Below are 112,615 nucleotides of genomic sequence, written 5' to 3'. Positions count from 1 at the left end.
TGCGGCAAAGGCATCGAAGGCCTCGCTGCGCAGTTTCGAGGCCCGGCAGCCGTGCAGCAACTGCCCGTGGAAGTACAGCTGCACGCCGTCTTCCAGGCCTTGTTCGAACTGGCGCAGGGCGCCGCACAGGTTGTCCCAGGCATCGCTGCCCGGTGCACCGGCCGGCAACATCGAGCCGGTCAACAGCACCGGCACCGGCAAGCCAAGCAACAGGAACGACAACGCCGCGGCGCTGTGAGCCAGGGTGTCGGTGCCATGCAGGACCAGCACCGCATCATGGCCGGCAACGTCCACCGCCTCGACGATGGCATCGCGCATGGCCAGCCAGTAGTGCTGCTGCATGTTGGCGCTGTCGAGCAGCGGGTTCATTTCCTGCAGTGTCCAGTGCAGTTGGGGTGCATCGGCCATCTGGGCGAAATGCTCGCGCATCCGCGCCTCGAAACCACCCGCTGGCGCCAGGCCTTCAGGGGTTTCGAGCATGCCGATGGTGCCCCCGGTGTAGAGGACGAGAAGATTCTTTACTGCGCGCATGGAGATCATCCGAGGCGGTAAGCGGAGAAAGAAAAGCCGCCCGCAGGTGGGGCGGCTGGGCAGGGCAGGATATCAGCGCTGAAGCTGGGCTTGGCCCACGGCTTTGTCAGCGGCTGTTTCGGCCTGCGTATTGGCAGGCCAGGCATTGCGGTCCAGGTCCAGGTCGGCAAACTTGGCCGAATCGAACACTGGCTGCTTGATGCCAGCCTTGCGCTGATCATCGTAGTCGCGCATCACCCGCAGGCCGACCTTGAACAGCAGGGCCAGGGCGACCAGGTTGACGAAGGCCAGGCAGGTCATGGTGATGTCGGCGAAGGCGAACACGGTCGACAGGTCCTGCATCGAACCCCACACCACCAGCGCCAGCACCAGGCCGCGGAACAGCATCAGCACGGCACGGTTGCGGGTCAGGAACTGCAGGCTGTTTTCGCCCAAGTAGTAGTTGTAGAGGATGCAGGTGAAGACGAACAGCGACAGCGCGACGCTGACGAACAGGCGCCCCCAGTCACCGACCACGGCGGCCAGCGAGTTTTGGGTCAGGACGATGCCGTCACCTTCGAAGCCTGGGGTGTAGAAGCCCGACAGCAGGATCAGCAGCGCGGTGCAGGTGCAGATCACGAAGGTGTCGAGGAATACGCTGAACGCCTGGACCACGCCTTGCGCGCCCGGGTGCTTCACGGCCGCCACGGCAGCGACGTTGGGCGCACTGCCCAGGCCCGCTTCGTTGGCGAATACGCCACGCTTCACGCCCATGACGATGGCACTGCCCAGCAGGCCGCCGAACGCGGGGTCGAGGCCGAAGGCGCTCTTGAAGATGGTTTCCAGCATGGCAGGCACGTGCTCGATCTGGGTGCCGATCACGTACAGCGTCACGCCGATGTAGGCCAGCGTCTTGACCGGTACCAACAGGTCAGATACGGCGGCGATGCGCTTGATGCCACCGAGGAAGGTGATGGCCAGCAGCACGGCCAGGACGATACCGGTGTGCTTAGGGTCGAAGGCAAAGGCGTTCTGCAGCGAGTGGGTCACGGTGTACGACTGCAGGCCAATGAAGGCGAAGCCGTAGGTGACCAGCAGCAGAATCGAGAACACGATGGCCATGTTCTTGCGCTTCAGGCCGTGCTGGATGTAGTAAGCCGGGCCACCACGGTACAGGCCGTCACCGTCTGCGCGTTTGTAGACCTGGGCCAGCGTGCATTCGAAGAAGCTGCTGGACATGCCCACCAGCGCGGTGACCCACATCCAGAAGACCGCGCCTGGGCCGCCCAGGGTCACGGCAATGCCAACACCGGCGATGTTACCGGCGCCAACGCGGCCGGCGAGGCTCAGCATCAGGGCCTGGAAGGAGCTCAGCTGGCCTGCCTGGCCACGCAGCGATTCCTTGAACACACCGAACATGTGGGCGAAATGGCGGAACTGGACGAACCGCGAGCGGATGGTGAAGTAACCGCCGAGACCGACGATCAACACGATGAGGAGTTTCCCAGACAGGAAATCGTTGAGTACTTCGAGCATTAAAATGACCTCGATTCTTATTCTTCGTGTGGAATGACCAGCGGACGGCAGGCGCACCGCTATCGTTGGGGCGCATGTTTGGCTATGACAAGAGTGGTTACAATTTCGCGGGTTGCTCTGACTTGATGCGACTTGATGCTACACTTGCGCCATTCGCGTCACCTGGATTCTGAACATGAGCGATCATTTCGCTACCAACCTGAAACTGGCCTGCAGCCACTACCGCTCTATCTCGGAAGTTTGCCGACAGCTGTCGATCAACCGCGCGCAGTTCAACAAGTACCTCAGCGGCCAGAGCCGTCCGACGGCTTTCAACCTCAAACGCATCGGCGATTTCTTCGGTGTCGAGGATTACGAGCTGAACCAGCCGCCCGAGCAGTTCGCTCGGCTGATCGGCGCCCGTGTGTCGGCGGTGGCTGAACAGCCAAGCGACCCGATCAGCGAGTTGTTCCGCCCCTTGCACGAGCACGCGGGCAACCTGTCGCGCTACTGCGGCTATTACTTCGAGTACTCCAACTGCATGTCGGTACCGGGGTCGATCCTGCTGTCGCTGGTGCACCTGCGTGAAGAGCGCGGCCGCTTCCTGTTCGAGCGCCAGGAGCGTCAGGAGCGCAGCAGTGCCACCGACCTGCATGCCGAGGTGCGTTGCCGCTACTTGGGCGCGGCGTTCCAGTTGCAGGACCGGATGTTCCTGATCGACTACGAGTCGCTGACCCTTAACGAGATGAGCCAGACCATCCTCATCCCCAGCTTCAAGAGCCGCATCACCCGCCTGAACGGCCTGAAGACCGGCGTTTCCAGCGGCGACCGCCGCAACCCGGCCTGCACCCGAGTGGTGTGGGAGTACCTGGGGGAAGAGATCAACCGCATCAATGCCTATCGCCAGGTCAAGCTGTACCGGCCGGATGACCCGCGTATCGATGACGACGTGCGCGAGCGGTTGAGTGTGGGGCCGTTGAGTAATGGCTTGTTCGAGATCGAGTAACCTCTCGCTCGCTACTTAAAGCAGCATTTAATACACCTGCCCTGTACTGATGAGCTGTATCCAGCATTGCCTGACCCATTCTCCGATTGGGTTGTTATCGCTGAGCAGGAGCTTGGTTGCCATCAGGCAGCACACTGTAATCAGCAAGGGTTTGATCAGGCGTGGCCCGAAGTGCAGCGCGCAGCGCGCGCCTGCTTGTGCACCGATGATGGCGCATGCTGCCATTGTCAGTGCCAAGTGCCAGATGATCGAGTCACTCAGCACGAACACCGATAGTGCTCCCAGGTTGCAGGATGCGTTGAGCAACTTGCTGTTGCATACCGCCTGCAAGATGTTCTGCCCGAGCAATACAGTGAACGCAACCATGAAGAATGAGCCGGTGCCTGGGCCAAAGATCCCATCATAGAAACCGATCAGCGGCACAATCGTTGCCGCGAAGCAGGCTGTCGATACTCTACGTTTGCGTTCTTGCTCGTTGAGCTTGGGGCTGAGTGCGAAGTAGCCAGCGACTGCGATCAACAAGACAGGTACGCATGCTTGCAGAAATGCTCTGTCGAGCAGGCTGATCGATAATGCGCCCGCCGCACCGCCTGCAAATGACAGAATGGCCATGGGCAAGCCAGCTCGCCAATCAATCATGCGCTTGCGTGCAAATGCCCACACTGCAGAAACGCTTGCCGACGACGCTTGCAGTTTGTTGGTGGCCATTGCAGCCAGTGGGTCAATGCCTACGATGAACAGCGCGGGCAGCGTTAGCATTCCCCCGCCCCCTGCAATGGCATCAAAAAAACCAGCGAGCAATGCGACAACCGCGAGAATTATCAGTGTAGAAACTTCAACTTCCACTCGGTGCCTCCTTGCAACCAAGCGTACCAATAGGCGCCGGTTATCCAGGATAATTTCAGGTGCGTGAAGCGTCTGGCTGTTGTTGATCAGCGGCGCTGTTTGGGCTTGCAGGCCTTATGAAGAAGGGCGAACTGGTAACTGCCCTATTGCAGTGTTAAATCAAGGTGCTGATCGAACTGCAGGTGGAATCTAAAGTGCAGTATTTCAGGCAAGGTTATCGCGATAACGTCCTGTCATTATTTTTTCTTGTATGTAGGTTTTGTCGGGTTTTTTCTGGATCTGCGAATTATTAAGCCAGGCTTTTTTCAGTTGTGATGCAGGACCAGGCTCATGCGCTGTGTAGGGCATTTCTCATGCAGTGGTAGGAATGGGCTGTGCAAGTTCATCCCAGCCTAGGGTTGGACTTCCCCGCCCGGAAACCGCAAAATGACCCCTTTCCCTCAATCAACCTCTCCGGATCTGCTGACTCTATGCGTATGCGCCTAATGCTGTTGGGTGGTGGCAATGCCCTCGGGCAAGCGCTGATTCGTCTCGGGGCTGAAGAGGACATTGCATTCCTGGCACCGCGCCCGCCGGAGAACGGCTGGGACCCGGCCAGCCTCACTCAGCTGCTCGACGATCACCGCCCCAATGCCTTGGTCAACCTGGCCTATTACTTCGACTGGTTCCAGGCCGAGTCGGTCAGCGAACAACGCCTGGCTCAGCAAGAGCGGGCGGTGGAGCGGCTGGCAGAGTTGTGCCAGCACCACCAGATCACCTTGGTGCAGCCTTCGAGCTACCGGGTTTTCGACGGGTCGCGGGCCACGGCCTACAGCGAGAAAGACGAGCCGGTGCCGCTCGGCCTGCGTGGCCAGGCCCTGTGGCGCATCGAGCAGAGCGTGCGGGCGGCGTGCCCGCAACATGTGCTGCTGCGCTTTGGCTGGCTGCTCGATGAAAGCGTCGACGGTGCACTGGGCCGTTTCCTGACCCGCGCCGAACAACCCCAGGAATTGCTGCTGGCAGATGACCGCCGCGGCAACCCGACGCCGGTCGATGACGCTGCCCGGGTGATCCTGTCGGTGCTCAAGCAGCTCGATTGCAGCGCGCCGCTGTGGGGCACCTACCATTACGCCGGCAACGAAGCGACCACGCCACTGGCGCTGGGGCAGGCGATTTTGACCGAGGCTGGCCAGTACCGTCAGCTGGCGGTGCAGGCGCCCACGCCACAGGCCCATGCCGCGCGGCCGGACGCCAGCGAAGAGCCCCAGCACGCCGTGCTGGCCTGCAAGAAAATCCTTCACACCTTCGGTATCAAGCCCCGCGCCTGGCGCGCCGGCCTGCCGCCCCTACTGGACCGTTTCTACCGCCATGGCTGATGCCCCCATCCTGATCACCGGCGGTGCCGGCTTCATCGGCTCTCACCTGTGCGATGCGCTGTTGGCCAAGGGTTACGCCGTACGCATTCTCGACGACCTGTCCACTGGCAAGCGGGACAACCTGCAGATTACCCACCCACGCCTGGAACTGATCGAAGGCGATGTCGCCGATGCCGGGTTGGTCAGCCATGCGGCCGCTGGTTGCGCTGCGGTGGTGCACCTGGCGGCCGTGGCGTCGGTGCAGGCTTCGGTCGAGGATCCGGTAAAGACTCACCAGAGCAATTTCATCGGCACCCTGAATGTCTGCGAAGCCATGCGCCTGCACGGTGTGCGTCGGGTGCTGTTCGCCTCCAGTGCTGCGGTGTATGGCAACAACGGCGAAGGCGAGTCGATTGCTGAAGAAACACCGAAAGCGCCGTTGACCCCTTACGCTGTGGATAAGCTGGCCAGCGAGCAGTACCTGGATTTCTACCGCCGCCAGCATGGTCTGGAGCCGGTGGTGTTCCGCTTCTTCAATATCTTCGGCCCGCGCCAGGACCCTTCCTCGCCGTATTCGGGTGTGATCAGCATCTTCAGCGAGCGTGCCACCCAAGGGCTGCCGATCACGGTGTTCGGGGATGGTGAGCAGACCCGGGATTTCCTTTATGTAGGGGACCTGGTGCAGGTGATGATCCAGGCGCTGGAGCAGCAGCAGGTCGAGGAGGGCGCGGTGAACATCGGCCTGAACCAGGCGACTTCGCTCAACCAGCTGTTGACGGCCCTGGAAAAGGTAATCGGCAGCTTGCCAGCGATCAGCTATGGCCCAGCCCGCTCGGGCGACATTCGCCATTCGCGGGCGGATAACCAGCGCTTGCTGACACGCTTCGATTTCCCGGCGCCAACGCCATTGGTCGAAGGCTTGTCCCGCTTGCTCGGCAAGGCCTGACCGCAGGCTCGGCAACGCACGCCGTCCTGTAGGAGCAGCCTTGCGCTGCGAAGAGGCCGGTGGCAACACAGTAGATTTTCACTGCTGCCACCGGCCTCTTCGCAGCACAAGGCTGCTCCTACAGGAGTCTTGGCTTGCCAGCCACGTGGCGCCGGGCTCAACCGTGCCGCACCACCGTGCGCTGGCAATCATCAGGCCCCAACACCCGCCCATCCCGAGCACGCACTTGCAGGGTCTCGAGCGTTTCCCCTGTGGCGCGGTCCAGCAACGCCGATCGCGTTTCTCCCGCCTCGAACAAGAACTGCTCTCCCCACTGGCGCAAGGCGATCACCAACGGAAACACCGAACGCCCTTTTTCGGTCAGCACATACTCTTTGTAGGCACTGCCATCCGATGCCGGCTGCAACGCCAACAGCCCACTCTCCACCAATAACTTGAGCCTCGAGGCCAGGATGTTCTTGGCCAGCCCGAGGTTCTTCTGAAACTCACTGAAGCGGCGTAAGCCATCGAAGGCGTCGCGCAGGATCATCAGCGCCCAGCGATCACCCAATACTTCAAGGGCCCGGGCTACCGGGCATTGTCCGTTCGTTTCGTCGAGCATCGTGCGGCTCTCTCAAGGGTTCTGGTTGCAGATTAAAACTACATTTGCTAGAAATCCATATGTGGTTTTAATTTGAAACCAGATTGAAGGGATACGCCATGCACACCCCGAACGCTACACAACCCCGTCTGACCCGCGCGATGACCCTGTTACTGGCCCTCACCTGCGGCATTGCAGTGGCCACGGTGTACATCGCCCAGCCCTTGCTCGAGTCCATGGCACGGGACCTGGGGGTAGGGCAGCAGCGCATAGGCTGGGTGGTCGGCGCCACCCAGGCCGGTTATGCGCTGGGCTTGCTACTGATCGTGCCGCTAGGCGACCTGATCGACCGCAAGCGCCTGATCGTCGGCCAGTTGTTGGTTTCGGCCCTGGCCCTGATGGCGGTGGGCATGGCCTGGGACTGGGCGGTGCTGCTGATGGCGCTGGCGCTGGTCGGGTTGATGGCCGTCATGGTGCAGGTGATGGTGGCGCATGCCGCCACCCTGGCCACCCCCGCACAGCAGGGGCAGGCGGTGGGCACGGTCACTAGCGGGGTGGTGCTGGGCATTCTGCTGGCGCGGCTGGTGTCTGGCTTCGTCGCCGACATGGCGGGCTGGCGTGTCGTCTATTTTGCCGCCGCTGGGGTACTGATGCTGATGGCCTGCCTGCTCTGGCGCGGCATGCCGGGTGCCCGGCCGGCGGCGCAGCGCCTCGGTTACCTGGCATTGACGGGCTCGCTGTGGGCCTTGTTCAAGGAAGACCCTGCCCTGCGCCGACGCGGGTTATACGGCTTGATGATCTTTGCCGCCTTCAGCGTGCTGTGGAGCGCGATGGTGCTGCCGCTGAGTGCTTCGCCCTTGGCGCTCAGCCATACCCAGATCGGCCTGATTGGCCTGGCCGGCGTGGCGGGCGCGGTTGCCGCTTCCCGGGCCGGCCGGCTGGCCGATCAAGGCCGCGGCGAGCGTACCACCGGTTTCGCCCTGGCGGTACTGACGGTGTCGTGGCTGCCGACGGCGTTCGTCGAGCATTCGCTGCTGGCGTTTCTAGTGGGGGTGGTGTTGCTCGATTTTGCGGTGCAGGCCGTGCATGTCACCAATCAGAGCCTGTTGCTGGCCGGGCGCAGCGCACAGGCGAGCCGCCTGATTGGCGCCTACATGTGCTGCTATTCACTGGGTAGCGGATTGGGCGCGGTGCTGGCGACCTGGGTCTATGCCCGATGGGGGTGGGCGGCGGTGTGCGGGCTGGGGGCGGGGATCAGTGCGACAGCCTTGGGTTGCTGGCTGGGGGCAAGAACAGGGAGCGTGGCAATGGCCGCCCTCCCTGCCAGGGATCAGAACTTGTAGCCAAGGCCAACCATGTAGACCCACGGGTCGACGTCGACGTCGACCTTGGTCTTGCTGTAGCCCAGCGCGGTCGGGCCGTTGACGCTGGCCTTGGTGTCGATGTCGACGTACCAGACCGAGGCGTTGACCAGCAGGTTGTCGGTGAGCATGTAGTCCATGCCCAGTTGGCCAGCGATGCCGACCGAATCCTGCAGCTTCAGGTTGCTGAAGCCTTGTTCTTTGCGCGCGCTGCTCAGGTCTTCATCGAAGAACAGGGTGTAGTTGATGCCCACACCGGCATATGGCTGGAAGCGGGAGTTCGGCTCCATCGGGTAGTACTGCAGCGACAGGGTCGGTGGCAGTTGCTTGATGTCGGCCAGCTTGCCGTCCAGGCCGCCGCCCAGGCCCTTGACGCCCACGGTGTGCTTGAACGGGGTGGCCGCCAGCAGCTCCAGGCCGATGTGGTCGGTGAGCATGTAGGCGAAGGTCAGGCCCAGCTGGGTGTCGCTGTCCAGGGTTGCCTTGGTGCCCGACACCTTGTTGCCGTCGAACTTGAGGTCGCCGCTGCTTTCGTTCGGTGCGGTAGTGATGGCACCGGCGCGCAGGATCATATCGCCTGCCTGATAGGCGTGGGCGGCAGGGGCGGCGAGCGCAAGGGCCACAAGCGAGGCGCCGAGCAAGGACTTGTTCATGGAAGCTCCCAGAGGACATTAGTAATTGAGTAGTCCAATGGTACGGATGCGTCTAAACCGAAAGTTTGACCCAGCTCAAAGAAGCGTCGGAACGAATTCGAAACAGTTCTCACTTCAGCTCATAAGCGTATATTTTCTCGGCTTCCATCTGGTATCCGGCGTCGGCCAGTTCGCTGCTGGAGGCGCTCACCTGCAGCTTTCCCTCGATCCAGTAGGGCTGATACAGGTCTTCGACGCGCACGCCCATCTCGCTGAAGATGTGCACGATCTGGTTCGAGGGTGGTGGCGGCACGTGGATGCAAGCGCCGTAGTAGGGCACCAAGAGGAACTCGGTGGTGCGGCCTTCTTCGCTGACCTCCAGCGGCACGATGTAGCCCGGCAGCTTGATCTGCTGGCCATCCAGGCTTTTCGCCACCGGGGCATCCGGCGCCTGCTGGCGGGCGGCGGGCGCCGATTCGGCGGCCAGAGCGTCGCTCAGCTGTGACAGGTCGTGCAGCGGAGCCAGTTGCGGCGGGATGACAGGGGCGCCTTCCGGGATCAATGCAGACCAGTCGAGTTCGCGGGGTTCGGCCGCCCAGGTGGGGGCGGCGAGTACTACCAGTGATAACAGAAGCGCGCGGAGCATGGCGTTTTCTCAGAGGTGGATCGACAAGCCATCGGCCAGCGACTGCCGATAGGCTCGCCAGGCCGGCACGCTGCCCATCAGCAGTGCAGCCCCGAGGATAATAGCCAGCAGCGTCCATTCATGGGCACTCGGCAGGGCCAGCGGCAGGAACAACCCATAGTTGGCCTGCACATAGCCCTGCGCCAGGGCGATGCCGGTGTACAGCAAGCCTAGCCCGGCGACGATCCCCACCACGGCCAGCGACAGCGCCTCCAGTACCAGCAACCCGGCGATATGCCAGGGCCGGGCACCGACCGAGCGCAAGATCGCCATCTCCCGTCGGCGCTCGTTGAGGCTGGTGAGAATCGCCGTCAGCATGCCGATCAACCCGGTCAGCACCACGAACAGCGAAACCACGAACAGCGCCTGCTCGGCGGTGCCCATCAGGCTCCAGAGCTCCTGCAGGGCCACCCCGGGCAAGATCGCCAGCAAGGGTTCGTTGCGGTACTCGTTGATTTCCCGTTGCAGGCTGAAGGTAGCGATCTTGCTGTTCAAACCAAGCATGAACGCGGTGATGGCGGCCGGTTGCAGGTCCATGGTACGTGCCTGGTCGGCACTGATGCGCCCGGCACCGCGGGCGGGCACGCCGTTGTGCCAATCGATATGGATTGCCTCCATGCCACCCAGGCTGATATGCAGGGTGCGGTCGACCGGGGTGCCCGTACGCTTGAGCACGCCGACCACGGTGAACGGCTTGTCGTCATGCTTGACCAGGCTGATCGCCGCAACGCCATGCGCCAGTACCAGCTTGTCGCCCAGTGTGTAGTGCAAGGCGTCGGCCACTTCGGCGCCGAGCACCACTTCGAACGGGTCGTCAGCGAAGGCGCGGCCCTGGCTCAGTTCCAGGTGCTGCCTGCGGCCATATTGATAGTGGCTGAAGTAGTCGCCAGTGGTGCCCATCACGCGATAGCCGCGGTGCGAGTCGCCCAGCGAAATAGGGATCGCCCACTTCACCCGTGGGTCCTGGGCGTAATGCTGGTAGCTGTCCCAGCGGATGTTGTTAGTGGCGTTGCCGATACGAAACACCGAATACAGCAGCAGGTTCACCGAGCCCGAGCGGGCGCCGACGATCAGGTCGGTACCGCTGATGGTGCTGGCGAAGCTGGCGCGGGCTTCGGTGCGCACGCGCTCTACGGCCAGCAGCAGGCACACCGACAGGGCAATGGCGAACGCGGTGAGGAAGGCGGTGAAACGGCGGTTGGCCAGGCTGGCCAGGGCAAGACGAAGCAGGTACATCAGGCCTCCCGGGGCTTGGCGGCGCGGTTGAGCTCGGCCAGGGAAAGGTGACGGTCGAATAGCGGTGCCAGGCTCTGGTCATGGCTGACGAACAACAGGCTGGCGCCGGCTGCCCGGCACTCGTCGAACAGCAGGCGGATGAAGGCTTCGCGGGTGTCGGCATCGAGGGCCGAGGTCGGTTCGTCGGCGATCACCAGTTCGGGTTGGCCGATCAGTGCTCGTGCAGCGGCTACCCGTTGTTGCTGGCCGATCGACAGGCTGTCGGCGCGCCGGGCAAGCAGGGCGGGGTCGCCCAGGCCCAGGTGGGCGAGCAGCGTGGCGGCGGCCTGGTCGACACTGCCATGGCGCTGGGCCGCGCGCGTGGCGCGGCTGCGCGAAAAGCGGCAAGGCAGCTCGACGTTCTCGCGCACCGACAGAAACGGCAGCAAGTTGAACTGCTGGAAGATGTAACCCGTGTGGTCGACCCGGAAGCGATCGCGCGCGCCTTGGCCGAGGCCATTGAGGTCGTGGCCGAGCAGGCGAATGCGGCCCTGGCCAGGCAGGTTCACGCCGCCCAGCAGGCCCAGCAGCGTGGTCTTGCCACTGCCGCTGGGGCCTTTGAGAAACAACGCCTCGCCGGCCTCCAGCTGGAAGGCGGGAATATCCAGCAGGGCCGGTTGGCCAGGCCAGGCAAAGACCAGGTCATGCAGTTCGATCAGCGGCTGGCCCATTCAGAACGCGACCGCGGCCTTGGCGGGTGTCGCTTCAACGCCTTTCTGACCTTTAGGGCCGATCAGTTGCACGTTGATCTTCTGGGTAGCGGGGAAGGCCTTGAACAGCGGGGCAAGGTCGATCTGGGTGAGGCTGTCCGGGTTGGCGCAGGTCAGTTGGTAATGCGCACCAATATCGCTGTGCTCATGGCCGTGCTCATGCTCGTCGCCATCGTCGTCGGCTTTCGGGGCATCGCCGAACAGCGGGCTTTCCAGCTCCTGTGCATCGTCCTTGCATCCAGCGGCTGCTGCCAGGCCGAACAGCTGCAAGGGTTGCTCGAGCTGCTGGCGCACGGCGGCGACCTTGGCTTTGTCGGCATCGCTATTGGCAGCGTGCTCGAAACCGACCAGGTTCATCGCCGGGCTGTCCAGCTCCAGCTCCAGGGTGTTGCCATCGAGCACGGCGTTGAGCTTGGCCACGCCATGCTCATGGGCACCGAGGGTGCCATGGGCGTGATCATGGTCATCGTGGGCCTGGGCCATGGCGAGGGGCAGCAGAGCGAAGGGCAGGGCGAGCAGCAGGCGACGCATGGAAGACTCCAGGAGCAGACTGGGAATGATTTGGTAATGTTATAACAATTTTTCCGCCTCCCGCCAGCCTGTGTGGCGCAGGTTTCATGTTGCTGTAGCATGGCTGCATTGACCTGCGTTCAAGGAAAGCATCATGAGAATTCGTGGACAGATTGGTGACTGGCCCGTGGACCTGACTGTCGAGCTGGAGCCGGCCGAGTGGGCGCAGTTGGGGCGACACCTCGAGGTGCCGGTTACCGCCGAAGCGGCGGCCGCCTCGCCAGCAGCGCCGGGGCAAGATGATGGGCAGTGGGCCGCAGCGCGCGACGTGCTGCGCCAGGCTGGGCAGATGAATGGGCCAGCGTTGCTGGACCGCCTGGAAGGGCTGGCGGGGAGTACCGCGGCGGGCAAGCGACTGCTGGTGCGGTTGCGGCACAGCAGCGAGGTGAAGGTGGAAAGTGGCGCGGATGCGCCGGTGTATCACTGGGTCGGCTGACAAGGTCACACGCGTTCGGGGGTAGGAGCAGCCTTGTGCTGCGAAGAGGCCGGTGAAAGCAGCGCAGATTGACTGTGCTTTCACCGGCCTCTTCGCAGCACAAGGCTGCTCCTACAAGGGCGTGCCTGCCTCAGAACAGGGCTGAAGACAGCTTGCGGCGATAGACGCTCACCAGCGGATGATCACCGCCCAGCAGTTCGAACACCTGCAACATCGCCTTCTGCGGCAACCCGTTCTCGTAGCCGCGGTTGCGCTTGAACAGCTTCAACAAGCCTTCCAGCGCCGCCTCGTACTGCTGACGGGCCAGTTGTTGAATGCTCAACTGGTAGGCCGCTTCATCGTCTTCTGGGTTCTGCGCCAGGCGGCTCTTCAGGTCGGCGACTTCCGGCAGGCTGGCAGCCTGGCGCAGGAAGGTCAGCTGTGCCTTGGCTCCGGCCAGGGCTGCCTTGTGCTCGTCGGTCTTGACCGCGTCCAGCACCACCTGGGCCTCGCCCAGCTCGCCCCGCTCAGCCAGGCAACGGGCGTACAGGATCAGCGCCTCGGCATTGCGGTTGTCTTCACCCAGCAGCGCCTGGAGCAGTGCTTCGGCCTCGGCGAAGCGGCTTTCGGCGAACAGCGCCTTGGCTTGCTCCAGCGGCGATGCGGCAGGCTCGGCCGGCATCTGCACGTGCGGTTCGAGCAGCGCGCGGATTGCCGACTCCGGCTGCGCCCCGGCAAAACCGTCGACCGGCTGGCCGTCTTTGAACAGCACCACGGTCGGCAGGCTGCGAATGCCGAACTGGGCGACCACCTGCTGCTCCACGTCGCAGTTGATCTTGGCCAGCAGCAGCTCGCCCTGATAACCCTCGGCGATTTTCGCCAGCAGTGGCATCAGCGCCTTGCAGGGCGCGCACCACTCAGCCCAGAAGTCCACCAGGACCGGTTTGTGGAAGGAGTTTTCGATGACCAATTGCTGGAAGGTGGCATCGGTGGCGTCGAAAATGTACGGCGTGTCTTGGCTCATCGCGACTCTCGCAAACTCGTGAATGGCACCACTATAAAGGCTCGCGGCTGGCGTGGTACAGGCTGACCCGGCGGAATTCGTGGGGCTCGGCCAGGTCTGGCAGGGTCAGTGCGTCGAGCACGCCCAATTGTTGGTACAGCGGGTGGCTGAAGTCGCGAACCCGCGAGTCGGCCACCAGCGCCTGGCGACCGCGGCCGAGGAAGGCATCGAGCAGTGGCAGGTTGGCGCGGTCATACAGCACATCGGCGACCAGAATCAGGTCGAAGCGGTCGTCCTCGGCGAAAAAATCGTTGCTGTAGCCGAGCTCCACCCCGTTCAACGCGGCGTTGGCGCGGCAAGCGTCGAGGGCCAGTGGGTCGAGGTCGCACGCCACCACTTCAAGGGCGCCTGCGCGGGCTGCGGCAATGCCGGCGATGCCGCTGCCCGCGCCAAAATCGAGCACACGCTTGCCCGCCACCCATGCCGGGTGTGCGGCCAGGTAGCGGGCCATGGCCAGGCCGCTGGCCCAGCAGAAGCTCCAGTACGGAGGTTCTTCGAGAATGCGCCGGGTTTCTTCGCTGCTGAAGGCGCGGTCCATGTTCTGGTCGTCGATCAGCCACAGTTTCAATTCGCAGTCAGGCAGGTCGCTGACCACCAGGCGCGCCTCGCCGATCAGGCCACTGAGGGCCTGTTGCAGTGCCAGTGGCGCCACTTACGGTGCCTTCTCGAAACGCAGCGGGCCGGTGGCCTGGGTTTGCGGCTGGGCGATGCGCACAGGGGGCAGGTGCATGATCAACTGCCCGGAGCTGCTGGCGCGGCCGCGCAGTTCGACGCGGGCACCGGCCGGGAAGGCTTCGGGGTTGAAGCGCAACTGATAAGGCAGCGCCTGCCCGGTGCCGGTCAGGTTGCTGCTGGCCAGCAGGCGTTGCGGGCGGTCGCGTTCGTCGATCACCAACAGGGCCAGCTCCACGTCGGCGCCGGCCGGGATTTCCAGCAATGTACCGCTCAGCTCACGCTGGTAGGCGGGCAGCGGGCCAAGCGGTTGGGCCTTCTTGGCCACTTTGGCTGGCGCAGGCGCCTGGCCTTGATCGGGCTTGGGCTGGTCGCTACCGCAAGCGGCAAGCAGGGCGGCGCAGCACAGCACGACGAGCGCTCGATAGTGCATTGGGGCATCCTTCACGGGCAGATTTCCCTGGATGTTAACCCCTTTGGCTTGTCTTGCCAGTGGGATGCGCTACCATGGCCCTCCCTTTTTTTGTTGCCTGCCACCATGCACTGTCCCTTTTGCGGTGCCAACGACACCAAGGTCATCGACTCTCGTCTTGTCGCCGAGGGCGAGCAAGTGCGCCGCCGTCGTGAGTGCGTTGCCTGCGGCGAGCGTTTCACTACCTTCGAAACCGCCGAACTGGTGCTGCCCCGGCTGATCAAGCAGGACGGCACGCGCCAGCCTTTCGACGAAGACAAGTTGCGTGCAGGCATGCAGCGGGCGCTGGAAAAACGCCCGGTCAGCGTCGAGCGCCTGGAAGCGGCGCTGGCGCACATCAAGAGCCGCCTGCGTGCCACCGGCGAGCGCGAGGTCAAGTCACTGGTGGTGGGTGAAATGGTGATGGCCGAGCTGCGCAAGCTCGACGAGGTGGCCTATATCCGCTTCGCCTCGGTCTACCGACGCTTCCAGGACCTCGACGAATTCCGCGAAGAAATCGACCGCCTGGCCCGTGAGCCAGCTAAAGAGTGAGCATGCCCAGCCAGACCGCGATCCTCGATGCCCACTACATGGCCCGCGCCCTGGAGCTGGCCCGCAAGGGTATTTACAGCACCCACCCCAACCCGCGTGTGGGGTGCGTGATCGTGCGCGATGGCGAGGTGGTCGGCGAAGGCTGGCACGTGCGCGCTGGCGAGCCCCATGCCGAGGTGCATGCCCTGCGCCAGGCCGGTGAACGCGCCCGCGGCGCTTGCGCCTATGTCACCCTCGAACCGTGCAGCCACCATGGCCGCACGCCGCCGTGCGCCGAAGCGCTGGTCAAGGCTGGCGTGGCCCGCGTGGTGGCCGCGATGCAAGACCCCAACCCGCAAGTGGCGGGGCAGGGGCTGCGGCGCCTGGCAGAGGCCGGTATCGAGGTCAGCAGCGGAGTGCTTGAAGCTGAGGCCCGCGCGCTCAACCCAGGTTTTCTCAAGCGCATGGAGCATGGCCTGCCGTTTGTCAGAGCCAAGCTGGCCATGAGCCTGGACGGCCGCACGGCCATGGCCAGCGGCGAAAGCCAGTGGATTACCGGCCCTGCCGCCCGCGCTGCGGTTCAGCGGCTGCGCGCGCGCGCCAGTGTGGTGCTCACCAGCGCCGCCAGCGTGCTGGCCGACAATGCGCGTATGACGGTGCGGGGCGCAGAGCTGGGCCTGGACGACGAAACCCGCGCCCTGGCCTTGAGCCGCACGCCGTTGCGCGTGCTGATCGATGGCCGCCTGCGCCTGCCGCTGGATGCGCCGTTCTTCCAGGCCGGCCCGGCCCTGGTGGTGACGGCCGCCGCTGAAGCGCCGCGTTACGCCGAGGCAGGCCATGAGCTGTTGAGCCTGCCAGGCACCGATGGCCAGGTCGATCTGCCCGCGTTGATGCGTGTGCTGGCCGCGCGTGGCGTCAACGAGATTCTGCTGGAAGCCGGCGCAGGCCTGGCTGGCGCGTTCGCCCGGCAAGGCCTGATCGATGAATACCAGTTGTTCGTCGCCGGCACCTTCTTGGGGTCCCAGGCCCGCCCGCTGCTGGACTGGCCCCTGGCGAAGATGAGCGAAGCACCGCGACTGAAAATTACCGAAATGCGCGCAGTGGGCGATGACTGGCGGGTCACGGCCGTCCCCCTGCCGGCGCCCGGCGTATAATGCCAGGCTTGCCCTGCGCAACCCGTTCTTGAGGAAGACCCCATGTTTACCGGCATCATCGAATCCATCGGCACCATTCGCAGCATGACCCCCAAGGGCGGCGACGTGCGCGTCTACGTCGAGACCGGCAAGCTCGACCTGGGTGACGTCAAGCTTGGCGACAGCATCGCCGTCAACGGCGTGTGCCTGACCGCCGTCGAACTGCCGGGCAATGGGTTCTGGGCCGACGTCAGCGTCGAGACCCTCAAGCGCACCGCCTTCATCGACCTCAAGAGCGGCAGCAAGGTCAACCTGGAAAAAGCCCTGACCCCCACCACCCGCCTGGGCGGTCACCTGGTCAGCGGCCACGTCGACGGCGTCGGCGAAATCATCTCGCGCAGCGATAACGCCCGCGCCATCCAGTTCCGTGTGCGTGCACCCAAGGAGCTGGCCAAGTACATCGCCCACAAGGGTTCGATCACCGTCGACGGCACCAGCCTGACGGTCAATGAGGTCAATGGCGCCGAATTCGAGCTGACCATTGTCCCGCACACCCTGTCCGAAACCATCATGGCCGACTACCGCGCAGGTCGTCGGGTCAACCTTGAGGTCGACCTGCTGGCCCGTTACCTGGAGCGTCTGCTGCTGGGTGACAAGGCGGCCGAACCGAGCAAGGGCAGTGGCATTACCGAAAGCTTCCTGGCCGCCAACGGCTTCTTGAAATCCTGATTGAGAAGGGGGTGCCGAGTGGCGCTCAACAGCATCGAAGAACTGGTCGAAGACATCCGCCAGGGCAAAATGGTCATCCTCATGGATGACGAAGACCGCGAAAACGAAGGCGACATCATCATGGCAGCCGAGTGCTGCCTGCCTGAGCACATCAATTTCATGGCCAAGCACGCCCGCGGCCTGATCTGCATGCCGATGACCCGTGAGCGCTGCGAAACGCTGAAGCTGCCGCTGATGGCGCCGCGCAACGGGTCCGGCTTCGGCACCAAGTTCACCGTGTCGATCGAAGCCGCTGAAGGCGTCACCACCGGTATTTCCGCTGCCGACCGCGCGCGTACCGTGCAAGCGGCCGCGGCCAAGGACGCCAAGGCCGAAGACATCGTCAGCCCGGGGCACATCTTCCCGCTGATGGCCCAGCCCGGCGGCACCCTGGCCCGTGCCGGCCACACCGAAGCCGCCTGCGACTTGGCGCGCATGGCAGGCTTCGAGCCGAGCGGCGTGATCTGCGAAGTGATGAACGATGACGGCACCATGTCGCGCCGTGCCGAGCTGGAAGTGTTCGCCGCCGAGCATGGCCTGAAGATCGGCACCATCGCCGACCTGATCCACTACCGCATGATCCACGAACGTACCGTGCAGCGCGTTTCCGAGCAGCCGGTCGAAAGCGAATTGGGCGAGTTCAACCTGGTCACCTACCGCGACGCGGTGGAAGGCGACGTGCATATGGCCCTGACCCTGGGCAAAATCTGCGCTGAAGAGCCGACCCTGGTACGCGTGCACAACATGGACCCGCTGCGCGACCTGCTGCTGGTCAAGCAGCCGGGCCGCTGGAGCCTGCGCGCGGCCATGGCTGCCGTGGCCGAGGCCGGCAGCGGCGTGGTGCTGCTGCTGGGCCACCCGCTGGACGGCGACGTGCTGCTGGCGCACATCCGCGAAAGCGCGGGCGATGCACCGACCAAGGCACCGACCACCTACAGCACCGTCGGCGCCGGTTCGCAGATCCTGCGCGACCTCGGTGTGCGCAAGATGCGCCTGATGAGTTCGCCGATGAAGTTCAATGCGATATCCGGATTCGATCTGGAAGTTGTAGAATACGTGCCCTCCGAGTGACTTGAGACGGCGCGCGCGCCCTCACGCTCGAGTCCAAACCCTCCCGAGGCCGCCAGCGAGCGGCCTCGCTCTTGAAGATGAGAACATCGGAATGACCCTGAAGACCATCGAAGGTACCTTCATCGCCCCCAAAGGTCGCTATGCTTTGGTGGTTGGCCGCTTCAACAGCTTCGTCGTCGAAAGCCTGGTAAGCGGTGCCGTTGATGCCCTGGTACGCCACGGTGTCAGCGAAAGCGACATCACCATCATCCGTGCCCCGGGCGCGTTCGAAATCCCGCTGGTGGCACAGAAGGTCGCCCAGCAAGGCGCGTACGACGCGATCATCGCCCTGGGCGCCGTGATCCGCGGTGGTACCCCGCACTTCGAATACGTGGCGGGCGAATGCACCAAGGGCCTGGCCCAGGTGTCCATGGAGTTCGGTGTTCCGGTGGCCTTCGGCGTTCTGACCGTCGACTCCATCGAGCAGGCCATCGAGCGTTCCGGCACCAAAGCCGGCAACAAAGGTGCTGAAGCTGCCCTGTCCGCTCTGGAAATGGTCAGTCTGCTGGCGCAGTTGGAGGCCAAGTGATTAGCGACGAAAGCGATCGTTTCAACCCGCGCGATCCAAAACCTGCGGATGCCGGCAAGCCCTCGAAGAGCGCCAAGCGCCGCGAAGCCCGCAAGCTCGCGACTCAGGCGCTGTACCAGTGGCACATGGCGCGTCAGTCGGTGAACGAGATCGAAGCGCAGTTCCGGGTCGATAACGATTTCACCGATGTCGATGGCGCCTACTTCCGCGAAATCCTGCATGGGGTTCCGACCAAGAAGGACGAGATCGACGCGGCCCTGACGCCTTGCCTGGCGCTCGCGCTGGAAGAGCTCGACCCGGTTGAACTGGCTGTGCTGCGGTTGTCCACCTGGGAACTGATGATGCGCGCCGATGTGCCGTACCGTGTCGTGATCAACGAAGGTGTCGAGCTGGCCAAGGTCTTCGGTGCCACCGACGGCCACAAGTTCGTCAACGGCGTGCTGGACAAGCTCGCCCCTTCGCTGCGCGAAGCGGAAGTCAAGGCGAACAAGCGCTGATCCCGGCGCTGGCGGACCATGGGTGAGTTCGAGCTGATCAGCCATTTCTTTGCCGCCGCGCCCTGTGCGCAAGGCGGTGAAGGCGTGGCGCTGGGCATCGGTGATGACTGCGCGCTGCTGGATGTGCCTGTTGGCGAGCAACTGGCGGTGTCCACCGACACCCTGGTGGCCGGCGTGCATTTCCCTGCGGTCTGCGACCCTCTGCTGCTCGGCCAGCGCTCGCTGGCCGTGGCGGCCAGTGACCTGGCGGCGATGGGCGCTACCCCCATCGGCTTCACCCTTGCCCTGACCCTGCCCGAGGTCAGCGCCGACTGGCTGCAAGCCTACGCTGACGGCCTCAACCGTATGGCCCGGCAGTGCCAGTTGAGCCTGATTGGCGGTGACACCACCCGTGGTCCCTTGAGCATCACCCTGACCGTGTTCGGCCGCGTGCCGGCCGGGCAGGCGTTGCGCCGTGGCGGTGCCCGCCCGGGTGACCTGCTGTGTGTGGGTGGTGAACTGGGTAACGCTGCGGGCGCCTTGCCGCTGGTCCTGGGCGAGCGCCATGCCGATGCAGCCATTGCCCAGCCGTTGCTCGACCACTACTGGTCGCCCTCGCCGCAATTCACTTTGGGCCAGCTGTTGCGCGGGCGTGCTACGGCCGCACTGGATATTTCCGACGGCCTGCTGGCCGACTGCGGGCATATCGCCAAGGCGTCCCGCGTGGCGCTCGAGGTGAACCTGGACCAGGTGCCGGTGTCATCCGCTTTGCAGGGCTTCCTCGGTCATGAGGCTGCCGTGCAGGCTGCCTTGACCGGGGGTGACGACTATGTGCTGGCGTTCACCTTGCCGCCGGCTCAGCTTTCATCCCTGCAGGCCCAAGGCCTGGCGACGTTCCATGTCATCGGGCGAGTGCTTGAAGGCCAGGGCGTCAGCCTGCGTGACGGGCAGGGCCAGGACATCACCCCGCGGCAACGCGGCTATCAACATTTTAGGGAGACACCGTGACCGATCACCCCAATCAGGTGCCTGCGGAGTTCGTTCCGCCCTCGGTCTGGCGCAACCCCTGGCACTTCATCGCCTTCGGCTTCGGTTCCGGCACCTTGCCCAAGGCACCGGGCACCTGGGGTTCGCTGGTGGCCATACCCTTCATTCCGCTGTGGCAGATGCTGCCGGATTGGGGCTACTGGTTGCTGCTGGGCATTACCATGCTGTTTGGCTTCTGGCTGTGCGGCAAGGTCGCCAATGACTTGCGCGTTCACGATCATGAAGGCATTGTTTGGGACGAGATGGTCGGCATGTGGATCACCCTCTGGCTGGTGCCAGAAGGCTGGCAATGGTTGCTGGCCGGGTTCCTGATGTTCCGTTTCTTCGACATCCTCAAGCCGTGGCCGATTCGCTGGATCGACCGCCATGTGCATGGCGGGGTCGGGATCATGCTCGACGATATCCTGGCCGGCGTGTTCGCTTGGCTGGGCATGCAAGTTCTGGTGTGGGCGGTTGCCTGAGGCAGGGAGCGCGTGAATGGCCATAAGGACTGTGCTGTTGGCAATGCTGCTGGGTTGTGCTCCCTGGGTGGGGGCGGCCGAAGGTGTGCCAAAGCAGGTCCATCTGGTCAGCGAAGAATGGCTCGACTACACCAACGCCAACGGTACCGGGGTTGCCTGGGATGTGCTGCGCAAGGTGTTCGAGCCGGCCGGGGTCAAGGTCGTCACCCAGAGCGCGCCCTACAGCCGTGCAGTGGGGCTGGTAAAGCGGGGCGAAGCTGATGCCTGGGTAGGCTCCTACAAGGGCGAGAGCAAGGATAATCTCTACCCGCGCTGGCACTTCGACATGGACCACATCTATGCCTTGGGGCTTGCCAGCAAGCCGGCGCCTACGCCGAGCACGGTTGGCCAGTATCGCCTGGCTTGGGTGCGTGGCTACGACTACGCCAGCTACTTGCCCAATGCCCATGACTACCGCGAAATTCAACGCCGTGAAGGCATTCTGCCGATGCTCGAACACGACCGTGTGGACTTCTACATCGATGCGCTGACCGAGGTCGACTACGTGCTTGGCCAGGCGTCGGAGCCTGCACGCTTTCGTAAAAGCCACGTCGCCGAACTGCCGTTGTACCTGGCGTTCGCCAATAACGGTGAGGCCAAGGCACTGCGGGAACTGTTCGACAAGCGTATGGCCGAGCTGGTGCGCAGCGGTGAATTGAAGCCGATTTTCGAACACTGGAAGCAGCCGTATCCCTTCACTGCCGACAGCAAGCCGCTGTAGGAGCAGCCTTGTGCTGCGAAGAGGCCGGTGACAAGCGCAACGATCGGTGGTGCTCCAGCGGGCCTCTTCGCAGCACAAGGCTGCTCCTACAGGGGGTGCGGAAAAATAAGCATCGAACTTTTCGATCTTAAACCGCGGTATTCAGCCAGCGCACTGGCGCCGACCTGCTGATACAATCGCCCCACGAGAAATTTACTACTTATTTCAGGAGCACAACGTGCCCGTCGTCTTTGTTGCCGCCTCTAAACTCCCGACCCCGTTCGCGACTTTCACCATGCACGGCTTCCTCGAAGAAGCCACCGGCCGTGAGCACGTGGTGCTCAGCCTGGGTGATATCGCTGACGGTGAACCGGTGTTGGGGCGCCTGCACTCCGAGTGCCTGACCGGCGATGCCCTGTTCAGCCAGCGCTGCGACTGCGGTTCGCAACTGGAAGCTGCCCTGCAGGCCATCGCACGTGAAGGCCGTGGTGTGCTGTTGTACCTGCGTCAGGAAGGCCGTGGCATCGGCCTGTTGAACAAGATCCGCGCCTACGAGCTGCAGGACGGTGGTGCCGACACCGTCGAAGCCAACGAGCGCCTGGGCTTCGCTGCCGATCAGCGTGACTACGCCATCTGCCTGCCGATGCTCGAACACTTGGGGGTGAAATCCCTGCGCCTGATGACCAACAACCCGCGCAAGGTCAAGGCACTGACCGACATGAACATCGTCGTCGCCGAGCGCGTGCCGCTGCACACCGGCCATAACCCGCACAACCGCTACTACCTGGCGACCAAAGCCGGCAAGCTCGGCCACATGCTGGGCAATGAACACCAGGGCGAGGTGCCCCAGGCGTGACCCGCGCCGAGGTCAAGCGGCGCCTGGCGCTGGCCTGGTGGCAATATTTGGCGGTAGGCCTGGTGCCGCTGCCGGTGATGGCCTGGGCGTTTGGTGGCGGTGATGCGTTGATCCCGGTGCTGGCCATGCCACTGTTCATCGCGGGTGCGGCGACCATGTTCCTTAGCCTGCCGCGCTTCGGTGCCTACAAGCGTGCGCTGATCGCGACCTCCAAGGTGCTCGGCAGCACCGAAGAGCCGGCAGCCTGGATCACCCTGGCGCGAGTGCGGCGCATGGCCATGCTGTATGCCTGCTTCCCCGCCTGGGTTGCCGCGCTGTCGGTGCTGGTGGGGCTGGAGGCCGTACCGCAAATCCTTTTGGCGCTGTCCACCGTGGTGGTGCTTTACCTGTACCGCATCCCACGTCAGCTGGGCTGATGCGCAGCCTTCTCTGGCTACTGGCGCTGTGCGCCTGTAGCGCCAGCGCCGGCGAGCCGCTACGGGTGGTCAGCCTGGCACCTTCGATGACCGAAATCATGCTTGAGCTGCACGCCGATGACCTATTGGTCGGTGTGCTCGACGGCGGTGATCGCCCGCCAGCATTGCGTGAGGTGCCTTCGGTCGGCCGCCAAGGCCAACTGAACATGGAGCGTCTGCTCAGCTTGCAGCCTGACTTGTTGCTGCTCTGGCCCGGCAGTGTGGCGCCAGCACAGCGTGATCAGCTCAAGCGCCTGGGCATCGCCACCTTCAGCGCCGAACCCCACGACATCGACCAGTTGATCGATCAGATCGAGGCCATCGCCCTGCGCGTCGGCCGCGAAGGGCAGGGCCAGCAATACGCCCAGGCCCTGCGTGACAGGCTGCGGCACCTGCGCCAACAGTATCGCCGTGAGCAGCCGCTGCGCGTGTTCTACCAAGTCTGGGACCAACCCTTGTACACCCTGGGTGGCAGGCAGGTGGTCAGCGACGCGCTGGCCGTGTGCGGCGCGCGTAATGTGTTCGCCGACCTCAACCAGCCAGCCCCTCAGGTGAGCGTGGAGTCTGTACTGCTGCAAGACCCGCAGGTGATTCTGGCGGGTGATCAGGCGCAGTTGGACAGCTGGAGGGCTTGGCCGCGCCTGCGCGCGGTGGCCGATGAGCGCTTGCTGGTCGTGCCCGACAAAGGGCTGGAACGGCCCAGTGGGCAGATGATCGAGGCCACCGCCCGCTTATGCGCATTGCTCGAAGCTAAAGCGCCGGCGTCCAGGTGACGCTGAACAGCACGGTGCGGCCTTCTTCGCGGTAGCTGTGGCTGGCGCCTTCATAGCTGTACAGGGCGCGGCTGTGGGTGTGGTCCAGCAGGTTGTCCAGCTTCGCTTCCAGTTTCAGTTCATCCGTTGCCGCCCAGCTACCGCGCAGGCCGAGCAGGCCAAAGCCGGCGAGCCGGTTGCGGTTGGCTTCGTCATCGTAGCTGGCGCTGACGGCTTGCCAGCTTCCGCCCACGCTGAACCGTCCAAATGCGCGGTCCAGGTCCAGGCTCACGGTACGGCGAGCGCGGCGGGCGAGGGTATGGCCACTGTCGCGGTCGCGCGGGTCGATCAGCGCCAGGCCGAGCTGGCTGCGCCATGCGCCCCATTGCTGGTCGAGGGACAGCTCTACGCCGTTGATGCGCGCCGAGGCGACGTTGCGGGGGATCGAGTCCTGGCCAAAGATGATCGCGTCGCGCAGGTCGGTGCGGTACAGCGACGTCTCCAGGCGGCTGTCCGAGGTGAGCTGGCTGCGCCATTGCAGTTCGTAGCTTTTGGAGTGCTCTGGGCTCAGGTCTGGGTTGCTGAATGCTGGGTAATACAGGTCGTTGAACGTCGGCGCTCGGAAGCCTTCGCTGTAGGACAGCAGCACATCGTTGGACGCGTTCACGGGTACGGTAAGGCTACCGCTCCAGGTGGTCTGGCCACCAAACTGCTGGTTCTGGTCGCGGCGCACGCCCAGCTCGGTGGAAAACTGCTCTCCCCGGTACCGATGTTGAACGAAGGCCGCCCGGTTCCAGCGGCTGTCTTCGGTGAAGTCAGTGCTGCCGTGCACGCGGTCTTCGTACCAGTCGCCGCCGATCAGCAGCGTGTGCTGGTCGTTCAAGGCCAGGTCGTTTTGCCAGGTGAGTTGATCACGATAGGTGTTGAACACGAAGCGCTCGTCGCTAAGCTTGTCGCGCTTGTCGTCACGGTTTTCGCTGTGGGCAAGTTCCAGGCGCGAATGCCAGCTGTCGTTGAGCTGGGCATCGAAGTAGGTGCCCAGGCTGCTGACGCTGAAATCGGTGTAGGGCTTTTGCCCGAAGCTCTCGAAGGTGACCGGGTTGAAGCCACCGAACGGGTTGTCGTATTCACTGCGCCCATGGCTGTCGAGGAGGTTGAGGCCGGCCTCGAAGCGTTCGCCGAAGGTGTGGCTGAGGCTCAGGTTGAATGACTTGTTGCGGTACGCATCGTGATCCCCATCGCTGGCAAAGGACGGGCCGGTGGCGTCGATGCCGGCAGTTTCGTCCAGGCTGGCGCCCAGGTTGAAGCGGGTGGCGCCGTTGCCACCGGCCAGGCCCAGGCTGCGTTGGAAGGTCTGGTTGCTGCCGGCGGCCAGGCGCAGGCGCGGTTGCAGGCCAGGGCCGCTGCTGCGCCGGGTGAAGATCTGAATCACGCCGCCAATGGCATCGCTGCCGTAGATCGCCGAGCGGGAGCCGCGCAGTACTTCGACACGCTCGATCTGGTCGACGTCGATAAATTGCAGGCCGCTGTCGCCGGAGGTGGCGTTGGCGATGCGCACGCCATCGACCAGTACCAGGCTTTGCGCTGCCTTGGTGCCGCGGATGAAGATACCGGGCAGGCTGCCGCGCCCCCCCGTGGGAGCGACTTGCACGCCGGGGACGCGGGCTAGCAGGTCGGTGACGCTGGTGGGTTGCAGGCGGTCGATGTCGGTGCGGGTGAAGACAGTGTTGGCGGCGCTGGTGGCGGTGCGCGACTCGACTTGGCGGTTGGCGCTGATCAGCACATCGGGGAGTTTCAGGGCGTCGTCGCGTTCAGCGGCTAGAAGCGGCAGCGGTAGGCACAGCAAAGTCGCAGCAAGGGTTGGAGTCTTCATAGGCATTACCATGGCAATCGCCGGCAAGCCGGCTCCCACAGGTCCTCGCTGTTCTCAGGTTCAGCGCAATACCTGTAGGAGCTGGCTTGCCGGCGATGGGCCGCAAAGCGGCACCAGGGGTTACAAGCCGAGCTTGGCCATACGCGCTGTAACCGAAGCCTCGATGCCAGCAGCATCCAGCCCACACTCAGCCAGCATCTGCGCCGGCTTGGCATGCTCGACATAAATGTCCGGCAAGCCCAGGTGCAGCAGCGGCTTGACCAGGGCCTGGCTAGCCAGGAACTCACCCACGGCAGCCCCTGCACCGCCCATGATGGCGTTTTCTTCGATAGTCACCAGCAGCTCATGGCTGCCCGCCAATTCGAGTACCAGTGCCTCGTCCAGCGGCTTGACGAAGCGCATGTCGACCACCGTGGCGTTGATCTGCTCGGCAACCTGCAAGGCTTCGGTCAGTTGAACGCCAAATACCAGCAGGGCGACTTTCTCACCCTGGCGGCGGATGACGCCCTTGCCGATTTCCAGGGGCGTAAGGTCACCACTGATCGGTGCGTTGGGGCCGGTGCCGCGCGGGTAGCGCACTGCCGCCGGGCCGTTGTACAGGTGGCCGGTGGTGAGCATCTTGCGCAGTTCGTTCTCGTCGCTCGGGGTCATCACCAGCATGCCGGGGATGCAGCGCAGGTACGACAAGTCGTAGCTGCCGGCGTGGGTCGGGCCGTCTTCACCCACCAGGCCGGCGCGGTCGATGGCGAACAGCACATCGAGGTTCTGTACCGCCACGTCGTGGATCAGTTGGTCATAGGCGCGCTGCAGGAACGTCGAATAGATCGCCACCACCGGCTTGCTGCCTTCGCAGGCCATGCCCGCCGCCAGGGTGACTGCGTGCTGCTCCGCAATCGCCACGTCGAAGTAGCGCTCCGGGTAGCGTTCGCTGAAGTCGACCAGGTCGGAGCCTTCCTTCATCGCCGGGGTAATGCCAACCAGGCGATTGTCGCTGGCGGCCATGTCGCACAGCCACTGGCCGAACACGGCGGAGTACTTGGGCCCGCTGGGTTTTTTCGGCGCGGCGGGCTTGTCGGCGGGCTCGAGCTTGGTGATGGCGTGGTAGCCGATCGGGTCGACCTCGGCCGGGGCGAAGCCTTTGCCCTTCTTGGTCACCACGTGCAGGAACTGCGGGCCTTTGAGGTCACGCATGTTACGCAGGGTGGCGATCATGGTCGGCAGGTCGTGGCCGTCGATCGGGCCGATGTAGTTCCAGCCCAGTTCTTCGAACAGGGTGCCGGGGACCAGCATGCCTTTGGCATATTCCTCGGTGCGACGGGCGATTTCCCACGCGCCTGGCAGGCGCGAAAGCACCTTCTTGCTGCCCTCGCGCATGCTCGCGTAGGTGCGGCTGGAGAGAATCTTGGCCAGGTAATTGGACAGGCCGCCGACATTGCGCGAAATCGACATGTCGTTGTCGTTGAGGATCACCAGCATGTCGGCGTTGACTTCCTGGGCGTGGTTCAACGCCTCGAAGGCCATGCCGGCGGTCAGGGCACCGTCGCCGATCACCGCGATCGACTTGCGTGCGCTGTTCTGCAGGCGGGCGGCGATGGCCATGCCCAGCGCTGCACTGATCGAGGTGCTGGAGTGGCCGACGCCAAAGGTGTCGTACTCGCTCTCGCTACGGCGCGGGAAGGCGGCGATGCCGTCCTTCTGGCGCAGGCTGAGCATGCGCTGGCGGCGGCCGGTGAGGATCTTGTGCGGGTAGGCCTGGTGGCCGACGTCCCACACCAGCCGGTCGTCCGGGGTGTCGAAGACGTAGTGCAGGGCGATCGTCAGCTCGATCACGCCCAGGCCGGCGCCAAAATGCCCACCGGTCTGTCCCACGGTGTAGAGCAGTTCCTGGCGCAACTCGTCGGCCAGGGTCTCCAGGTCGGCTTCGGCCAGCCGGCGCAGGCCGGCAGGCGTGTCAGCGCGGTCGAGCAACGGCGTGACCGGGCGTTCGCGGGGGATCTCTTGAAACGTCGTGGGCATCAGGCGAGTCGTTATAGGTGTGAAGACGCGGCAGTTTACCCCATTGTGGGAAAAGTGCCCATTGAGAGGGGGTAGCACGGGGCTGCTTTGCAGCCCATCGCCGGCAAGCCAGCTCCCACATGTTCACCGTTTTGCTGTGGGAGCCGGCTTGCCGGCGATGGGCCGCATGGCGGCCCCGTTGAATCAGTTGCGGCGTTCGACGATGTAGCGCGCCAGCGCCCGCAGCGGCTCGGCAGTTTCACCAAACCCTTGCAATGCGGCCAGCGCCTGGTCGCGCAGTTCGATTGCATAGGCCTTGGCGGCCTCCAGGCCAAGCAGCGCCGGGTAGGTCGGTTTGTCTCGGGCGATGTCGGCACCCTGGCGTTTGCCAAGGGTGGCGGTGTCGCTTTCTACGTCGAGGATGTCGTCCTGCACCTGAAACGCCAGGCCAATGGCCTGAGCGTAGGTCTGCAAGGCATCCAGTTGCGCCGGCTCGGCGCGGGCGCTGGCCAGGGCGCCCAGGCGCACGCTGGCTTCGATCAGCGCGCCGGTCTTGTGCCGATGCATGAATTCCAGCGCCTGCTGGTCCAGCTTGATGCCCACCGAGCCGAGGTCGATGGCCTGCCCCCCCACCATGCCCGCCGGGCCGGCAGCCTTGGCCAGGGCCTGGACCATGGCCAGGCGAAGGGCGTCGGACTGTGGGCTCAGGCGTGGGTCGAGCAGGGCGCTGAAGGCCAGGCTCTGCAGGCCGTCACCGGCGAGGATGGCGCAGGCTTCGTCGAAGGCTTTGTGGGTGGTCGGTTGGCCGCGACGCAGGTCGTCGTCATCCATCGCCGGCAGGTCGTCATGCACCAGCGAATACGCGTGGATCAGTTCGACCGCGCACGCTGCACCGTTGGCCTGTTCGGCTGGTGCACCCAGGGCTTCGCAGGCCGCGTAGGCGAGCAGCGGGCGTACACGCTTGCCGCCGTTCATTACGCTGTAGCGCATGGCGGCGTAGAGGCGCTCGAGTTCTTTGGTAGGCGCTTGAAACAGCGGTTCTAGGGCGGCGTCGACGCGGGCCTGGCAGTTGGCCTGGTAGGTGCTGATCATGCTTCTGGCTCCGCGTCGAAGGGCTGGGCTGCCAGCTCACCGTCGCGTTCCAGAAGGATTTGCACTTTCTGCTCAGCCTGGGCCAGTGCGCCCTGGCAATCGCGGGTCAGGGCGATGCCTTGCTCGAAGGCGGCCAGCGAATCTTCCAGCGACAACTCGCCGTTCTCCAGGCGCTCGACCAGGGCTTGCAGGTCTGCGAGGGATTGCTCGAAATCGAGGGAGGCTTTTTTGCGGGCCATGGCGACTGTCTCGGTGGCGTTCTGAACGGCGCGACACTAGCAGAGCGGGGCAGGGGGAGCAAACTTGTGTGGGGGAGTGCATCGGGTTCGGGCCAATCACGCCTGTGATAAAGGTGGTCACGCGCGTATGCCGCAGGAATGATTGGCCCGAAAAAATGTAGGAGCAGCCTTGTGCTGCGAAGCGCCGCGCGGGCGGCGCTCGATGTGCGCGCCGCCATCTTCCTTAAGCCAAGCGTCTGAAAGCCATCAAGCCGTAGCCGCTTCGCGCTCCACCATCGCCTCGCGGTACCGCGCCAACTCTTCAATGGTCAGCACCGGCATATTGTACTGCCGCGCATACACCGCCACCTGCTCCCCACGGGCCATGCTGCCGTCGGGGTTCATCAATTCGCACAGCACCGCTGCCGGCCGCAGCCCGGCCAGGCGCGCCAGGTCGACCGAACCTTCGGTATGGCCGCGGCGGGTCAGCACACCACCATTGCGTGCCCGCAGCGGGAACACATGCCCAGGGCTGACGATATGCCGTTGCTCGGCGGTCGAACTGAGCGCCGCAGCGATGGTGGTGACACGGTCTTGCGCCGAAACGCCGGTGGTGATGCCGTCCGCCGCCTCGATGGTGACGGTGAACCCGGTGCCATGGCGCGCCTGATTGTTCTGCACCATCGGCGCCAGTTGCAGGGCGTCCACGGTCGCTTCGTCCAGGCACAGGCAAACGATGCCGCTGCAGTCACGAATCATCATGGCCATAGTTTGCAACGAGATGTTTTCGGCGGCGGCAATGATGTCCGCTTCGTCCTCGCGGTCATCGTCGTCCAGCAGCAGTACGGGGCGCCCGGCCTGGAAGGCGGCGATGGCGGCAGAAATGTTGGGGTATTGCTTTTGCAGCATAGGGGACATGAAACGCTCCTCGTAAATGATCGATGAACGTCTCGGGGCGAACAAAACGCGCGCGCAGGGGCGCCCGAATGGCCCCTGCCTGACGCCTTCTTTCATCCGGACTATGACCGTCGGCTCTGGAGTCTCACCAGATCTGCTGACCCCCGGCATGGCCGGGGCGCTCGCGGGCTCATCTTTCGATTTACCGCCGGTGGGGACTTACACCCCGCCCTGAAGACCCGGCAAGCATACCCCACAGTGCCACCCTGCTGGCAACCCGCCCGGCTAAGACCTTAGGCGAGCATCGGCGGTATCATGGCAGGCATGTTCTATTCGGAATCGACAGCATGGACATTCTCCAGGTCGCCGGCGGCAAGCCAATCAAGTTGTGGACCGACGGCGTGACGATCGAAGACGAAGCGCGCCAGCAGTTGCTGAACACGGCCAAATTGCCGTTCATCTTCAAGCACCTGGCCGTGATGCCGGATGTGCACCTGGGCAAGGGCTCGACCATCGGCAGCGTGATCCCCACCGTTGGCGCGATCATCCCCGCTGCCGTTGGCGTCGACATCGGCTGCGGCATGATCGCCGCGCGGACTTCGCTGCATGCCCGCGACCTGCCCGACAACCTGCACGGTTTGCGCACGGCGATCGAGCAGGCCGTGCCCCATGGCAAGACCTTCGGCCGCCACGACCAAGGCGCCTGGGACAACGTGCCAGCCAAGGCTGACAAACGCTGGGGCACGCTGGCAACGCGCTTCAAGGCCATCACCGACAAGTACCCGCGGCTGGAGAAAACCAATAACCGGCATCACCTGGGCACCCTGGGCGGCGGCAATCACTTCATCGAGGTTTGCCTGGATGAGGCCGACCGCGTGTGGTTCATGTTGCACAGCGGCTCGCGTGGCGTTGGCAATGCCATCGGCAACCTGTTCATCGAACTGGCCCAGGCAGACATGCGCCAGCACCTGGCCAACCTGCCGGACAAGGACCTGGCGTACTTCGAGGAGGGCAGCCGCCACTTTGCCGACTACGTCGAAGCGGTTGAGTGGGCGCAGGATTTTGCCCGGCAGAACCGCGAACTGATGATGCTGGCAGTGGTTGCCGCGACCCGCAAGGTGCTTGGCCGGCCGTTCGAGGCCAGCCTGGAGGCGGTGAACTGTCACCACAACTATGTGCAGCGCGAACAGCATTTCGGGCGTGAAGTGCTGGTGACGCGCAAGGGCGCGGTGTCGGCGCAGAAAGGGCAGTTGGGCATCATCCCCGGCTCGATGGGGGCAAAGAGTTTCATCGTGCGCGGGTTGGGCAACGAAGAGGCGTTCTGCTCTTGCAGCCATGGGGCCGGGCGGGTGATGAGCCGAACCCGGGCCAAAAGCCGCTTCACTGTGGAAGACCAGCGACGGGCCACTGCGCATGTGGAGTGCCGCAAGGACAAGGCGGTGATCGATGAGATACCGATGGCCTACAAGGACATCGATGCGGTGATGCGTGCGCAGCGCGACCTAGTGGAGGTGGTGCACACGCTGCGCCAGGTGGTGTGTGTGAAGGGGTGACCGGGCCGGCCTCTTCGCGGGGCCTGCCCATATAATCTGCACTGCCCTCAGGACCGGAGGGGTAACCTGTGGGAGCGGGCTTGCCCCGCGAAGAGGCCGGCGCAGGTTTACCGAGACATCCCTTCAATTACGCTTTTCAGCGAGGCCGGCAACATCGGCCCATGCCCCAACCCGTCGAACCGCTCGAAGCGCACCTGCAACCCAGGCACCTTGGCCAGGTCCGCTACCAGCTCACGCGCCGGCCGCTCCGCGTCGCCTTTCACCGCCGCACGCGGGTTCGACGACTCATCGCCACCGCGCATCAGCACCAGCCTCGGGCGGCTGCCACCCAAGCGCTGCTGCAGCCCCTGGGCTTCCCGCACAATCGCCCCGTCATGCCACCACAGTGACGGGCTGGCCGCCGCGTAGTCAGTGAACTCTGCCGGCCGGGTGAACAGCGCATGCAGCACCGCCAGGCCACCATAGGAATGCCCCCACAGTGTTTGCCGTTGCAGGTCGATCGGCGCTGCAGCGGCAACCATCGGCCGCATGCGCTGGCTCAGCAGGTCGAAGAACGCCTCCACGCCACCGCTGGGCTGGCCCGTCAGCGGGTCGCGCTGTTCCGCTTGCCCAGGCAGTGCGGGGGTGTAGTCATACGTTCGCCCGGCACGTTCGATGCGTTGGTCGGTCTGGTAGCCCACGGCGACCAGCAACGGGGCTTGGCCTGCGGCAAGCTTGCCCAGTTGTTCGCTGTCCAGGGCACCCAGCGCGGCGTTGCCGTCGAGCATCCACAGCACCGGGTAGCCTGCCGCGGGCGCCGGGCGATTCGGCTGGCCGATCCATAGACGGTAATGGCGCTGGCCATCGGCCGAATCCAGGTCATGCTGGCTGAAGCGATAGGCCAGGTTCTGGCGCTGCAGCAGCGACGTGTCCATTTTCTGATCGCGCACCGGTTGCGCCAGGGCTGCTGGTGCAGCGAGGGCCAGTGCCATGGCCAGGTACAAGGGCATTTTGCTCATCGGGGAATCTCGCTCGGTCGTTGCTTTTGATCAACGGCTAATGAATACGTGCCTGCCGGTGTGTCGAACCTGCAGCGTGTAGGTCTGTGCCAGCATGGCCAAGGCCAGCGGCAAGTCATCGATGGGGAATGTGCCAGACACCCGCAGCTCACCCAGCGCGGGGTCGCACTCAAGCTGTTGGTCGGTGTAGCGCATCAATTCATGCGCCCACAGCCGTACTGGCATGTCGTCGGCCACCAGCAAGCCGTTGCGCCACGCCAGGGTGGTCTCCCGGGCCTGCTCGATGAGCCCCATGCGCTCGCGGCTGAAACGGACTTGCTGCCCAGCACGGATGATGTTTTCGCCAGGGGCCACGCGGGCGTGTTCTGGGCGAACCTGTACGGCGCCTTCGTACACCGCTAGCAAGGTTTCATCGGCCAGCTGGCGCACGCTGAATCGCGTACCCAACGCGCGCAGTTGGCCTTGCTGGGTCTGTGCCATGAGCGGGCGTGGGTCGGCAGCGGTCGCGATGTACACCTCGCCACGGCGCAGGTGCAGCAAGCGTTGCGCGTTGTTGAAAAGCACGTCCACGGCGCTGTCGCTATTGAGGGTGATCTGTGTGCCGTCGGCGAGCCGTGCGTGTTGGCGTTCGCCCACAGACGTCTGGTAATCGTTGCCAACGCCTGAGCGCCATGCCCACCAGCTGAGCGGTGCGGCACCGATCAGCAGAAGCAGCCCGCGCAGCACAGCGCGCCTGCCTGTCGGGCGATCCAAGGTCTGCTTGGCCAGCGTTGGAGGCAGGCTGCCCAGGCGTTTTAGCAGGCGCTGTGCCCTTTGCCAGGCCCGTTCATGCTCAGCACTGGCACGCCGCCAGCGCTCTAATTCGCGCTGTTGCGCTGGCAGCAGCGGCGCTTCCTGCATCAGCATCAGCCATGAGGCCGCTTGGGCCAGCACTGGCTGGGGGATGGCATCGTCAAGCGGTGCCGTGCGGTTATTCATCGGGCATCTGCGTCAGGCAGGCCAGGTAGGCCTCGTGGATGTACTTCTTGACCGTCGGCAGCGCGATGTTCAGGGCCACGGCAATGTCTTTCTGCTTCATGCCGTCCAACGTTGCCATCAGAAACGCCTGCCTCACGCGGGGCCGCAGCGTATCCAGCAGCGTGTCGATCTCGTGCAGGGTCTCGAGGATCACGCTTTGCAGTTCAGGCGAAGGGTGATCGGGTTCTGGCAGCAACTGCAACGCTTCGAGCCAGGCACGTTCCAGCGACTGCCGGCGCCGCCAGCTGACCAGCACACAATTGGCGATGCGGGTTAGGTAGGCGCGTGGCTGACGGATCGGTTCGACCCGCGCACCCTCCCGGCTGGTAAGCACCCGCAGGAAAATGTCATGCGCCAGGTCATCGGCCACCCCGCGTCCCCACGACCTCAGCCGATAGGCGAGCCAGTTACGTAACCAGGCGTGATTCTCGATATACAACGTCTCGACGCTGCACGGCTCGGTACTGTTCGGCGGGGAGAGGGGTGCATTCATCGTGGGTTGAGTCGGCACAAGACTGTCGCAAATGAAAACCATTATCACTAGAATTGCTCAGATCACAAGGCCGAACCGGCAAATTCAGCCGGTGGCCCTGCACACATATCCTTTTTTCGATCTCGTGCGACAGAGGAGGTAACAGCCCGCAGCCAGTGGTGGGCGCACACCCTACGAGCGAGAAAAGCATGCTCCCAGTACGTTGTCCTTCACCTGCTCCGCGCCCTCGACTTTGCCTGTCGCCCATCACCTTCGCCCTGCGTTGCACGATGATCAGTTGCTGTGGCGCCGGCCTGCTGAACAGCAGCCTGGCCCTGGCCCAGGGCTCTGGCACGGCAGCGGTCGCCGCAACCCGCCTGGACGATGCCACGCCGCGTGACTACAACATTGCCAAAGGCCCGCTGGGCGCAGCGCTGGGCAGTTTCACCAGCCAGTCCGGGCTGCTGGTGTCTTATGATCCTGACTTGACCCGCGGGCGCACGGCGCCGGCCCTGAAGGGGCGGTACACCGTCAGTGAGGGCATCCAGCGGTTGCTGGCCAATACTGGGCTGCAGCTGGTGGCGAGCTCGACCGGCAGCTACGTGCTGATGGCGCAGGGCGCTGCAACGAATGCCGCAGCAGAGTTATCGCCGACGATGGTCGACGCTGCCGCACAGGGGCCTCAAGCGGATACTTACCGGGCCCCACGCTCATCGGTGCACCTGAGCAGCGAACAGATCGACCGCTTCGGCCGGGTCTCCGTGGGCGACCTGCTCAACGGTGTGCCGGGTGTGCAAGTCGGTGACACCCGCAACGGCGGCGCCCTGGACGTCAACATTCGCGGTATCCAGGGGCAGAGCCGGGTAGCGGTGAAAGTCGATGGCTCGGAGCAGGCCCTGGATGTCTATCGCGGTTATGGCGGCACGCAGCAACGCAGCTACATCGACCCCGACCTGATCAGCAGCCTGACCGTGAACAAAGGGCCGTCAACCAAATCCGGAGCGATTGGCGGCACGGTGGAAATGCAGACGATCGGCGTGCAGGACATTCTGGTCGACGGCAACCAGGTTGGCGTGCGCCTCAAGGGCGACCTCTGGGACAACGGCGTAGCCCCCGCCCATCGCAGTTCCAGTTCCAAGGATGAAAGCCTGTCGGCGCCTCCGCGCGACAACCGCGGCAGCCTGTTCGGCTCTGAAGCCGAATCGGGCAGCGCCGCGTTTGCCTTTACCACCGAACAGCTGGATGTGGTGGCGGCCTACGCGCACCGCAACCAAGGCAACTACTTCGCCGGCAAGAAAGGCCAGGACCGCTACCGCCTCTACAACGATTACGGCAGTGAACAGCCCAGCGTGGCGATGACCTATAACGCGGGCGAGGAAGTGCTCAACGCCTCATCGAAAACCGACTCGTACCTGCTCAAGGCGACCTGGCGGATAACCGACGATCACACCCTGGACTTGGGCTACCGCCGCTACGACGGGCGCACTGCCGAGATCATGCCCTCTGACATCTACCGCTTCGGTACCGCCGGTATTTATCAGTACCCCTTGGGCGAGGTGAAGATCGATACCTATACCGCACGCTACCACTACCTGCCCGCCGGCAACCCGTGGGTCGACCTGACCAGTAACCTGTGGATGACCGACGCCAAGACCAGCTCGTTGAGTTCGGCATGGACGGCGCCGGTGTCCCAGTTGTTTCGTTCTGACCGCAGTTGGACACGCCAGGACAACCGCCGTATCGGCGGCGACCTGAACAACCTCTCCAGGTTCGAAACGGCCCATGGCGACTTCAAGCTTGACTTGGGTGGCGCGTTCCAACTGGAAGACCTGCAACCGCAGAAAAGCGTGTTGATCACCCAGCACGACGTCGATGCCAACCGCACCCTGCGCGATGCTTCGCGGCAGGAGTTCAGCTTCAACGGCAAGCTCGAGTACCAACCGATCGAGCAACTGACCCTGTGGGGTGGGGGCCGTTACAGCCACTTCCGCACCAAAGACAATACCGTGCTGGCCACCGCCCGCCGCGAGGATCGCGACGTGCGCTACATCTCGGCGAGTGGCCCCAAGGGCTGGGGCAGCATGACCTGGTTCCCCGACCAGAACGGCCAGTACACCGACGCCACCGACCCCCGGCTGAACAACGGCATTGTCTTCGGCAACAGCAACGAGCCGTTCAACGGTGTGCGCTTCAATGACTTCGGCGCGACCAGCGTTCAGGTCAGCCCCGAAGGCATCAGCAGCGTGGTCACAGGCTACGACCATACCCCGCAGGGCAGCAGCAGCGGTGGCGGCTTTTCGCCGGCATTTGGCATCAATGTCGAGCTGATGCCCGACACGTACTTCTATGTCACCTACACCCAAGGCCTGCGCCTGCCGTCACTGTTCGAGACCAGCCAGGGCACCCAGCAAGTCACCCCCGGCAAAAGCCTCAAGCCTGAGCGCTCGCAGAGCTGGGAAATCGGCGTCAGCGCCTTGCGCGACAACCTCTTTACCGATCACGACTCAGCCGCGATCAAGTTGGCCTTCTTCGACAACAAGATCAAGCACTACATCACCCGCTATTACGACCCGAGCCCTGGCCTGTGGGGGCAGATGAGCTTCAGCAACACCGACAGCTTCAGCACCCGCGGCCTTGAGCTGCAGTCAAACTACGATGCCGGCCGTGTGTTCGCCGACCTCTCGGCCACCTACTACCTCAAGACCGAGACCTGCGACGCGGACTTTGCCGGCAAACTGCGCGCCAGCGCCAACCCGTACCAGAAGACCCAAGACACGCCAAACTGCACACCGGGCAGCTACATGGGCTCTTACACCAACACCCAGAACCCACCACGGATCTCCGCCAACCTGACCACTGGCCTGCGTTTCTTCGACGAAGCATTGACGGTAGGCGGGCGCGTGACCTACACCTCCGGGCCTACCAGTACCCTCGACAAGCCCTGGCAGTCCGGCGCTACCACGCCGCAGGTCGAGTACCGCTCGGTGGCGCTGTTCGATCTGTTCCTCAAGTACACGCTGCTTGAGAACACCGAGGTGAATGTTTCGCTGCAGAACCTGACTGATCGCTATTACCTGGACCCGCTGGCGCAGAGCTTCATGCCGGCTCCGGGGCGGACGGTACGGATGGGGGTGGTGACGCGGTTCTGAAGTCAGCTGAGGGCGGTGCTGGCGGTTAGGCGCTTGAGCGCAATATCAAGTGCCTGATCGTCGAACAGCTTGCTTTTGCGAGCCGCAGAACCGGCTCCGCCTTCCCAATGCGTTAACGCATCGCGCACGGCAGGAACAGTCGGGCAAACCCCTTCGTGGCTCAGCAACCAATCAACCGTTGCCAATAACTCCATGCCGAAGGGTGACTCAAAGCCATCAATCAGCTCGATCGTGCGTTCCAATGCTTGGGAATACGCCTTTGCTTCTGTATTGAGATAGGTGTGTAGAGTGGGTTTACGTTTCTCTTCAAACCAGATCACATCACCGATCTCTGCATCCTTGATGCGTTTTTCGCACTGCAGATAGCTGCCATCAAGGTCATTGAGCAGAGGCTGTAGTCGATTGGCATACGGGCCATATCGATGCGCTACAAACTTGAGGTTCAGAGGGTTCTCAGTGTCTGGCAGCTCTTCTATGGCGCGTGCCAGAAACCAGGCCAGCTTCTGTATTTCAAGCAGGCTGCATTCCATCCCTAAAACCCAATAACGCCTAACCAATTCGGCAATGAGTGCGCGAGCCGGTGTGAGCTTTTCTACGCCGCTACGTTTGGCGACATTCAGATATTGGCTGGATGGCTCATATACCCATACGTCCACATTCAGATCGCTCAGTACATGAATAATCTGTTCACGGACTTCAGGCCATTTCAAGCCACCATTGCCGGCCCCCAGCGCTGGGACGGCCACGGATTTGACCTGGTTTTCAATCAAAAAACGGCGCAGATCGTGCAAACCTTCTGTCACCCAGGCCATCTGCGAAGGGGATCGCCAGTGACGTTTGGTAGGGAAGTTTACGATCCACTGCGGGCCTTCCAGTTCATTGACCGCAGTCACGTGGACTTTGCCAGTTACCACCTCGCCAGCTTTGCAGGCCGCTGCGTACAGGCGGTAATTCTCCACAAAGCGCTCTTTGAACATCAGCGCAATACCTTTGCCCATCACGCCAACGGTATTGACTGTATTGACCAGGGCTTCGGTCTTGGCCTCTAGAAGGTTACCTTGGGTAAATCGGATCATTGGAAATACCACCCCGGACGCGCATGCACAGACACGCTCAGACCTCTAGCGGCCACGTCATGTTCTATGCGCTCTTTGATTGCATCGTTGTAGCACATGATGCCCAGCAGCCCAGTGATCGGTAGGTGATGGTGAATCAGCGCTTCTGCCTGATAACGCTCCATCTTTCGAGGGTCGTCAGGATCACGCGTGAAGTCGCGCCGTTGAAGCAGGGGCCAATCGACCTCGCCCAGATACGCCAGATCACTGTAGTAGCTAGTCCACGCCGGGTAGGCCAGTGCGTTTGTGAAGACGAACGGCAGGCCAAGCGCTTGGACGCGGTAAAGGCTGGACACCAGAATCACGATTTCGTCATTGCTGCGCTGCTGCACACCCCACCCTGCATGAGTATTCCTCATCATCACGGAGAAGGGGGTGAAGCAGAAGGGTACGTAGTCGGCCAGTACCCCTCCAGGCGCTATCGGGACCTGCCGAGATCGGCGTTTGTCGATCAGCTCAGCGTTGTCTATGTTCACACACTGCGTTGCCTGAACACCCGAGTTTTCGCAGTGCAGACCATTGTCCAGAATCCAAGGCAGGGTATCGCGATGGACGATACGCCAAATCAGAGCCTTGTCCGGATTCAGTCTGCTGTAGCTCATTTATAGGAACATTCCGGAATTCACGCTGATGGGGACCTTGAGGTTGATCTTGCGCATTTTAGCCTCACACAGCTTTTCGATCTCATCGGTTGGTACGTAAATCCTGGAAAAATCCTGCGGGAGTACCACGGAGGGGGAGAGGCATTCAGCCATGCAGACGCTTTTGCAGTCGGCATTCTGATAGTCCCGCGTGTTCATGAGCGCCCAGTCGATGGCTTCGAAGCCATCGTGATAGTCGAGTAGTTCGATCTCATCATTGGCAAGGGGGTGGCGAGGGATGATTTTCCATTTGTTTTGCTTGGCAAAGGATCTGTAAACCGAAATCAGTACAAATTTGGATGTGGGCCTGTCGAGCTGCACCCGCCCATCAAACGGATTGGCAGCAAACCAGTGAAAGGGCACGTAGCTATCGAGCTTGAGGGCTTTGCGTTTGTCGAGGATTTCACTGTCTGCTACGTCAGTGAAGTTAATGAGGCTCGCCCGAGGCTTCAGACCTTGTGTGAAAATCCCATCCAGATTCTCAACGGAGGTCAGGTGGTAGACAAAAAATTGGTCCTTGATACTTCTCACGTCTGGCATTGCGGTCCCCTTGACCTATGCATTCATCTAAACGCTTCATGTTCCCCAAACCTCAGTCCGTGGGGTTTAGCAGGGGGTTCGTTTGGATGCTAATGTGCCGTCGTTGAAGCCCGCAAGGTTCATGTGGGTATTTGCGTGCTTTTCAGAAAAGCCCTACAAAACCTCTATTAAACGCGGTCTTGCTAAAGCGGGTTTTAGTAGGGGATGGCTTTCAAGCAGGCATTAAAAAGCCGGCTTGTGGCCGGCTTCTCGGGGACGCTTCCGACTAATTTATGGTAAGCCGCAACCGCCTTAACTGTGTGGTCACAAGGACCTGATAGAGATGGTCAACACCCGTGTGGGATGTCGCCGAGCCCTCTGGACCGCGGCTTGCGCCGGTCGGGGCTAAATGTGCCGCGTAGCATACAAGGGCTTGCGCAGTATGCCCAGCAAAAAATGGCACAGCGTGTTTCAGCTGGGGCGATGGCGGCGGAAATGCGACCAGTGGAAGACCCAGCCGAGAACCTCCAGGCCTTGGGCCTGGCGCTGGGCGCGGGTGTAGCGCTCGACGGCGTAGTTGCGCCGGTCATGGCTGTGTAGGTACAGGGTGCCGTGCGGGCCGAGGCTGAGGTTGTTCACCCTCAGGGTGCCGTTGTGCAGCAAGGCATAGGTCTCGCCCTCGATGACTTCGGTCATGCTCAGGTCTACCGCCAAGGTGGCTTCCAGCGGGATCAGCGGAGCCATGTTGGCGGCAGGCATGGCCAGGCAGATGGCATTTTGCGCAGCAACGCCCAGCGCCTTTAACGCCGTGGTGGGCAGGCGCAGGTGATGGTTGGCCACGGGGGCAAGCAGGCCGTGCTGCAGTGCGTAAAACGGCACCTGCAGCAGCCGGCCGCTGTGTGCTGAGAGCGGGGTGGGCGGGTTGGTGTGCGGTGGCCGTGGCGGGCCGCTGCGCAAGATCGGGTTGGGGTGCTTGGGGCCTTCGCCGCTGCGTAGCCAACGGCGATGCACGCAGAACAAGTCGGCCATTTCATCGAGGCGAGCCAACGGAACACCCCGTCTGAACCAGTTGTTGACGTGCTGGGGTGTGACGCTGCGTTGGGCAGCGAAATCGGAAGGGGTCAAGCCACATTCGTGCAGCAGGGCTTTGAGGCGGTCACCGGATGTGTTCATGGCCGCGAGTGTAGCGGCCGGGTGCCAGCTGGCATATGAACCGGATGTTGATGCGGCTTGTGCGAAAGGTGCTTAGTTGTAGGGCGTTGGAGTAGGGCGATGTAGGAATTTTTACTGGAAGGGTGTTCCCTCGCGCATAAAAAACCCCGCCGAGGCGGGGTTTTTCAGCAATCGGTATCAGCCTTTGTAGGCAGCGACCGATTTGGTGATCGCAGCACGGGCGGCGTCGGCGCCGTCCCAGCCTTCGATCTTGACCCACTTGCCCTTCTCGAGATCTTTGTAGTTCGCGAAGAAGTGCTCGATCTGCTGGATCAGCAGGGCTGGCAGGTCGGTGTATTCCTTGACGTCGACATACAGCTGCGACAGCTTGTCGTGCGGCACAGCGATGACTTTGGCGTCGCCGCCGCCGTCGTCGGTCATGTTCAGGATGCCAACCGGGCGGGCACGGATGACCGAGCCTGGGGCAACTGGGTATGGGGTCACGACCAGCACGTCGAGCGGGTCACCGTCGTCGGCCAGGGTGTTCGGGATGAAGCCATAGTTGGCTGGGTAGAACATCGGGGTAGCCATGAAACGGTCGACGAACAGGGTGTCGCTGTCCTTGTCGATCTCGTATTTGATCGGCGCGTGGTTGGCCGGGATCTCGATGGCGACGTAGATGTCGTTCGGCAGGTCTTTGCCCGCCGGAATCTTGCTGTAGCTCATTGGGCAGTGCCCCCGTAGTTGACCAAAAAGTGGCGGCGATTATAGGCACATTCCGCATGGGCATGCCACGCTTGGCCTGATGTGCGGCCGCGTCAGGCGTGGCCTTCGCGGTAATCGGGGTGTTCGGCCTGCAACTGGCTCAGGCGCGCCAGTGGGTCTTGGCGGTAGAACAGCGACAGTTGCTGGTAAACCTGCGGATACGCCTGCTGCAACAGGTCGGGGGCGCTGAAGAAGTATTCGCTGGTGACGGCGAAGAATTCTGCAGGGTTTTCTGCCGCGTATGGGTCGATGGGCGTTTCGGCGTCGGGGTTCAGGTCCAGCTGGCGGTTGAGGTCGTCATAGGCCTGTTGCATAGCCGTCGCCCACTCATCCACGGGCATGCCACTGTGCAGCGGCGGCAGGCCGTTGGCGTCGCCATTGAGCATGTCGAGCTTGTGCGCCAACTCATGGATGACCAGGTTGTAGGCCTCCCAACCACCACTGGCCAGCACCCCGTTCCAGGCCAGGATCACCGGCCCCTGTTGCCAGGCTTCACCGCTGTGTTCGCCGTCCCACACATGCTCCACACCACTGGCATCGCGGTGGCGCTGAGGGCTTTTGAAGTCGTCGGGGTAGAGGATGATTTCGTGGAAACCCTGGTACCAGTTCAGGTCACCCAGGTGCAGCAGTGGCAGCTGCGCCTGGGCAGCGAGGAACAGGCGCTGCTCATCGCTCAGCTCGACACCGGGCAGGGTGGTCAGGTGCTTTTCAAGCAGAAACAGGATGCAGGCTTCACGCAACCAGCGATCTTCTTCATCGCTGATACCGTCGAGCAACGGCAGGTGTTGGCGAACCGCCTGCCATTGCTCGGCTGTGATCGGGTAGCGCTTCAGGGTGCGCCGACGCCGCCAGGCGCTGAAAGACCACATGGCTGGGGTCAGTGAGCCTTGGCAGCACGGCCCAGGCGACCGCGCAGCAGGCCGAGCACCATCGGCACCAGCGACAGGAAGATGATACCCACCACCATCAGCGACAGATGCTGCTTGATGAACGGTACATTGCCGAAGAAGTAGCCCAGCGTCACCAGGCCTCCGACCCACAGCAACGAACCGGCGACACTGAAGCCCAGAAAACGCGGGTAGTGCATGTGGGCAATTCCGGCGACGAACGGCGCGAAGGTACGCAGAATCGGCAGGAAGCGCGCCAGGGTCACGGTCTTGCCGCCATGGCGTTCATAGAATTCGTGCGTGCGCTGCAGGTAGTCGCGGCGGAAGATCTTCGAATTGGGGTTGTTGAACAACCGCTCGCCCGCCGTTCGGCCAATCACGTAGTTGGTACTGTCGCCCAGGATCGCCGCCGCCATCAGCAGGCCCGCCAGCAGGACTGGGTCCATGCCGCCACCGGCCGCCACGGCGCCGGCGATGAACAGCAGCGAATCACCTGGCAGGAACGGCATCACCACCAGGCCGGTTTCGCAGAAGATCACGGTGAACAGGATGGCGTAGATCCAGGGACCGTAATTGGTGACCAGCAGATCGAGGTAGGCATCGAGATGCAGGATAAGGTCCAGCGGGTTGAAATCCATGTACAGCACCTGTGTTCTGGGGCGTAGGCTCGGTTACCAGGGGATGGGTAAATTTTCACACATGACAAGTGGGGCATTATACGGCGAAGTGAGGATCATGCCCGGGGAGTTTGTAGCGGCGGGTTACGGAAGGGGAAGATTCATGCTGCCTGTACCGACTTCACTCGGCAGGCCCACCCATACCTCTGGCCATACGCGACCCTTGTAGGAGCAGCCTTGTGCTGCGAAGAGGCCGGTGCCAGCACTGTTAATCTCGACTGCTGGCACCGGCCTCTTCGCGGCACAAGGCTGCGCCTACAGGTACAGGTGATAAGGCCTGCGCAGGTCAATCCTGATGGATCGGCAGGATGTAGCTCTCGAACTCGGTGTCCTTGCGAAAGCCGATGGACTCGTAGGTCTTTTGCGCTGCCTCATTGTTGGCGCTGGTCGACACCCGCATCCGCACGGCATTGGTCTCTTTCGCCATCTTCTTGGCCTCGCGCATCAGGTGGTCGGCCACCAGCATGCGTCGCGAGTCTTCGGCCACATAGATGTCATTGAGAATCCACACGCGTTTGAGCGACAGCGACGAAAAGCTTGGATACAGCTGGCAGAAACCGAGCAACTTGCTGGCATCGTCATCCGCCAGCGCCAGGTAAATCACCGACTCGTCCCGCTTCAGGCGCTTTTCCAGAAAGCTGCGTGAGCTGTCCGGGTAGGGCAATTGCCCATAGAACTCGCGGTATTTGACGAACAGGGGGGTCAGCAGGTCGAGGTGTTCCAGGGTTGCCTTGATGATACGCATGTGCGGCCCTCAGGATCCATTTGGGGAAACAGCGGATTGCCAGCCGCTCTCAACAGCATGCTGCCTAATGCGTGCGAGAAGCGCAATCCGCCTTCCGTGACATGATTTTTACCCTTTTCCGAGCAGAAAGTTTCCTTTTTGGCTGGCGGGGGTATCGCTCTCCAGGCTATGGACCTCGGCTTCGTCCTTCAGATTCACCCCGGAAAGCTGCCGGCGACAGGCTTCACGCATCAGGTACAGCAAGCGGTGGGCCGCCATGCCATAGCTCAGGCCCTCAAGGCGCACGTTGGAGATGCAGTTGCGGTAGGCGTCAGTCAGGCCGACCCGCGGCGCGTAGGTGAAATACAGGCCGAGGCTGTCGGGCGAGCTCAACCCCGGGCGCTCGCCGATCAGCATCACGGTCATCCGTGCGCCCAGTAACTCGCCAACCTCATCGGCCACGGCCACGCGGCCCTGTTCCACCAGCACCACCGGGGCGCTGGTCCAGCCGTCGGCAGCGGCCTGTTCCTCGAAACGGGTCAGAAACGGCAGGGTATGGCGGTGCACGGCGAGGGCCGAGAGGCCGTCAGCGACGACGACGGCCAGGTCGACACCGCCCGGGTTGGCCTGGGCATGCTGGCGCAAGGTTTCGATCGAGTCTTCGTTCAGCCGCCGGCCCAGGTCCGGGCGCTGCAGGTATTGGTCGCGGTCGTGGGCGGCGCTGTGCAATACCAAGCTGTCGCGCCCGCGGTCACTGAGCTGGGCGGTCAGCCCGGCATGGTCGAAGGGCAGGTGCACGGCATCGCGGGCCTGGGCGTGGGCGAATTGGAAGTCCAATTGTGCGCCGGTCGGCAGGCTGGTGCCGGTGCGGCCCAGGGCGATACGCGCCGGGGTCAGGGTACGCAGGGCCAGCCAGGGGTTGTCGGGGGTTACGGTGCGAGGGTCCATGGTCATCCCTATGCAAGCTGTGCCAACGCCTGGCGGAACGCCGGCGGCAGGTTGTCACCAAAGCGCACCCGGCCATCGGCCTGGGTAAAGATGCCGGTGCGCGCCAGCCATGCTTCAAATTCGGGGCCGGGCTTCAGGCCCAGGGTCTGGCGCGCATACAGCGCGTCATGGAACGACGTGGTCTGGTAGTTGAGCATGATGTCGTCGGAGCCGGGGATGCCCATGATGAAGTTGATCCCGGCCACACCCAGCAAGGTCAGCAGGGTGTCCATGTCGTCCTGGTCGGCTTCGGCGTGGTTGGTGTAGCAGATGTCGCAACCCATCGGCACGCCCAGCAGCTTGCCGCAAAAGTGGTCCTCGAGGCCGGCGCGGATGATCTGCTTGCCGTTGTACAGGTACTCCGGGCCGATGAAACCGACCACGGTATTGACCAGAAACGGCTTGAAGTGCCGGGCCACGGCGTAGGCACGGGTTTCGCAGGTCTGCTGGTCGACGCCGTGGTGGGCGTTGGCCGACAGGGCGCTGCCCTGGCCGGTCTCGAAATACATGAGGTTTTGCCCAAGGGTGCCGCGCTTGAGCGACAGGCCCGCTTCGTAACCCTCCTGCAATACGTTGAGGTTGATGCCAAAGCCTGCGTTGGCGGCTTCGGTGCCGGCGATCGACTGGAACACCAGGTCCAGCGGCACGCCACGGTTGATCGCTTCGATCGAGGTGGTGACGTGGGTCAGCACGCAGGCCTGGGTGGGGATGTCGTAGCGCTGGATGATTGCATCGAGCATTTCCAGCAGGGCACAGATCGAGGCGATGCTGTCGGTGGCCGGGTTGATGCCGATCATGGCGTCGCCGTTGCCGTACAGCAGGCCATCGAGGATGCTGGCGGCGATGCCGGCGGGTTCGTCGGTCGGGTGGTTGGGTTGCAGGCGGGTCGACAGGCGCCCGCGCAGGCCCATGGTGCCGCGGAAACGGGTGACCACGCGGATCTTCTGCGCCACCAGAATCAGGTCCTGGACGCGCATGATCTTCGACACCGCCGCCGCCATTTCCGGTGTCAGGCCCGGCGCCAGCGCGCGCAGGCTGTCTTCGTCGGCTTCTTCGCTGAGCAGCCAGTCACGCAGGCCGCCCACGGTGAGGTGGCTGACCGGTGCGAAGGCCTGGGCATCGTGAGTGTCGATGATCAGGCGGGTGACCTCGTCCTCTTCATAGGGGATCAGCGCCTCGGTCAGAAAGTGCGTCAGCGGGATGTTGGCCAAGGCCATCTGCGCGGCGACCCGCTCACCGTCGTTGCTGGCGGCGACACCGGCCAGGAAATCCCCAGAACGCGCGGGGCTGGCCTTGGCCATCACGTCCTTGAGGCTGTCGAAGCGGTAGACCAGGTGGCCTACCGTGTGTACGAAACTTGCCATACAGATTCTCCAGAGCGCCGCGGGGCTGGCCCGCGGCGGGTGTCGGCGATCAGTGCAAGGCCTCTTCGGCCTTCTGGATCGCGGCGAATTCCTCTTCCGGTGTGCCCGCTACCAGGTGGTGGCGGCTGTAGAACGCAAAGTAGGCAATTAATACTCCATAGATCACCGCGGCGCCAATCACAACCCGCGGGTCGACCAGGAAGCCCGCCACCACGGCGATGCACGCCAGTACCAGGGCTACGCCCGAGGTGAAGATGCCGCCCGGGGTGCGATACGGGCGTTCCATTTTCGGACGGCGGATGCGCAGGGTGATGTGTGCAGCCATCATCAGCACGTAGGACAGCGTGGCCCCGAACACCGCGACCAGAATCAGCAGGTCGCCCTGGCCGGTCAGCGACAGCCCGAAACCGATGAGGCCAGGGATGATCAGGGCCAGGACCGGCGCCTTGCTTTTGTTGGTCTCGGAGAGTTTGCGCGGCAGGTAGCCGGCGCGGGACAGCGCGAAGATCTGCCGCGAGTAGGCATAGATGATCGAGAAGAAGCTGGCAATCAGGCCAGCCAGGCCGACCAGGTTGACGAAGCTGCCCATCCAGGTGGAACCGCCATAGGCTTTGGACAGTGCCTCGACCAGTGGGTTACCGGAGGCCTTGAGCGCTTCGGAGCCCGCCGCGCCAGGGCCGATCACCAGAATCAGCAGGGCGAAGGCCAGCAGCACCAGCATCGCGCCGATCAGGCCGCGGGGCAGGTCGCGTTTCGGGTTTTTGGTTTCTTCGGCGGCCAGCGGCACGCCTTCGACGGCGAGGAAGAACCAGATGGCGTAAGGGATTGCGGCCCACACGCCGACGTAGCCGAACGGCAGGAAACTGCTGGCGCCAGCGGCGTCGGTCTTGGCGATGTCGAACAGGTTGGCTGCATCAAAATGGGGCACCATGCTCACCAGGAACACGCCCAAGGCAATGGCGGCAATGGCGGTGATGATGAACATCAGCTTCAGCGCTTCGCCGACGCCGAAGATGTGGATGCCGATGAACACGATGTAGAACGCCAGGTAGATGACCCAGCCACCGATGCCGAACAGTGACTCACAATAGGCGCCGATGAACACGGCGATGGCCGCCGGGGCAATGGCATATTCGATGAGGATGGCCGTGCCGGTAAGAAATCCGCCCCATGGGCCAAAGGCGCTGCGGGCAAAGCCGTAGCCGCCGCCTGCAGTGGGGATCATCGACGACAGCTCGGCCAACGAGAAGCACATGCACAGGTACATGGTGGCCATCAGCAGGGTGGCGAGGAACATACCGCCCCAGCCGCCTTGGGCCAGGCCGAAGTTCCACCCGGCGTAGTCGCCGGAGATCACATAGGCGACCCCGAGGCCAACCAACAGCACCCAGCCGGCTGCGCCTTTTTTCAGTTCACGTTGCTGGAAATAGTCCGAACCGACTTTTTCGAAGTCGACAGAAGAGCCTGCCGGCACATTACCGGAATGATCGCTTGGCATAGTTTCACCTGTTGTTTTTCTTGGTGGCCGGAGGGACTTCCAGCCCATGGTGATAGGTACTGCAGGAAGCGAGCCAGAGCGGTTCGTGCACGGGAACCGCGCTGGCTTGTGGTGGTGACGAACCGCTGCGGTGGGCTGCAAAGCAGCCCCCGCAGCCATCTCAGGTTTAGAAGAAGCCCAACGGATTGATGTCGTAACTCACCAGCAGGTTCTTGGTCTGCTGGTAGTGATCGAGCATCATCTTGTGGGTCTCACGCCCAACGCCGGACTTCTTGTAACCGCCAAACGCGGCATGCGCCGGGTACAGGTGGTAGCAGTTGGTCCACACGCGGCCAGCCTTGATGCCGCGGCCCATGCGGTAGGCGCGGTTGATGTCGCGGGTCCACACACCGGCACCCAGGCCGAACTCGGTGTCGTTGGCAATCGCCAGGGCTTCGGCTTCGTCCTTGAAGGTGGTGACGCTGACCACCGGGCCGAAGATTTCTTCCTGGAATACGCGCATCTTGTTGTTGCCCTTGAGCAGGGTCGGCTGGATGTAATAACCGGTCGACAGCGCGCCTTCGAGTTTTTCCACCTTGCCGCCGGTCAGCAGCTCGGCGCCTTCTTCCTGGGCAATTTCCAGGTACGACAGGATCTTCTCGAACTGCTGTTGCGACGCCTGGGCGCCGACCATGGTGTCTGTGTCCAGCGGATCGCCACGCTTGATCTGCAGGACCTTCTTCATCACCACTTCCATGAACTGCGGGTAGATCGACTCCTGCACCAGGGCACGCGACGGGCAGGTGCACACTTCGCCTTGGTTGAAGAATGCCAGCACCATGCCTTCGGCGGCCTTCTCGATGAAGCTCGGCTCGGCCTGCATGATGTCTTCGAAGTACACGTTAGGCGACTTGCCGCCCAGCTCGACGGTGGACGGGATGATGTTTTCGGCGGCGCATTTCATGATGTGCGAGCCGACCGGGGTCGAACCGGTGAAGGCGATTTTGGCGATGCGTTTGCTGGTGGCCAGCGCTTCGCCCGCTTCGCGGCCGTACCCTTGGACGACGTTGAGCACGCCTTTGGGCAGCAGGTCGCCGATCAGCTCCATCAGTACAGTGATGCCCAGCGGGGTCTGCTCGGCGGGTTTGAGGACCACGCAGTTGCCTGCGGCCAGGGCTGGGGCGAGTTTCCACGCGGCCATCAGCAGCGGGAAGTTCCACGGGATGATCTGCCCGACCACGCCCAGAGGCTCGTGAATGTGATAGGCGACGGTGCCTTCGTTGATTTCGGCAGCGCCGCCCTCTTGGGCACGGATGCAACCGGCGAAGTAACGGAAGTGATCGACCGCCAGCGGGATGTCGGCGTTGAGGGTTTCGCGGATGGGCTTGCCGTTGTCCCAGGTTTCGGTAATGGCCAGGACTTCAAGGTTCTGCTCGATGCGGTCGGCGATTTTCAGCAGCACGTTGGAGCGGTCCTGGACGGACGTGCGGCCCCAGGCATCGGCGGCGGCGTGGGCGGCATCCAGGGCTTTGTCGATGTCTTCGGCAGTGGAGCGGGGAAACTCTGCGATCAGCTTGCCATTCACCGGGGAGGTGTTTTCGAAGTACTGCCCCTTGACCGGAGCTACGAATTCACCACCGATGTAGTTGCCGTAGCGGCTCTTGAAGGAAACCTTCGCGCCTTCGGTACCGGGATGTGCGTAACGCATGGTGTGTCTCCTGGCTATTGTGTTTGTTAGGGAGTTGAAAAGCGTAGAGCAAAGGTTGGGCCAGTGTTTTGAGGTTCTGCTAAATCAAGCACTTAGCGTAATTTTCAGAGGGCTGTGAAAGCCCGCTGTGCCAGCCGTGGTACGGCCTGTGTGACACTTTGTGCCATTTGCGACACGCTGCCGGCAGGTGCATTGCAAAGGCCCGCCGGGTGGAGGATGCTGGCTGAACGCTCGATCTGCGGAGAACCACAACACATGCAGAGCAATCACTTGAGTCGCCATGCCCAACAAGTGCATACCGTTGCCCACGGTGAAGCCGGGGCGGGCGGCAGTGACCCGGCGATCGCCCGGTCCTGGCTGCGCTGCCTCGAGGATTACCACCTCGACCCGACGCTGATCGAGGCCCCCGTGGTGCTTGAACACGGGCGCTTGCTGGAAACCCGCGAGCGCCTGCACCAGGTGCTGAAAATTGCCGACGCCGAGATGAACAGCCTGCATCAGCAGCTCTCTGGCGCTGGCCATGCGGTGCTGCTGACCGATGCCCGTGGGGTGATCCTCAACTGTGTCAGCGCCCCCAGCGAGCGGCGCATCTTCGAGCGGGCAGGGCTGTGGCTGGGCGCCGACTGGAGCGAGGCGCGCGAAGGCACCAACGGTATCGGCACCTGCCTGGTCGAGCGCCAGGCCCTGACCATTCATCAGCACGAACACTTTCGTGGCCGCCACACCGGCCTGACCTGCTCGGCAAGCCCGGTGTTCGACCCGCATGGCGAACTGCTGGCGGTACTCGACGTGTCGTCGGCGCGGCCCGATGTGTCGCGGCAGAGCCAGTTCCACACCATGGCCTTGGTCAACCTCTCGGCGAAGATGATCGAGAGCTGTTATTTCCTGCGTCATTTTCAGCAGCAGTGGCTGCTGCGCTTTCATCTGCAGGCTGAGTCGGTCGGCTTGTTCAGCGAGGGCTTGCTGGCCTTCGAGGGTGACGGGCGGATTTGCGCCGCCAACCAGAGCGCGCTCAACCTGTTGGGCACCGTTCGCGGTGGCGTGTTGGGGCAACCGGTGGAGCGGTTTTTTGCCTGCAGCCACGACGAACTGTTCAGCCGCGCCGTGCCGGGCGGCAGTACCGTCTGGCCGTTGCAGACACGCGACGGCCGCCAGGTGTTTGCCAGCCTGCGAGGCCAGGCGCGTACGCCGGTATGGTCAGTACCGCTCAGCCAGCCCCAGCCCCAGCGTGCTGAAGCGCCAGGCATCTGCCTGCTCGACCCGGCGTTGCAAAACGACTTCCGCCGCTGCGTGCGGGTATTCGAGCGTGATGTGCCGCTGCTGTTGCGTGGCGAGACCGGTTGCGGCAAGGAGGCATTCGCCCAGGCCGTGCACCAGGCCAGCCAGCGTCGCGGTAAGCCGTTCGTGGCGATCAACTGCGCCTCGATCCCAGAGAGCCTGATCGAAAGCGAGCTGTTCGGTTATCGCGGTGGCAGCTTTACCGGCGCACGCAAGGAAGGCATGCGCGGCAAGCTGCTGCAGGCCGATGGCGGCACGTTGTTGCTGGACGAGATTGGTGACATGCCACTGGCCTTGCAGACGCGCCTGTTGCGGGTCCTGGAGGAGCGCCAGGTGGTGCCGATTGGCGGCGAGCCCCAGGCCGTGGACGTGCGCATCGTCAGTGCCACCCACCGCGACCTGCTGGAGCGGGTGGCGCAGGGGAGTTTCCGCGAAGACCTGTATTACCGGTTGAACGGGCTGGAAGTGGCCTTGCCAGCAGTGCGTGAGCGCAGTGACAAGGGCCAGTTGCTGGACTTTTTGCTGCGTCAGGAAGCCCAGGGGCAACGGGTTGAACTGGAGCCCAGTGCGCGTCAGGCGTTGCTGGACTTTGCCTGGCCGGGGAACGTGCGGCAGATGCGCAATGTATTGCGCACGCTCGTGGCGCTTTGCGATAACACCTTCATCGGGTTCTCCGACCTGCCCGCGACTTTCCGGAGTCATGCGGCCCCTGTGGGGGCGGGCTTGCCCCGCGAAGCAGGCAACGCGGTGGATGGCACCGGCTTTGCGGGTGTTCGCGGGGCAAGCCCGCTCCCACACGAGGAGCAAAACAGTCTCACCCACAAGAGCGCGCCAGTGCGCCTTGAGGACGCTGAGTGCGAAGCGCTGCTGTCAGTGCTGGAGGCAAAACACTGGCACTTGACCCGCGTTGCCGAGCACCTGGGCATCAGCCGCAATACTTTGTATCGAAAACTGCGCAAACACGGCATCGCCCGAGGTGGCTGAACGAAACAGCGGGTGCGATTTCCCGCGCCCTGGGCTACCCTGCCTCGATGTTTTGCGAGGTCGACCATGCATATTCACATTCTCGGTATTTGCGGCACGTTCATGGGTTCCCTGGCGGTCCTGGCCAAAGAGCTTGGCCACCGCGTCACCGGCTCCGATGCCAATGTCTATCCCCCGATGAGCACCCAGCTCGAGGCCCAGGGCATCGAGCTGACCCAGGGCTATGACCCGGCTCAGCTAGACCCGGCACCCGACTTGGTCGTGGTCGGCAACGCCATGTCGCGGGGCAACCCGGCGGTGGAATACGTGTTGAACAAGGGCCTGCCCTATGTCTCTGGCCCACAGTGGCTGGCTGACCACGTGCTGCAGGGCCGCTGGGTATTGGCCGTTGCCGGTACCCATGGCAAGACCACCACCAGCAGCATGCTGGCCTGGGTGCTGGAGCATGCCGGCATGAGCCCTGGGTTCTTGATCGGCGGCGTGCCACAGAACTTCTCGGTGTCCGCGCGTTTGGGCGACACCCCGTTCTTCGTGGTCGAGGCCGACGAGTACGACAGTGCGTTCTTCGATAAACGCTCGAAGTTCGTCCACTACCACCCGCGCACCGCGATTCTCAACAACCTAGAGTTCGATCACGCGGACATCTTCCCCGATCTGGCCTCCATCGAGCGCCAGTTCCACCACTTGGTGCGCACGATCCCGAGCGAAGGCCTGGTGATCCATCCGACCACCGAACAGGCGCTGGAGCGGGTCATCGGCATGGGTTGCTGGACCCCGGTGCAAACCACCGGTGAAGGCGGCCAATGGCAGGCGCGCCTGCTCAGCCCCGATGGGTCGCGCTTCGAAGTGCTGTTCGAGGGCGAGGCACAGGGCGTGGTCGATTGGGCGCTGACCGGTCAGCACAACGTCGCCAATGCCTTGGCAACCCTGGCTGCGGCCCGCCATGTCGGTGTAGTGCCGGCCATGGGTATCGCCGGGTTGAGCGCCTTCAAGAGCGTCAAGCGGCGCATGGAGAAGGTCGCTGAAGTGCAGGGCGTGACCATCTACGATGACTTCGCTCACCACCCGACCGCCATCGCCACCACCCTCGACGGCCTGCGCAAGCGCGTAGGTGAAGCACCGGTGATTGCGGTGATCGAGCCGCGCTCCAACTCGATGAAGCTGGGTGCCCACCGCGATGGCCTGCCGGAAAGCGTCAACGATGCCGACCAGGTCATCTGGTACGCACCGGCCAACCTGGGCTGGGACCTGGCCGCCACGGCGGCGCAGTGCACCGTGCCGAGCGTGGTTGCCGACAGCCTCGAAGCAATCATCGAGCGCATCAAGGGCCAGGCACGGCCGGGCACCCACGTCGTGATCATGAGCAACGGCGGCTTCGGCGGCTTGCACGGCAAATTGGCCGAGGCGCTCAAGTGAGCGGGCCGGAGCGCATCACCCTGGCCATGACGGGCGCCTCTGGCGCTCAATATGGCCTGCGCCTGCTCGATTGCCTGGTGCGTGAGGACCGCGAGGTGCATTTCCTCATTTCCAAGGCCGCGCAACTGGTGATGTCCACCGAAACCGATGTGTTGCTGCCGCCCAAGCCCCAGGCGATGCAGGCGTTTCTGACCGAATACACCGGCGCTGCCGCCGGCCAGATCCGCGTGTATGGCAAGGAAGACTGGATGTCGCCGGTGGCCTCGGGCTCTGGCGCACCGGCGGCGATGGTGGTGGTGCCGTGTTCCACGGGTACCTTGTCGGCGATTGCCACCGGTGCTTGCAACAACCTGATCGAGCGGGCCGCCGACGTCACCTTGAAGGAGCGCCGCCAGTTGATCCTGGTGCCGCGTGAAGCCCCGTTCTCGACGATCCACCTGGAGAACATGCTCAAGCTGTCGCAGATGGGTGCCGTGATCTTGCCAGCAGCGCCGGGCTTCTACCATCAGCCGCAGACCATCGACGACCTGATCGATTTCGTCGTTGCACGCATTCTCAACTTGCTGGACATCCCTCAGGACATGCTGCCGCGTTGGGGTGAACATCACTTTGGGGCGGATGATTGAAGCGAGTTCTGTCGGGGTTGGTGGCGTTTGCGCTGCTCAGTGGCTGCGCCACGGTGCGCACGCTGGATGCCAACAAGCCGGGCGCGCCGGTGGTGTATGCCGGAACGCGGCTGGACCTGTATGTGATGAACGGCGGGTGCTGCCCGAAAGATCATTTCGGCGCGCTGGCGCCCGCCTACCCAGGCCTGGATCTGCCCGGTAGCCTGTTACTGGATACGCTGCTGCTGCCGTTGTCGTTGCTGACGGCAGCAGGCGTCGGCTTCCAGGCCACCGGCGGGCTTTGATTACGGTATTAACGCGTAATCCGTGCGGGAGCGCGCGCGGCGCTAGTTTTTGCCCAGGCGGCGCAGTTCATCCGACTCGATCACCCGCACCCCGTCTTCTTCCTCCAGCGCCAGGCGCCACAGCGCCCGTGCCAGGGTGCACGCCTCGATACCCCGATACTTCCCAGGTATCAGCTTGGAAAGCGGCGAAATCAGTTGCTCGCCAAAGCGCGGCTCAATGCGATCACCCAGCAGCACCGACGGGCGGACGATGGTCAGCTGTGGCCAGTCCTGGGCCTTCAGCGCTTCCTCCATTTCACCCTTGACGCGGTTGTAGAAGATCGATGATTTAGGGTCGGCGCCGACTGCGCTGACAACCAGCAAATGGCGCGCACCGAGTTCCCGGGCGCGCTTGCTGAAGGCCACGACCATGTCCAGGTCGACGGCGCGGAAAGCCGATTCGGAGCCAGCCTGCTTGAGCGTGGTGCCCAGGCAGCAATAGGCGATATCGACACGCCCGGCCAGCTGCGGAAGAAACACCGCCGGGTCGCCCACTGGGTTTTCCAGGTGCGGGTGTTCGGCCAGCGGCCGGCGCGTAGGGGCCAGCACCCGGCTGATGGTCGGTTCGTTGAGTAGGCGGTCTAGCAGGTGTTCACCCGTCAGACCCGTGGCACCGGCAAGCAGGACATGCTGAGGCGTCAAATACATGATGTCTCTCCCTTGTTACACACAAGCTTAGTGGTTGCCGGGCTTTTTTTCCTGCTGCTCCACCGTCGCTTGTGCGGCATTGCGTAGCGCTTCCTCGGCCTGTTGCCGGCGTAGGTGCTGCCAGTGTGCCAGTACTGCTGGCGGCGCCCAAAGCTGCGGTTCAGAGGCTTCGAAACCGTCCTTTCGTTCTCTTTCGGCAACGCTGGCGCGTGCCAGTTCAAACGCCTGTTTCAGGTCGTCGGTCTGGTTCAGCGCCTCGGCGAAGAGGGCATCGCCAAAGTAGGTGAAGTCGGCTTCCTCCGAGCAACCGAACGACACCCGATCGGCGCGGGCGGCGGTCATGATCACCGTGCGATCATCTTTGAGCGGCGCGATGTAGCCTCCTGAATAGCAGGCCGAGATGACGATTACCTTGTCGCGCTCTTTCAGCGGGGCCAGGGCACCGGCCAGCTCGTCGGCGGACAGGTCGGCCAGTTGCAGGCGGGGTTGGTCGAGCACCAGTTGGTGATCGTGGCTGCCGTGGCTGGTGAGGTAGATGAACACCAGGTCCTCGGGGCCGCTGCGTTCGGCCAGGGTACGGGCAGCGCGGGTGAGGTTCTCGCGGGTGGCCATGGGACGGCTGGCCATGTGGTCCCGATGGTTGACCAGGGTAACCTGGCCGCGGGCGCCAAAACGGACCTTGAGCATGTTGCTGACATAGTCGGCTTCGCGCAGGAACACGCTTTGCTGGCCATCGCCGGCCACGACCAGGCTGTATAACTGAATGGCCGGCGCGGTAGGCGGCACCCGTGCCAGTGCGTCCTCTAGCAGGCGGCCCTGGTTGAGCAAGGCCAGGTCCAGCGGGTCGGGCAACAGCGTGCCCTTTTCGTCGCGCACGCGTACGCCATTGACCCAAGTGCCACCCTCGACCTTGCCGTTGCTCAGGGTCAGCCGGCCTTTGCCATGGTAGGCATCGTTTTCGAAGGCGCCGATGTACTGGCTGCCGTCGGCCAGTTGCAGGTTGCCTTGGCCAGAAAAGTGCCAGTCAACGAAACCGCCTTTGTAATGGCTGCCATCGCTGCCGAGCAGTTCACCTTCGCCCACCAGTGAGCCATCCTTGAATTCGCCGATCCACACGTCACCTTCGGCGCTTTCATAGCGGCCGCGGCCTTCCAGGCGGTTGTCCTTGAACTCCCCGATGTACTGCTCGCCGTCGACGCTGTCGTAGGTGCCGCTGCCTTGCAGCAGGCCATCGACGAAACGGCCGCTGAACTGGTTGCCGCTGGCGTCGCTGCGCACGCCGGCGCCGTTCGGTTTGCCTTTGGCGAACAGGCCCTGGTAGCGGCTGCCGTCGGCCAGCTCCAGCTCGCCTGCGCCTTCGTATTGGTCGTCCTTGAACTGGCCGCGGTAGGTCTGGTCGGCTTGCTTGAGGGTACCTTCACCGTCGCGTCGGCCGTGGCTGAAGGTGCCGGCATAGTGGCTGCCCGGTGTGGTCAGGTCACCGAGGCCCTGGAACAGGCCCTCGGCGAACTGGCCCCGGTAGACCTCACCGTTTTGGCCATGCCACTCGCCCTGACCATGCCATTGGCCGTCCTTGAAACTGCCGGCGTACCAGCTGCCATTGGGGTAGTCGATGCGGCCCTCGCCTTGCAGCAGGCCATTGACCACCTCGCCCCGGTAACGCCCGCCGTCGGGCAGGCGCGCGTCCGGAGGCAGTAGCGATTCGCCATCTCCGCACGCGGCGAGCAACAGGATCAGGGTGACAGGGAGCAGTGGACGCATGGTGGAGACCGGGCAATAGGTCTGCCGAGTATGACGCAGAATGGGGGGCTGAGACAGATAGGTGCATGCCTTGTGGGGTGTGTTGCCTGTGAGATCGAGCGCCGCCCGCGCGGCGCTCGATCTCACAGGCGCAGAACCCCTCAAGGCATGCACTTCTAAACCCAGACACCACCCCAAGCCATGCCCCTCATTCCCTCAATGCCCCCGCAAGAAATCCACCATCTTCCGGTTGACCTGTTCAGCCGCCTCCATCTGCACCATATGGCCAGCGTCCGGCAGTACCAGCACTTCGGCTTCCAGCCCGTCGGCATGGCTGGCCGGGATAATCGCGTCCTTCCCGCCCCAAATCACCAGCGCCGGGTGCTGCCCCAGCACACCGCGCAGGTCGTGGCGCTGCTGGTCGCCCTCGGCGATGGCCGACACCAGCTGGCGCAGCGCCGCATCGACGCCCTCCAGGCGCTTGAACTTGAGCATGTCCTCCAGCAATTGCCGGGTGACCAGCGCTGGGTCGGCAAACAACTGCACCATTTGCGGCTTGAGTGCATTGCGGTTTGCCGCAGCCACGAAACCTTGGAGGTACTGCCCGTTGATGGCAGTCCCAAGCCCAGCACTGGCCACCAGGGTGAGGCTGGCCACCCGCTGTGGCGCCAGGCGCGCCAGGTTGAGGCTGACAGCGCCGCCCATCGAGTGCCCGGCCAGGTGGGCGCGGGGGATGTCCAGGTGGTCGAGCAGTGCCAGCACGGTTTCGCTCAGTTCATCCAGGTCGCCGCGTTGCAGCGCCTTGGCCGACTCCCCGTGCCCCGGTAGGTCGAGGGCGATGACGCGGCGCTCGGCCGCCAACGCCGGGTGGTTGAACAACCAGTTGTTCAAATCACCGCCAAAGCCATGCACCAGCACCAGCGGCGTTGCGCCTTCGCCCAGTTCGAACCAGCGCAACAGGCGGCCGCCCACGTCGGCTTTTTGTGGGGTTGGCCCTTGTGCCTGGTCGGCGCCACCTTCGGCGACGAATTCGGCCTGGAAGCGCTGCACCACGGCATCGATCTCGGCCTCGTCGGCTTCGCCTTCCACCACCACCGCCAGCAACGCGCCGACCGGCAGGGTTTCATCCGGCTGGGCCACCAGGCGGCGCAATACACCGCTGAAGGGGGCTTCGACGCTGCTGCTGATCTTGTCGGTCTCGACGTCCAGCACTTCGTCGCCTTTGTTGATGGGGTCACCTTCCTGCTTGAGCCAGGTGTCCACCCGGCCCTCGGTCATCGACAGGCCCCACTTGGGCATGGTCAGCGTATGGATCTGGCTCATGCGGCGCTCCTTGCAGCTTCGATCACTTTGCGCACGGCGGCCTCGATCTTCGCCGCGTCGGGGATGTACAGGTCTTCCAGCGCATCGGAGAACGGCACCGGCGTGTGCGGCGCGGTGACCATCTCGATCGGGCCCCTGAGGGCGCCGAAGGCTTTCTGCGCCACCAGTGCGCTGATGTCGGTGGCCATCGAGCAGCGCGGGTTGGCTTCGTCGATCACCACCAGGCGGCCGGTTTTCTCGACGCTTTCCAGGATGCTGTCTTCATCCAGCGGGCTGGTGGTGCGCAGGTCCAGCACTTCGCAGTCGATGCCTTGGCGGGCCAGGTTGTTGGCGGCTTCCAGCGCCACATGGACCATGCGCCCGTAGGTCACCAGGGTCACGTCGTCGCCGTCGCGCAGGAAGTTGGCTTCGCCGAACGGCACGCTGTAGACCTCTTCCGGCACCTCGCCCTGCAGGCTGTAGAGCAACTTGTGCTCGCAGAAGATCACCGGGTCGTTGTCGCGTATCGCCTGGATCAACAAGCCCTTGGCATCGTATGGCGAGGACGGGCACACCACTTTGAGGCCGGGGATGTGCGTCCACAGCGAGGTGAGCATCTGCGAGTGCTGGGCCGCAGCGCGCAGGCCAGCGCCGTACATGGTGCGCATTACTAGCGGGGTCACGGCCTTGCCGCCGAACATGTAGCGGAATTTGGCGGCCTGGTTGAGGATCTGGTCCAGGCAGCAGCCGGCGAAGTCGACGAACATCAGTTCGCACACCGGGCGCAGGCCTTGGGTTGCGGCACCCACGGCGGCGCCGACATAGCCGATTTCCGACAGCGGCGCGTCGAGCACCCGCCCAGGGAACTGGTGATACAGGCCCTTGGTCACGCCCAGCACGCCACCCCAGGCGTCCTCTTCCCCGGGCGCGCCGGCACCGCCAGCCACGTCTTCGCCAATGATGAACACAGTGCTGTCGCGGCGCATTTCCTGGGCCAAGGCTTCGTTGATGGCCTGCTGGTAGCTGATCTTTCTTGCCATGGTGATTCTCCTCTTGTTCTTGTAATCCGCGGCTCAGGGGTAGCTGACGTAGACGTCGCTGAGCAGGTCGGCGGGCTGTGGCTTGGGATCGGATTTGGCGCGGCGCACGGCGTCTTCGATCAGGTCTTCGACACGCGCGTCGATGGCGTCGAGTTGCTCGGCGCTGAGCAGGCCGGCACGGGTGGTCTTGTTGCGGAACTGCATCAGGCAATCACGGGACTCGCGCAGGTTCTTCACTTCATCCGGGGCGCGGTAGGTTTGCGCATCCCCTTCGAAGTGGCCGTAATAGCGGCTGAGCTTGACCTCGATCAGCGAGGGGCCTTGCCCGGAGCGCGCACGCTCAATGGCGGCGCCCGCGGCTTCGTACACGGCGAAGAAGTCAAAGCCATCGATGGTCACGCCCGGCATGCCAAAGCCGGCAGCGCGGTCGGCAATGTGGTCGCAGGCCACCGACCAGTTCGACGCCGTGGCCTCGGCGTAGCCGTTGTTCTCGGCGACGAAGATGCACGGCAGGTTCATGATCGAGGCCATGTTCATGGCTTCGAATACGGCGCCTTCGTTGGAGGCACCGTCGCCGAAGAAGGCCACCGACACGTCATCGCGGCCCTTGAGCTTGGCGGCCAGCGCGGCGCCTGCAACCAATGGCGCACCGGCCCCGACGATGCCGTTGGCACCGAGCATGCCTTTTTCCAGGTCGGCAATGTGCATCGAGCCGCCCTTGCCGCCGCACACGCCGGTCTTCTTGCCGTAGATCTCGGCCATCATGCCGTACACGTCTACGCCCTTGGCGATGCAGTGGCCATGGCCGCGGTGGGTCGAGGCGATGCAGTCGCTGTCACGCAGGTGGGCCATGACGCCTGCGGCGGACGCTTCTTCGCCGGCATAGAGGTGGACGAAACCGGGGATTTCGCCGGTGGCGAATTCCACGTGCAGACGTTCCTCGAAGGCGCGGATGGTGCGCATCACTTCATAGGCATGCAGTAGTTGTTCTGTACTGAGTTGATTGGACATCTTGTTGTTCTCCAGGGTTGTCTCAACACGCGGTTGCAGGGTGTAGCCGGTGGCCGCGCGGCACGGCCAGCAGGTGATGGCGGGCGGCGTGGGCCAGCACGGCCTCGACGTCCACGGTGAGCGGGCCTTGGTGGTCCAGGGTGATGGTGGGGGTGTCGTGCTCGGCGAATTCGATCTCGCGTTCGCCATCCAGGGCCAGGGTGCCGCTGCTTAGGCTCAGGCGATGGGCGACGCCCGGCGTCAGCACGCCGCTGGCGGTGATGCCGCACCCTTGCAGCAGGCCAGGCGCCAGGGGCGCGAGCAGGGCCTGCTCGGCGCCGGGGTTCAGGCGCACCCAGGCGCCGTGCGGGTCCTGGCGTGACACCGGGCACCACAAGCCGCACAGGGCGGACAGGCCAATGGCATGGGGTTCGGCGAAGCAGGCGAACACCTCGCTGAGGTCTTCGCTGCGGCTCAGGGCGCGGGCGCCAATGAAACGCTGGGGCGAAACGGCGACTTCCACCAGTGCCCACTCGTCCAACTGCTGCTCGGGCACCTTCACCCGCAAGCGCTTGTTGCGGCGCAGGCCGATGCTGGCGGGCACGCGGCCGCTGGCGAGCAAGCCGCCCGCCAGGCCGGCGCTGGTGGCTTCGCGTAATTCCGGGAAGGCATTGTTGGTGCCGGTGGACAAGGTCAGCAGTGGGATGTCACCGGCTTCTGCTGCCACTGCCTTGTGGGTGCCGTCGCCGCCGAGCACCGCGATCATCGCCACGCCTTGGCCGACCATGCGTCGGGTGGCCAGGCGGGTATCGGCAACGGTCTGGGTCAATGGCAGGTCGAGCACCTCGATATTCGGCCAGTGCTGGTCGCGGGCAGCGGGGCCTTGGCTGGCCTTGAGCACGGCGGCGGCGATGCCGGTCATGTCGGTTGGCAGCAGCACCCGGCCGATGCCGGTGGCACCGAAGGCGGCCAACAGCCGCTGGATCGCCGACGCCTTGTCGGTGCTCGAATAGAGCCCGGCACTGGCGGTCAGGCGGCGCAGGTCGCGGCCGGAGGCAGGGTTGGCAATGATCCCGACAGTCGGGGTGGGTTGCGGCATGGCGCACCTCGTATTCTTGTTTGTCAGGGACAGAGCAAGGGAGGTGCCAGCTTTGTTTCATCTGCCTGAAGTGGCTGTGCCAGAGCGGTCTGTGCGTAGGAAAGGGCGTGCGCCCAGCATGCCCGGCGAGACGCGGGGTACCAGGCTGCGGCGGCGTTTGCCGAGACGCTGAGACGCTGCGTCTCAAGCGAGCCGGTATTCACACAGTGCTTGTCGGGGCATGCCTGGAAGCGCTTAATGGCCGCACAACGATAAAAACAGCAATGAGAACCGGAGGGCCTGAATGCTTGCCGCGAACTCCCGAGCCCATGTCGACTGCGTCAGCCGGGTGCTGAAAAACGCCGACCGCCTGCCACAGGCACCGGTGCCGCCGCTGATCCTCGACTCCTGGCGCCGCTCCATGCACTTGTATCGCCTCGACCCAGGCTCCCAGCAGGGCCCACGTATCCTTTCGCAAAGCCTGCTCAACGAATGCCGCGAACGTGCCGAGCTGTTTCTGCGCATCGCCGGCGACGCCGTGGCACGGCTGCATGAGCAGGTCCGCGGCGCCGACTATTGCGTGCTGCTCACCGATGCCCAGGGGCAGACCATCGATTACCGGGTCGAGTCCGCCATCCGCAATGACTGCCGCAAGGCCGGGTTGTACCTGGGCACTTGCTGGTCGGAAGGCGAGGAGGGCACTTGCGGGGTGGCGGCGGTGCTGACCAGCAAGGCGCCGGTCACGGTGCACAAGCGCGATCATTTTCGCGCCGCCTTCATCGGCCTGACCTGCACGGCGGCACCGGTCTTCGACCCACTGGGCGAGCTGCTGGGCGTGGTGGATGTCTCGGCCTTGCGATCCCCGGACGACCGCCGCAGCCAGCACCTGATTCGGCAGCTGGTCGAGCAGACCGCGCGCGAGATAGAAAACGCCTTCTTCATGCACAGTGCCCAGGGCCATTGGGTGATGCGCGCGCATGGCACGCCGGGCTATGTCGAAAGCCAGCCCGACTACCTGCTGGCCTGGGATGCAGATGGCCGGCTGCAGGCAATCAACAGCCTGGCCCGGCAGCGCCTGGTGGAGCGCCTAGGCCGCTTGCCTGAGCACATCGGCGAGCTGTTCGACCTGGGCCAGTTGCGTTGCAGTAACGAGGCTTCGGCCCAGCGCTTGCCAGGCTGGGGGGAACTGTATGGCCGCGTCAGCGCACCGCAACGGCGCCCGCGCCCGCAGCCTTTGCGCCAGGCACAGGACGCGCGCATCGAGCAGCACCTGCGCCTGGCCACGCGGGTCAAGGACTGTAGCCTGGCGGTGCTGGTGCAAGGCGAGACGGGCTCGGGCAAAGAGGTTTTTGCCCGTCAGTTGCACCAGCAAAGCCAGCGCCGCAAGGGGCCTTTCGTCACGCTGAACTGTGCGGCCATCCCTGAGAGCCTGATCGAGAGCGAGCTGTTCGGCTATGTAGCCGGGGCCTTTACCGGTGCTTCCAGCAAAGGCATGCAAGGGCTTTTACAGCAAGCTGATGGCGGCACCCTGTTTCTCGACGAAATCGGCGACATGCCACTGAACCTGCAAACCCGGCTGCTGCGCGTGCTGGCGGAGGGCGAAGTGGCGCCCTTGGGCGCGGCGCGGCGTGAGCGGGTGGACATCCAGGTGATCTGTGCGACACACCGAGACCTGGCGGCAATGGTGGTGGATGGGCGTTTTCGTGAGGACCTGTACTTCCGCCTGGCCAACGCCCGGTTCGAGCTGCCGCCGTTGCGTGAGCGGGAGGATCGGCTGGGTTTGATTCATCAATTGTTAGCCGAAGAAGCCGAGGCTTGCGGGGTAGAGGTGGTGTTGGCGGACGATGCATTGCAGGCGCTGCTGCTTTACCGTTGGCCGGGGAACCTGCGCCAACTGCGGCAGGTGTTGCGTTATGCCTGTGCGGTGAGTGAGGGCCGGTGGGTGCGGCTTGAGGATTTGCCGCAGGAGGTACGCGGCGATGCGGTTGCTTCTACTGAAACGGAGGCCTCCAGCCCGGCGCGGCAGTTGTTGCTGGATGCGCTGATCCGGCACCGCTGGAAGCCGGCTGATGCCGCGCGGGCGTTGGGGATATCGCGGGCGACGCTGTATCGGCGGGTGCATGAGCACCGGATCGAGATGCCTAGAATGAAAGGGTGATGGGTTCGCCTCAGGATTTTCAGCGCCTGTGAGGCCGAGCGCCGCGCGGGCGGCGCTCGATCTCACCGGCAACACCCCCCTCAAGGTATGCACCTGCCAGCACCACCTATCCCTAAAGCCCATAAAAAAACCCCGGAACAGGTCCGGGGTTTTGGTACATCACACTACACGATCACTCCTGGCTGGCCAGTTTGTGCTCGAGGTAGTGAATGTTGACGCCGCCTTTGCAGAAACCTTCATCACGCACCAGGTCGCGGTGCAGTGGGATGTTGGTCTTGATGCCGTCGACGACGATCTCGTCCAGAGCATTGCGCATGCGCGCCATGGCTTCTTCGCGGTCCTTGCCGTAGGTGATCAGCTTGCCGATCAGCGAGTCATAGTTCGGCGGAACCGAATAACCGCTGTACAGGTGCGAATCGACGCGAACGCCGTTGCCACCTGGGGCGTGGAAGTGCTTGACCTTGCCTGGGCTCGGGATGAACTTCTTCGGGTCTTCAGCATTGATCCGGCACTCCAGCGAGTGACCACGAATCACCACGTCTTCCTGGCGGAACGACAGCTTGTTGCCAGCGGCGATGCTCAGCATCTCCTTGACGATGTCGATGCCAGTGACCATTTCCGACACCGGATGCTCAACCTGTACGCGGGTGTTCATCTCGATGAAGTAGAAGCTGCCGTTCTCGTACAGGAACTCGAAAGTACCTGCACCGCGGTAGCCGATTTCGATGCACGCATCGACGCAACGCTTGAAGACTTCCTGACGGGCCTTCTCGTCGATGCCCGGTGCTGGCGCTTCTTCCAGAACCTTCTGGTGACGGCGCTGCAGCGAACAGTCACGGTCGCCCAGGTGGATGGCGTTGCCTTGGCCGTCGGACAGTACCTGAACTTCCACGTGGCGTGGGTTGGTCAGGAACTTCTCCAGGTAGACCATCGGGTTGCCGAACGCAGCACCGGCTTCGGTACGGGTCAGCTTGGCCGAGGAGATCAGGTCCTCTTCCTTGTGCACCACGCGCATACCGCGACCACCACCGCCACCGGCGGCCTTGATGATCACCGGGTAGCCGACGTCACGGGCGATCGCCAGGGCGACTTCTTCGTCTTCCGGCAGCGGGCCGTCAGAGCCTGGTACGGTCGGTACGCCCGACTTGATCATCGCGTCCTTGGCCGAAACCTTGTCGCCCATCAAGCGAATGGTGTCGGCTTTCGGGCCGATGAAGGCGAAACCGGATTTCTCTACCTGCTCGGCAAAGTCGGCGTTTTCGGCCAGGAAGCCGTAGCCCGGGTGGATCGCGGTGGCGCCAGTCACTTCGGCGGCAGCGATGATCGCCGGGATGTGCAGGTACGAATCCTTGGATGACGCGGGACCGATGCAGACCGACTCGTCTGCCAGGCCCAGGTGCATCAGTTCGCGGTCAGCCGTGGAGTGCACGGCGACGGTCTTGATGCCCAGCTCTTTGCAGGCACGCAGGATCCGCAGGGCAATTTCCCCGCGGTTGGCGATCAGGACTTTTTCGAGCTTCGCAGACATCGTTGGCTCTCCGCGGTTCAAACGATGGTGAACAGCGGCTGGTCGAACTCAACCGGCTGGCCGTCTTCTACCAGGATGGCGTCGATGACACCGCCGATCTCGGCTTCGATGTGGTTCATCATCTTCATCGCTTCGACGATGCACAGGGTGTCGCCTTTTTTCACCGACTGGCCAACTTCAGCGAAGTTAGGCGAGGTCGGCGATGGCTTGCGGTAGAAGGTACCGACCATTGGCGAGCGAACCACGGTGCCTTTCAGCGCCGGGGCAGCAGCTTCGGCGACAGGGGCAGCAGCAGCAGCCGGAGCAGCGACAGGGGCAGCAGCCATTGGGGCGGGTGCGTAGAACTGCTGGGCAGCTGGGGTCTTGCTGTGACGGCTGATACGGACCGACTCTTCGCCTTCCTTGATCTCCAGTTCGTCGATGCCAGACTCTTCCAGCAGTTCGATCAGTTTCTTGACTTTACGGATATCCATTAATCATCAACTCCCAAAGGTTCGGTCAGGGGGCGTAATTGAAAACGTGTCTAAAACGTTTCTCTCAAACCCCGGCCCACTTAGGCCAGGGTCTCTGTCATCAGGGCTGTGCGTTGGCAGCCAGTTGTTCCAGCGCGGACTCCAGGGCCAGGCGATACCCGCTGGCGCCCAGGCCGCAAATCACCCCTACGGCCACATCGGAAAAGTAGGAGTGGTGACGGAACGGTTCGCGTTTGTGCACGTTGGACAGGTGCACTTCGATGAATGGGATGCTCACCGCAAGCAATGCGTCACGTAATGCGACACTTGTGTGGGTGAAAGCAGCCGGATTGATCAGGATGAAGTCCACACCCTCGTTGCGTGCGGCGTGAATGCGGTCGATCAGTTCGTATTCGGCATTGCTCTGCAGGTACTGCAGATGGTGGCCCGCGGCGCGGGCACGTTGCTCCAGGTCCTGGTTGATCTGGGCCAGGGTCACGGCGCCGTAGTGGCCCGGCTCGCGAGTACCGAGCAGGTTGAGGTTGGGGCCGTGAAGCACCAGTAGCGTAGCCATCTGCGGATTCCTTGGATTTGTAGGGCAATTCGACACAGCGCGGCGAGTGTGCCGTAAAGCGACGGCAAGTGTCCAGTTCCCGGCAATAGCCAGCACGATGTCCGAGATTCGCGCGAAGTATGTGACCGGATAATTAAATCTGGTCACTGTCTCGAGGATTTTTCGCAGCTCGCCGGAAGTTATAGACCGAGTTTGCCGCGCACGCGCGTCAGAACCTCGGCGAAATCGGCGGTGTTTATCTCGCCTATGACCCGATCAGCGGTTATTTCGCTGCCGTTCGCCGCAAAGAACAGCAGCGCAGGCGGGCCGAACAGCTGGTAGCGGTCGAGCAGCGTACGTTGCTCGGCGTTGCTCTCGGTGATGTCGAAACGCAGCAATTTGAAGGCGCTCAGCTGCGATTGCACCTGCGGCGCATTGAGCACGTCGTGCTCGATCACCTTGCAGCTGATGCACCAGTCGGCGTACCAGTCCAGCAACACCGGCTGGCCTGCGGCCTTGGCCTGGGCCAGTGCCGCGTCGAGCGCGGCGGGCGTGGTGAGGGTCTGCCAGGCATCGGCCTTGACGGCAGGGCTGGCGCTGCCCGTGGCCACGGCGGGGGCAGGCAAGGGGCGCAGGGGGTCGCCCTGGCCGTTCAGTGCCCCGTACCAGCAGGCCAGGGCGTAGACCAGCAACGCCAGGCCGAGCAATTGCGCCAGGCGCTGGCGCGGGGTTTTGATGACGAATTCCAGGGCACCGAGGAACAGCGCCACGCCGGCAGCCAGGAAGCCGACCAGCAGCAACGTCACCTGGCCAGGCAGCACGCGGCTGAGCAAGCCGATGGCCAGCCCCAGCAACAGCACACCAATGGCGTTTTTCACCGTGTTCAGCCAAGGGCCGCTCTTCGGCAACCAGGCTGCGCCACCGGTGGCCACCAGCAGCAATGGCGCACCCATGCCTAGGCCGAGGGCGAACAGTTTCAGCGCACCCCCCAGGGCATCGCCGCTGGCGCTGATATAAAGCAGGGCACCGGCCAGTGGCGCCGACACGCAGGGCGACACCAGCAAGCTGGAAAGCACGCCCAGCACTGCCGCGCCGACTAGCGAGCCACCTTTGGTGCGGTGGGCGAGTGAGTCCAGGCGATTGTTCAAGGCCTGTGGCAGCTTCAATTCAAACAGGCCGAACATGGCCAGGGCGAACACCACGAAGAACAACGCGAAAGGCACCAGCACCCAGGCCGACTGCAGCCGTGCCTGCAGGTTCAAGCCCGCGCCGAACAGGCCCATCAGCGCGCCCAGCACGGCGAAGCTGGCGGCCATCGATACCACGTAAGCAAGCGACAGCGCGAGGCCGCGCAAGCCGTTTGCCTGGCCACGCAGCACCACGCCCGAGAGGATGGGCAGCATCGGCAGCACGCAAGGGGTGAAGGTCAGGCCGACGCCGGCGAGGAAGAACAGCAAGAGGGATTTCCAGCTCCAGGCCTGCTCACCTGTGGCCGGTGCCGCGCTGGGGGTGCCACCTTCGCCATCGATGCTCAGGCGCGCGGTTTCCGGGGGGTAGCACAGGCCTTTGTCGGCGCAGCCCTGGTAGCCCACCAGCAGGGTGAACGCGCGAGGGTCGGTGCGTGGCAGCTCGATGTCGAGCACGCCGTGGTACACCTCGACGTCACCGAAGAACTCATCGTGCTTGGCTTCGCCTTTAGGGATGTTGGGCGTGCCCACGGCCACGTCGGCCGGCTCTGTGCGAAAATTGAAGCGGTGGCGGTAGAGGTAGTAGCCGTCGGTGGCGACGAAACGCAGCTTGATGCTCTGGGCATCGGCCTGGATCAGGCTGAGCTTGAACGCTTCGTGCACGGGCAGAAAATCGGCAGCGTTGGACAGCGAAGCGGCGCCGAGGGTGGCGCTGGGGCGGTTGTCGAGCAGGCCCGTGGCGAAGGCAGGGCTGGCCAGCAGCAGGAACAGCAGGAGAAACAGGCGGCGCATGGCGGACTCGCGAGGTGGAACGTGCTGGGCATGATAGCGGAGTTGGTCTTGATTTGGCGTGTGTCGACCGGGGGAACGACACATGGCCGATGGCTGATTCGCCTGTACCGGCCCTTTCGCGGGGCAAGCCCGCTCCCACAAGTTCACGCCAACTTCAAGTGTAGAGGTCGCCCTGTGCGGGCTTGCCCCGCGAAAGGGCCGGCCCAGGCAAACGCTCACACCCTGAACGCCCGCACCGCCGTGCTCAGCTCGCTGCCCAGGCTCAGCAATTGCTCCCCTTGCTCACGCCCCTCGCCAATGCGCTGCAAATTGTCCTCGCCCAACTCGTGAATCCGCTCGCTATGGTCACGAATCTCGCTCACCGCACCGCTCTGTTGGGCCGTGACATCGGCAATCCGCACCGCCGTATCGGCAATGGTACGAATGGCGCGGACAATCTCGTCCAGCGCGCCATCTGCGGCCTGGGCCTGGTCGGCGGTGGCTTCGGCATGTTCCAACTGCGCTCGCATGCCGGCCACCGAGCCTCTGGCGGCTTGTTGCAAGCGGTCGATCAGTGTCTGGATCTCGCCGGTTGCGCCTGTGGTGCGCTGCGCCAGGGAGCGCACTTCGTCTGCCACCACGGCAAAGCCACGGCCCATTTCGCCCGCGCGGGCAGCTTCGATCGCGGCGTTGAGGGCCAACAGGTTGGTCTGCTCGGCAATCGAGCGAATCACCGTCAACACCCCGCCAATGGTGGCGGACTCTTCAGCCAGTTGTTCGATCATGCGGGCGTTACCCTGCACTTCGTCCACCAGTTCGCGTAACCCCGACAAGCTCTGGCCAATCACCGCCTGGCCGTGCTCCACCGCACGTCCGGCATCGCGGCTGGCGTCGGCAGCCGCGCTGGCATCGCCGGCCACTTGCTGGATGGTCGCTTCCAGTTCACCGAGCGCGTCGCGAATCTGCCCGGTGTCGCCCGCCTGGCGCTCGGCACCGTCGTGCAGGGCGGCGCTCATACCGGCCAGGGCATGGCTGCTGCCGGCCACCTGTTCGGCGTTGTGGCGGATGGTGCCGACCAGTTCCACCAGGTAGTGGCGCAGGCGGTTGAGCGATTCCTGAATGTCGTGCAGTTCACGGTTGGTCTTGCCCAGGGCGATCGGCTTGGCGAAGTCGCCCTCGGCCCAATGCGACAGGGCCGGCGCCAGGCTGGTCAAGGTACGCGCCAAGCGCCGCTGCAGGGTGTCGATGAGCAGCGCAATCATCAGGATCAGGCCGATCATCAGGCCTTGGCTGATACGCACTTCGGCGGCGATCTTGGCATGCAGCCCGCGGACTTCAGGCTCCAGGCCGGCGATGGCCTGCTGCACCGCTTCAAGGCGTTGGCCTGTGCTGGCGGCCAGGGCGGCGCGGCGCTCGATTTGCTCGCGGGTGCGTTGCAGTTCGGCCGGGTAGCGCGTGAGCAGGCTCTGCAGTTCGCGCTTGAGGGCGACGGCAATGTCTTCCTGCTGCGCGCTGGCTTGGGTTTCCAGGCCCATCAGGGCGGCGAAATCATCAGCATTGGACTCGGCCGCACGGGTAACACCTAGCAGCGGCAAGCTGTCGATGGCCTGGGCCTGGGCGCGGATCAGTTGCAGCTCGCGCTCCACTTCGTCGGCCAGTTCAGGGCGGCCGCTGCTGACCAGTTTGTCCCGGGCCAGCGACAGGCGACCCAGGTGCACGGTGGCGTCGAGCAAAGGCAGCAGATAGCGGTTGGCCTCGGCGCTGCCGCTGTCACGGGCGTAATTGGCCAGTTGTTCGAAGTTGGCCCCCAGTTCGCGCTCGGCTTGCAGTAGCAGCGCTTGCGGGTCGCCGGCCAGCTTGCCGGCCGCCAGCAGTTCTTCGGCGGTAAAGGCCTGCAGGCTGTCGAGGCTGGGGTGCAGTTTGTCGGCCAGCGCGTCGGGCCATTCGGCCAATGCCGTCTGCAACTGCTGGTTGGCCTCCATCGCAGCGGCATGGCGCAAGGCATCACCACTGGCCAGGTAGGCCTGAATGTTACGCGCTGCCTGGTTCTGGAACTGTTGGGACAGGCCCAGGTAGCGTTCCATCATCTGATAGGGGCGCTCCAGGGCACGCTGTGACCACCACAAGGTCACGGCCAGGGCGATACAGACGGTTACCAGCAACAGGGTGTTGAAATTGGTCAGCCACTTCAGGCGCATAGCCGCGAACTTCCTGCGGGGAGTGGGAGAGGTAAGCGACTGAAGTTATTGCGATTTTGTTACGCAGTGATGACGTCTATGTCCTGATGTAAAAAAAAGATGGCACTTTGCCTTGTTAGGGCTCCACCCGAACCACGCAGTTACGCCCCGCGTGCTTGGCCCGGTACAACGCCTCGTCCGCTGCACTGGCCATGGTCAGCGCATCCAGCTCATCGTCCAGTTGCACCACCCCCGCGCTGAACGTGCAGTTCAGGTCCCGTGGCTGCGCTGGATAGAGGATCTCGGCAAAGCGCCGGCGGATTTCGTCCAGGACCTTGTGCGCGGCATCCAGGGCGGTGTTGGGCATGACGATGGCGAACTCTTCGCCGCCGTAACGCCCGATGAAGTCGGTCTTGCGCAGCCGTTGCTTGAGGAACAGTGCCAGGCTCTTGATCACCCGGTCGCCCATGGGATGGCCATGGCGGTCGTTGATCTTCTTGAAACGGTCGATGTCGAGCATGGCGAAGCTCAAGGGCTGTTGCTCGCGCCGGGCGCGGAAGCTGCAATCTTCGAGCAGTTGCAGGATATGGGTGTGGTTGTACAGCCCGGTGAGGCTGTCGCGCACCATGCGTGCCTTGAGGTGGCGGGCGCGGGCGGCGCGGTTGCGCACGGTGGTGATCAGGTGGCGCGAACGGAACGGCTTGGTGAGGAAGTCATCACCACCTTCGCTCATTGCGTCGAGCTGTTTGTCGAGGTCGTCCTCGGCCGACAGGTAAATGATTGGCACGCTGACATAGCGGTCGTTGTGGCGGATTACCTTGGCCAGCTCCGGGCCGGTACAGGCGGGCATGTACAGGTCGAGAATGATCAGGTCCGGCTGGAAGTCGGCCAGTTCCGCCATGGTGCGGATCGGGTCGGTCAGGCTGCGGGTGATCATGCCCGCGCTGCTCAACACCCGTTCGGTGTGCAGGGCCTGGGTGCGCGAATCGTCGATGATCAACACCCGCAGTGGGTCGAGCGGGGTAGTGCTGGTGAGCAGCTCGACCTTCTCCAGCAGGCTGGAGGCTTCCAGGGTGCCGGTCAGAAACTCTTTGCCGCCAGCGCGCACGGCGGCAAGGCGAGTCGGGGTATCGGTTTCGTGGTGGCTGAAGAACAGCAGCGGAATCGTTTGCGGCACACCTTGCTGAGCTTGGGCGGCCAGGCGCAGGCCCTGGCCGCTGCCGGTGAAGTCGACATCCATCACCACCGCCGCAGGCGGGCATTCACTGAGCGAAGCCCGAAACGCATCCGCACTGAACAAGGCCTGCACGCCGAGGCCGAAAAACTCCAACTGCTGGGCCAGGCGTTGGGCGCGCTCGTGGTCCTGCAAAAGGATGTACACAGGCTTGCGCAGCGGCGGCAGGGGCACCGGGTTGAGCGGGTCATCCTTGCGCAGGCCGGGACGCGACAGGTGCTGGGCGGGGCACTGGTGGCTCGGATCGACTGCTTGGCTCATGTCCTGGCTACTTTTGGGTGGGTGGTGTGCAGGTGCGATGATGGCTCTATGCTAGCAGCTCTTTTCCGTTGGGTGAGTGCCCTCCATCAACAAAGCGTTTAGAACGAATATTCAGTTACTGACCCACTGGTCGCTTATGCGTACGGCAGTGTCTGCTTTATAGTGCAGCGATGCGGGCTTGCCGTGGCACCCTGGCGAAGGCCTGGGGTCCAAGCCTCTGAACCGTCTTGACTGATTAAGGACAATGCCATGCTGGACTGGAAAAACCGCGAGGCCAAAGCCGAACCCCGCGAGCGTGTTGATGGCCGTGGCGCCGCCGCCCGTAGCTACTTGGGCGGCCTCTGGAGCCGTGCCCTGGGTACCCTGATCGGCCTGTACCTGCTGGTCTGTATCGGCCTGGGCTGGTACTGGAGCCAGGAGCCGGAGCTGTTCCCGGTGCAGCAGAACGCCCAGGCTGCGGCCGAGCGTAATGGCCAGCAGATGGTCATCGGCTATACCACCATCGAAACCCTCAAGACCGTCGCCGGTACCTTGCTGAACAAGCCGGGCGGTTACATTTCCAACGACCGCTTCCCGCCGGGGCTGTGGATGGACAACATGCCGAGCTGGGAATACGGCGTGCTGGTCCAGGTCCGCGATTTGTCCCGCGCGTTGCGCAAAGACTTCGCCCGCTCGCAGTCGCAGTCCACTGAAGACGCCGACCTGGCCAAGGCCGAGCCGCGCTTCAACTTCGACAACAAGAGCTGGATTTTGCCGTCGAGCGAGTCTGAGTTCGAAGAAGGCATCAAGTCGCTGAACCGCTACCAGACTCGCCTGGCCGCTGGCGACAAGGGCGCGATCTTCTACACCCGTGCCGACAACCTGAACAACTGGCTGGGCGATGTGGCTACCCGCCTGGGTTCGCTGTCGCAGCGCCTGTCGGCCAGCGTTGGCCGGGTCAAGCTCAACACCACCCTGAAGACCGAGTCGGTACAACCTGGCCAGGCACCGCAGGTTGACGAAGAGCTGGTCGAAACCCCATGGCTGCAGATCGACAACGTGTTCTACGAAGCCCGTGGCCAGGCCTGGGCGCTGTCGCACCTGCTGCGCGCCATCGAGGTCGACTTCGCCGATGTGCTGGCGAAGAAGAATGCCACGGTCAGCGTGCGCCAGATCATCCGTGAGCTGGAAGCCTCGCAGGAAGCGCTGTGGAGCCCGATGGTGCTCAATGGCAGCGGCTTCGGCATGTGGGCCAACCACTCGCTGGTCATGGCCAACTACATCTCCCGGGCCAACGCTGCGGTCATCGACCTGCGTCAGCTGCTGTCGCAGGGTTGATCGTGGCCATCAGCACCCAGGAAGCCGCCCATCGGGCGGCTTCCGACCGTGAGCTGGTTGCCTGGGTCGACGAAGCCGACCAGGTGCTCGGCGCCTTGCCCCGGGCAGAATTGCGCGAGCGCGGGCTGATTGGCCGTTGCACGTTCATCTTGCTGTTCAATAGCGCCGGGGAGTTGTGCGTGCACCGGCGTACCTTGAGCAAGGCGCTGTACCCAGGCTTTTGGGATGTGGCGGCGGGCGGCATGGTGACGGCGGGCGAGGGCTACGCCGAGTCGGCTTCGCGGGAGTTGGCCGAAGAACTGGGTATCGACGGCGTCGCGTTGCGCTTTCATGAACGGTTCTACTTCGACCAACCCGATAACCGCTTGTGGTGTGCGGTGTATTCGGCGGTGTCCGATGCACCGCTGCGCTTGCAGCCGGAAGAGGTGAGCGAGGCGCGGTTCATCAGCCTGGCGCAGGCGGAAGAAGAAAGCCACACCAAGCCGTATTGCCCGGACTCGTTGGCGGCGTTGCAGCGGTACAAAGCCAGCTTGCCCTAGTTGCACGGCGTTGCAGCCTATTCGCGGGCATGCCTGCTCCCACAGGTTTACCGGAGCCTTTAAGAACGGTGCAGTACCTGTAGGAGCGGGCTTGCCCGCGAAGGGTCGCAAAACATTCGCAAAATGGCGCATTCCAGTACTTAGCAATCCCCTGATTTATCGTTACACTGCGCGCCCTTTTCGGGCTGTCGCAGGATCTTGCGGCAGTAGCGCCGCCCCTGCCAGAGTGGGGCTTCGCGGTCGGCTCCCGCCGACCAGTTTTTGTCCTCAGCACAGAGGAACAAAAGTGGCCAAGAAAGCTTCTTCCTTTTCCGCCCTTGGCGGTCTCGTGTTCTCCACCGATGCCGGTCGGCACTGCCCTGACTGTAGCCAGCCGGTGGATGCCTGCACCTGCAAGCAGCAAATCATCCCCGAAGGCGACGGCATTGCCCGCGTACGCCGGGAAAGCAAAGGCCGCGGTGGCAAGACCGTGACCACCGTCACCGGTGTGCCGCTGCCCCTCGATCAGCTCAAGGAGCTGGCCACCACGCTCAAGCGCCGCTGCGGTACCGGTGGCGCCTTGAAGGACGGGGTTATCGAGATTCAGGGCGACCATGTCGAGCTGTTGATCGGCGAGCTGACCAAACAGGGTTTCAAGGCGAAAAAGTCGGGCGGCTGAGGCCGTCGCGCGTTTTTTTGCCCAGTGCTTTCTAAACTCGTTCCTGTTGGAAGGGTCTACCCCTGAACCGGACGAATCGTCATTTTCAGCTTCTACACTGCGCCGGCCCTTTTCGTTGGGGCAGTGTTTTCGACTTATCTATAGGGGACTTGAATGTCCGTACGACGCACACGCAAAGACGATGGTAGCCAATGGACCGTGGCCGACAGCCGCAGTGTTTACGGCATCCGCCATTGGGGCGCTGGTTATTTCGCCATCAATGAAGCCGGGCGCGTCGAAGTACGCCCTAATGGCCCCAATAGCGCGCCGATCGACCTGTTCGAGCAGGTCGACGAACTGCGCCAGAGCGGCCTGTCGTTGCCGTTGCTGGTGCGCTTCCCCGACATCCTGCAAGACCGTGTACGCCAGCTGACCGGTGCCTTCGACGCCAACATCGCGCGCCTCGAGTACCAGAGCCAGTACACCGCGCTGTACCCGATCAAGGTCAACCAGCAGGAAGCGGTGGTGGAAAACATCATCGCCACGCAGAACGTCTCGATTGGCCTTGAGGCCGGCTCCAAGCCCGAGCTGCTGGCAGTGCTGGCGCTGGCGCCAAAGGGCGGCACCATCGTCTGCAACGGTTACAAGGACCGTGAGTTCATCCGCCTGGCGCTGATGGGCCAGAAGCTGGGCCACAACGTGTTCATCGTCATCGAGAAAGAATCCGAGGTCGCCCTGGTGATCGAGGAGGCCGCCGAGCTCAAGGTCAAGCCGCAGGTCGGCTTGCGCGTGCGCCTGTCGTCGCTGGCGTCGAGCAAGTGGGCCGACACCGGTGGAGAGAAGTCCAAGTTCGGTTTGTCGGCTGCGCAGCTGATTTCGGTGGTGCAGCGCTTCCGCGATGCCGGCCTGGACCAGGGCATCCGCCTATTGCACTTCCACATGGGTTCGCAGATCGCCAACCTGGCGGACTACCAGCACGGCTTCAAGGAAGCCATCCGCTACTACGGCGAGCTGCGTGCACTGGGCCTGCCGGTCGATCATATCGACGTCGGCGGTGGCCTGGGTGTGGACTACGACGGTACTCACTCGCGCAATGCCAGCTCGATCAACTACGACATGGATGACTATGCCGGCGTGGTGGTGGGCATGCTCAAGGAGTTCTGCGACGCGCAGGGCCTGCCGCACCCGCACATCTTCTCCGAGAGCGGCCGTTCGCTGACTGCGCACCATGCCATGCTGGTGATCCAGGTGACCGACGTCGAAAAACACAACGACGACGTGCCGACCATCGAAAACAAGGAAGCCCTGCCCGAGACCGTGCAGTGGCTGGCCGACCTGCTGGGCCCGACCGACATCGAGATGGTCACCGAGACCTACTGGCGCGCTACCCACTACATGGGGGACGTGGCGGCGCAGTACGCCGATGGCAAGATCAGCCTGGCCGAGAAAGCCCTGGCCGAGCAGTGCTATTTCGCCGTGTGCCGTCGCCTGCACAACTCGCTGAAGGCGCGCCAGCGTTCGCACCGCCAGGTGCTGGACGAGCTCAATGACAAGCTGGCCGACAAGTACATCTGCAACTTCTCGGTGTTCCAGAGCCTGCCGGATACCTGGGCCATCGGCCAGGTACTGCCGATCATCCCGCTGCATCGTCTGAATGAAGAGCCGATGCGCCGCGCGGTGCTGCAAGACCTGACCTGTGACTCCGACGGCAAGATCAACCAGTACGTCGACGAGCAGAGCATCGAGACCAGCATGCCGGTGCATGCGCTCAATGAGGGCGAGGACTACCTGCTGGGCGTGTTCCTGGTTGGCGCCTACCAAGAGATTCTGGGTGACATGCACAACCTGTTCGGTGATACCGACTCGGTGAACATCTACCAGAATGCCGATGGCAGCGTGTACCACGCCGGTATCGAGACCCACGACACCATCGAAGACATGCTGCGTTACGTCCACCTGTCGCCGGAGGAGTTGATGACTCACTACCGCGACAAGGTCGCCAGCGCGAAGATCACCGCCCGCGAGCGGACGCAGTTCCTCGATGCCTTGCGCCTGGGGCTGACCCGCTCTTCGTACTTGTCTTCGTAATCGCCGGGGCCGCTTTGCGGCCCATCGCCGGCAAGCCAGCTCCTACAGGTATTGCACGTGGCTCGGGCCATGCAGTGATTCAGTGGGAGCTGGCTTGCCGGCGATGGGCTGCAAAGCAGCCCCAAAATCACTGAACCCACAGCCCCTTTTGCTGCAACCGCCACCCAACCCACCCCAACGTCACCGCCCGCAATGCCATGAACCCGAGAAACGCCAACCACAAGCCGTGGTTGCCAAACCCATTCATGGCCCACGCCACCGGCAGCGCAATCACCACCGACGCGAGCATCGCATTGCGCATCTCCCGCGCACGGGTCGCGCCGATGAACAACCCGTCGAGCAGGTAGCTCCACACCGCAATCAACGGCAGTACCGCCAAGTACGGCAGGTACGGGTAAGCCGCCGCCCGCACACTGTCGATATCGGTCTGCAGGTCGATGAACAGGTGCCCACCCAGCAGGAACAGCCCGGCAAAGCCAACGCTGGTGATCAGCGACCAACCGCACGCTACTACCAGCGAGCGGCGCAGCGTATCGCGGTCGCGGGCGCCGATGGCGTGGCCGCACAAGGCCTCGACTGCATGGGCGAGCCCGTCGAGCGCGTAGGCGGTCAGCAGCAGGCCATTGAGCAGCAGGGCGTTGGCTGCCACCGTCGCTTCACCCAGCCGGGCGCCTTGCACGGTGATCAACAGGAACACCAGTTGCAATGCCAGGCTACGTAGGAAGATGTCGCGGTTGACGGCCAGCAGCGGCCTCCAGGCCTGCCAGCGCTTGAGCGCCGCCCAGGCGATGTGCCCGGGGTACGCGCGCAAGGCCGGGCGGGTCAGGGCCAGGCCCAGCAGTGCGGCGCTCCACTCGGCGATCACCGAGGCGCGCGCCGAACCCAGCACCCCCCAGTCCAGGCCGAGCACAAACCACAGGTTGAGGATGATGTTCAGCAGGTTGGTGGTCAGCAGGATGGCCAGCGGCGCCCTGGCATTCTGGGTGCCGAGGAACCAGCCGACCAGCGCGTAGCTGGCCAGTGCCGCAGGCAGCCCGAGCAGGCGGGTGTGGAAGAAGTCCTCGGTGGATTGCTGCAACGCCGCGCTGGGCTGCATCGCGTGCAGCGCCAACTGGCTGAAGGGCAGCGCCAACAGGCCGATGACCACGGCAAAGCCCAGGGCCAGCAGCAGCCCTTGCACCAATACCTGGCGCAACGCCGCGCCGTCACCCCGCCCAGCAGCCTGGGCTGCGAAGCCGGTCGAGCCCATGCGCAGAAAGCCCATCAGGCCAACCATGAAGGTGAACAGCGTGGCGCCCACGGCAACGGCGCCCAGCTGGTGGGCGTGGGGCAGGTGGCCGATGACGGTGCTGTCGACCAGCGCCACCAGGGGTACGGAGATGTTGGAGAGGATCATCGGTGCGGCCAGGCCCCAGACCTTGCGGTGGGTAGGGCGGTCGCGCCAGTCGGTGGTCAGTTGAGACATTTCAAATCCTGGCATTAGCAGTGCCACAGTGTACCGGCCAGGCAACCAATTCGCGCGAACGCGGTCTCACCTGGCGCTACACGGCGGGTGACGCGCCCGTCGTTGCGCTATAGTTGCTGCCCTCACGTACACGCTGCCTAAGAGTTCCTACTCCATGTTCAACAAAGGATTGTTGCTGGCCTGCGCGCTGGCTTTGCTCAGTGCTTGTGACTCCTCCGCGCCGGGCAAACCCGCGCCGGCCGAGAAACCGGCAGCCACCGCGCCCGCCGAGGCCCCAGCGGCCAAGCGCGAAGACCCTGCCGTACTCGCCAAGCGCTACGAGGGCCGGGCGCTCACGGTGCTGGACGTCTCGGAAGTGCAGCTCGACGGCGCCAGCGCGCTGTCGATCAGCTTCTCCGCGCCGCTGGATGCCACACAGGACTTCGCCGGCAAACTGCACCTGGTCGACACCGTCAAAGGCAAGGTCGACGGGGCCTGGGAACTCTCCGACAACCAGATGGAACTGCGCCTGCGCCACCTGGAGCCGCAGCGCAAGCTGGTGCTCACGGTCGACAAAGGCCTGCTGGCGGTCAATGGCAACGCGCTCGACAGCGAGTCGGTCACCCGCCTGGAAACCCGCGACATGCAGCCGACCATCGGCTTTGCCAGCCGCGGTTCGTTGCTGCCCACGCGCCTGGCCGAAGGCTTGCCGGTGATCGCCCTGAACGTCGACAAGGTCGATGTCGAGTTCTTCCGCGTGAAGCCCGAGATGCTCTCGACCTTCCTGGTCAACTGGGGGCGTAACAGCAGCCTGTATTACTACCAGTCCAAAGAAACCCTGGACATGGCCGAGCTGGTCTACAGCGGCCGCTTCGATCTCAACCCCGCGCGCAACACCCGCGAGACCGTGCTGCTGCCGATTGCCGGGATCAAGCCGCTGCAGGAACCGGGCGTGTACCTGGCAGTGATGCGTGCCTCGGGCACCTACGACTACTCGCAGCCGGCGACCCTGTTCAGCCTCAGTGACATCGGCGTCTCTGCGCACCGCTACCGCGACCGCCTCGACGTGTTCGCCCAAGCCCTGGAAGGCGGCAAGGCGATGAAAGACGTCAACCTCGAGGTGCATGACGAGAAGGGCAAGTTACTGGCCCAGGCCAAGACCGATGGCGACGGCCACGCCGAACTGCCGATCACGCCCAAGGCCGATACCCTGATTGCCACGCAAGGCGTGCACACCACGTTGCTGCGCCTGAACACTGCGGCCCTGGACCTGGCCGAATTCGATATCACCGGCCCGCAAGCCAACCCTTTGCAGTTGTTCATCTTCGGCCCGCGCGACCTGTATCGCCCGGGTGAGACGGTGCTGCTCAACGGCCTGCTGCGCGACCAGGATGGCAAGCCGGTCAAGGCCCAGCCGGTCAGTGTGGAAGTGCGTCGCCCCGATGAGCAGGTCAGCCGCAAGTTTGTTTGGGAGGCGGATGGCAGTGGCCTTTACCAGTACCAACTGCAACTGGCCAGCGAGGCGCCGACCGGTCGCTGGCAATTGCTGCTCGACCTGGGTGGCGGGCGCAAGCAGGTCTACGAGTTTCTGGTCGAAGACTTCCTCCCCGAACGTTTGGCGTTGGAGCTCAAAGGCAGCAGCGCACCGCTTGCGCCTGATCAGGACGCCCACATCCAAGTCAATGGCCGCTACCTTTACGGCGCGCCGGCTGCGGGTAACCGGCTGAGTGGCCAAGCTTACGTGCGCCCGTTGCGCGAAGCGGTGCCGGCGCTGCCGGGTTACCAGTTCGGTTCGGTCACCGAAACCGAGTTGAACCAGGACCTGGAGCTGGACGAAGTCACCCTCGACCAGGCCGGCAAGGCAGTGGTCGATATCGAAAGCCGCTGGGCCGAAGCCCGCTCGCCACTGCAACTGACCGTGCAGGCCAGCCTGCAGGAGTCCGGTGGCCGGCCGATCACCCGTCGTCTGGAACAGCCTATCTGGCCTGCCGAACGCTTGCCGGGCCTGCGCGGCCTGTTCGAAGGCGAGGAAACCGACAGTGACGGCCCGGTGGAATTCGAGTTTCTGGTGGCCGACCGTGATGGCAAGAAGCTGGCGGCCAACGACCTCAAGGTGCGCTTGATTCGCGAGCGCCGTGACTACTACTGGAACTACTCGCAGAGCGACGGCTGGAGCTACAACTACAACGAGAAATTCCTCACCCAGAGCGAAGAGACCGTCAGCGTCAAGGCCGGCTCGACCGCCAAGTTGTCGTTCCAGGTCGAGTGGGGCCCTTACCGGGTCGAGGTCGAAGACCCAGAGACTGGCCTGGTGTCCAGCGAGCGCTTCTGGGCGGGCTATCGCGCCCAGGACAACGCCGAAGGCGGCGCAGTACGCCCGGACCAGGTCAAGCTGGCCCTGGACAAACCGTCCTACGCCGATGGCGCCACCGCCAAAGTCACGGTGACCCCGCCTGCCGCCGGCAGCGGCTACCTGATGATCGAGTCCAGCGATGGCCCGTTGTGGTGGCAAGAGATCGAGGTGCCGGCCGAAGGCAAGACCTTCGACGTGCAACTGGACAAGAAGTGGGCACGCCACGACCTGTATATCAGCGCCCTGGTGATTCGCCCCGGCGAGCGCAAGGCCAATGCCACACCGAAACGCGCGGTGGGCGTGCTGCACCTGCCACTCGACCGGGCCGAGCGTAAGCTGGCGGTCAGCTTGCAGGCGCCGGAGAAGATGCGGCCCAAGCAGCCGTTGACAGTCAAGTTCAAGGTGGCCAATGCCGATGGCAGCCCCGCGGCTGCGGGGCAGCAGGTGCATGTACTGCTGTCGGCAGTTGATGTCGGCATCCTCAACATCACCGACTTCAAGACCCCCGACCCGTTCACCAGCCTGTTCGGCCGCAAAGCGTATGGCGCCGACCAGTTGGACATCTACGGCCAGTTGATCGAGGCCGGCCAGGGCCGCCTCGCCAGCCTGGCCTTTGGCGGTGACGCGGCCATGGCCAAGGGTGGCAAACGCCCCAACACCACGGTGACCATTGTCGCGCAGCAGAGCCTGCCGGTGACCCTGGACGAGAAGGGCGAGGGCCAGGCCACGGTCGACATCCCCGACTTCAATGGCGAACTGCGGCTGATGGCGCAGGCCTGGACCGAAGACCACTTCGGCGTGGCCGAGGGCAAGACGGTGGTGGCTGCGCCGCTGATCGCCGAGCTTTCGGCACCGCGCTTCCTGGCTGGTGGCGACCGCACCAGCCTGGCGCTGGACCTGGCCAACCTGTCGGGCCGCGCCCAGCAATTGAATGTCGAGATCAGCACCGAAGGCCAGTTGAGCCTGGCGGCGAGCGCGGTGCAAAGCGTCGCGCTGGACGAAGGCCAACGCCGCACGCTGATGATTCCGGTGCAGGCCCAAGGCGGCCTGGGGCAGGGCAAGGTGCGCGTGCGGGTCAATGGCCTGCAACTGCCAAACGAGCCGGCCACGGCCTTCGAGCGTGAATGGACCTTGGGTGTGCGCCCGGCTTATCCGGCGATGCTCAAGCACTACCGGGTTGCCTTGAAGGACCAGCCATGGGCGTTGCCCGAGGCGGACCTGGCTGCCTTCGAACCGGCGGGCCTTGAAGCCAGCCTGGTCTTGTCGAGCCGGCCGCCGCTGAACCTGGCCGAACAGATTCGTGCCCTCGAAGCCTACCCCTACGGGTGCCTGGAGCAGACCACCAGCGGCCTTTATCCGTCGCTCTACGCCGATGCCGAAAGCCTCAAACGCTTGGGGATCAAGGGCGAACCGGCCGACGTGCGCAAGCGCAAGATCGAAATGGGCATCGAGCACCTGCTGGGCATGCAGCGGTACAACGGCAGCTTCGGCCTGTGGAGTTCGGACAGTGAAGAAGAGTACTGGTTGACCGCCTATGTCACCGACTTCTTGCTGCGCGCCCGTGACCAGGGCTACGGCGTGCCCGCCGAGGCGCTGAAGAAGGCCAACGAGCGCTTGCTGCGCTACCTGCAGGAGCGCAACCTGATCGAGGTCGACTACAGCGAGAACGCTGACCATACCCGCTTCGCCGTGCAGGCTTATGCTGCCCTGGTTCTGTCGCGCAGCCAGCAGGCGCCCTTGGGTGCCTTGCGCGGGCTTTTCGAACGCCGTGCCGACGCTCGCTCCGGCTTGCCGCTGGTGCAACTGGCGGTAGCGCTGGAGAAGATGGGCGACAAGCCACGTTCCGAGCAGGCCCTGCAAGCCGGCCTGGGTATTGGCCGCAGCAAAGGCTGGATGGCTGACTACGGCAGCAGCCTGCGTGACCAGGCGCTGATTCTGGCGCTGTTGCAGGAGAGCAACCTGGCCAGCAAGCAGGTCGACCAACGCCTGTTCGCACTGTCGGACGAGTTGGCGGCCAACCGCTGGCTGTCTACCCAGGAACGTAACGCGCTGTTCCTCGCTGGCCGTGGTTTGCTCGGCAAGCCGGAAGGCAAGTGGCAGGCGCGTCTGGACAGCGCGGGTGAGATCCGCGAGTTCAACAACGCCGAAACCGGCCTCAAGCTCGAAGGCCCGCTACTGGCGTCGCCGCTGACGGTGCAAAACGAAGGCAGCGAGACGCTTTACCAGCAGCTGACGCTGTCTGGCTACCCGCGCCAGGCGCCGGCAGCCGGTGGCAATGGTCTGCAGATTCGTCGTGAGTACCTGGGCATGAATGGCCAGGCGTTGGACCTGCACAACCTGCGCAGCGGCGACCTGGTGCTGGTGCACCTGGCCCTCAAGGCCGAAGACCGTGTGCCGGATGCACTGGTGGTGGATTTGCTGCCAGCGGGGCTTGAGCTGGAAAACCAGAACCTGGCACAGAGTGCGGCCAGCCTGGAGAACGCCAGCAGTGCCGTGAAGGCGTGGCGTGAGTCGATGCAGAACGCCAGCGTGCTGCACCAGGAGTACCGCGATGACCGTTACGTCGCAGCGCTCAAGCTGGACAGCTATGGCACCACGCACCTGCTGTACCTGGCGCGGGCAGTAACCCCGGGCACCTACCGTGTGCCGCCGCCGCAGGTCGAGTCGATGTACCGCCCGAACCTGCAGGCAGTGGGCGATGGGCAAGGCGAGATGACCGTCAAAGCCCGCTAAAAGCCTGCCTCGTGTAGGAGCAGCCTTGTGCTGCGAAGAGGCCGGTATGAGCAACGAAAATCCTGTTGCCTGTACCGGCCTCTTCGCAGCACAAGGCTGCTCCTACACACACACACACACACTGCGAGGTGCGGCGATGGCCTTTAGTGAATCACCCAGCTCATCACCCACAACCCCAGCACCAACCAGATGATCCCGAGAATGATCGAAGCGCGCATGAAGGCGCGGATTGCCGAGTACAGCAGCATCAGGCCGACGACCAGGGCAAGGATGCTGACCAGCGAGGTGTCCATGCCCAGGGTGCGTGCCAGGCCATCGATGAAATTGCCGCCGGCATTGGCCAGCAGGTTGAACAGCCCGCTCAATGCGTCGACGATAAAGCGGATCAACGACCCGAGTGCGTGGCCCAGCCACCCGAAAAAATCTTCTACATGCATAGTTGCTTCCTGATCAACACACCGGCGAGGTTGCCGTTCCCAAGCCTTTGGCCATCAGTTGGCCAAGTCGGTTCCCGATGCCAAGCTTAGCGCGGCCGCGCACGCGTGCGGGCAGGATTGTGCGTGGTAGCGCCATCACCCTGGTCCTGGCCGTGGGCCTGGTGTGGCTGGCCGACCGTATCTGGCCGTTGCCCATGCCCGGCGACGACCTGGCGCGGGTGGTGCTGGCCGAAGACGGCACGCCGTTGTGGCGCTTTGCCGACGCCGATGGCGTGTGGCGCTACCCGGTCAGCCCGGAAGAGGTCTCGCCGCTGTACCTGCAGGCGCTGCTGACCTACGAGGACCGCTGGTTCTATCGCCACCCTGGGGTCAACCCGCTGGCCCTGGCCCGTGCGGCCTGGCTGAACCTGCGCGGAGGGCGTGTGGTGTCGGGGGGCAGTACGCTGTCGATGCAGGTGGCGCGCCTGCTCGATCCGCATGACCGGACGCTGGCCGGCAAGCTGCGCCAGTTATGGCGTACGGCGCAGCTGGAGTGGCACCTGTCGAAGCGCGAAATCCTGCAGATCTACCTCGACCGTGCACCCTTTGGCGGCACCCTGCAGGGCGTGGCAGCGGCTAGCTGGGCGTACTTGGGCAAATCGCCCAAACACCTGACACCTGCCGAGGCGGCGCTGCTTGCGGTGCTGCCCCAGGCACCCAGCCGCTTGCGCCCGGACCGCCACCCCGAGCGTGCCCAGCGTGCGCGCGACAAAGTGCTGCAGCGCCTGGAGGAATACCAGGTATGGCCAGCCCAGCAGCTCAAGGAAGCTGCCGAGGAGCCCTTGCTGCTGGCGCCACGTCAGGAACCGGCACTGGCACCGTTACTGGCGCGGCGGCTTAACACGGCGAATAGCCCGCCGCTAATCCGCACCACCCTAGACGCAGCCATGCAAAGGCGCCTCGAAGACCTGCTGCTGGGCTGGCGCGCACGCCTGCCGGAGCGCACGTCGGCGGCGATCCTGGTGGTCGAGGCGCAGACCATGGCAGTGCGCGCCTACCTGGGTTCGATCGACCTTAGCGACGCACGCCGCTTCGGCCACGTCGACATGGTGCGCTCATTGCGCTCGCCCGGTTCCACGCTCAAACCCTTCCTCTACGGCATGGCCTTGGATGACGGCCTGATCCACTCCGAATCGCTGCTGCAGGATGTGCCTAGGCGCTACGGCGACTATCGGCCCGGCAACTTCTCGATGGGGTTCAGCGGGCCGGTGTCGGCCAGCTCGGCACTGGCGCTGTCGCTCAACCTGCCGGCCGTTCAGTTGCTGGAAGCATATGGCCCGAAACGCTTCGCCGCGCAATTGCGCATGGCCGGCATGCCGCTGATGCTGCCGCCCTTGGCCGAGCCCAACTTGTCGTTGATCCTCGGGGGGGCGGGCAGCCGCCTGGAAGACCTGGTCGGCGGTTATGCGGCGCTGGCCCGGGCCGGCAACAGTGCGCGCATCCGCCTGCAGCCGCAGGACCCGCTGGTAGAGCGACGCCTGCTGTCGCCAGGGGCGGCGTGGATTATCCGGCGTATTCTGAGCGGCCAGGCACGCCCCGACCGCGACCCGCACGCCGAACTGGTGCAGCGCCCGCAACTGGCCTGGAAGACCGGTACCAGCTATGGCTTTCGTGACGCCTGGTCGATTGGGGTCGGCCCGCGCTACTTGATTGGTGTATGGATCGGCCGCCCCGACGGCACACCGGTACCCGGGCAGTTCGGCCTGGCCTCGGCGGCGCCGTTGATGCTTCAGGTGCATGACCTGCTAAGCAACCGCGATGCCCAGCGCGGTATCAGCGTGCCGGTCGAGCAGGTGCCCGCTACCATCGGCGTGGCAGCCATCTGCTGGCCGCTGGGCCAGCCGATGAATCGGCAAGACCCCAACTGCCGCCGCCAGCGCTTTGCCTGGACCCTCGACGGCACCACACCGCCGACCTTGCAGGCGGCCGATCAGCCGCTCGGGCTGGGCCTGCGTGAGCGCGTCTGGGTCAATGCGCAAGGGCTGCGGGTCGACGGCAGTTGCCCGGGGGCCAAGGTACGCGACATCGCGCTCTGGCCCGCCCCGCTGGAGCCTTGGCTGCCCAGGGTCGAACGGCGTGCAGCGCGCCTGCCGGCAGTAGACCCGGCCTGCCCACCGCAGGCGCCCGCCAGCGCACCCCCGCTGTCGATTGTCGGCGTGCGCCCGGGGGACAACCTGCGCCGTCCGGCAACCAGCAGCGAACCGTTGCAATTGCACGTTTCCGCCTTGGGCGGCGGCGGGCGGCGCTGGTGGTTCCTCAACGGCCAGCCGTTGGGCGAGACCCAAGGCCAGGACAGCCTGCTGGTACGTTTCGAACAGCCCGGGCAGATCGAGCTCAGCGCGCTGGATGAAAGTGGCGAGACCGCGCGGGTGGCGTTTCAGGTCAGCGAGTAGCCGTTCGACGATTGCCGGGCCAGCACCTACGCTTTGCACAAGACGGGTGTGACCGGCTGGCGCCCCGGTACACGAGGGATCATGGAGCGTCCAATGCGTCCTCTGGTCATGCCTCTTTTGTTGCTGCCCTGGGCCTTGGTGGCCCGCGCAGAGCCGTTGCCGGGCTTTCTCGACAGCCACGAAAACGAGCGTCGCCTGCCCGCCGCCAACCTGCCGCTGGACACCTACCGCCCACTTGCCCCACACCTGCGGCTGGCGCTGCCGAACGCCAGCGCGGCAGGCTGGGCGCCGCTGGAGACCCGCCTGGTGTTGCACAAGGTGCGCTTCGAAGGGGGGACGGTGTTCCCTTTGAGTGACCTGCGTGATCACTACCAGCCGTTGATCGGGCGTGAAACCACGCTGGGCGAGTTGCAGCAGTTCACCGCGCGCCTTACTCAACGTTACCGGCAAGAAGGCTACCTGCTGTCGTACGCTTACCTCCCGCCGCAGGATGTCGCTGACGGCCGTGTTGAGGTGGTGTTGGTCGAGGGCTATATCCACGGGTACCGGCTGGAAGGCGACATCGGCTCGGCCCGCACCTACCTGCAGCAGTTGCTGCAGCGCTTGCAGGCGGAACGCCCGCTAACGCGGGAAACACTCGATCGCTACCTGGGCCTCGCCGAGCGCCTCCCCGGCGTGGCGGTGGACGCTGAATTGGCTGCGGCGCAGTCGCCTGAGGGCGCCGCTCAGCTGACGGTCCACGCGCGGCGTACGTTGTTCGCCACTGGCGTTACCGTAAGCGATGGCAGCCGTGAGGACGCCCAGGCGCTGTTCACCGTCACCAGCAACGCCCAGACCCGCTATGCCGAGCAGTTCCAGGCAAGCGTGTTGTTGCCGCCCGGCGATGACCAGGCGCATTACCAGCGGTTGGACTACAGCCAGTACCTGGATGCTGAAGGCAGCCAGTTGCTGGTGTCTGCTTCGCGCTATCGCAGCACGCCGGGCACCCGAATTCGGCTGGAGGACGGCAGCGATTTGACTCAGCGGCGTGATAGCGAGCGTTATTCGGTTGGCCTTGGCCAGCCGCTGATCGTCAAGGCGGATGAGTGGATGACGGTGGCGGGGCGCTTCTACGCGATCAGTGAGCACCTCGAAGATCGGCCTGCGGGGCTGTCGCCGTCTCACGAGTACGACAGCTACGTACGCGCGGTGTCATTTGAAGGCAATTGGCGCAAGGCCGACGATCGCCGCTTGCGTATCGTCAGTGCTGGCGTCTATCAAGGCCTGGATTACCTGGGGGCACGCAGCGACGCCGACTATGACCTGGACTTTCTGCGTTTTCGCCTCTCGGGGTTGCAGAGCGACGCGTTGTTCAATGATTGGCAGGGGGTGGCGTCTGGTGCCCTGTACTGGAGTGACGACACACTGCCCGACAGCGAGCGGGCGGTGTTTGGCGGGCAAACTTTCGGCCGCGGTTATCCACGCGACCAGGCAGCGGGGGACAAGGGGTGGGGGGTAGCGTACGAGCTTGGCTACCGTGTTCGGCACAACGGCAACTGGCTGAAGGTGCTGCAACCCTATGCGGTACTCGATGCTGCGCAGGCCTGGTACAACCGCAGCAATGTCGAGGATGCCCACATGGCGTCCGCGGCGCTGGGGCTGCGGTTGGGGGATGGGCGCTACTTCAATTTGGCGGTGGAGGTCGCGAAGCCCTTGGCCGATGTTGCCCTGGATAGCCTGAGCCGCGGGCCACGCGTGACGCTAAGCCTTACCTACCAGATGGAATGAGCCTGGGGCTGATGGCCTATCAACGGCAACTCGGATGCCGCTGACAGGCCAGTCTTTCAATGAGCGGTAAAGCGCTGATGCACCGGTGAAGAACTCGGCGTCAGCGCGAGCGCCAGCTGCGTGCGGTTGTGCATGTGGGTCAGGCGCAGCACTTGAGAAACGTAGAGTTTCACGGTGTTCTCGGTAATGCCCAGTTCACAGGCAATTTGGTAATTGGTCTTGCCTTTGCTCACCAGGCGGGCCACTTCCAGTTGACGCGGCGACAGCTTCTCGAAGACGGCGGGCAGCTCGTTTTCACTTTCTTCGACATCGCTGGCACGGCGGTGCACGCCTTGGCCGCGGGCCTTTTCCAGGTCGTGGTAGAGCTCGTCGACCGACTCTGCCAGGTCCTGCAGGCGCTGGTTGAGGCCACCGAGGTCTTTCATGTTGCGCTGACGCTCCAGCAGAGCCTCTTCCTGACGGCGCAAACCTTCGAGCAGCTCGTTGAAATCTACCGGTTTTTGGTAATAGTCGACAAAGCCCGCGCGCAAGGCGCGGATCACGTCCTGCTTGTCGGCACGACCGGTCAGCATGATGGCTTCGAACATACGCTTGTTGCCGGCGAGTTCCTTCAAGGCGTGGACCAGCTCAATGCCATCACGCTCGGGCATGTGCAGGTCGCACAGCACCAAGCCAATCTTTTGGTCAGCCGAGTAGCGCTCGATGGCTTGGGCAGTGGAATGGGCTGGGACGCACACGTGGCCCTGGCTTTCGAGGTATTCACACAATTGTTCGACGATCAATGGCTGGTCATCGACCACCAGCACCTTCACTTCACTGGACGGCTTGTTCACGATCAACTCCCTGTTCGTAATCGGCCCTGCTCCCGGGCTAGACACTCCGGCAGCTTAAAAGTAGTCGCAGTTGGCAATTCTGTACAAGGTCCGTACAAGTTATAGGACAACAGGGATGATTATTGGATCCATACCGCTGTCAGCATAAAGCCCGCCAGGACGTAAGGTACGAAGGCCTGTTTGTCGCCCATTTGCTCCGTCAGAGCCTGCAAGCGCTTCTTGACCTTAGGGTTGAGCAAGGTCCACAGGCGGCGACGCGACAGCAGCCAGAGCACGACGGTGATACCCGCGCCAATGAACGTGCCGAGCACATATTGAGGACTGGTGGCGAGCGCCAGGGCGCCCATCAATTTGACGTCGTCGGCGCCGAAACGCCCGAGCATATAGCCGGGTAACGTCAGCAGCATGACGATGGCCAGCGCCCAACCGGCGTCGCTGGCGTCGGCACCGATCCAGCTGTGGCCGGTGGCGAACAGCCAGGCCAGGGCGCAGGCAGCGACGCCCAGGGTCAGTGCGTTGGAGATCTGCCGTTGACGCACATCCTGTTCGGAGCACAAGGCAAGCCACATCAGAAGAACAATGCTTTGCATTGGCAGGTCGCCTTCCCTAATTGTTGAACACTTCTACCCGGTCAGTCAGGTTTCCTTGAATTCAGGGTAGACGCGAAGTTGCAAGCGGGCGCGGCGGGAAGGGAAAAAGGCGTGACGGGATCAGAAGGTGTCGCAGCTGACGGTGCCTGTGTTGGCCCATCGCCGGCAAGCCGACGATGGGCCTCGGCGCATTACTTCTTGCTGCCGGGTGGGTAGTTGCTCAGCACATTGGTCACCGTATTCTGGATCGCGTTGTTACGTTCTTCCGGGCTTGGCGGGTAATTGTTCATGATCTGTTCAGCGCTGCCACGCCAGACCAGCTTGTCGTCCCGCCCATCGAACATGTCGACCTGGATGGTGGCGACCTTGTAGTCGACGCTGCGGGTTTCGTTGTACATCGGCCCGCCCCAGTAGCCTCCCCAGTAACCACCCCAGCCACCGCCATAGTTGGTAGTGATCTGCTGCTGACGCTGCTCGACGATGAGGTAGGCGCGCACTTTCAGGTCAGGCCGCGCATTGCCCTGTGCCGGGCGCAGGCCGCGCTGGTCGAGCTGGTCGGCCACGGCCTGGCGAATGCGCTGCTCGGTCAGGTCGCTTTTGATGCGAGGGTCGTCCGGGCGGTATTGCAAGCCGGGTTCCTGCCACGCCCAGCTGCGGTAGGCGGCAAAATCGCGGCTGGCGTCGAAATCCTGCTGGACGTTGTTGCTCGAGCAGGCCGTGAGCACCAGCGCGAATGACAGTAGAACGAGACGGCGCAACATGATGGTTCTCCGTTAAACGTTAACTGGGAGGATAGCCGCTGAGCGCCTTGTGCACCGAATCACGCAAGGCGCTTTCGCGATCACGCGGCGAGTCCTTGTCGCTGTTGCTTTCAGCACTGGCGCTCCACACTGGCTGGCCGCTGCGAGCGTCGTACAGGTCGATGCGGACCACCATCACCTCCACCTCGTAGGTGCGCACGATCGGCGTGCTGGCATAGGCACCGTAGCCGTTGCGGTAGCCGCCGTAACCCACACTGCCGTAGGGGTAGGGGCCGTAGTAGGGGTCGTAGGTGTCGTAGTCACGTACTTGGCGCAGGCGTTTTTCCAGGCGCATGTCGGCGCTCACCAGCAAATCGCCGGCGCTGCCCCGGGCAGGGCGCAGGCCATGCTGGTCGAGTGCGCCGCTGATGGCATCGGCCAGTTGTGCCGGGTCGGCATTGGCTGTGCCGCTGGGCAACTGGCCGTCACGCCAGCTCCAACTGCGGTAGTGCCCGTAGTCGCGGGCGGGTGCCGGGTAGGCACTGGCATCGAAGGTGGTGGCCGCCTGCGCAGGGGCGGGCGGTAAGGGGCGGCTACTGGCGACATACGGGTTGCTGCCCTGGCAGGCAGCCAGGGCAAGGGGCAGCAGGGCCAGGCACAACAGACGGTACGGCATGTATTCCTCCCGGCGGGCGGGGTCAGCGGGGGCGGCAGATCCAGTGCAGGTAGCGACCGAGCCCGGCAAAGCTTGGGTGTCGGCGGTGGGCCAGTTCCATTTCCAGCAGGTCGAGTATTTCGGCCTTGGCTTGGAACTCCTTGGGCATGTAGTCGTGGAACACCCTGACGCCACTCTCGCTTTCGACCTGCCACATAGGATCAAGTTGCGCCTTGAGCTCACGCGGATCAAGGGGTTTCTGCGGGGTCAGGCTCTGCTTTTCACCTTCCAGGCGGTTGCTGCGCAGTTTGCGGAAATGGCCCTTGAGCAGGTTGCGGTAGACCAGTGCGTCGCGGTTGTAGAACGCCAGCGAAAGCCACCCGCTGGGCGCAGTGAGCTGGTGCAGCACGGGCAGGATGCTTTCGGGTTCGGCCAGCCATTCGAGCACGGCGTGGCACAGCACCAGGTCGTAGGGTTCGGTCAGCTGGCCCAGCAGGTCCTGCCACGGTGCCTGGATGAAGGTGGCCGTCTGGCCTGCCTCGGCAAAGCGCGCGCGGGCACCGTCGAGCATGGGCGCGGCGGGTTCGGCGAGGGTCAGGTGATGGCCGCGTTGTGCCAGCCACAAGGCCATGTGGCCCAGGCCTGCACCGATGTCGAGTATGCGCAGCGGGCGATCGGGCAAGGCTTCGGCCAGGTCGGCCTGTAGCACGGCCAGGCGAATGGCGCCCTTGGCACCGCCGTAGATTTTCTCGGCGAAGCGGGTGGCCAGTTCATCGAAGTGACGGTCGTTCATCGGGCGAAGCGCCTTTCACTGTCGGCCAGCTTGGCCCTTACCACCTGGTCCATGTCCAGGCCCAGCTCGCTGCACAGCAGCAACAGATAGAGCACCACATCGCCCACCTCTTGGCCGGCGTGGGCGAGTGTGTCGGCAGGCAGCTGGCGGGATTGGTCCTCGCTCAGCCACTGGAAGATTTCGACCAGTTCGGCCATTTCAACGCTGGCGGCCATGGCCAGGTTCTTCGGGCTGTGGAAGCCGCGCCAATCGTTGTTGTCGCGGATCCGGTGCAGGCGTTCGGTGAGTTCTTGCAGGTTCATCGGGGGTCTCCTAATGCCGCATAGCTTCGGCGCAGGCCCGATGCAAAGCAAGAGGCCTGCGCCTACAGGCCACCCCAACGGCCAACCATGTGCAGCAACTCACCCTGCCCATCCAGCCGTAGTTCACCTTCTGGCCCGGCTTCGCTGGCACTGAGCACCACCTCTGAAGGCAATCGCACCGGTTTGCGGAACTCCACCTCGAAGCTGTAGCCGCTGTTCGGCAGGTGCCCGCGCAGGGCCGCCAGTGCCATGGCCTTGCTCCACATGCCGTGGGCAATGGCCTTGGGGAACCCGAACAGTCGCGCACTGGCAGCGCTCAGGTGAATCGGGTTGTAGTCGCCACAGACCTTGGCGTAACGCCGGCCGATATCGCTGTCGGCATACCAGCGGCTCGCCTCTGCCAGTGCGTCAGGCGCGCTGTCTGTTTGCTCGCTGGCCTGGCCCTCCAAGCGTAGCCCGCGCACCAGCGTGCGGCTGCATTCGCGCCAGAGCAGGCCCAGGGCATCTTCGGCTTCCGTAATGAGGTCGAAGGTGGCGCCCTTGGCGTGGGGTTGCAGGTTGTCGGCGTAGACGGCGAAACGTAATGCATCGATGCCGCCCAGTGGCCGCAACACCTCGATGCGGTTCTGCAGATGCACCAGCCCGAGCAAGGGGAAGGGGAAGCTGTGCGCCGTCAGCAGCTGCAATTGCAGGGGGAAGGCCATCACATGGGGATAAGTAGCGGGCAGGCGGCCATCGTCGGTGAAGTGGCAGAGTCGGCGGTAGGCTGCCAGGTTGTCGGGCTGAACCCGCATCACGCAGCGCAGGCCTTCGTCGGGCAGCTTGTCGCCGCTGATCTTGCGCTTGCTGGCCGCACGCAGGTAAAGGCTCGCGCGTGAGTCCGGGGCGTGCAGGTCGTGCCAGTGTCGGCTCATGGTCAGGCCCCCATCAGCGCTTGGCCACAGACCCGCAGCACCTGGCCATTGACCGCGCCGGAGCCTGGCTGGCTGAGCCAGGCAATGGCCTCGGCGACGTCTTGTGGCCGCCCGCCTTGGCCCAGTGAGCTCAAGCGCCGCCCGGCCTCGCGCAGCCCCATAGGCATGGCGGCGGTCATGTGCGTTTCGATGAAGCCGGGGGCCACGGCATTGATGCTGGCACCCTGGGCCGCGAGTTTTGCCGCCCAGGCCTGGGCGAAGCCGATCAAGCCGGCCTTGCTCGCCGCATAGTTGGCCTGCCCGCGGTTACCGGCAATGCCGCTGACCGACGCCAGCAGCGTGATGCGTGCGTTCTCGCCGAGCGCGCCTGCGTCATACAGTGCCTGGGTGAGTACCTGCGGTGCCTTGAGGTTCACGGCCATCACCGCATCCCAATATTCGGGGGTCATGTTGGCCAGGGTCTTGTCGCGGGTGATGCCGGCGTTGTGCACCACGATGTCGATACCCCCGGGCAGCGCTTCGAGCAACTGCGCTGCGGCGTCATTGGTGCAGATGTCCAGCGCCAGTGCCTTGCCGCCCAGCCGCGCGGCGAGGGCTTCGAGGTCTTGCCGGGCTTGCGGCACATCCAGCAGCAGCACCTCGGCGCCGTCCCGCGCCAGGGTTTCGGCAATCGCGGCGCCGATACCGCGTGCAGCGCCGGTCACCAGGGCGCGTCGTCCGCCAAGCGGGCGGGTCCAGTCCTCGACCTGGCTGGCGCAGGCTTCAAGGCGCAGCACCTGGCCAGAAATGAACGCGCTCTTGGGCGAAAGGAAGAAGCGCAGGGCACCTTCCAACTGGTCTTCAGCACCTTGGCCGATATACAGCAACTGTGCGGTCGCACCATTGCGCAGCTCTTTGGCCAGCGAGCGGCTGAACCCTTCGAGCGCCCGTTGCGTGACACTGGCCAGTGGGTCGTCGAGGCCTTCTGGCGCGCGGCCGAGGATCACCACGTGGGCGCAAGGCGCGAGGCTGCGCAGCAACGGCTGGAAAAATTCGCGCAACTGCTTCAATTCATCGCTGTCGGACAGGTGAGTGGCATCGAACACCACGGCTTTGAGCTTCGGCCCAAGCCCTGCAACCCAGGCCGGCGCCTGTAACCCTTCGGCATTGAAACTGTAGAGTTCGTCGGTGAGGCGTGGGGCGATGGCCTCGACCTGGCGCGTCAGTGGCCCGCCACCCAGTACCAGGGCACCCTCTACCGGGCGCAGGCGGCCTGCCTGCCAGCGCTCCAGCGGGGCCGGGTGTGGCAGGCCGAGGGCATCCACAAGGCGGCGGCCGAGGTTGGAGTTGGCAAAGCCGAGGTAGCGATCGCTCATGAGTGGGTCTCCCTGAAGGCAAGCTTGAAAGTGTGGACCAACTTTGTGGCAAGGTCGTTCGAATGCGGTAAAAACACCTAGGCTGTACGGTTTAAATTGTTTCAGGAGGAACATGCGCATGCGTTCACCTCGCCGGGTCGCGATCATTGGCGGCAACCGAATCCCGTTCGCCCGTTCCAATGGTGCCTACGCCACCGCCAGCAACCAGGCGATGCTGACTGTCGCCTTGGAGGGCCTGATCGAGCGTTACCGCTTGCATGGGCTGCAGCTGGGCGAAGTGGTGGCGGGCGCGGTGCTGAAGCACTCCCGTGACATGAACCTGACCCGCGAATGCGTGCTCGGTTCGCGTTTGTCGGCGCGCACGCCGGCCTACGACATCCAGCAGGCCTGCGGCACGGGGCTGGAGGCGGCCTTGCTGGTGGCCAACAAGATTGCCCTTGGGCAGATCGACAGCGGCATCGCGGGCGGTGTCGACACCACCTCCGATGCGCCGATTGCCGTTAACGAAGGGTTGCGCCACATACTGCTGGAGGCCAACCGCGGCAAAAGCCTGGGTGAACGGCTGAAGCCGTTCCTGAAGTTGCGCCCCGGCCACCTGAAGCCTGAGTTGCCGCGCAATGGCGAGCCGCGCACAGGCCTGTCGATGGGCGAGCATTGCGAGCGCATGGCGCAGGCCTGGCGGATCGACCGCGCCGAGCAGGATGCACTGACCTTGCTTAGCCATCAGCGGCTGGCGGCCTCCTATGCCGAAGGCTGGCAGGATGATCTGCTCACGCCGTTCCTAGCACTTAGCCGTGACAACAACCTGCGGCCGGACCTGACCTTGGAGCAACTGGCCAAGCTCAAACCGGCATTCGACCGCAGCGGGCTGGGCACGCTTACCGCAGGCAACTCCACCCCTTTGACCGATGGCGCATCGCTGGTGCTGTTGGGCACGGAGGAATGGGCGCAGGCACAGGGGCTTCCGGTGTTGGCCTACCTGGTTGACGGCGAGACCGCAGCGGTGGATTTCGTCACGGGCCGTGAAGGGTTGTTGATGGCGCCGGTGTACGCAGTGCCGCGCCTGTTGGCGCGCAATGGGTTGAGCCTGCAGGATTTTGACTACTACGAGATTCACGAAGCCTTCGCCGCCCAGGTGCTGTGCACCCTCAAGGCCTGGGAGGATGCGGAGTACTGCCGTGATCGCCTGGGGCTGGACGCACCGCTTGGGGCAATCGACCGCAGCAAGCTCAACGTCAAAGGCAGCTCGCTGGCGGCGGGGCATCCGTTTGCCGCGACCGGAGGGCGGATATTGGCCCACCTGGCGAAGCTGCTGGCCGCGGCGGGGAAGGGCCGCGGTTTGATATCGATTTGTGCGGCAGGTGGGCAAGGGGTGACGGTCATCGTCGAACGGTGATCAGGTGGGGGGGCGCTACGCGCCCATCGCCGGCAAGCCAGCTCCTACAAGTGCAGCGTTGAGCCCTGTGGGAGCTGGCTTGCCGGCGATGGGCTGCACAGCAGCCCCCGCGAAGAAGGACGGGGCAGATGCCACAGTCATGGCGCGTAACTGGTAGGCTTGTCCGATCAGAACTACAAGAAACCGCCATGCCGATCATCGGACATCCCCGGGCCATCCCGGCGCTCGACCACCTGCCCAGGCCCCTTTATGCCCGCGCCGAAAGCCTCGGCGCCGGCTCCTGGACCACTCGCCATCAGCACGACTGGGTGCAGTTTTCCTACGCCATCAGTGGCGTTCTCGGCGTCTACACCCGCGATGGCAGCTATTTCGCGCCCCCTCAGTGGGGTGTGTGGATCCCGGCGGACGCCGAACACGAAGTGGTGACGTCGATGCAGGCCGAAATGCGCAGCCTGTACGTGCGCCGCGATGCCTGCCCGTGGGCGCCGGAGCACTGCCGGGTGCTGGAGGTGACGCCGCTGGCGCGGGAGTTGATCAAGCAGTTCTGCCTGTTCCCGGCGGATTACCCGGAAGCCGACAGCGCCGAATCGCGATTGGTCGCGGTGCTGCTTGACCAGTTGCGCACGTTGCCGGAAGTCGGGTTCTCGTTGCCCCTCCCGCGTCATCCGGGGTTGCTGGCGTTGTGTAATGGCCTGATCGCGGCACCGGATACAGCCCAGACCTTGCAGCAATGGGCGCTGCAACTGGAGTGTTCGGAGAAGACGCTGATGCGGCTGTTTCAGCGTGAGACGGGGTTGAGCTTTCGCAACTGGCGTCAGCGCATGCGGCTGCTGTCATCGCTGGCGTTGCTGGAGGCGGGGGAGAATGTAACGGAGGCCGCGTTGGGGTGTGGGTATGACTCGACTTCGGCTTACATCGCGGCGTTCAAGCAGTTGTTTGGGGCGACCCCTGGGGAGCTGAAACTGTAGGAGCAGCCTTGTGCTGCGAAGAGGCCAGTGATAGCAGCGAAAAACTATGCTGTTGTCACCGGCCTCTTCGCAGCGCAAGGCTGCTCCTACAGGTCGCTTGCTTTAGCCGTGAAGTGGCTGTCAGGTGCGGAAGCGTCGTACCAGCGAATCCAGCTCGTTGGACAACCCTGCCAGGCTCTCCGAGTCTTGGCGCGCAGCCTGGGCCAGTTCGGCCACCAGTTGCGCATCGCCATGGATCTGGCTGATGTGCCGGTTGATGTCCTCGGCTACCTGATGCTGCTCTTCCGCTGCCGTGGCGATCTGCGTGTTCATGTCGCGAATCACGTCCACCGACTCACGGATCTGGCCAAAGCTGTCGCGGGCCAGGCCGATGCGGCTGACCGACTGCTGCGACACTTCCAGGCTGGCGTGCATCTGTTCGGCAACTTCGGCGGTGCGGCTGGCCAGGTTGCCCAGCAGGCCATCGATCTCGGCGGTGGAGTCGGCGGTACGCTTGGCCAGCGCCCGCACTTCATCGGCGACGACGGCGAAGCCACGGCCCTGTTCACCGGCGCGGGCGGCCTCGATCGCGGCATTGAGGGCCAGCAGGTTGGTCTGCTCGGCAATCGAGCGAATGGTGCCGAGGATCGACTGGATGGCGTTGCTGTCGCGTTCCAGCTGCTGAATCGACTGGGCCGATTGCTCGATCTCCTGGCTCAGGCGGTCGACGCTGTTCACGGCTGCATCGATCTGCTGCTGGCCTTCACGGGCTTGCTGCTGGCCACTGTCGGCCGACTGCGCCGCCTGGCTGCAAGAGCGGGCGACTTCGTTGGCGGTGGCGACCATTTCGTGGAAGGCGGTAGAGACCATGTCCACGGCTTCGCGCTGGCGCCCGGCCGCCTCGGCCATGTCACTGGACACCCGGGTCGAGCTGGTGGAGGTGCTGAGGATCTTGCTGGCGGCAGAGCCGATGTGCTGGATCAGGCTGCGGATCGCGCCGAGGAACTGATTGAACCAGCTGGCCAGTTGGGCGGTTTCGTCGCGCCCGCGCACTTCCAGGTTGCGGGTCAGGTCGCCTTCGCCCTGGGCGATGTCTTCCAGGCCGCTGGTGACGCTGTTGATCGGGCGCACGATCAGCTTGGCGAACGCCGTACCGACCACGGCGAACAGCGCGGCCAGCACCAGTGCGATGGTGCCGATCAACCACGTCAGGCGGGTGGTGGTCTGCATCACTTCGCTTTGCTCGATCAGGCCGATGAAGGTCCAGCCCAGTTGCTCGTCGGGGTAGATGTTGGCCATGTAGCGCACGCCATTGAGCTCGACTTCGACCAGCCCTTTACCTGCCTTGGCCAGGTCGGCATAGCCGTTACCGAAGCTGCCCAGTTGCTTGAAGTTGTGGCTGGCGTCACGTGGGTCGACCATCACGTTGCCGTTGTTTTCCACCAGCATCAGGTAGCCGCTTTCACCCAGCTTGATCTGCTGGACGATCTGGGTCAGGCCCTTGAGCGACACATCGATGTTGACCACGCCACCCGGGTTACCCAGCTGGTTGGCCACGGCGCGCACGGTGCTGACCAGCACGGCGTCGTCGGCGGCCCAGTAATAGGCGCCGGTACGCAGGGTTTTGCCAGGGTTGGCCATGGCCAACTGGTACCACGGGCGAGGGCGGGGGTCGTAGTTGACGAACTTCTGCCCCGCGGGCCAGCCGACATAGCCGCCGTCGCTGACACCGTAGGAAAGGTAGGCGTAGCCTGGGTGGGAATCGGCCAGGCGGGTGAAGAACTCAAGCACCTGCTTGTCCTGCTCGCCCAGCTCATACGACGGGTTGGCACTCATGAACTTGTTCAGGTTGTTGCCCGTGGCCGCAATCATGGGTTGCGAGGCCAGGTATTCGACGTTCTGGTTGATGCCCTGGAAGAAGATGTTCATCGCGTTGCTGACCTGGCGAATTTCCCGGCTGCTGCTGTCGAGGAATCCGTCGCGGGCTTCGCCGCGCAGGTTGAGGACCACCAAGGTGGCCACGAGGACGATGGGCAAGCCGGCGATGACCGCGAATGCCCAGGTCAGTTTCTGTTTGATGCTCATCGACGCTCCCGGAATTTTTTTGTTGTCGACACACGAGGCAGGTAGTTACTGCATCGGCAGCGTCCGGGATTAGATGAAGGCAAATGCCCGTATTTATTAGGGAATGTCGCACTAGGCGATGATTCGGTCGTGTTTAGGCGAATATGGCATACCAAAGCGTCGTGGCGAGCCTCAGCGGCAACATCCGCCAACGTTTCCGTTTGCTAAATCCTTCAGGATCGGACAGTCCGGCCGCTCGTCTCCCTGGCAGTGGGAGACCAGGTCGCCGAGGGTGTCGCGCAGGCTCACCAGCTCTTCTATGCGCCGGTTCAGCTCATCGATATGTTTCATGGCCAGCGCCTTGACGTCGGCACTGGCCCGTTGCCGGTCTTGCCAGAGGGTCAGCAACTTGCCGACCTCTTCCAGAGAAAAGCCCAGGTCGCGGGAGCGCTTGATGAAGGCCAGGCTGTGTAGGTCTTCTGGCTGGTAAAGGCGGTAGCCGCTGTCACTGCGGGTGGCTGGCTTGAGCAGGCCGATGGACTCGTAGTAGCGGATCATCTTGGTGCTGAGCCCGCTGCGGCGGGCGGCCTGGCCGATGTTCATGGGGCCTCCTGGGAGCTGCTGGTGGGTTTCCAGGTCTTGAGCCACAGCGCATTGCTGACCACGCTGACGCTGGACAGGGCCATGGCGGCGCCGGCGAGTACCGGGTTGAGGTAACCCAGCGCGGCCAGGGGGATACCGACCAGGTTATAGATGAACGCCCAGAACAGGTTCTGGCGGATTTTCGCGTAGGTCTTGCGGCTGATCTCCAGGGCTGCGGGTACCAGGCGTGGGTCGCCGCGCATCAGGGTGATGCCGGCGGCCTGCATGGCCACGTCGGTGCCACCGCCCATGGCGATGCCGATGTCGGCAGCGGCAAGGGCCGGGGCATCGTTGATGCCGTCGCCTACCATCGCCACCACGCCGTCCTGTTTCAGTGCCGTCACGGTGGCAGCCTTGTCGGCAGGCAGCACTTCGGCATGCACGTCGTTGATCCCGAGGGCGTCGGCAACCACCTTCGCGCTGCCGCGGTTGTCGCCGGTCAGCAGGTGGCTGCTGATGTGTTGTGCGTGCAGGCTATCGATAGCCTGCTTTGCGCCCGGTTTGAGGCTGTCGCCGAAGGCGAACAGGCCCAGCACGCGAGGTTGCGCGCCGCGCTCGATCAGCCAGGACAGCGTACGCCCTTCAGCCTCCCACGCGTGGGCTTTGGCGGCGAGGCCGCCGGGCTGCAGCGTGCTCTCGTCGAGCAGGCGCCGATTACCCAGGGCCAAGTCACGGCCTTCCACCCGCCCGGCGATGCCACGCCCTGTCAGTGACTGGCTGTCGACGACTGTTGGCACCTCCAGTTGCTGTTCGGCGCACGCCTCCAGCACGGCCTTGGCCAACGGGTGCTCACTGCCGCGCTGCAGGGCGCCGGCCAAGCGGTGCAGCTCGGCGGTGGTGCCGACCAGTGCCTGGCTGTGGACCACGCGTGGGCTGCCGGACGTCAGGGTGCCGGTCTTGTCGAACACGACCCGGTTTACCGCATGGGCACGCTCCAGGGCTTCGGCGTCCTTGATCAGGATGCCGTGGCGGGCGGCGACACCGGTGCCGGCCATGATCGCCGCTGGCGTTGCCAGGCCGAGTGCACAGGGGCAGGCAATCACCAGCACGGCGACCGCGTTGATCAGCGCGGTTTCCAGCGGGGCACCGGCCAGCCACCAGCCGATCAGCGTGATCAGCGCGATCACCAGTACGGCGGGGACGAATACCTGGCTGACCCGGTCCACCAGCTTCTGGATAGGCGCCTTGGCCGCCTGGGCATCTTCGACCAGGCGGATGATCCGGGCCAGCACGGTTTCGGTACCCAATGCCTGGGTGCGCACCAGCAGCCGCCCTTCACCATTGATGGCGCCACCGGTGACGGGGTCGCCAGGCTGCTTGGGCACTGGCAGGCTCTCGCCGCTGATCAAGGCCTCGTCGGCATGGCTGCTGCCTTCCTCGACTTCGCCATCGACTGGGAAGCGTTCACCGGGTTTGACCACGACCAGGTCACCCACACGCAGTTGGGCGATGGCCACGTCTTCTTCGCGGCCATCGACCACGCGCACCGCGCGTTCGGGGCGCAGTGCTTCAAGGGCCCGAATGGCGCTGGCGGTCTGGCGTTTGGCGCGGCTCTCCAAGTACTTGCCCAGCAAGACCAAGGCAATGACCACGGCCGAGGCTTCGAAATACAGGTGCGCAACCATGCCGGCAGGGGCTTGTGCCCATTGGTACAGGCTCAGGCCGTAACCGGCACTGGTGCCAAGGGCCACCAGCAGGTCCATGTTGCCGGCGCCGGCACGCACGGCCTTATAGGCGGCCACGTAAAAGCGTGCACCGAGAATGAACTGTACGGGCGTAGCCAGCAGGAACTGCGCCCAGGCGGGCAGCATCCAGTGCAGGCCGAAGGGCTGAACCAACATGGGCAAGACGAGTGGCAGGGCCAGCAGCAAGGCGGCACCGACCGCCAGGCGTTCGTTGCGCAGGCGGCGCTGGGCATCGCGCTGATCATCGTGGCCTGCGTGCGGCAGGCTGGCGCTGTAGCCGGCCTTTTGCACGGTGTCGATCAGCAGGCTGTCGTCGAGGGCCGCGAGCACCTCGAGGTGCGCGCGTTCGCTGGCCAGGTTAACGCTGACCTGCTCGACCCCAGGCAGTTTGCCGAGTGCGCGCTCGACGCGGCCGACGCAACTGGCGCAGGTCATGCCGCCAATCTGCAACTCGACAGTACGGGTGGGCACGCCATAGCCGGCTTCACGCACGGCGTCGAGCAAGGCCGGCAGGCTGCTGGCCGGGGCCTGGACCCGGGCCTGTTCGGTGGCGAGGTTGACGCTGACCTGTTCAGCGCCGTCGACCTTGCGCAGGGCGCGCTCGACCCGGCCAGCACAGCTGGCGCAGGTCATGCCGGAAATCGGCAGGTCGAAGGTGGTGGATGCGGGCATGGCTGTCCTCCTTGGATTGGCCTCCAGCATCAACCTTGCCACGTAGGCAAGGTCAATAGCCTAGGCCGGCGCGCTTCAATTCCAGCCCATTGTGGCCCATGGCAATCCGGTATTTGTTGATCTGGCCCGCCAGCAGGTTCAAACGTGTGCTGCGCTGGTCTTCGATACCGGGGGCGCAACCGGGGGTCTGCCCTGGCAGTAGGCGCAGGCGTATATCCACAGGGCCTGGTGGCAGGTTGAAGGCGGTCGATTGCTCCTGGAATACGCGCCCGGAGAGCTGATCGTTGAGGTACACGCCGATTTCGCAGTTGGTGGCCACTTCCAGGCGTTCCCGCGAAATGATCAGTACGCTGTAGTCCGAGTTGCCTTCGGCGTTGGCCGGTGGCACCGCAGCCAGCGCGCTCAAAAGCCCGACGACGCCCAATGCTGCCCTGAACATGATGAATCTCCTGCTTGCCTGATCGTCAAAGGCGCAGCTTGGCCGACGTGAGCGCGGATTTCCAGCCCGGACGCGCGCAGGGGCTTGACCTTGCCCCGATGGCAAGCTTGAAACTGCGTGAAAACCTGAAGGAGGCAACCCTATGCAAGTGTTCAATGTACAAGGCATGACCTGTGGCCATTGCGTCAAAGCGGTGACCCGTGCGGTGCAGGGGCAGGACGCCGATGCCAAGGTCGAAGTCGACCTGGCAGGCAAGCAGGTGCGGGTGCAGAGTGCCATGGCGGTGGAGCAGATCCTCACCGCGATTCGTGACGAGGGTTACCAGGCCGAGCTGGCGTGAAGCCCTGCGCCGGGGGCGCATGAGGCCCCCGGTTTTGTTGCAAATCTTTTCATGCTGGTCGAGTCCTTAGCAGGTAGACTTACGCACTTGCTTAGCCTGCTATGGATTCCTGATGAACCTGCGAATGGTGCTCATCCTGGGCGCATTGAGTGCGTTCGGGCCTTTGGCGATCGACTTTTACCTGCCCGCCTTCCCGGCCATGGCGCAGGCTTTCGCCACCGATGAAAAACACGTTCAGGCCACCTTGGCCGCCTACTTCCTTGGCCTGTCCATCGGCCAGTTGGCCTATGGCCCGGTGGCCGACCGCTTCGGGCGGCGCAAGCCGCTGTTGTTTGGCGTGGCGCTGTTTACCCTGGCGTCGCTGGCCTGTGCCTATGCCCCCAACCTCGACACCCTGGTCCTGGCGCGGTTCGTCCAGGCCCTGGGCGGTTGTGCCGGGATGGTGCTGTCGCGGGCGATCGTCAGCGACAAGTGCGACCCGGTGGCGTCGGCCAAGGTGTTCTCGCAGTTGATGCTGGTGATGGGCCTGGCGCCGATCCTGGCGCCAATGCTTGGCGGGGTATTGGTGAACCTGGCCGGTTGGCAGTCGATCTTCCTCGTCCTGAGCCTGTTCAGCGCGGCCTGCCTGCTGGCGGTCAGCCTGGGCCTGCCGGAAAGCCTGCCGGCGGACATGCCGCGCCAGCCGCTGTCCGGGGCGCTGCGCCAGTACCTGCGTTTGTTCAATGACCGGGTGTTTCTTGGCCATGCCTTGACCGGGGGTATTGCCATTGCCGGTATGTTTGCCTACATCGCGGGGTCGCCATTCGTCTTCATCAAGTTATATGGCGTACCTGCCGAGCACTATGGCTGGTTGTTCGGCACCAACGCGGCGGGCTTTATCCTCGTGGCGCAGGTCAATGCCCGTTTGCTGGCCAAGCGCGGCCCAGCCTTCCTGCTGGTGCGTGCTGTGTGGATGTACCTGGCTGCAGGTTTGGTATTGCTGGGCGTCGCGGCACTGCGGCCGAGCCAGTTGTGGCCGCTATTGGTGCCGTTGTTCGTGTGTATCGCCAGCCTGGGTTGCATCATCCCCAATGCGTCGGCCTGCGCCATGAGCGGGCAGGGCGCACGCGCAGGCAGCGCCTCGGCGCTGATGGGCTGCCTGCAGTTCAGCGTCGCCGCAGGCGCGGCGGCGTTGGTCGGGCTGTTGCACGATGGCAGTGCGGTGCCGATGACACTGGTGATCAGCCTGTGCGGGGCGCTGGTGGTCAGTGTCGCGCTGCTGACCCGGCGTTTGCAGGCCAGGCGTCCCGCATAAGCGGGTGAGGCGCCTGCAGGCGGGTTTCCAATGTGGCGACGAAGGCACGCGCCTCGGCCTCGCTGCGGAAACTCACCACGTGTTGGTCGAGCTGAACCTGCCAAGGGCAAACGGGGTTGCGGCTCGACGCACTGACGACAATTTTCATCGCGGCATACCTCCAATGGGGTGTGAGCGGAAGAAGTGTAGCGCTGTGCCCTGTGCCTGCCATGACCGGCATCCGTGGTCAGACTGACGGTCATTTCCCCCCCTGTTCTTCCCTCCTGACCGTCATGCGCCGGGTGTAATACCTGGAGGCATGTAGAAGCTTCGCTTTTGTTTGCGCTATTTATGGAAGCTGCTTGTCGGTCGCGTCCGAACCTGCGCAGGGCGAATAGTGCTCCTGACCTGCCTCTGTCCCGCTGAGTGCTGGGGCACTGCTCAACTGCGGGGCGTTGGGCGGGCTCACTGCACAGACACATCATCTCTCATGGGTAGGTATACCCAGTGGACTTCTGACAGGTGGGCTGAAGCGGCTAGCGCCCTGAGAGAGAGTTTAAGCGGCTTATACTGGCGACCAGCGCCGATGCCAGCGAGCAGGGTTTCCCTCTCAAGGCCGGCGACTGTCAGGCAGGCGATCCCAGTGCCAGGGTTGGCCATTGCATCCATATAAAAACGTGCAGGGAGTTACAGGGACATGAACGCAGTCAGCAGTATCAGCCAGATCGCCAGCCTGATGGCCGACCCCAAGCGCAGCGCCATGTTGTGGGCGCTGATCGACGGCACCCCACGGCTGGCCAACGAGCTCGCGATGATGACCGGGCTGACCTCGTCTTCCGCCTGCGCCCACCTCTCGTTGCTGTCTTCGGCGGGTTTGCTGCGGCATGAGGCGCGGGGCCGCAAACGCTACTTCCGCCTGGCCACGCCTCAGGTAGGGGCAGCGGTGGAAGCACTGGCCAGCGTGCAGTTGGGCAGCGCCAGAGACGACCAGCCCGAGGCGGCAGCCTTGCAGTTGCCGATGTCGATACGCAGGGCGCGGCGCTGCGGTGACCACCTCGGCGGCGAGCTGGCCGGGGAGTTGTATCACCGTCTGGTGGTGGCGGGCTGGTTGGAGGGCACTGACCGGCAACTGGTGGTCAGTGAACAAGGGCGGGCAGAACTGGCGTTGGTCGGCGTCTACATAGATGCCTTGGCGCCGCACCAGCAACGGGGGTGCGTGATCTGCCGTTGCACTGACTGGAACAACCAGGGGCCACACTTGGGCGGCGTTCTGGGGCAGGCCTTGTTTAGGCTGTTTCTGCAGTCGGGTTGGATGCGCGAATCGGAGGACACGCGGGCTTTGCATATCTCGGCGCTGGGCATCCAGCAGATCAATCGCATTGCCCGCGTGCAGACGTTGCAGGTTGGGTAACCGCAACGCCAACGGCTGATCAGACCAGTCGCGCGTCCAGGCTGTTTTGCGCCAGGCGGCGCGCTTGGTCTTCGGTCATGCCCAGGTGGGTATGCAAGGCATGGAAGTTTTCTGTGACGTAGCCGCCGAAGTAGGCCGGGTCGTCAGAGTTGACGGTGACCTTCACCCCGCGCTCGAGCATGTCCAGGATGTTGTGCTGGCTCATGTGGTCGAACACGCAGAGCTTGGTGTTCGACAGCGGGCAGACGGTCAGTGGGATCTGCTCGTCGATGATGCGTTGCATCAGGCGCTCGTCTTCGATGGCGCGTACGCCGTGGTCGATACGCTTGATGTGCAGCAGGTCCAGGGCTTCCCAGATGTATTCAGGCGGGCCTTCTTCACCGGCGTGGGCAACGGCGACAAAGCCTTCGCTGCGGGCGCGGTCGAACACACGCTGGAACTTGCTCGGCGGGTGGCCCATTTCGGAGCTGTCCAGGCCTACGGCAATGAAGGCATCGCGGAACGGCAGTGCCTGGTCCAAGGTCTTGTGCGCTTCGTCTTCGCTGAGGTGGCGCAGGAAGCTAAGGATCAAGCCACTGCTGATGCCCAGTTGGTCCCGGCCATCCTTGAGCGCTTGGTTGATGCCGTTGAGCACCACCTCGAAGGGGATACCGCGGTCTGTGTGGGTTTGCGGGTCGAAGAAGGGTTCGGTGTGGATGACGTTCTGCGCCTTGCACCGTTGCAGGTAAGCCCAGGTCAGGTCGTAGAAGTCTTGCTCGGTACGCAAGACATCCGCGCCTTGGTAATAAAGGTCGAGAAATTCCTGCAGGTTGTTGAAGGCGTAGGCGCTTCGCAAGGTTTCGACATCGTCCCAAGGCAGGGCGATCTTGTTGCGCTCGGCCAGGGCAAACAGCAGCTCGGGCTCCAACGAACCCTCCAGGTGCAGGTGCAGTTCGGCCTTGGGCAGGGCGTTCAACCAGTCATACATAGTTGGTTATCTCGATCAGGTACGGTTGCCGCCATTCTACAGGGCCTGGCCAGGCATTGCGCCCGGCCAGGCCCTGTGTTGCCTCAACCGGCGATGAGCTGCGCGGCCGCCTGGCGGTGATCGGCGATCAGGCCCTGGATATCCAGGCCTTCGATTTGCCCATCGATGACCCGCCACTGGCCACCGACCATGACTCGGTCGGCCCGGTCGGCGCCGCACAGCAGCAGCGCCGACAGCGGGTCATGGCTGCCAGAGAAGCGCAGTTCGTCGAGCTTGAACAACGCCAGGTCGGCTTGCATGCCGACGGCTAGCTCGCCGATGTCCTGGCGCCCCAGTAGGCGCGCCGAGCCGCGCGTGGCCCAACCCAGGGCACGCTCTGGGGTGATCTGCTCGGCGCCATAGCGCAAGCGCTGCAGGTACAGCGCCTGGCGGGCTTCGAGGATCATGTTGGACGCGTCGTTGGAGGCCGAACCGTCTACGCCCAGGCCCACGGGGGCACCGGCGGCTTCAAGGTCGACGGTTGGGCAGATGCCCGAGGCCAAGCGCATGTTCGAGCTCGGGCAGTGGCAAATACCGGTGCCGGCCGCGCCCAGGCGGGCGATTTCGTCGCCATTGAAGTGGATGCCGTGAGCCAGCCAAGTGCGTGGGCCGAGCCAGCCGACGCTGTCCAGGTAGTCCACGGTGCGCAGGCCGAAACGCTGCAGGCAGAAGTCTTCCTCATCAAGGGTCTCTGCCAGGTGGGTGTGCAGCCGCACATCCAGCTCTTCGGCCAATGTGGCGCTGGCCCGCATGATCTCGGGCGTGACCGAGAAGGGCGAGCAGGGTGCCAGGGCAATCTGGATCTGCGCACCTTCGCCGCGCTCGTGGTAGCTGTGGATAAGCCGCTGGCTGTCGGCCAGGATCACTTCACCCTGTTGCACCGTTTGCTGGGGTGGCAGGCCGCCGTCGTCTTCGCCAAGGCTCATGGAGCCGCGGGTCAGCATCGCGCGCATGCCCAGCTTGCGCACCACCTCGACTTGCACGTCGATGGCGTTGTCCAGGCCTTGCGGGAACAGGTAATGGTGATCGGCCGCAGTCGTGCAGCCTGACAGCAGCAGTTCAGCCAGTGCCACCTGGCTGGCCAGCGCCAGCTTCGCGGGGGTGAGGCGTGCCCATACCGGGTAAAGCGTCTTCAGCCAGGGGAACAGCGGTTGGTTGACCACCGGTGCCCAGGCACGGGTCAGCGTCTGGTAGAAGTGGTGATGGGTGTTGATCAGGCCGGGGGTTACCACATGTTCGCGGGCATCGAACACTTGGTCGCACGGTTGGCTGGGGCTTTCGCCGAGGGCCAGGAGTTGTGTGATGCGGCCGTCTTCGATGACCAGCCCGCCACGGGCGTCGGCGCCGTTGGCAGTGAAGATGGCAAGGGGGGATTTCAACCAGATACGGGTCGCAGGCATGGTGCCGGCTCCTCTGAAAGTGGGTTCAGGTTAGCCAGCTCAGTGTTGCCCTGTCTGCTGATCCAGGTCCGCCACGGGGGCGAGGCATCGAGTCTACTGCCTCGCCACGCGGCTTTCAATTCACCAGATCAGCGGTTCACCTTTGTAGTTGATGAAGCGCAGGCCGCCCTTACCGCTTTGCGCCTTGATCTGCTCGAGCATGCCGCGGGTGCTGGTCAGCACGTCGATCTCCGCATTTTCGCCGCCCATGTCGGTCTTCACCCAGCCGGGGTGCATGGCCAGCACGCAGAGGCCGGGGCGCTGTTGTTCGACGACGAAGCTGTTGATCATCGAGTTCAGGGCCGCCTTGCTGGCTTTGTACAGGCAGACTTCACCGCCGTCCGGGATCGTCACGCTGCCCAGGATCGAGCTCATGAAGGCCAGCACGCCGCTGCCTTCGCGCACCTGGCCAACCAAGCGGCGGGCGACGCGGATGGGGGCCACGGCGTTGGTCATGAACAGGTCGCCGATGTCCTGGTTGCGGACGGTTTCCAGGTCTTGTGGCAGCGGCCCCATGACGCCCGCGTTGACGAATACCAGGTCGAACACTTCGCCTTGCAGGCGTTGTTTCAAACCATCGAGCTGAGCGGTGTCGTTCATCTCCAGCTGTTCGATGCGCACACCGGGAACGTGGGCCAGGGCGCCGGCCTTTTGCGGGTCACGCACGGTGGCGATGACGTTCCAGCCATCTTCTTGCAGGCGTTGCACCAGCCCCAGGCCAAGGCCGCGTGAGGCGCCGATGATGAGGGCAGTTCTTGAGTTAGCCATAGGAACATTCCTTTATCGGTATAGGAAAAAGTATTTGAGCATACTGCAGAGTCGCTAACTGTGCCTGCGCTGCAGCTGGTCAAAAAATGATCAATGGCGTCAGGCCGCTTGTAGACGGGCGCTTCGCCTGTTGGCTAACGGGTTATCCACAGGCTGTTCCACAGTTATTGTGTGCAAGCCGAGCGCAATGCCTAGTGCGTAACACTTCCAGGGTTTGGGGATAACTCTCGAGGTTTCAGCTATTTGCGACTGTCATCAAATAGTGATCAAAATATGATCAAAGCTCTGGGGGCCTTGAAACCAATGGGCTGCAAGAGAGTGCCCCAAGCTTATCCACAGGCAGGCCCACAGTTCTTGTGAGCAATGTTCAGCGCGTGCGAACAGTTATTCAGCGCGCTTCCAGCAGGATGCGCCCACGGCTCAGGTCGGCCAGTTGCTGGCGCAAGGGGGCCAGGTGGGCTTCACCGACCGCGATGTGCAGGTCAACGCCATTGGCGGTGAACTGTTCATCCAGCACCAGGCCGTCGACGTCCGCCAGGCGCAGCTTCACCAAGGCCAGTTCGCTGAAGCTGCAGCTGCAGGTGTATTCGCTGCGCTGCACCAGCACCCGCTTGGGCGCCTGTTGCAGGCATTTGTTGGCGCCACCGCCATAGGCTCTGGCCAGGCCACCGGTACCCAGCTGGATGCCGCCGTACCAGCGGATCACCAGCACCACCACCTGGTCGCAGTCTTGCGCTTCGATGGCGGCCAGAATAGGGCGCCCGGCGGTGCCGCCCGGTTCGCCGTCATCATTGCTGCGGTATTGCCCGCCAAGCTTCCACGCCCAGCAGTTGTGGGTGGCCGCCAGGTCGCTGTGGCGTTCGATGAAGTTCATCGCCTCGGCAGCACTGGTGATTGGGCCGGCGAGGGTGATGAAGCGGCTTTTGCGGATTTCTTCACGAAACTCGCAGAGGTCGAGCAGGGTAGAAGGCATAAATGGCTGTCAGGCACTCGGCTTGATGCCGCACCCCTTGAGAATGATGTGGATAAGGTTGCTGCTCGCGTCTTCCATGTCTTGCTTGGTCAGGCGGCTGCGGCCGGTGACCTGGCAGATCTGCGTGGCGAAGTCGGCATAGTGCTGGGTGCTGCCCCAGAGCAGGAAAATCAGGTGCACCGGGTCGACCGGGTCCATCTTGCCTGCTTCGATCCAGGCCTGGAACACTGCGGCCCGGCCCCGGAACCACTCGCGGTAGTCGGCGCTGAAGTATTCGTTGAGGCAATTGCCGCCGCTGATCACTTCCATGGCGAAAATGCGCGAGGCTTGCGGGTTGCGCCGCGAGAACTCCATCTTGGTCCGAATGTACTGGCTCAGTGCCTCGCCCGGGTCGTCCTCGACGCTCAAGGCATTGAAGGTGCTGTCCCACAACTCGATGATGTTGCTGAGCACGGCAATGTACAGGCCCAGCTTGTTGGTGAAGTAATAATGCAGGTTCGCCTTGGGCAACCCTGCTTTCAGCGCGATGGTGTTCATGCTGGTGCCCTTGAAACCATGGCGGGCGAATTCATCTTCGGCGGCCTGGATGATGGCCTGTTCGTTTTTCTGGCGGATGCGGCCGGCGGGCTTGCCCGAGGCGGAGAGGCGATGCGCTGGGACTTCAAGGGTCATGGACGATTCCGTACGGGTCAGTGGCAGCGGCTGTCGGACAAGATTACCTGCCTACGCCGAAGTGACAAGCGTTTGCGTCAGAGACAGGCATCAGCGTGTCGCAGCCAGGCTATCCAGGAAGCTCTCGAGCACCAGGTTCGGCCGCCGCCCTTTGCGCGTCACCCAGCTCAGGCTCAAGTCATAGAAGCGCTGCTGGGGCTTGAGGGCACGCAGCCGGCCTTGCTGCACCCAGAAACTGGCGTAGTGGTCGGGCAGGTAGCCGATGTAGCGACCCGTCAGGATGAGGAATGCCATGCCTTCGCGGTCCGACGCGCTGGCCGTGCAATGCAGCGCCTGGTAGTGGGCCTGGATATCGGCGGGCAAGCGGAAGGTGGGGGTGATGGCCTCTTGGCTGTTGAGCCGGTCGTCGTCTATCTGTTGGTCGTCGGCATAGAACAGCGGGTGGCCTACTGCGCAATAGAGCAGCGAACGCTCGCTATACAGCGGTTGGTATTCAAGCCCTGAAAGGGCGATGGTCTGCGGCACTACGCCGACATGCAGGCTGCCGTCGAGGACGCCGTGCTCGACTTGGCTGGGCGCGATCATGCGGATGTTGATACGCACATCTGGGCCGCGGTCCTTGAGCTCGGCAAGCGCGTGGGTGATGCGCATGTGCGGCAAGGTCACCAGGTTGTCGGTCAGGCCGATGTTCAACTCGCCACGCAAGTGCTGGTGCAGCCCGTTGACCTCAGTGCGGAAGCTTTCCAGGGCACTGAGCAACTGCAAGGCCGAATGGTAGACCTCGCGGCCTTCCTCGGTCAGTGAGAAACCGGCTCGGCCACGCTGGCACAGGCGCAGGCCGAGGCGTTGCTCCAGGTCGTTCATCTGTTGGCTGATGGCCGAGCGGCCGATCCCGAGCACGTTTTCGGCTGCCGAGAAGCCGCCGCACTCGACGACGCTGCGGTAGATCTTCAACAGGCGAATGTCAAAATCGCTCACTTGGGCGAGTGGGTCGGGGCGTCGGCTCATTAGTTTAGTGTTGCCCTATCTGAAGATTAGAAAAGCAGGCTTTTTCAGACTTTATCGCCGTGCCAATTTAGCCGCAACAAGATCCATCGTTGCCTAATCGTCTTTCGAGGAACCGCCGATGAACATGCCGGAAACCGCTCCCACCGATATCGCCAGCCAGCTCAAGCTGGATGCCCACTGGATGCCCTACACCGCCAACCGCAATTTCCATCGCGACCCACGCCTGATCGTGGCGGCGGAAGGTAACTACCTTGTGGATGACAAGGGGCGCAGGATCTTCGACGCCCTGTCTGGCTTGTGGACCTGCGGCGCCGGGCATACCCGTAAGGAAATCACCGAGGCCGTAGCCCGTCAGGTCGGTACCCTGGATTACTCTCCGGCCTTCCAGTTCGGCCACCCGCTGTCGTTCCAGCTGGCGGAAAAGATCACCGCGCTGACCCCGGGCGATCTGAACCACGTCTTCTATACCAACTCCGGTTCCGAGTGCGCCGATACCGCGCTGAAGATGGTCCGTGCGTACTGGCGCCTGAAAGGCCAGGCGACCAAGACCAAGATCATTGGCCGTGCCCGTGGCTACCATGGCGTGAACATCGCCGGCACCAGCCTGGGTGGCGTGAACGGTAACCGTAAGATGTTCGGCCAGCTGCTGGACGTCGACCACCTGCCTCACACCGTGCTGCCGGTGAACGCGTTCTCCAAGGGCTTGCCAGAGGAGGGCGGCATTGCCCTGGCCGACGAAATGCTCAAGCTGATCGAGCTGCATGACGCCTCGAACATCGCCGCGGTGATTGTCGAACCGCTGGCGGGCTCGGCGGGTGTTCTGCCGCCACCGAAGGGCTACCTCAAGCGCCTGCGCGAGATCTGCACCCAGCACAACATCCTGCTGATCTTCGACGAAGTGATCACCGGCTTCGGCCGTATGGGCGCGATGACCGGGGCTGAAGCCTTCGGCGTGACGCCAGACCTGATGTGCATCGCCAAGCAGGTCACCAACGGCGCCATCCCGATGGGTGCGGTCATTGCCAGTACCGAGATCTATCAAACCTTCATGAATCAGCCGACGCCGGAATACGCGGTGGAGTTCCCCCACGGCTATACCTATTCGGCCCACCCAGTGGCCTGTGCCGCCGGCATCGCCGCACTGGACCTGCTGCAGAAGGAAAGCCTGGTGCAGGCTGCGGCCGAGCTGTCGCCGCACTTCGAGAAACTGCTGCACGGGGTTAAAGGCACGAAGAACGTCGTCGATATCCGCAACTATGGCCTGGCCGGCGCGATCCAGATTGCTGCCCGCGACGGCGATGCGATCGTGCGCCCTTATGAAGTGGCGATGAAGTTGTGGAAGGCAGGCTTCTATGTGCGCTTCGGTGGCGACACCCTGCAGTTTGGCCCTACCTTCAATACCCAACCGCAGGAACTGGACCGCCTGTTCGACGCGGTGGGCGAGACCCTGAACCAGATCGATTGATCGTTGCGATTTTGATGGCAAGCGCGTGAAGTGATCACGCGCTTGTGTCACCCCTCTTTATCTGGAGTTTTGCATGAGCATTGTTCAACACCTGATCAACGGCGAGCTGGTTACCAAGGGTGAGCGCACCGCCGATGTCTTCAATCCGTCCACTGGCCAGGCCGTGCGCAAGGTCGAACTGGCCAGCCGTGCGACCGTGCAGGAAGCCATCGATTCGGCCAAGGCTGCCTTCCCGGCCTGGCGCAACACGCCGCCGGCCAAACGTGCCCAGGTGATGTTCCGCTTCAAGCAACTGCTGGAGCAGAACGAAGCCCGCATCTCGCAGATGATCAGCGAAGAGCATGGCAAGACCCTGGAAGACGCTGCAGGCGAACTGAAGCGTGGTATCGAGAACGTCGAGTTCGCCTGTGCGGCACCTGAAGTGCTCAAGGGCGAGTACAGCCGTAACGTTGGCCCGAACATCGACGCCTGGTCCGACTTCCAGCCGCTGGGTGTGGTCGCCGGTATTACCCCCTTCAACTTCCCGGCCATGGTCCCGCTGTGGATGTACCCGCTGGCCATTGCCTGCGGTAACGCCTTTATCCTGAAACCGTCCGAGCGTGACCCGAGCTCGACCTTGTACATTGCCCAACTGCTGCTGGAAGCCGGCCTGCCTAAAGGCATCCTTAACGTGGTGCATGGCGACAAGGAAGCTGTGGACGCGCTGATCGAAGCTCCGGAAGTGAAAGCGCTGAGCTTCGTCGGCTCGACCCCGATTGCAGAGTACATCTACGCCGAGGGCACTAAGCGCGGCAAACGCGTACAGGCGCTGGGTGGTGCGAAGAACCATGCCGTGCTGATGCCCGATGCCGACCTGGACAACGCCGTCAGCGCGCTGATGGGTGCAGCTTATGGTTCGTGCGGTGAGCGCTGCATGGCGATTTCGGTGGCGGTGTGCGTGGGTGACCAGGTTGCCGATGCACTGATCGCCAAGCTGGAGCCGCAGATCAAGGCGCTGAAGATTGGTGCCGGTACTTCGTGTGGCCTGGACATGGGCCCGCTGGTTACCGCTGCTGCCCGCGACAAGGTGGTTGGCTACATCGACGACGGTGTAGCTGCTGGCGCCAAGCTGGTGGTGGATGGCCGTGGCTTGCGCGTTGCAGGTAATGAAGATGGCTACTTCGTGGGTGGCACCCTGTTCGACAAGGTGACCCCGCAGATGCGCATCTATAAAGAAGAGATCTTCGGCCCCGTGCTGTGCGTGGTCCGGGTTAACAGCCTGGAGCAGGCCATGCAGCTGATCAACGATCACGAATATGGCAACGGCACCTGCATCTTTACCCGTGATGGCGAGGCAGCGCGCCTGTTCTGTGACGAGATCGAAGTGGGCATGGTCGGTGTGAACGTGCCGTTGCCGGTGCCGGTGGCGTACCACAGCTTCGGCGGTTGGAAGCGTTCGTTGTTCGGCGACCTGCATGCTTATGGCCCGGATGGGGTGCGTTTCTATACCCGTCGCAAGGCGATCACCCAGCGTTGGCCGCAGCGGGCCAGCCATGAGGCATCGCAGTTTGCCTTCCCTAGCCTATAAAGCATGAACAAAAGCGGGGAGGCCGGAGGGCCTCCCCGCTTTGTTTTTCAGCTTTATTAAGGTTTCTTGGAATTAAAGGTTGACGGGGTTTCGAATCCCCTTATAATGCGCCCCACTTCCAGCGTAGTCGGAACGAAAAACTCCTTGAGATTCAATGAGTTAAATAGTGAGGACGAAGTTTGAAGGGCTTCGATCGAAAGATCGTCAGCGGTTGAAAAGGTGGTTGACAGCGCTTCTAAACGCTGTATGATTCGCCTCCCGCTACGAGAGATCGCAGCGAGCCAAGTGTTTGAAGCTAAACGAGTTTCTCGCGAAAAACTTCAAAATAAACGCTTGACAACAAATGAGGAAAGCGTAGAATGCGCGCCTCGGTTGAGACGAAAAGCTCTTAACCAAACGCTCTTTAACAAATTGAATCAAGCAATTCGTGTGGGTGCTTGTGAGTACGGACTGATAGTCACAAAG

The 112,615-nt window shown here is 63.7% G+C and carries 102 protein-coding genes, 2 pseudogenes and 1 riboswitch (1 of these 105 cut by a window edge); of the genes and pseudogenes, 38 read left to right on the top strand and 66 right to left on the bottom strand.

All coding sequences use genetic code 11. The features are described from left to right. Both QOS90_RS22625 and QOS90_RS22620 read right to left on the bottom strand, forming a co-directional pair. Positions 1-531, bottom strand: the 5' portion of a protein-coding gene (locus tag QOS90_RS22625) for an asparaginase (protein ID WP_085274026.1). It extends 459 nt beyond the left edge of the window; 531 of the gene's 990 nt are visible here — the first part of the coding sequence; its start codon is at positions 529-531; its stop codon lies beyond the left edge, outside the window. A 72-nt stretch (positions 532-603) separates the two neighbouring features. Next, complete coding sequence (locus QOS90_RS22620; protein WP_027594891.1) at positions 604-2,046, bottom strand: alanine/glycine:cation symporter family protein; 1,443 nt, start codon at positions 2,044-2,046, stop codon at positions 604-606. A gap of 175 nt (positions 2,047-2,221) precedes the next feature. On the opposite strand from QOS90_RS22620, the gene QOS90_RS22615 reads away from it, so the two are divergent. Continuing rightward, positions 2,222-3,031, top strand: a complete 810-nt coding sequence (locus QOS90_RS22615) for a helix-turn-helix domain-containing protein (protein WP_027594892.1) — start codon at positions 2,222-2,224, stop codon at positions 3,029-3,031. A gap of 27 nt (positions 3,032-3,058) precedes the next feature. On the opposite strand, the gene QOS90_RS22610 is transcribed toward QOS90_RS22615, so the two are convergent. Next, complete coding sequence (locus QOS90_RS22610) at positions 3,059-3,877, bottom strand: TSUP family transporter (RefSeq protein ID WP_085274025.1); 819 nt, start codon at positions 3,875-3,877, stop codon at positions 3,059-3,061. A 470-nt stretch (positions 3,878-4,347) separates the two neighbouring features. Here QOS90_RS22610 and QOS90_RS22605 point away from each other — a divergent pair, with 470 nt between their 5' ends. Together QOS90_RS22605 and QOS90_RS22600 are read left to right on the top strand one after the other, a co-directional pair. Continuing rightward, positions 4,348-5,232 (top strand): sugar nucleotide-binding protein, encoded by an 885-nt coding sequence (locus tag QOS90_RS22605; protein WP_033694227.1) that lies wholly within the window; start codon positions 4,348-4,350, stop codon positions 5,230-5,232. After that, positions 5,225-6,157, top strand: coding sequence for an NAD-dependent epimerase/dehydratase family protein (locus QOS90_RS22600; protein ID WP_085274024.1), 933 nt, complete (start codon positions 5,225-5,227; stop codon positions 6,155-6,157). Before QOS90_RS22605 ends, QOS90_RS22600 begins: the two co-directional genes overlap by 8 nt. A 157-nt stretch (positions 6,158-6,314) precedes the next feature. Here QOS90_RS22600 and QOS90_RS22595 read toward each other — a convergent pair whose 3' ends face one another. After that, positions 6,315-6,758, bottom strand: coding sequence for a winged helix-turn-helix transcriptional regulator (locus QOS90_RS22595; RefSeq protein WP_085274023.1), 444 nt, complete (start codon positions 6,756-6,758; stop codon positions 6,315-6,317). 98 nt (positions 6,759-6,856) lie between these two features. Here QOS90_RS22595 and QOS90_RS22590 point away from each other — a divergent pair, with 98 nt between their 5' ends. Then, complete coding sequence (locus QOS90_RS22590; RefSeq protein ID WP_085274022.1) at positions 6,857-8,080, top strand: MFS transporter; 1,224 nt, start codon at positions 6,857-6,859, stop codon at positions 8,078-8,080. Here the strand turns inward: QOS90_RS22590 and QOS90_RS22585 are convergent. The 5 genes from QOS90_RS22585 to QOS90_RS22565 all read right to left on the bottom strand — a co-directional run bounded on the left by QOS90_RS22585 (position 8,068) and on the right by QOS90_RS22565 (position 11,931). Beyond that, the gene (locus QOS90_RS22585; protein ID WP_010951793.1) at positions 8,068-8,751 is read right to left on the bottom strand and encodes an OmpW/AlkL family protein; all 684 of its coding nucleotides are present in this window, start codon (positions 8,749-8,751) and stop codon (positions 8,068-8,070) included. The genes QOS90_RS22590 and QOS90_RS22585 overlap by 13 nt on opposite strands. A 109-nt stretch (positions 8,752-8,860) precedes the next feature. After that, positions 8,861-9,376 (bottom strand): DUF3299 domain-containing protein, encoded by a 516-nt coding sequence (locus QOS90_RS22580; protein WP_085274021.1) that lies wholly within the window; start codon positions 9,374-9,376, stop codon positions 8,861-8,863. A gap of 9 nt (positions 9,377-9,385) precedes the next feature. Beyond that, a complete protein-coding gene (locus QOS90_RS22575) occupies positions 9,386-10,651 on the bottom strand; it encodes an ABC transporter permease (RefSeq protein ID WP_085274020.1) in 1,266 nt (421 codons plus the stop codon). Further along, positions 10,651-11,361 carry an ATP-binding cassette domain-containing protein gene (locus QOS90_RS22570; protein WP_027594900.1) on the bottom strand — a complete coding sequence of 237 codons (711 nt, stop codon included), beginning with the start codon at positions 11,359-11,361 and terminating at the stop codon, positions 10,651-10,653. Before QOS90_RS22570 ends, QOS90_RS22575 begins: the two co-directional genes overlap by 1 nt. Continuing rightward, on the bottom strand, positions 11,362-11,931 hold the full coding sequence (locus QOS90_RS22565) for a DUF2796 domain-containing protein (protein ID WP_027594901.1): 570 nt from the start codon (positions 11,929-11,931) through the stop codon (positions 11,362-11,364). Positions 11,932-12,064: 133 nt separating this feature from the next. Between QOS90_RS22565 and QOS90_RS22560 the strand changes: the two genes are divergently transcribed. Continuing rightward, complete coding sequence (locus QOS90_RS22560) at positions 12,065-12,406, top strand: hypothetical protein (protein WP_027594902.1); 342 nt, start codon at positions 12,065-12,067, stop codon at positions 12,404-12,406. 130 nt (positions 12,407-12,536) lie between these two features. Here the strand turns inward: QOS90_RS22560 and trxA are convergent, their stop codons facing one another. From trxA to QOS90_RS22545, 3 genes are read right to left on the bottom strand one after another with little or no spacing between them, the layout of a single operon-like run. Further along, positions 12,537-13,409 carry a thioredoxin gene (gene trxA / locus QOS90_RS22555; RefSeq protein WP_085274019.1) on the bottom strand — a complete coding sequence of 291 codons (873 nt, stop codon included), beginning with the start codon at positions 13,407-13,409 and terminating at the stop codon, positions 12,537-12,539. Positions 13,410-13,440: 31 nt separating this feature from the next. Further along, positions 13,441-14,100: a class I SAM-dependent methyltransferase gene (locus tag QOS90_RS22550; protein WP_085274018.1), complete on the bottom strand. Its 660-nt coding sequence runs from the start codon at positions 14,098-14,100 to the stop codon at positions 13,441-13,443. Continuing rightward, positions 14,101-14,553 carry a YbaY family lipoprotein gene (locus tag QOS90_RS22545; protein ID WP_027594905.1) on the bottom strand — a complete coding sequence of 151 codons (453 nt, stop codon included), beginning with the start codon at positions 14,551-14,553 and terminating at the stop codon, positions 14,101-14,103. Between the two features lie 105 nt (positions 14,554-14,658). Here QOS90_RS22545 and nrdR point away from each other — a divergent pair, with 105 nt between their 5' ends. The 12 genes from nrdR to QOS90_RS22485 all read left to right on the top strand — a co-directional run bounded on the left by nrdR (position 14,659) and on the right by QOS90_RS22485 (position 23,449). Continuing rightward, complete coding sequence (gene nrdR, locus QOS90_RS22540) at positions 14,659-15,123, top strand: transcriptional regulator NrdR (RefSeq protein ID WP_009685710.1); 465 nt, start codon at positions 14,659-14,661, stop codon at positions 15,121-15,123. Between the two features lie 2 nt (positions 15,124-15,125). After that, positions 15,126-16,256 (top strand): bifunctional diaminohydroxyphosphoribosylaminopyrimidine deaminase/5-amino-6-(5-phosphoribosylamino)uracil reductase RibD, encoded by a 1,131-nt coding sequence (ribD, locus tag QOS90_RS22535; RefSeq protein WP_085274017.1) that lies wholly within the window; start codon positions 15,126-15,128, stop codon positions 16,254-16,256. 42 nt (positions 16,257-16,298) lie between these two features. Further along, positions 16,299-16,964, top strand: coding sequence for a riboflavin synthase (locus tag QOS90_RS22530; protein WP_027594907.1), 666 nt, complete (start codon positions 16,299-16,301; stop codon positions 16,962-16,964). Between the two features lie 18 nt (positions 16,965-16,982). Continuing rightward, positions 16,983-18,074, top strand: a complete 1,092-nt coding sequence (gene ribBA, locus QOS90_RS22525) for a bifunctional 3,4-dihydroxy-2-butanone-4-phosphate synthase/GTP cyclohydrolase II (RefSeq protein WP_012270288.1) — start codon at positions 16,983-16,985, stop codon at positions 18,072-18,074. 91 nt (positions 18,075-18,165) lie between these two features. Continuing rightward, positions 18,166-18,642, top strand: a complete 477-nt coding sequence (ribH, locus tag QOS90_RS22520; RefSeq protein ID WP_003255395.1) for a 6,7-dimethyl-8-ribityllumazine synthase — start codon at positions 18,166-18,168, stop codon at positions 18,640-18,642. Further along, entirely contained in the window at positions 18,639-19,139 is a 501-nt protein-coding gene (gene nusB, locus QOS90_RS22515) for a transcription antitermination factor NusB (RefSeq protein WP_027594908.1), read from the top strand. The genes ribH and nusB overlap by 4 nt, the downstream gene beginning before the upstream one ends. A gap of 18 nt (positions 19,140-19,157) precedes the next feature. Continuing rightward, entirely contained in the window at positions 19,158-20,126 is a 969-nt protein-coding gene (thiL, locus tag QOS90_RS22510; protein WP_085274016.1) for a thiamine-phosphate kinase, read from the top strand. Next, positions 20,123-20,626, top strand: coding sequence for a phosphatidylglycerophosphatase A family protein (locus QOS90_RS22505; RefSeq protein ID WP_027594910.1), 504 nt, complete (start codon positions 20,123-20,125; stop codon positions 20,624-20,626). Before thiL ends, QOS90_RS22505 begins: the two co-directional genes overlap by 4 nt. 16 nt (positions 20,627-20,642) lie before the next feature. Then, positions 20,643-21,386 carry a substrate-binding periplasmic protein gene (locus QOS90_RS22500; RefSeq protein ID WP_085274015.1) on the top strand — a complete coding sequence of 248 codons (744 nt, stop codon included), beginning with the start codon at positions 20,643-20,645 and terminating at the stop codon, positions 21,384-21,386. Between the two features lie 217 nt (positions 21,387-21,603). Continuing rightward, the gene (gene ribA, locus QOS90_RS22495; protein ID WP_027594912.1) at positions 21,604-22,221 is read left to right on the top strand and encodes a GTP cyclohydrolase II; all 618 of its coding nucleotides are present in this window, start codon (positions 21,604-21,606) and stop codon (positions 22,219-22,221) included. Then, positions 22,218-22,637 (top strand): hypothetical protein, encoded by a 420-nt coding sequence (locus QOS90_RS22490; RefSeq protein ID WP_027594913.1) that lies wholly within the window; start codon positions 22,218-22,220, stop codon positions 22,635-22,637. The genes ribA and QOS90_RS22490 overlap by 4 nt, the downstream gene beginning before the upstream one ends. Then, complete coding sequence (locus QOS90_RS22485; RefSeq protein WP_085274014.1) at positions 22,637-23,449, top strand: cobalamin-binding protein; 813 nt, start codon at positions 22,637-22,639, stop codon at positions 23,447-23,449. The genes QOS90_RS22490 and QOS90_RS22485 overlap by 1 nt, the downstream gene beginning before the upstream one ends. On the opposite strand, the gene QOS90_RS22480 is transcribed toward QOS90_RS22485, so the two are convergent. The 5 genes from QOS90_RS22480 to ribB form a co-directional block, all read right to left on the bottom strand. Next, entirely contained in the window at positions 23,427-25,301 is a 1,875-nt protein-coding gene (locus tag QOS90_RS22480; protein ID WP_085274013.1) for a TonB-dependent receptor domain-containing protein, read from the bottom strand. The two genes, QOS90_RS22485 and QOS90_RS22480, sit on opposite strands and share 23 nt — an antisense overlap. 120 nt (positions 25,302-25,421) lie before the next feature. Next, entirely contained in the window at positions 25,422-27,317 is a 1,896-nt protein-coding gene (gene dxs / locus QOS90_RS22475) for a 1-deoxy-D-xylulose-5-phosphate synthase (protein WP_085274012.1), read from the bottom strand. A gap of 183 nt (positions 27,318-27,500) precedes the next feature. Then, positions 27,501-28,388: a (2E,6E)-farnesyl diphosphate synthase gene (ispA, locus tag QOS90_RS22470; RefSeq protein ID WP_027594917.1), complete on the bottom strand. Its 888-nt coding sequence runs from the start codon at positions 28,386-28,388 to the stop codon at positions 27,501-27,503. Continuing rightward, entirely contained in the window at positions 28,385-28,627 is a 243-nt protein-coding gene (locus QOS90_RS22465; RefSeq protein WP_027594918.1) for an exodeoxyribonuclease VII small subunit, read from the bottom strand. Before QOS90_RS22465 ends, ispA begins: the two co-directional genes overlap by 4 nt. 246 nt (positions 28,628-28,873) lie before the next feature. Continuing rightward, positions 28,874-29,524, bottom strand: coding sequence for a 3,4-dihydroxy-2-butanone-4-phosphate synthase (gene ribB / locus QOS90_RS22460; protein ID WP_027594919.1), 651 nt, complete (start codon positions 29,522-29,524; stop codon positions 28,874-28,876). 80 nt (positions 29,525-29,604) lie between these two features. Continuing rightward, positions 29,605-29,746, bottom strand: a riboswitch (FMN riboswitch). 95 nt (positions 29,747-29,841) lie between these two features. Here ribB and QOS90_RS22455 point away from each other — a divergent pair. Further along, on the top strand, positions 29,842-31,056 hold the full coding sequence (locus tag QOS90_RS22455; protein WP_097151369.1) for an RtcB family protein: 1,215 nt from the start codon (positions 29,842-29,844) through the stop codon (positions 31,054-31,056). 107 nt (positions 31,057-31,163) lie between these two features. Here the strand turns inward: QOS90_RS22455 and QOS90_RS22450 are convergent, their stop codons facing one another. From QOS90_RS22450 to QOS90_RS22440, 3 genes are read right to left on the bottom strand one after another with little or no spacing between them, the layout of a single operon-like run. Then, positions 31,164-32,054 carry an alpha/beta hydrolase gene (locus tag QOS90_RS22450; RefSeq protein WP_085274010.1) on the bottom strand — a complete coding sequence of 297 codons (891 nt, stop codon included), beginning with the start codon at positions 32,052-32,054 and terminating at the stop codon, positions 31,164-31,166. A gap of 30 nt (positions 32,055-32,084) precedes the next feature. Then, positions 32,085-33,032 carry a FecR domain-containing protein gene (locus QOS90_RS22445; protein WP_085274009.1) on the bottom strand — a complete coding sequence of 316 codons (948 nt, stop codon included), beginning with the start codon at positions 33,030-33,032 and terminating at the stop codon, positions 32,085-32,087. Further along, complete coding sequence (locus QOS90_RS22440; RefSeq protein WP_027594923.1) at positions 33,025-33,564, bottom strand: sigma-70 family RNA polymerase sigma factor; 540 nt, start codon at positions 33,562-33,564, stop codon at positions 33,025-33,027. Before QOS90_RS22440 ends, QOS90_RS22445 begins: the two co-directional genes overlap by 8 nt. Positions 33,565-33,833: 269 nt before the next feature. Between QOS90_RS22440 and QOS90_RS22435 the strand changes: the two genes are divergently transcribed. Beyond that, a complete protein-coding gene (locus QOS90_RS22435; RefSeq protein ID WP_097151367.1) occupies positions 33,834-36,692 on the top strand; it encodes a TonB-dependent receptor in 2,859 nt (952 codons plus the stop codon). A 2-nt stretch (positions 36,693-36,694) separates the two neighbouring features. Here QOS90_RS22435 and darG read toward each other — a convergent pair whose 3' ends face one another. The 12 genes from darG to exaC all read right to left on the bottom strand — a co-directional run bounded on the left by darG (position 36,695) and on the right by exaC (position 48,708). Next, the gene (gene darG / locus QOS90_RS22430) at positions 36,695-37,768 is read right to left on the bottom strand and encodes a type II toxin-antitoxin system antitoxin DNA ADP-ribosyl glycohydrolase DarG (RefSeq protein ID WP_027594925.1); all 1,074 of its coding nucleotides are present in this window, start codon (positions 37,766-37,768) and stop codon (positions 36,695-36,697) included. Then, complete coding sequence (darT, locus tag QOS90_RS22425; RefSeq protein WP_027594926.1) at positions 37,765-38,409, bottom strand: type II toxin-antitoxin system toxin DNA ADP-ribosyl transferase DarT; 645 nt, start codon at positions 38,407-38,409, stop codon at positions 37,765-37,767. The genes darG and darT overlap by 4 nt, the downstream gene beginning before the upstream one ends. Continuing rightward, positions 38,410-38,988, bottom strand: a complete 579-nt coding sequence (locus QOS90_RS22420) for a DarT ssDNA thymidine ADP-ribosyltransferase family protein (protein ID WP_027594927.1) — start codon at positions 38,986-38,988, stop codon at positions 38,410-38,412. Between the two features lie 450 nt (positions 38,989-39,438). Next, positions 39,439-40,140 carry a LexA family transcriptional regulator gene (locus tag QOS90_RS22415; protein ID WP_027594928.1) on the bottom strand — a complete coding sequence of 234 codons (702 nt, stop codon included), beginning with the start codon at positions 40,138-40,140 and terminating at the stop codon, positions 39,439-39,441. A 177-nt stretch (positions 40,141-40,317) separates the two neighbouring features. Beyond that, a complete protein-coding gene (gene ppa, locus QOS90_RS22410) occupies positions 40,318-40,845 on the bottom strand; it encodes an inorganic diphosphatase (RefSeq protein ID WP_016497835.1) in 528 nt (175 codons plus the stop codon). Between the two features lie 92 nt (positions 40,846-40,937). Then, the gene (locus QOS90_RS22405) at positions 40,938-41,753 is read right to left on the bottom strand and encodes a M90 family metallopeptidase (RefSeq protein ID WP_085274008.1); all 816 of its coding nucleotides are present in this window, start codon (positions 41,751-41,753) and stop codon (positions 40,938-40,940) included. Positions 41,754-41,761: 8 nt separating this feature from the next. After that, positions 41,762-42,409 (bottom strand): DedA family protein, encoded by a 648-nt coding sequence (locus QOS90_RS22400; protein ID WP_027594930.1) that lies wholly within the window; start codon positions 42,407-42,409, stop codon positions 41,762-41,764. Between the two features lie 325 nt (positions 42,410-42,734). Then, entirely contained in the window at positions 42,735-43,193 is a 459-nt protein-coding gene (locus tag QOS90_RS22395; RefSeq protein ID WP_085274007.1) for a GNAT family N-acetyltransferase, read from the bottom strand. Positions 43,194-43,301: 108 nt separating this feature from the next. Next, on the bottom strand, positions 43,302-44,120 hold the full coding sequence (eutC, locus tag QOS90_RS22390; RefSeq protein WP_027594932.1) for an ethanolamine ammonia-lyase subunit EutC: 819 nt from the start codon (positions 44,118-44,120) through the stop codon (positions 43,302-43,304). Between the two features lie 8 nt (positions 44,121-44,128). After that, positions 44,129-45,523, bottom strand: coding sequence for an ethanolamine ammonia-lyase subunit EutB (locus QOS90_RS22385; RefSeq protein ID WP_027594933.1), 1,395 nt, complete (start codon positions 45,521-45,523; stop codon positions 44,129-44,131). Positions 45,524-45,572: 49 nt separating this feature from the next. Next, a complete protein-coding gene (gene eat, locus QOS90_RS22380) occupies positions 45,573-47,021 on the bottom strand; it encodes an ethanolamine permease (RefSeq protein WP_027594934.1) in 1,449 nt (482 codons plus the stop codon). A gap of 166 nt (positions 47,022-47,187) precedes the next feature. Beyond that, positions 47,188-48,708 (bottom strand): acetaldehyde dehydrogenase ExaC, encoded by a 1,521-nt coding sequence (gene exaC / locus QOS90_RS22375; protein WP_085274006.1) that lies wholly within the window; start codon positions 48,706-48,708, stop codon positions 47,188-47,190. 255 nt (positions 48,709-48,963) lie between these two features. On the opposite strand from exaC, the gene QOS90_RS22370 reads away from it, so the two are divergent. The 4 genes from QOS90_RS22370 (at position 48,964) to QOS90_RS22355 (ending at position 53,296) form a co-directional block, all read left to right on the top strand. Next, a complete protein-coding gene (locus QOS90_RS22370; protein WP_085274036.1) occupies positions 48,964-50,970 on the top strand; it encodes a sigma-54-dependent Fis family transcriptional regulator in 2,007 nt (668 codons plus the stop codon). A gap of 66 nt (positions 50,971-51,036) precedes the next feature. After that, positions 51,037-52,386, top strand: a complete 1,350-nt coding sequence (mpl, locus tag QOS90_RS22365) for a UDP-N-acetylmuramate:L-alanyl-gamma-D-glutamyl-meso-diaminopimelate ligase (RefSeq protein ID WP_085274005.1) — start codon at positions 51,037-51,039, stop codon at positions 52,384-52,386. Continuing rightward, on the top strand, positions 52,383-53,012 hold the full coding sequence (gene ubiX / locus QOS90_RS22360) for a flavin prenyltransferase UbiX (protein WP_085274004.1): 630 nt from the start codon (positions 52,383-52,385) through the stop codon (positions 53,010-53,012). The genes mpl and ubiX overlap by 4 nt, the downstream gene beginning before the upstream one ends. Continuing rightward, entirely contained in the window at positions 53,009-53,296 is a 288-nt protein-coding gene (locus tag QOS90_RS22355) for a YceK/YidQ family lipoprotein (RefSeq protein WP_085274003.1), read from the top strand. Before ubiX ends, QOS90_RS22355 begins: the two co-directional genes overlap by 4 nt. A 42-nt stretch (positions 53,297-53,338) precedes the next feature. On the opposite strand, the gene QOS90_RS22350 is transcribed toward QOS90_RS22355, so the two are convergent. From QOS90_RS22350 to QOS90_RS22325, 6 genes and pseudogenes are all read right to left on the bottom strand, one after another. Beyond that, the gene (locus QOS90_RS22350) at positions 53,339-53,983 is read right to left on the bottom strand and encodes an oxidoreductase (RefSeq protein WP_027594940.1); all 645 of its coding nucleotides are present in this window, start codon (positions 53,981-53,983) and stop codon (positions 53,339-53,341) included. A 27-nt stretch (positions 53,984-54,010) separates the two neighbouring features. Then, positions 54,011-55,744: a C13 family peptidase gene (locus QOS90_RS22345; RefSeq protein WP_085274002.1), complete on the bottom strand. Its 1,734-nt coding sequence runs from the start codon at positions 55,742-55,744 to the stop codon at positions 54,011-54,013. 195 nt (positions 55,745-55,939) lie between these two features. Further along, on the bottom strand, positions 55,940-57,046 hold the full coding sequence (locus QOS90_RS22340; RefSeq protein WP_085274001.1) for an acetoin dehydrogenase dihydrolipoyllysine-residue acetyltransferase subunit: 1,107 nt from the start codon (positions 57,044-57,046) through the stop codon (positions 55,940-55,942). Further along, positions 57,043-58,065: an alpha-ketoacid dehydrogenase subunit beta gene (locus QOS90_RS22335; protein ID WP_085274000.1), complete on the bottom strand. Its 1,023-nt coding sequence runs from the start codon at positions 58,063-58,065 to the stop codon at positions 57,043-57,045. The genes QOS90_RS22340 and QOS90_RS22335 overlap by 4 nt, the downstream gene beginning before the upstream one ends. Before the next feature lie 33 nt (positions 58,066-58,098). After that, positions 58,099-59,076: a thiamine pyrophosphate-dependent dehydrogenase E1 component subunit alpha gene (locus QOS90_RS22330; protein ID WP_027594944.1), complete on the bottom strand. Its 978-nt coding sequence runs from the start codon at positions 59,074-59,076 to the stop codon at positions 58,099-58,101. Positions 59,077-59,114: 38 nt separating this feature from the next. Further along, positions 59,115-60,154: pseudogene (locus QOS90_RS22325) on the bottom strand (ATP-NAD kinase family protein); the annotation flags it as partial. A 283-nt stretch (positions 60,155-60,437) separates the two neighbouring features. Here QOS90_RS22325 and QOS90_RS22320 point away from each other — a divergent pair. After that, the gene (locus tag QOS90_RS22320) at positions 60,438-62,291 is read left to right on the top strand and encodes a sigma-54-dependent Fis family transcriptional regulator (protein WP_085273999.1); all 1,854 of its coding nucleotides are present in this window, start codon (positions 60,438-60,440) and stop codon (positions 62,289-62,291) included. Between the two features lie 172 nt (positions 62,292-62,463). On the opposite strand, the gene accC is transcribed toward QOS90_RS22320, so the two are convergent. The 6 genes from accC to QOS90_RS22290 all read right to left on the bottom strand — a co-directional run bounded on the left by accC (position 62,464) and on the right by QOS90_RS22290 (position 70,454). Continuing rightward, positions 62,464-63,819 carry an acetyl-CoA carboxylase biotin carboxylase subunit gene (gene accC, locus QOS90_RS22315; RefSeq protein WP_027594949.1) on the bottom strand — a complete coding sequence of 452 codons (1,356 nt, stop codon included), beginning with the start codon at positions 63,817-63,819 and terminating at the stop codon, positions 62,464-62,466. A 17-nt stretch (positions 63,820-63,836) separates the two neighbouring features. Next, positions 63,837-64,292, bottom strand: coding sequence for an acetyl-CoA carboxylase biotin carboxyl carrier protein (gene accB / locus QOS90_RS22310; protein WP_085273998.1), 456 nt, complete (start codon positions 64,290-64,292; stop codon positions 63,837-63,839). 100 nt (positions 64,293-64,392) lie between these two features. Then, positions 64,393-64,845, bottom strand: a complete 453-nt coding sequence (aroQ, locus tag QOS90_RS22305) for a type II 3-dehydroquinate dehydratase (RefSeq protein WP_008093086.1) — start codon at positions 64,843-64,845, stop codon at positions 64,393-64,395. 179 nt (positions 64,846-65,024) lie between these two features. Beyond that, on the bottom strand, positions 65,025-66,803 hold the full coding sequence (locus QOS90_RS22300) for a protein-disulfide reductase DsbD (protein ID WP_085273997.1): 1,779 nt from the start codon (positions 66,801-66,803) through the stop codon (positions 65,025-65,027). A gap of 215 nt (positions 66,804-67,018) precedes the next feature. Beyond that, the gene (locus tag QOS90_RS22295) at positions 67,019-68,764 is read right to left on the bottom strand and encodes a methyl-accepting chemotaxis protein (protein ID WP_371918166.1); all 1,746 of its coding nucleotides are present in this window, start codon (positions 68,762-68,764) and stop codon (positions 67,019-67,021) included. Positions 68,765-69,095: 331 nt separating this feature from the next. Further along, complete coding sequence (locus tag QOS90_RS22290) at positions 69,096-70,454, bottom strand: diguanylate cyclase (RefSeq protein WP_027594953.1); 1,359 nt, start codon at positions 70,452-70,454, stop codon at positions 69,096-69,098. Positions 70,455-70,703: 249 nt separating this feature from the next. Between QOS90_RS22290 and QOS90_RS22285 the strand changes: the two genes are divergently transcribed. The 4 genes from QOS90_RS22285 to speA all read left to right on the top strand — a co-directional run bounded on the left by QOS90_RS22285 (position 70,704) and on the right by speA (position 75,035). Further along, on the top strand, positions 70,704-71,771 hold the full coding sequence (locus QOS90_RS22285) for a DUF2333 family protein (RefSeq protein ID WP_027594954.1): 1,068 nt from the start codon (positions 70,704-70,706) through the stop codon (positions 71,769-71,771). A gap of 2 nt (positions 71,772-71,773) precedes the next feature. Further along, positions 71,774-72,310, top strand: a complete 537-nt coding sequence (locus QOS90_RS22280; RefSeq protein ID WP_085273995.1) for an NUDIX hydrolase — start codon at positions 71,774-71,776, stop codon at positions 72,308-72,310. Positions 72,311-72,596: 286 nt separating this feature from the next. After that, positions 72,597-72,968: a translation initiation factor Sui1 gene (locus tag QOS90_RS22275; protein WP_027594956.1), complete on the top strand. Its 372-nt coding sequence runs from the start codon at positions 72,597-72,599 to the stop codon at positions 72,966-72,968. A gap of 153 nt (positions 72,969-73,121) precedes the next feature. Further along, on the top strand, positions 73,122-75,035 hold the full coding sequence (gene speA / locus QOS90_RS22270) for an arginine decarboxylase (RefSeq protein ID WP_027594957.1): 1,914 nt from the start codon (positions 73,122-73,124) through the stop codon (positions 75,033-75,035). Positions 75,036-75,162: 127 nt separating this feature from the next. On the opposite strand, the gene QOS90_RS22265 is transcribed toward speA, so the two are convergent. After that, complete coding sequence (locus QOS90_RS22265; RefSeq protein WP_085273994.1) at positions 75,163-76,500, bottom strand: MATE family efflux transporter; 1,338 nt, start codon at positions 76,498-76,500, stop codon at positions 75,163-75,165. A 154-nt stretch (positions 76,501-76,654) separates the two neighbouring features. On the opposite strand from QOS90_RS22265, the gene QOS90_RS22260 reads away from it, so the two are divergent. Beyond that, a complete protein-coding gene (locus QOS90_RS22260) occupies positions 76,655-81,565 on the top strand; it encodes an alpha-2-macroglobulin family protein (RefSeq protein WP_085273993.1) in 4,911 nt (1,636 codons plus the stop codon). A 143-nt stretch (positions 81,566-81,708) separates the two neighbouring features. Here QOS90_RS22260 and QOS90_RS22255 read toward each other — a convergent pair whose 3' ends face one another. Beyond that, positions 81,709-82,002 (bottom strand): hypothetical protein, encoded by a 294-nt coding sequence (locus tag QOS90_RS22255; protein WP_027594960.1) that lies wholly within the window; start codon positions 82,000-82,002, stop codon positions 81,709-81,711. A 77-nt stretch (positions 82,003-82,079) separates the two neighbouring features. On the opposite strand from QOS90_RS22255, the gene pbpC reads away from it, so the two are divergent. Together pbpC and QOS90_RS22245 are read left to right on the top strand one after the other, a co-directional pair. Next, on the top strand, positions 82,080-84,434 hold the full coding sequence (gene pbpC / locus QOS90_RS22250) for a peptidoglycan glycosyltransferase PbpC (protein WP_085273992.1): 2,355 nt from the start codon (positions 82,080-82,082) through the stop codon (positions 84,432-84,434). A 93-nt stretch (positions 84,435-84,527) separates the two neighbouring features. After that, positions 84,528-86,201, top strand: coding sequence for a ShlB/FhaC/HecB family hemolysin secretion/activation protein (locus tag QOS90_RS22245; RefSeq protein ID WP_085273991.1), 1,674 nt, complete (start codon positions 84,528-84,530; stop codon positions 86,199-86,201). A gap of 56 nt (positions 86,202-86,257) precedes the next feature. Here QOS90_RS22245 and QOS90_RS22240 read toward each other — a convergent pair whose 3' ends face one another. The 8 genes from QOS90_RS22240 to QOS90_RS22205 all read right to left on the bottom strand — a co-directional run bounded on the left by QOS90_RS22240 (position 86,258) and on the right by QOS90_RS22205 (position 92,383). Next, complete coding sequence (locus tag QOS90_RS22240) at positions 86,258-87,034, bottom strand: response regulator transcription factor (protein WP_027594963.1); 777 nt, start codon at positions 87,032-87,034, stop codon at positions 86,258-86,260. Between the two features lie 119 nt (positions 87,035-87,153). Next, positions 87,154-87,624, bottom strand: a complete 471-nt coding sequence (locus QOS90_RS22235; protein WP_027594964.1) for an A24 family peptidase — start codon at positions 87,622-87,624, stop codon at positions 87,154-87,156. Positions 87,625-87,815: 191 nt separating this feature from the next. After that, a complete protein-coding gene (locus QOS90_RS22230) occupies positions 87,816-88,385 on the bottom strand; it encodes a DUF4136 domain-containing protein (RefSeq protein ID WP_027594965.1) in 570 nt (189 codons plus the stop codon). Positions 88,386-88,404: 19 nt separating this feature from the next. Further along, positions 88,405-89,040 carry a DUF4136 domain-containing protein gene (locus QOS90_RS22225; RefSeq protein WP_085273990.1) on the bottom strand — a complete coding sequence of 212 codons (636 nt, stop codon included), beginning with the start codon at positions 89,038-89,040 and terminating at the stop codon, positions 88,405-88,407. Positions 89,041-89,062: 22 nt separating this feature from the next. Continuing rightward, a complete protein-coding gene (locus QOS90_RS22220) occupies positions 89,063-89,812 on the bottom strand; it encodes a methyltransferase (protein ID WP_085273989.1) in 750 nt (249 codons plus the stop codon). Then, on the bottom strand, positions 89,809-90,114 hold the full coding sequence (locus QOS90_RS22215) for a MazG-like family protein (RefSeq protein ID WP_027594968.1): 306 nt from the start codon (positions 90,112-90,114) through the stop codon (positions 89,809-89,811). Before QOS90_RS22215 ends, QOS90_RS22220 begins: the two co-directional genes overlap by 4 nt. Positions 90,115-90,176: 62 nt before the next feature. Beyond that, complete coding sequence (locus QOS90_RS22210; RefSeq protein WP_085273988.1) at positions 90,177-91,028, bottom strand: MaoC family dehydratase; 852 nt, start codon at positions 91,026-91,028, stop codon at positions 90,177-90,179. Positions 91,029-91,030: 2 nt separating this feature from the next. After that, the gene (locus tag QOS90_RS22205) at positions 91,031-92,383 is read right to left on the bottom strand and encodes a 3-oxoacyl-ACP reductase (RefSeq protein ID WP_085273987.1); all 1,353 of its coding nucleotides are present in this window, start codon (positions 92,381-92,383) and stop codon (positions 91,031-91,033) included. Positions 92,384-92,501: 118 nt separating this feature from the next. Between QOS90_RS22205 and QOS90_RS22200 the strand changes: the two genes are divergently transcribed. Next, positions 92,502-93,779, top strand: a complete 1,278-nt coding sequence (locus QOS90_RS22200) for an acetyl-CoA C-acetyltransferase (protein WP_085274035.1) — start codon at positions 92,502-92,504, stop codon at positions 93,777-93,779. Positions 93,780-93,967: 188 nt separating this feature from the next. After that, positions 93,968-94,747, top strand: a complete 780-nt coding sequence (locus QOS90_RS22195; RefSeq protein WP_027594972.1) for an AraC family transcriptional regulator — start codon at positions 93,968-93,970, stop codon at positions 94,745-94,747. A 120-nt stretch (positions 94,748-94,867) separates the two neighbouring features. Here the strand turns inward: QOS90_RS22195 and QOS90_RS27710 are convergent, their stop codons facing one another. The 5 genes and pseudogenes from QOS90_RS27710 to QOS90_RS22175 form a co-directional block, all read right to left on the bottom strand. Further along, positions 94,868-95,596 (bottom strand): methyl-accepting chemotaxis protein, encoded by a 729-nt coding sequence (locus tag QOS90_RS27710; RefSeq protein ID WP_371918165.1) that lies wholly within the window; start codon positions 95,594-95,596, stop codon positions 94,868-94,870. 129 nt (positions 95,597-95,725) lie between these two features. Further along, a pseudogene (locus QOS90_RS27705) lies at positions 95,726-96,655 on the bottom strand (cache domain-containing sensor histidine kinase); the annotation flags it as partial. Positions 96,656-96,982: 327 nt separating this feature from the next. Beyond that, positions 96,983-97,393, bottom strand: coding sequence for a Cu(I)-responsive transcriptional regulator (gene cueR / locus QOS90_RS22185; RefSeq protein ID WP_085273986.1), 411 nt, complete (start codon positions 97,391-97,393; stop codon positions 96,983-96,985). After that, the gene (locus QOS90_RS22180; protein WP_085273985.1) at positions 97,390-99,789 is read right to left on the bottom strand and encodes a heavy metal translocating P-type ATPase; all 2,400 of its coding nucleotides are present in this window, start codon (positions 99,787-99,789) and stop codon (positions 97,390-97,392) included. The genes cueR and QOS90_RS22180 overlap by 4 nt, the downstream gene beginning before the upstream one ends. Before the next feature lie 52 nt (positions 99,790-99,841). Continuing rightward, positions 99,842-100,228, bottom strand: coding sequence for a hypothetical protein (locus tag QOS90_RS22175; RefSeq protein WP_085273984.1), 387 nt, complete (start codon positions 100,226-100,228; stop codon positions 99,842-99,844). 142 nt (positions 100,229-100,370) lie between these two features. Here QOS90_RS22175 and QOS90_RS22170 point away from each other — a divergent pair, with 142 nt between their 5' ends. Together QOS90_RS22170 and QOS90_RS22165 are read left to right on the top strand one after the other, a co-directional pair. Continuing rightward, positions 100,371-100,568, top strand: coding sequence for a heavy-metal-associated domain-containing protein (locus tag QOS90_RS22170; RefSeq protein ID WP_027594977.1), 198 nt, complete (start codon positions 100,371-100,373; stop codon positions 100,566-100,568). Between the two features lie 112 nt (positions 100,569-100,680). Then, entirely contained in the window at positions 100,681-101,862 is a 1,182-nt protein-coding gene (locus tag QOS90_RS22165; RefSeq protein WP_027594978.1) for a multidrug effflux MFS transporter, read from the top strand. Here the strand turns inward: QOS90_RS22165 and QOS90_RS22160 are convergent. Further along, positions 101,813-102,010, bottom strand: coding sequence for a hypothetical protein (locus QOS90_RS22160; protein ID WP_085273983.1), 198 nt, complete (start codon positions 102,008-102,010; stop codon positions 101,813-101,815). The genes QOS90_RS22165 and QOS90_RS22160 overlap by 50 nt on opposite strands. A gap of 528 nt (positions 102,011-102,538) precedes the next feature. Here QOS90_RS22160 and QOS90_RS22155 point away from each other — a divergent pair. Beyond that, the gene (locus QOS90_RS22155) at positions 102,539-103,252 is read left to right on the top strand and encodes an ArsR/SmtB family transcription factor (protein WP_027594980.1); all 714 of its coding nucleotides are present in this window, start codon (positions 102,539-102,541) and stop codon (positions 103,250-103,252) included. 19 nt (positions 103,253-103,271) lie between these two features. Here the strand turns inward: QOS90_RS22155 and QOS90_RS22150 are convergent, their stop codons facing one another. The 6 genes from QOS90_RS22150 to QOS90_RS22125 all read right to left on the bottom strand — a co-directional run bounded on the left by QOS90_RS22150 (position 103,272) and on the right by QOS90_RS22125 (position 109,118). Continuing rightward, the gene (locus tag QOS90_RS22150) at positions 103,272-104,219 is read right to left on the bottom strand and encodes an adenosine deaminase (RefSeq protein ID WP_027594981.1); all 948 of its coding nucleotides are present in this window, start codon (positions 104,217-104,219) and stop codon (positions 103,272-103,274) included. 83 nt (positions 104,220-104,302) lie between these two features. Further along, positions 104,303-105,658, bottom strand: a complete 1,356-nt coding sequence (locus tag QOS90_RS22145) for an 8-oxoguanine deaminase (RefSeq protein ID WP_085273981.1) — start codon at positions 105,656-105,658, stop codon at positions 104,303-104,305. 120 nt (positions 105,659-105,778) lie between these two features. Beyond that, the gene (locus QOS90_RS22140) at positions 105,779-106,465 is read right to left on the bottom strand and encodes an SDR family oxidoreductase (protein ID WP_085273980.1); all 687 of its coding nucleotides are present in this window, start codon (positions 106,463-106,465) and stop codon (positions 105,779-105,781) included. A 388-nt stretch (positions 106,466-106,853) separates the two neighbouring features. Next, positions 106,854-107,438, bottom strand: a complete 585-nt coding sequence (locus QOS90_RS22135) for an IMPACT family protein (RefSeq protein ID WP_085273979.1) — start codon at positions 107,436-107,438, stop codon at positions 106,854-106,856. Between the two features lie 9 nt (positions 107,439-107,447). Further along, positions 107,448-108,110 (bottom strand): TetR/AcrR family transcriptional regulator, encoded by a 663-nt coding sequence (locus QOS90_RS22130; protein WP_027594985.1) that lies wholly within the window; start codon positions 108,108-108,110, stop codon positions 107,448-107,450. A 90-nt stretch (positions 108,111-108,200) separates the two neighbouring features. Beyond that, the gene (locus QOS90_RS22125) at positions 108,201-109,118 is read right to left on the bottom strand and encodes a LysR family transcriptional regulator (protein WP_027594986.1); all 918 of its coding nucleotides are present in this window, start codon (positions 109,116-109,118) and stop codon (positions 108,201-108,203) included. 118 nt (positions 109,119-109,236) lie between these two features. Here QOS90_RS22125 and aptA point away from each other — a divergent pair, with 118 nt between their 5' ends. Further along, positions 109,237-110,583, top strand: coding sequence for an omega-aminotransferase AptA (gene aptA / locus QOS90_RS22120; RefSeq protein ID WP_027594987.1), 1,347 nt, complete (start codon positions 109,237-109,239; stop codon positions 110,581-110,583). A gap of 73 nt (positions 110,584-110,656) precedes the next feature. Beyond that, a complete protein-coding gene (locus QOS90_RS22115; protein WP_027594988.1) occupies positions 110,657-112,150 on the top strand; it encodes a CoA-acylating methylmalonate-semialdehyde dehydrogenase in 1,494 nt (497 codons plus the stop codon). The last annotated feature ends 465 nt before the right edge of the window (positions 112,151-112,615 follow it).

The organism is Pseudomonas sp. LAIL14HWK12:I10 (assembly GCF_900184205.1).
Classification (GTDB): domain Bacteria; phylum Pseudomonadota; class Gammaproteobacteria; order Pseudomonadales; family Pseudomonadaceae; genus Aquipseudomonas; species Aquipseudomonas kermanshahensis.
Note: the sequence above shows the minus strand (reverse complement) of the source record. Positions and strands in the feature narration are given on the sequence as shown.

Excerpts from the sequence above, each read along its gene's own strand:
- QOS90_RS22500 (WP_085274015.1), top strand. The coding sequence starts at position 20,643 with ATGGCCATAAGGACTGTGCTGTTGGCAATGCTGCTGGGTTGTGCTCCC.
- thiL (WP_085274016.1), top strand. The coding sequence starts at position 19,158 with ATGGGTGAGTTCGAGCTGATCAGCCATTTCTTTGCCGCCGCGCCCTGT.
- QOS90_RS22530 (WP_027594907.1), top strand. The coding sequence starts at position 16,299 with ATGTTTACCGGCATCATCGAATCCATCGGCACCATTCGCAGCATGACC.
- QOS90_RS22400 (WP_027594930.1), bottom strand. The coding sequence starts at position 42,409 with ATGGATTTCAACCCGCTGGACCTTATCCTGCATCTCGATGCCTACCTC.
- QOS90_RS22180 (WP_085273985.1), bottom strand. The coding sequence starts at position 99,789 with ATGCCCGCATCCACCACCTTCGACCTGCCGATTTCCGGCATGACCTGC.
- QOS90_RS22565 (WP_027594901.1), bottom strand. The coding sequence starts at position 11,931 with ATGCGTCGCCTGCTGCTCGCCCTGCCCTTCGCTCTGCTGCCCCTCGCC.
- QOS90_RS22420 (WP_027594927.1), bottom strand. The coding sequence starts at position 38,988 with ATGCCAGACGTGAGAAGTATCAAGGACCAATTTTTTGTCTACCACCTG.
- QOS90_RS22130 (WP_027594985.1), bottom strand. The coding sequence starts at position 108,110 with ATGACCCTTGAAGTCCCAGCGCATCGCCTCTCCGCCTCGGGCAAGCCC.
- QOS90_RS22225 (WP_085273990.1), bottom strand. The coding sequence starts at position 89,040 with ATGCCGTACCGTCTGTTGTGCCTGGCCCTGCTGCCCCTTGCCCTGGCT.
- QOS90_RS22585 (WP_010951793.1), bottom strand. The coding sequence starts at position 8,751 with ATGAACAAGTCCTTGCTCGGCGCCTCGCTTGTGGCCCTTGCGCTCGCC.
- QOS90_RS22160 (WP_085273983.1), bottom strand. The coding sequence starts at position 102,010 with ATGAAAATTGTCGTCAGTGCGTCGAGCCGCAACCCCGTTTGCCCTTGG.
- QOS90_RS22170 (WP_027594977.1), top strand. The coding sequence starts at position 100,371 with ATGCAAGTGTTCAATGTACAAGGCATGACCTGTGGCCATTGCGTCAAA.
- accB (WP_085273998.1), bottom strand. The coding sequence starts at position 64,292 with ATGGATATCCGTAAAGTCAAGAAACTGATCGAACTGCTGGAAGAGTCT.
- QOS90_RS22260 (WP_085273993.1), top strand. The coding sequence starts at position 76,655 with ATGTTCAACAAAGGATTGTTGCTGGCCTGCGCGCTGGCTTTGCTCAGT.
- QOS90_RS22235 (WP_027594964.1), bottom strand. The coding sequence starts at position 87,624 with ATGCAAAGCATTGTTCTTCTGATGTGGCTTGCCTTGTGCTCCGAACAG.
- QOS90_RS22245 (WP_085273991.1), top strand. The coding sequence starts at position 84,528 with ATGCGTCCTCTGGTCATGCCTCTTTTGTTGCTGCCCTGGGCCTTGGTG.
- nrdR (WP_009685710.1), top strand. The coding sequence starts at position 14,659 with ATGCACTGTCCCTTTTGCGGTGCCAACGACACCAAGGTCATCGACTCT.
- ribH (WP_003255395.1), top strand. The coding sequence starts at position 18,166 with ATGACCCTGAAGACCATCGAAGGTACCTTCATCGCCCCCAAAGGTCGC.
- QOS90_RS22335 (WP_085274000.1), bottom strand. The coding sequence starts at position 58,065 with ATGGCAAGAAAGATCAGCTACCAGCAGGCCATCAACGAAGCCTTGGCC.
- QOS90_RS22115 (WP_027594988.1), top strand. The coding sequence starts at position 110,657 with ATGAGCATTGTTCAACACCTGATCAACGGCGAGCTGGTTACCAAGGGT.
- QOS90_RS22265 (WP_085273994.1), bottom strand. The coding sequence starts at position 76,500 with ATGTCTCAACTGACCACCGACTGGCGCGACCGCCCTACCCACCGCAAG.
- darT (WP_027594926.1), bottom strand. The coding sequence starts at position 38,409 with ATGAGCTACAGCAGACTGAATCCGGACAAGGCTCTGATTTGGCGTATC.
- eutC (WP_027594932.1), bottom strand. The coding sequence starts at position 44,120 with ATGGACCCTCGCACCGTAACCCCCGACAACCCCTGGCTGGCCCTGCGT.
- QOS90_RS22175 (WP_085273984.1), bottom strand. The coding sequence starts at position 100,228 with ATGTTCAGGGCAGCATTGGGCGTCGTCGGGCTTTTGAGCGCGCTGGCT.
- QOS90_RS22330 (WP_027594944.1), bottom strand. The coding sequence starts at position 59,076 with ATGTCCAATCAACTCAGTACAGAACAACTACTGCATGCCTATGAAGTG.
- cueR (WP_085273986.1), bottom strand. The coding sequence starts at position 97,393 with ATGAACATCGGCCAGGCCGCCCGCCGCAGCGGGCTCAGCACCAAGATG.
- QOS90_RS22620 (WP_027594891.1), bottom strand. The coding sequence starts at position 2,046 with ATGCTCGAAGTACTCAACGATTTCCTGTCTGGGAAACTCCTCATCGTG.
- ispA (WP_027594917.1), bottom strand. The coding sequence starts at position 28,388 with ATGATCAGCACCTACCAGGCCAACTGCCAGGCCCGCGTCGACGCCGCC.
- QOS90_RS22210 (WP_085273988.1), bottom strand. The coding sequence starts at position 91,028 with ATGAGCCGACACTGGCACGACCTGCACGCCCCGGACTCACGCGCGAGC.
- QOS90_RS22140 (WP_085273980.1), bottom strand. The coding sequence starts at position 106,465 with ATGGCTAACTCAAGAACTGCCCTCATCATCGGCGCCTCACGCGGCCTT.
- QOS90_RS22320 (WP_085273999.1), top strand. The coding sequence starts at position 60,438 with ATGCTTGCCGCGAACTCCCGAGCCCATGTCGACTGCGTCAGCCGGGTG.
- QOS90_RS22595 (WP_085274023.1), bottom strand. The coding sequence starts at position 6,758 with ATGCTCGACGAAACGAACGGACAATGCCCGGTAGCCCGGGCCCTTGAA.
- QOS90_RS22545 (WP_027594905.1), bottom strand. The coding sequence starts at position 14,553 with ATGCACTATCGAGCGCTCGTCGTGCTGTGCTGCGCCGCCCTGCTTGCC.
- QOS90_RS22255 (WP_027594960.1), bottom strand. The coding sequence starts at position 82,002 with ATGCATGTAGAAGATTTTTTCGGGTGGCTGGGCCACGCACTCGGGTCG.
- QOS90_RS22385 (WP_027594933.1), bottom strand. The coding sequence starts at position 45,523 with ATGGCAAGTTTCGTACACACGGTAGGCCACCTGGTCTACCGCTTCGAC.
- QOS90_RS22615 (WP_027594892.1), top strand. The coding sequence starts at position 2,222 with ATGAGCGATCATTTCGCTACCAACCTGAAACTGGCCTGCAGCCACTAC.
- QOS90_RS22150 (WP_027594981.1), bottom strand. The coding sequence starts at position 104,219 with ATGTATGACTGGTTGAACGCCCTGCCCAAGGCCGAACTGCACCTGCAC.
- QOS90_RS22370 (WP_085274036.1), top strand. The coding sequence starts at position 48,964 with ATGCAGAGCAATCACTTGAGTCGCCATGCCCAACAAGTGCATACCGTT.
- QOS90_RS22220 (WP_085273989.1), bottom strand. The coding sequence starts at position 89,812 with ATGAACGACCGTCACTTCGATGAACTGGCCACCCGCTTCGCCGAGAAA.
- speA (WP_027594957.1), top strand. The coding sequence starts at position 73,122 with ATGTCCGTACGACGCACACGCAAAGACGATGGTAGCCAATGGACCGTG.
- QOS90_RS22395 (WP_085274007.1), bottom strand. The coding sequence starts at position 43,193 with ATGCGTATCATCAAGGCAACCCTGGAACACCTCGACCTGCTGACCCCC.
- QOS90_RS22590 (WP_085274022.1), top strand. The coding sequence starts at position 6,857 with ATGCACACCCCGAACGCTACACAACCCCGTCTGACCCGCGCGATGACC.
- QOS90_RS22340 (WP_085274001.1), bottom strand. The coding sequence starts at position 57,046 with ATGAGCCAGATCCATACGCTGACCATGCCCAAGTGGGGCCTGTCGATG.
- mpl (WP_085274005.1), top strand. The coding sequence starts at position 51,037 with ATGCATATTCACATTCTCGGTATTTGCGGCACGTTCATGGGTTCCCTG.
- QOS90_RS22195 (WP_027594972.1), top strand. The coding sequence starts at position 93,968 with ATGCCGATCATCGGACATCCCCGGGCCATCCCGGCGCTCGACCACCTG.
- QOS90_RS22580 (WP_085274021.1), bottom strand. The coding sequence starts at position 9,376 with ATGCTCCGCGCGCTTCTGTTATCACTGGTAGTACTCGCCGCCCCCACC.
- QOS90_RS22435 (WP_097151367.1), top strand. The coding sequence starts at position 33,834 with ATGATCAGTTGCTGTGGCGCCGGCCTGCTGAACAGCAGCCTGGCCCTG.
- QOS90_RS22300 (WP_085273997.1), bottom strand. The coding sequence starts at position 66,803 with ATGCGCCGCCTGTTTCTCCTGCTGTTCCTGCTGCTGGCCAGCCCTGCC.
- pbpC (WP_085273992.1), top strand. The coding sequence starts at position 82,080 with ATGCCAAGCTTAGCGCGGCCGCGCACGCGTGCGGGCAGGATTGTGCGT.
- darG (WP_027594925.1), bottom strand. The coding sequence starts at position 37,768 with ATGATCCGATTTACCCAAGGTAACCTTCTAGAGGCCAAGACCGAAGCC.
- QOS90_RS22445 (WP_085274009.1), bottom strand. The coding sequence starts at position 33,032 with ATGAATAACCGCACGGCACCGCTTGACGATGCCATCCCCCAGCCAGTG.
- QOS90_RS22215 (WP_027594968.1), bottom strand. The coding sequence starts at position 90,114 with ATGAACCTGCAAGAACTCACCGAACGCCTGCACCGGATCCGCGACAAC.
- aptA (WP_027594987.1), top strand. The coding sequence starts at position 109,237 with ATGAACATGCCGGAAACCGCTCCCACCGATATCGCCAGCCAGCTCAAG.
- eat (WP_027594934.1), bottom strand. The coding sequence starts at position 47,021 with ATGCCAAGCGATCATTCCGGTAATGTGCCGGCAGGCTCTTCTGTCGAC.
- dxs (WP_085274012.1), bottom strand. The coding sequence starts at position 27,317 with ATGCCCACGACGTTTCAAGAGATCCCCCGCGAACGCCCGGTCACGCCG.
- QOS90_RS22605 (WP_033694227.1), top strand. The coding sequence starts at position 4,348 with ATGCGTATGCGCCTAATGCTGTTGGGTGGTGGCAATGCCCTCGGGCAA.
- QOS90_RS22230 (WP_027594965.1), bottom strand. The coding sequence starts at position 88,385 with ATGTTGCGCCGTCTCGTTCTACTGTCATTCGCGCTGGTGCTCACGGCC.
- QOS90_RS22165 (WP_027594978.1), top strand. The coding sequence starts at position 100,681 with ATGAACCTGCGAATGGTGCTCATCCTGGGCGCATTGAGTGCGTTCGGG.
- aroQ (WP_008093086.1), bottom strand. The coding sequence starts at position 64,845 with ATGGCTACGCTACTGGTGCTTCACGGCCCCAACCTCAACCTGCTCGGT.
- QOS90_RS22480 (WP_085274013.1), bottom strand. The coding sequence starts at position 25,301 with ATGAAGACTCCAACCCTTGCTGCGACTTTGCTGTGCCTACCGCTGCCG.
- QOS90_RS22350 (WP_027594940.1), bottom strand. The coding sequence starts at position 53,983 with ATGTATTTGACGCCTCAGCATGTCCTGCTTGCCGGTGCCACGGGTCTG.
- QOS90_RS22135 (WP_085273979.1), bottom strand. The coding sequence starts at position 107,438 with ATGCCTTCTACCCTGCTCGACCTCTGCGAGTTTCGTGAAGAAATCCGC.
- QOS90_RS22295 (WP_371918166.1), bottom strand. The coding sequence starts at position 68,764 with ATGGAGGCCAACCAGCAGTTGCAGACGGCATTGGCCGAATGGCCCGAC.
- QOS90_RS22570 (WP_027594900.1), bottom strand. The coding sequence starts at position 11,361 with ATGGGCCAGCCGCTGATCGAACTGCATGACCTGGTCTTTGCCTGGCCT.
- QOS90_RS22560 (WP_027594902.1), top strand. The coding sequence starts at position 12,065 with ATGAGAATTCGTGGACAGATTGGTGACTGGCCCGTGGACCTGACTGTC.
- QOS90_RS22125 (WP_027594986.1), bottom strand. The coding sequence starts at position 109,118 with ATGAGCCGACGCCCCGACCCACTCGCCCAAGTGAGCGATTTTGACATT.
- ribB (WP_027594919.1), bottom strand. The coding sequence starts at position 29,524 with ATGTCCCCTATGCTGCAAAAGCAATACCCCAACATTTCTGCCGCCATC.
- QOS90_RS22405 (WP_085274008.1), bottom strand. The coding sequence starts at position 41,753 with ATGTGGTCTTTCAGCGCCTGGCGGCGTCGGCGCACCCTGAAGCGCTAC.
- QOS90_RS22575 (WP_085274020.1), bottom strand. The coding sequence starts at position 10,651 with ATGTACCTGCTTCGTCTTGCCCTGGCCAGCCTGGCCAACCGCCGTTTC.
- QOS90_RS22485 (WP_085274014.1), top strand. The coding sequence starts at position 22,637 with ATGCGCAGCCTTCTCTGGCTACTGGCGCTGTGCGCCTGTAGCGCCAGC.
- QOS90_RS22200 (WP_085274035.1), top strand. The coding sequence starts at position 92,502 with ATGCGTTCACCTCGCCGGGTCGCGATCATTGGCGGCAACCGAATCCCG.
- QOS90_RS22345 (WP_085274002.1), bottom strand. The coding sequence starts at position 55,744 with ATGCGTCCACTGCTCCCTGTCACCCTGATCCTGTTGCTCGCCGCGTGC.
- QOS90_RS22465 (WP_027594918.1), bottom strand. The coding sequence starts at position 28,627 with ATGGCCCGCAAAAAAGCCTCCCTCGATTTCGAGCAATCCCTCGCAGAC.
- exaC (WP_085274006.1), bottom strand. The coding sequence starts at position 48,708 with ATGCGTTACGCACATCCCGGTACCGAAGGCGCGAAGGTTTCCTTCAAG.
- ribD (WP_085274017.1), top strand. The coding sequence starts at position 15,126 with ATGCCCAGCCAGACCGCGATCCTCGATGCCCACTACATGGCCCGCGCC.
- QOS90_RS27710 (WP_371918165.1), bottom strand. The coding sequence starts at position 95,596 with ATGGTCTCTACCGCCTTCCACGAAATGGTCGCCACCGCCAACGAAGTC.
- QOS90_RS22290 (WP_027594953.1), bottom strand. The coding sequence starts at position 70,454 with ATGAGCCAAGCAGTCGATCCGAGCCACCAGTGCCCCGCCCAGCACCTG.
- trxA (WP_085274019.1), bottom strand. The coding sequence starts at position 13,409 with ATGAGCCAAGACACGCCGTACATTTTCGACGCCACCGATGCCACCTTC.
- QOS90_RS22205 (WP_085273987.1), bottom strand. The coding sequence starts at position 92,383 with ATGAGCGATCGCTACCTCGGCTTTGCCAACTCCAACCTCGGCCGCCGC.
- QOS90_RS22145 (WP_085273981.1), bottom strand. The coding sequence starts at position 105,658 with ATGCCTGCGACCCGTATCTGGTTGAAATCCCCCCTTGCCATCTTCACT.
- accC (WP_027594949.1), bottom strand. The coding sequence starts at position 63,819 with ATGTCTGCGAAGCTCGAAAAAGTCCTGATCGCCAACCGCGGGGAAATT.
- ppa (WP_016497835.1), bottom strand. The coding sequence starts at position 40,845 with ATGAGCTACAGCAAGATTCCGGCGGGCAAAGACCTGCCGAACGACATC.
- QOS90_RS22450 (WP_085274010.1), bottom strand. The coding sequence starts at position 32,054 with ATGAGCAAAATGCCCTTGTACCTGGCCATGGCACTGGCCCTCGCTGCA.
- QOS90_RS22285 (WP_027594954.1), top strand. The coding sequence starts at position 70,704 with ATGCTGGACTGGAAAAACCGCGAGGCCAAAGCCGAACCCCGCGAGCGT.
- QOS90_RS22415 (WP_027594928.1), bottom strand. The coding sequence starts at position 40,140 with ATGAACACATCCGGTGACCGCCTCAAAGCCCTGCTGCACGAATGTGGC.
- QOS90_RS22440 (WP_027594923.1), bottom strand. The coding sequence starts at position 33,564 with ATGAATGCACCCCTCTCCCCGCCGAACAGTACCGAGCCGTGCAGCGTC.
- QOS90_RS22600 (WP_085274024.1), top strand. The coding sequence starts at position 5,225 with ATGGCTGATGCCCCCATCCTGATCACCGGCGGTGCCGGCTTCATCGGC.
- QOS90_RS22155 (WP_027594980.1), top strand. The coding sequence starts at position 102,539 with ATGAACGCAGTCAGCAGTATCAGCCAGATCGCCAGCCTGATGGCCGAC.